The organism is Streptomyces sp. NBC_00104 (genome assembly GCF_045160825.1).
Taxonomy (GTDB): domain Bacteria; phylum Actinomycetota; class Actinomycetes; order Streptomycetales; family Streptomycetaceae; genus Streptomyces.
On sequence record NZ_CP108215.1, the window covers coordinates 10,171,714 to 10,287,056 of the forward strand.

94 protein-coding genes and 1 pseudogene (2 of these 95 only partly in view) are annotated in these 115,343 nt (G+C 71.8%); 41 read left to right on the forward strand and 54 right to left on the reverse strand.

Annotated elements, in window-relative coordinates; translation table 11 throughout:
• The 5 genes from OG272_RS44485 to OG272_RS44505 all read left to right on the forward strand — a co-directional run.
• Positions 1-399 carry the final stretch of an ROK family protein gene (locus OG272_RS44485; RefSeq protein WP_326574040.1) on the forward strand. The gene continues 723 nt to the left of window position 1, outside the view, so only the last 399 of its 1,122 coding nucleotides appear in the window; its start codon lies off the left edge, out of view; it ends in the stop codon at positions 397-399.
• Between the two features lie 276 nt (positions 400-675).
• Positions 676-1,998: an extracellular solute-binding protein gene (locus OG272_RS44490; RefSeq protein ID WP_326574038.1), complete on the forward strand. Its 1,323-nt coding sequence runs from the start codon at positions 676-678 to the stop codon at positions 1,996-1,998.
• A 127-nt stretch (positions 1,999-2,125) separates the two neighbouring features.
• Entirely contained in the window at positions 2,126-3,046 is a 921-nt protein-coding gene (locus tag OG272_RS44495; protein WP_327726430.1) for a sugar ABC transporter permease, read from the forward strand.
• Complete coding sequence (locus OG272_RS44500; protein WP_327726429.1) at positions 3,043-3,945, forward strand: carbohydrate ABC transporter permease; 903 nt, start codon at positions 3,043-3,045, stop codon at positions 3,943-3,945. The genes OG272_RS44495 and OG272_RS44500 overlap by 4 nt, the downstream gene beginning before the upstream one ends.
• A gap of 2 nt (positions 3,946-3,947) precedes the next feature.
• Positions 3,948-5,666, forward strand: a complete 1,719-nt coding sequence (locus OG272_RS44505; protein ID WP_327726428.1) for a hypothetical protein — start codon at positions 3,948-3,950, stop codon at positions 5,664-5,666.
• A 254-nt stretch (positions 5,667-5,920) separates the two neighbouring features.
• On the opposite strand, the gene OG272_RS44510 is transcribed toward OG272_RS44505, so the two are convergent.
• Positions 5,921-6,580: a nucleoside/nucleotide kinase family protein gene (locus OG272_RS44510; RefSeq protein WP_405895887.1), complete on the reverse strand. Its 660-nt coding sequence runs from the start codon at positions 6,578-6,580 to the stop codon at positions 5,921-5,923.
• 93 nt (positions 6,581-6,673) lie between these two features.
• Here OG272_RS44510 and OG272_RS44515 point away from each other — a divergent pair, with 93 nt between their 5' ends.
• Complete coding sequence (locus tag OG272_RS44515) at positions 6,674-7,552, forward strand: ANTAR domain-containing protein (protein WP_327726426.1); 879 nt, start codon at positions 6,674-6,676, stop codon at positions 7,550-7,552.
• Positions 7,553-7,608: 56 nt separating this feature from the next.
• Here OG272_RS44515 and OG272_RS44520 read toward each other — a convergent pair whose 3' ends face one another.
• The 5 genes from OG272_RS44520 to OG272_RS44540 form a co-directional block, all read right to left on the reverse strand.
• Entirely contained in the window at positions 7,609-8,724 is a 1,116-nt protein-coding gene (locus OG272_RS44520) for a serine hydrolase domain-containing protein (protein ID WP_405895888.1), read from the reverse strand.
• A gap of 129 nt (positions 8,725-8,853) precedes the next feature.
• Entirely contained in the window at positions 8,854-10,230 is a 1,377-nt protein-coding gene (locus tag OG272_RS44525; protein WP_327726424.1) for a CAP domain-containing protein, read from the reverse strand.
• A gap of 40 nt (positions 10,231-10,270) precedes the next feature.
• Positions 10,271-10,588 (reverse strand): YkvA family protein, encoded by a 318-nt coding sequence (locus OG272_RS44530; protein WP_326574025.1) that lies wholly within the window; start codon positions 10,586-10,588, stop codon positions 10,271-10,273.
• Between the two features lie 106 nt (positions 10,589-10,694).
• Positions 10,695-11,078 (reverse strand): hypothetical protein, encoded by a 384-nt coding sequence (locus OG272_RS44535; RefSeq protein ID WP_326574023.1) that lies wholly within the window; start codon positions 11,076-11,078, stop codon positions 10,695-10,697.
• Positions 11,079-11,322: 244 nt separating this feature from the next.
• Entirely contained in the window at positions 11,323-12,246 is a 924-nt protein-coding gene (locus OG272_RS44540) for a MurR/RpiR family transcriptional regulator (RefSeq protein ID WP_327726423.1), read from the reverse strand.
• 241 nt (positions 12,247-12,487) lie between these two features.
• Here OG272_RS44540 and OG272_RS44545 point away from each other — a divergent pair, with 241 nt between their 5' ends.
• Entirely contained in the window at positions 12,488-12,877 is a 390-nt protein-coding gene (locus OG272_RS44545) for a hypothetical protein (protein ID WP_326574019.1), read from the forward strand.
• Entirely contained in the window at positions 12,877-13,698 is an 822-nt protein-coding gene (locus OG272_RS44550) for a DUF1206 domain-containing protein (protein ID WP_326574017.1), read from the forward strand. Before OG272_RS44545 ends, OG272_RS44550 begins: the two co-directional genes overlap by 1 nt.
• 43 nt (positions 13,699-13,741) lie before the next feature.
• On the opposite strand, the gene OG272_RS44555 is transcribed toward OG272_RS44550, so the two are convergent.
• On the reverse strand, positions 13,742-15,454 hold the full coding sequence (locus OG272_RS44555; protein WP_327726422.1) for a cholesterol oxidase substrate-binding domain-containing protein: 1,713 nt from the start codon (positions 15,452-15,454) through the stop codon (positions 13,742-13,744).
• A 147-nt stretch (positions 15,455-15,601) separates the two neighbouring features.
• Between OG272_RS44555 and OG272_RS44560 the strand changes: the two genes are divergently transcribed.
• Positions 15,602-16,093: a DUF6328 family protein gene (locus OG272_RS44560; RefSeq protein ID WP_327726421.1), complete on the forward strand. Its 492-nt coding sequence runs from the start codon at positions 15,602-15,604 to the stop codon at positions 16,091-16,093.
• Between the two features lie 93 nt (positions 16,094-16,186).
• Entirely contained in the window at positions 16,187-19,288 is a 3,102-nt protein-coding gene (locus OG272_RS44565; RefSeq protein WP_405895889.1) for an amidohydrolase family protein, read from the forward strand.
• Positions 19,289-19,368: 80 nt separating this feature from the next.
• Here OG272_RS44565 and OG272_RS44570 read toward each other — a convergent pair whose 3' ends face one another.
• The 6 genes from OG272_RS44570 to OG272_RS44595 form a co-directional block, all read right to left on the reverse strand.
• Positions 19,369-20,592 carry a 4-hydroxybenzoate 3-monooxygenase gene (locus OG272_RS44570; RefSeq protein WP_328224567.1) on the reverse strand — a complete coding sequence of 408 codons (1,224 nt, stop codon included), beginning with the start codon at positions 20,590-20,592 and terminating at the stop codon, positions 19,369-19,371.
• A 110-nt stretch (positions 20,593-20,702) separates the two neighbouring features.
• Positions 20,703-21,680: a pyridoxal-phosphate dependent enzyme gene (locus tag OG272_RS44575; protein WP_328224792.1), complete on the reverse strand. Its 978-nt coding sequence runs from the start codon at positions 21,678-21,680 to the stop codon at positions 20,703-20,705.
• A gap of 398 nt (positions 21,681-22,078) precedes the next feature.
• Positions 22,079-22,429 carry a UBP-type zinc finger domain-containing protein gene (locus tag OG272_RS44580; RefSeq protein WP_326574008.1) on the reverse strand — a complete coding sequence of 117 codons (351 nt, stop codon included), beginning with the start codon at positions 22,427-22,429 and terminating at the stop codon, positions 22,079-22,081.
• Positions 22,426-23,943: an ATP-binding protein gene (locus OG272_RS44585; protein ID WP_327726417.1), complete on the reverse strand. Its 1,518-nt coding sequence runs from the start codon at positions 23,941-23,943 to the stop codon at positions 22,426-22,428. The genes OG272_RS44580 and OG272_RS44585 overlap by 4 nt, the downstream gene beginning before the upstream one ends.
• Before the next feature lie 19 nt (positions 23,944-23,962).
• Positions 23,963-25,639: an FAD-dependent oxidoreductase gene (locus OG272_RS44590; RefSeq protein WP_326574004.1), complete on the reverse strand. Its 1,677-nt coding sequence runs from the start codon at positions 25,637-25,639 to the stop codon at positions 23,963-23,965.
• A 92-nt stretch (positions 25,640-25,731) separates the two neighbouring features.
• Positions 25,732-26,088 (reverse strand): VOC family protein, encoded by a 357-nt coding sequence (locus OG272_RS44595; protein WP_327726416.1) that lies wholly within the window; start codon positions 26,086-26,088, stop codon positions 25,732-25,734.
• A gap of 57 nt (positions 26,089-26,145) precedes the next feature.
• Between OG272_RS44595 and OG272_RS44600 the strand changes: the two genes are divergently transcribed.
• Positions 26,146-27,018: a universal stress protein gene (locus OG272_RS44600; protein WP_327726415.1), complete on the forward strand. Its 873-nt coding sequence runs from the start codon at positions 26,146-26,148 to the stop codon at positions 27,016-27,018.
• A 424-nt stretch (positions 27,019-27,442) separates the two neighbouring features.
• On the opposite strand, the gene OG272_RS44605 is transcribed toward OG272_RS44600, so the two are convergent.
• Together OG272_RS44605 and OG272_RS44610 are read right to left on the reverse strand one after the other, a co-directional pair.
• Positions 27,443-28,696 carry a DUF4032 domain-containing protein gene (locus OG272_RS44605; RefSeq protein WP_327726414.1) on the reverse strand — a complete coding sequence of 418 codons (1,254 nt, stop codon included), beginning with the start codon at positions 28,694-28,696 and terminating at the stop codon, positions 27,443-27,445.
• Positions 28,697-28,855: 159 nt separating this feature from the next.
• Positions 28,856-30,778 carry an AMP-dependent synthetase/ligase gene (locus tag OG272_RS44610; protein ID WP_405895890.1) on the reverse strand — a complete coding sequence of 641 codons (1,923 nt, stop codon included), beginning with the start codon at positions 30,776-30,778 and terminating at the stop codon, positions 28,856-28,858.
• A gap of 314 nt (positions 30,779-31,092) precedes the next feature.
• Here OG272_RS44610 and OG272_RS44615 point away from each other — a divergent pair, with 314 nt between their 5' ends.
• Positions 31,093-31,617, forward strand: a complete 525-nt coding sequence (locus tag OG272_RS44615; protein WP_327726413.1) for a hypothetical protein — start codon at positions 31,093-31,095, stop codon at positions 31,615-31,617.
• A 103-nt stretch (positions 31,618-31,720) separates the two neighbouring features.
• On the opposite strand, the gene OG272_RS44620 is transcribed toward OG272_RS44615, so the two are convergent.
• The 3 genes from OG272_RS44620 to OG272_RS44630 are packed head-to-tail and all read right to left on the reverse strand — an operon-like array spanning position 31,721 to position 34,750.
• Complete coding sequence (locus OG272_RS44620) at positions 31,721-33,229, reverse strand: tripartite tricarboxylate transporter permease (RefSeq protein ID WP_405895891.1); 1,509 nt, start codon at positions 33,227-33,229, stop codon at positions 31,721-31,723.
• 1 nt (position 33,230) lies between these two features.
• Positions 33,231-33,770, reverse strand: coding sequence for a tripartite tricarboxylate transporter TctB family protein (locus OG272_RS44625; RefSeq protein ID WP_405895892.1), 540 nt, complete (start codon positions 33,768-33,770; stop codon positions 33,231-33,233).
• Positions 33,767-34,750 carry a tripartite tricarboxylate transporter substrate binding protein gene (locus OG272_RS44630; protein WP_327732041.1) on the reverse strand — a complete coding sequence of 328 codons (984 nt, stop codon included), beginning with the start codon at positions 34,748-34,750 and terminating at the stop codon, positions 33,767-33,769. Before OG272_RS44630 ends, OG272_RS44625 begins: the two co-directional genes overlap by 4 nt.
• Positions 34,751-35,155: 405 nt before the next feature.
• On the opposite strand from OG272_RS44630, the gene OG272_RS44635 reads away from it, so the two are divergent.
• Together OG272_RS44635 and OG272_RS44640 are read left to right on the forward strand one after the other, a co-directional pair.
• Positions 35,156-36,799 carry an ATP-binding protein gene (locus OG272_RS44635; protein ID WP_405895893.1) on the forward strand — a complete coding sequence of 548 codons (1,644 nt, stop codon included), beginning with the start codon at positions 35,156-35,158 and terminating at the stop codon, positions 36,797-36,799.
• Positions 36,796-37,509 (forward strand): response regulator, encoded by a 714-nt coding sequence (locus tag OG272_RS44640; RefSeq protein WP_327726410.1) that lies wholly within the window; start codon positions 36,796-36,798, stop codon positions 37,507-37,509. The genes OG272_RS44635 and OG272_RS44640 overlap by 4 nt, the downstream gene beginning before the upstream one ends.
• A gap of 35 nt (positions 37,510-37,544) precedes the next feature.
• Here the strand turns inward: OG272_RS44640 and OG272_RS44645 are convergent, their stop codons facing one another.
• The 6 genes from OG272_RS44645 to OG272_RS44670 are packed head-to-tail and all read right to left on the reverse strand — an operon-like array spanning position 37,545 to position 43,615.
• Complete coding sequence (locus OG272_RS44645) at positions 37,545-38,294, reverse strand: thioesterase II family protein (RefSeq protein ID WP_405895894.1); 750 nt, start codon at positions 38,292-38,294, stop codon at positions 37,545-37,547.
• A gap of 50 nt (positions 38,295-38,344) precedes the next feature.
• On the reverse strand, positions 38,345-39,238 hold the full coding sequence (locus OG272_RS44650) for an STM4011 family radical SAM protein (RefSeq protein WP_326573982.1): 894 nt from the start codon (positions 39,236-39,238) through the stop codon (positions 38,345-38,347).
• Positions 39,239-39,246: 8 nt separating this feature from the next.
• Entirely contained in the window at positions 39,247-40,605 is a 1,359-nt protein-coding gene (locus tag OG272_RS44655; RefSeq protein ID WP_327726409.1) for an STM4012 family radical SAM protein, read from the reverse strand.
• Entirely contained in the window at positions 40,602-41,408 is an 807-nt protein-coding gene (locus OG272_RS44660) for an STM4013/SEN3800 family hydrolase (protein ID WP_326585491.1), read from the reverse strand. Before OG272_RS44660 ends, OG272_RS44655 begins: the two co-directional genes overlap by 4 nt.
• A 28-nt stretch (positions 41,409-41,436) precedes the next feature.
• Complete coding sequence (locus OG272_RS44665) at positions 41,437-42,612, reverse strand: STM4014 family protein (protein ID WP_405895895.1); 1,176 nt, start codon at positions 42,610-42,612, stop codon at positions 41,437-41,439.
• 34 nt (positions 42,613-42,646) lie between these two features.
• Positions 42,647-43,615, reverse strand: a complete 969-nt coding sequence (locus OG272_RS44670) for an STM4015 family protein (RefSeq protein WP_326573977.1) — start codon at positions 43,613-43,615, stop codon at positions 42,647-42,649.
• A gap of 329 nt (positions 43,616-43,944) precedes the next feature.
• Here OG272_RS44670 and OG272_RS44675 point away from each other — a divergent pair, with 329 nt between their 5' ends.
• Together OG272_RS44675 and OG272_RS44680 are read left to right on the forward strand one after the other, a co-directional pair.
• Complete coding sequence (locus OG272_RS44675; RefSeq protein ID WP_327726407.1) at positions 43,945-44,271, forward strand: hypothetical protein; 327 nt, start codon at positions 43,945-43,947, stop codon at positions 44,269-44,271.
• 88 nt (positions 44,272-44,359) lie between these two features.
• The gene (locus OG272_RS44680) at positions 44,360-45,385 is read left to right on the forward strand and encodes a DUF6745 domain-containing protein (RefSeq protein ID WP_327726406.1); all 1,026 of its coding nucleotides are present in this window, start codon (positions 44,360-44,362) and stop codon (positions 45,383-45,385) included.
• A 21-nt stretch (positions 45,386-45,406) separates the two neighbouring features.
• On the opposite strand, the gene OG272_RS44685 is transcribed toward OG272_RS44680, so the two are convergent.
• Positions 45,407-46,027 (reverse strand): L-threonylcarbamoyladenylate synthase, encoded by a 621-nt coding sequence (locus OG272_RS44685; RefSeq protein WP_033528678.1) that lies wholly within the window; start codon positions 46,025-46,027, stop codon positions 45,407-45,409.
• Positions 46,028-46,171: 144 nt separating this feature from the next.
• Positions 46,172-47,536 (reverse strand): FAD-dependent oxidoreductase, encoded by a 1,365-nt coding sequence (locus tag OG272_RS44690; RefSeq protein WP_326573967.1) that lies wholly within the window; start codon positions 47,534-47,536, stop codon positions 46,172-46,174.
• 179 nt (positions 47,537-47,715) lie between these two features.
• On the opposite strand from OG272_RS44690, the gene OG272_RS44695 reads away from it, so the two are divergent.
• Positions 47,716-48,201, forward strand: a complete 486-nt coding sequence (locus OG272_RS44695; RefSeq protein ID WP_326573965.1) for a hypothetical protein — start codon at positions 47,716-47,718, stop codon at positions 48,199-48,201.
• A 359-nt stretch (positions 48,202-48,560) separates the two neighbouring features.
• On the opposite strand, the gene OG272_RS44700 is transcribed toward OG272_RS44695, so the two are convergent.
• Both OG272_RS44700 and OG272_RS44705 read right to left on the reverse strand, forming a co-directional pair.
• A complete protein-coding gene (locus OG272_RS44700) occupies positions 48,561-49,544 on the reverse strand; it encodes an aldo/keto reductase (protein WP_405895896.1) in 984 nt (327 codons plus the stop codon).
• 29 nt (positions 49,545-49,573) lie between these two features.
• Positions 49,574-50,539 carry a DUF1152 domain-containing protein gene (locus tag OG272_RS44705; protein WP_327726404.1) on the reverse strand — a complete coding sequence of 322 codons (966 nt, stop codon included), beginning with the start codon at positions 50,537-50,539 and terminating at the stop codon, positions 49,574-49,576.
• Between the two features lie 147 nt (positions 50,540-50,686).
• Between OG272_RS44705 and OG272_RS44710 the strand changes: the two genes are divergently transcribed.
• The gene (locus OG272_RS44710) at positions 50,687-51,469 is read left to right on the forward strand and encodes an alpha/beta fold hydrolase (RefSeq protein WP_328224571.1); all 783 of its coding nucleotides are present in this window, start codon (positions 50,687-50,689) and stop codon (positions 51,467-51,469) included.
• Positions 51,470-51,502: 33 nt separating this feature from the next.
• Here the strand turns inward: OG272_RS44710 and OG272_RS44715 are convergent, their stop codons facing one another.
• The 3 genes from OG272_RS44715 to OG272_RS44725 all read right to left on the reverse strand — a co-directional run bounded on the left by OG272_RS44715 (position 51,503) and on the right by OG272_RS44725 (position 56,128).
• Positions 51,503-52,294 (reverse strand): hypothetical protein, encoded by a 792-nt coding sequence (locus OG272_RS44715; RefSeq protein ID WP_327726403.1) that lies wholly within the window; start codon positions 52,292-52,294, stop codon positions 51,503-51,505.
• A gap of 106 nt (positions 52,295-52,400) precedes the next feature.
• Positions 52,401-53,288, reverse strand: a complete 888-nt coding sequence (locus tag OG272_RS44720) for a Gfo/Idh/MocA family oxidoreductase (RefSeq protein ID WP_326573955.1) — start codon at positions 53,286-53,288, stop codon at positions 52,401-52,403.
• A gap of 62 nt (positions 53,289-53,350) precedes the next feature.
• Positions 53,351-56,128 carry a SpoIIE family protein phosphatase gene (locus tag OG272_RS44725; protein ID WP_326573954.1) on the reverse strand — a complete coding sequence of 926 codons (2,778 nt, stop codon included), beginning with the start codon at positions 56,126-56,128 and terminating at the stop codon, positions 53,351-53,353.
• Positions 56,129-56,457: 329 nt separating this feature from the next.
• Here OG272_RS44725 and OG272_RS44730 point away from each other — a divergent pair, with 329 nt between their 5' ends.
• The 3 genes from OG272_RS44730 to OG272_RS44740 all read left to right on the forward strand — a co-directional run bounded on the left by OG272_RS44730 (position 56,458) and on the right by OG272_RS44740 (position 60,682).
• Positions 56,458-58,479 carry a DUF1996 domain-containing protein gene (locus tag OG272_RS44730; RefSeq protein WP_327732039.1) on the forward strand — a complete coding sequence of 674 codons (2,022 nt, stop codon included), beginning with the start codon at positions 56,458-56,460 and terminating at the stop codon, positions 58,477-58,479.
• Between the two features lie 100 nt (positions 58,480-58,579).
• Positions 58,580-58,885 carry a hypothetical protein gene (locus OG272_RS44735; RefSeq protein ID WP_327726402.1) on the forward strand — a complete coding sequence of 102 codons (306 nt, stop codon included), beginning with the start codon at positions 58,580-58,582 and terminating at the stop codon, positions 58,883-58,885.
• A gap of 207 nt (positions 58,886-59,092) precedes the next feature.
• Positions 59,093-60,682, forward strand: a complete 1,590-nt coding sequence (locus OG272_RS44740; RefSeq protein ID WP_327726401.1) for a hypothetical protein — start codon at positions 59,093-59,095, stop codon at positions 60,680-60,682.
• Positions 60,683-60,721: 39 nt separating this feature from the next.
• Here the strand turns inward: OG272_RS44740 and OG272_RS44745 are convergent, their stop codons facing one another.
• The gene (locus OG272_RS44745; protein WP_326573950.1) at positions 60,722-61,186 is read right to left on the reverse strand and encodes an SRPBCC family protein; all 465 of its coding nucleotides are present in this window, start codon (positions 61,184-61,186) and stop codon (positions 60,722-60,724) included.
• A 324-nt stretch (positions 61,187-61,510) separates the two neighbouring features.
• Between OG272_RS44745 and OG272_RS44750 the strand changes: the two genes are divergently transcribed.
• Positions 61,511-62,590 (forward strand): hypothetical protein, encoded by a 1,080-nt coding sequence (locus OG272_RS44750; protein WP_327726400.1) that lies wholly within the window; start codon positions 61,511-61,513, stop codon positions 62,588-62,590.
• A 168-nt stretch (positions 62,591-62,758) separates the two neighbouring features.
• On the opposite strand, the gene OG272_RS44755 is transcribed toward OG272_RS44750, so the two are convergent.
• Positions 62,759-63,124, reverse strand: coding sequence for a cupin domain-containing protein (locus OG272_RS44755; protein ID WP_326573946.1), 366 nt, complete (start codon positions 63,122-63,124; stop codon positions 62,759-62,761).
• 149 nt (positions 63,125-63,273) lie between these two features.
• On the opposite strand from OG272_RS44755, the gene OG272_RS44760 reads away from it, so the two are divergent.
• Positions 63,274-65,559, forward strand: a complete 2,286-nt coding sequence (locus tag OG272_RS44760) for an MMPL family transporter (RefSeq protein WP_327726399.1) — start codon at positions 63,274-63,276, stop codon at positions 65,557-65,559.
• Positions 65,560-65,605: 46 nt separating this feature from the next.
• On the opposite strand, the gene OG272_RS44765 is transcribed toward OG272_RS44760, so the two are convergent.
• Both OG272_RS44765 and OG272_RS44770 read right to left on the reverse strand, forming a co-directional pair.
• Positions 65,606-67,885 (reverse strand): M4 family metallopeptidase, encoded by a 2,280-nt coding sequence (locus OG272_RS44765; RefSeq protein WP_328224577.1) that lies wholly within the window; start codon positions 67,883-67,885, stop codon positions 65,606-65,608.
• Positions 67,886-68,250: 365 nt separating this feature from the next.
• A complete protein-coding gene (locus OG272_RS44770) occupies positions 68,251-69,066 on the reverse strand; it encodes an SAM-dependent methyltransferase (RefSeq protein ID WP_326573942.1) in 816 nt (271 codons plus the stop codon).
• A 206-nt stretch (positions 69,067-69,272) separates the two neighbouring features.
• Between OG272_RS44770 and OG272_RS44775 the strand changes: the two genes are divergently transcribed.
• The 5 genes from OG272_RS44775 (at position 69,273) to OG272_RS44795 (ending at position 73,739) form a co-directional block, all read left to right on the forward strand.
• Positions 69,273-69,977 carry a hypothetical protein gene (locus OG272_RS44775; RefSeq protein WP_328224578.1) on the forward strand — a complete coding sequence of 235 codons (705 nt, stop codon included), beginning with the start codon at positions 69,273-69,275 and terminating at the stop codon, positions 69,975-69,977.
• Between the two features lie 168 nt (positions 69,978-70,145).
• On the forward strand, positions 70,146-70,364 hold the full coding sequence (locus OG272_RS44780; protein ID WP_326573938.1) for a hypothetical protein: 219 nt from the start codon (positions 70,146-70,148) through the stop codon (positions 70,362-70,364).
• 268 nt (positions 70,365-70,632) lie between these two features.
• Complete coding sequence (locus OG272_RS44785; protein ID WP_327726397.1) at positions 70,633-71,472, forward strand: class I SAM-dependent methyltransferase; 840 nt, start codon at positions 70,633-70,635, stop codon at positions 71,470-71,472.
• A 600-nt stretch (positions 71,473-72,072) separates the two neighbouring features.
• On the forward strand, positions 72,073-73,149 hold the full coding sequence (locus OG272_RS44790) for an enoyl-CoA hydratase/isomerase family protein (RefSeq protein ID WP_328224579.1): 1,077 nt from the start codon (positions 72,073-72,075) through the stop codon (positions 73,147-73,149).
• Positions 73,150-73,208: 59 nt separating this feature from the next.
• Entirely contained in the window at positions 73,209-73,739 is a 531-nt protein-coding gene (locus tag OG272_RS44795) for a GNAT family N-acetyltransferase (RefSeq protein WP_328224580.1), read from the forward strand.
• Positions 73,740-73,995: 256 nt separating this feature from the next.
• On the opposite strand, the gene hemC is transcribed toward OG272_RS44795, so the two are convergent.
• From hemC to OG272_RS44815, 4 genes are all read right to left on the reverse strand, one after another.
• Positions 73,996-74,928: a hydroxymethylbilane synthase gene (gene hemC / locus OG272_RS44800; RefSeq protein ID WP_326573929.1), complete on the reverse strand. Its 933-nt coding sequence runs from the start codon at positions 74,926-74,928 to the stop codon at positions 73,996-73,998.
• A 118-nt stretch (positions 74,929-75,046) separates the two neighbouring features.
• Positions 75,047-77,317 carry a bifunctional serine/threonine-protein kinase/ABC transporter substrate-binding protein gene (locus OG272_RS44805; protein ID WP_327726393.1) on the reverse strand — a complete coding sequence of 757 codons (2,271 nt, stop codon included), beginning with the start codon at positions 77,315-77,317 and terminating at the stop codon, positions 75,047-75,049.
• Positions 77,317-79,803 carry a bifunctional serine/threonine-protein kinase/ABC transporter substrate-binding protein gene (locus OG272_RS44810; protein ID WP_328224581.1) on the reverse strand — a complete coding sequence of 829 codons (2,487 nt, stop codon included), beginning with the start codon at positions 79,801-79,803 and terminating at the stop codon, positions 77,317-77,319. Before OG272_RS44810 ends, OG272_RS44805 begins: the two co-directional genes overlap by 1 nt.
• Positions 79,803-80,660 (reverse strand): hypothetical protein, encoded by an 858-nt coding sequence (locus tag OG272_RS44815; RefSeq protein WP_327726391.1) that lies wholly within the window; start codon positions 80,658-80,660, stop codon positions 79,803-79,805. Before OG272_RS44815 ends, OG272_RS44810 begins: the two co-directional genes overlap by 1 nt.
• A 141-nt stretch (positions 80,661-80,801) precedes the next feature.
• Between OG272_RS44815 and OG272_RS44820 the strand changes: the two genes are divergently transcribed.
• From OG272_RS44820 to OG272_RS44835, 4 genes are read left to right on the forward strand one after another with little or no spacing between them, the layout of a single operon-like run.
• On the forward strand, positions 80,802-82,370 hold the full coding sequence (locus tag OG272_RS44820; protein WP_327726390.1) for an NAD(P)/FAD-dependent oxidoreductase: 1,569 nt from the start codon (positions 80,802-80,804) through the stop codon (positions 82,368-82,370).
• Positions 82,367-83,302, forward strand: a complete 936-nt coding sequence (locus OG272_RS44825) for a fatty acid desaturase (protein WP_405895897.1) — start codon at positions 82,367-82,369, stop codon at positions 83,300-83,302. Before OG272_RS44820 ends, OG272_RS44825 begins: the two co-directional genes overlap by 4 nt.
• Positions 83,295-83,936: a TetR/AcrR family transcriptional regulator gene (locus OG272_RS44830; protein ID WP_327726388.1), complete on the forward strand. Its 642-nt coding sequence runs from the start codon at positions 83,295-83,297 to the stop codon at positions 83,934-83,936. Before OG272_RS44825 ends, OG272_RS44830 begins: the two co-directional genes overlap by 8 nt.
• A 14-nt stretch (positions 83,937-83,950) precedes the next feature.
• Positions 83,951-84,469, forward strand: a complete 519-nt coding sequence (locus tag OG272_RS44835; RefSeq protein WP_327726387.1) for a GNAT family N-acetyltransferase — start codon at positions 83,951-83,953, stop codon at positions 84,467-84,469.
• Positions 84,470-84,610: 141 nt separating this feature from the next.
• Here OG272_RS44835 and OG272_RS44840 read toward each other — a convergent pair whose 3' ends face one another.
• The 3 genes from OG272_RS44840 to OG272_RS44850 all read right to left on the reverse strand — a co-directional run bounded on the left by OG272_RS44840 (position 84,611) and on the right by OG272_RS44850 (position 89,848).
• Positions 84,611-85,993, reverse strand: a complete 1,383-nt coding sequence (locus OG272_RS44840; RefSeq protein WP_327726386.1) for an MFS transporter — start codon at positions 85,991-85,993, stop codon at positions 84,611-84,613.
• A 165-nt stretch (positions 85,994-86,158) separates the two neighbouring features.
• Positions 86,159-88,282: a SpoIIE family protein phosphatase gene (locus tag OG272_RS44845; RefSeq protein WP_328224584.1), complete on the reverse strand. Its 2,124-nt coding sequence runs from the start codon at positions 88,280-88,282 to the stop codon at positions 86,159-86,161.
• Positions 88,283-88,648: 366 nt separating this feature from the next.
• Positions 88,649-89,848, reverse strand: coding sequence for a PucR family transcriptional regulator (locus OG272_RS44850; RefSeq protein ID WP_405895898.1), 1,200 nt, complete (start codon positions 89,846-89,848; stop codon positions 88,649-88,651).
• Positions 89,849-89,998: 150 nt separating this feature from the next.
• Here OG272_RS44850 and OG272_RS44855 point away from each other — a divergent pair, with 150 nt between their 5' ends.
• Complete coding sequence (locus OG272_RS44855; RefSeq protein WP_327726384.1) at positions 89,999-91,486, forward strand: long-chain fatty acid--CoA ligase; 1,488 nt, start codon at positions 89,999-90,001, stop codon at positions 91,484-91,486.
• A 124-nt stretch (positions 91,487-91,610) separates the two neighbouring features.
• On the opposite strand, the gene OG272_RS44860 is transcribed toward OG272_RS44855, so the two are convergent.
• The 4 genes from OG272_RS44860 to OG272_RS44875 all read right to left on the reverse strand — a co-directional run bounded on the left by OG272_RS44860 (position 91,611) and on the right by OG272_RS44875 (position 95,341).
• On the reverse strand, positions 91,611-91,952 hold the full coding sequence (locus OG272_RS44860; RefSeq protein ID WP_327726383.1) for a VOC family protein: 342 nt from the start codon (positions 91,950-91,952) through the stop codon (positions 91,611-91,613).
• A gap of 144 nt (positions 91,953-92,096) precedes the next feature.
• A complete protein-coding gene (locus tag OG272_RS44865; RefSeq protein ID WP_405895899.1) occupies positions 92,097-94,091 on the reverse strand; it encodes a GDSL-type esterase/lipase family protein in 1,995 nt (664 codons plus the stop codon).
• Positions 94,092-94,269: 178 nt separating this feature from the next.
• Positions 94,270-94,746 carry a DUF1801 domain-containing protein gene (locus tag OG272_RS44870; RefSeq protein WP_326573905.1) on the reverse strand — a complete coding sequence of 159 codons (477 nt, stop codon included), beginning with the start codon at positions 94,744-94,746 and terminating at the stop codon, positions 94,270-94,272.
• A gap of 121 nt (positions 94,747-94,867) precedes the next feature.
• Positions 94,868-95,341, reverse strand: coding sequence for a pyridoxamine 5'-phosphate oxidase family protein (locus tag OG272_RS44875; protein ID WP_327726381.1), 474 nt, complete (start codon positions 95,339-95,341; stop codon positions 94,868-94,870).
• 230 nt (positions 95,342-95,571) lie between these two features.
• Here OG272_RS44875 and OG272_RS44880 point away from each other — a divergent pair, with 230 nt between their 5' ends.
• Positions 95,572-98,913 (forward strand): LuxR C-terminal-related transcriptional regulator, encoded by a 3,342-nt coding sequence (locus OG272_RS44880; protein WP_405895900.1) that lies wholly within the window; start codon positions 95,572-95,574, stop codon positions 98,911-98,913.
• Between the two features lie 69 nt (positions 98,914-98,982).
• The gene (locus tag OG272_RS44885) at positions 98,983-99,252 is read left to right on the forward strand and encodes a dihydrofolate reductase family protein (RefSeq protein ID WP_327726379.1); all 270 of its coding nucleotides are present in this window, start codon (positions 98,983-98,985) and stop codon (positions 99,250-99,252) included.
• A gap of 29 nt (positions 99,253-99,281) precedes the next feature.
• Here OG272_RS44885 and OG272_RS44890 read toward each other — a convergent pair whose 3' ends face one another.
• From OG272_RS44890 to OG272_RS44905, 4 genes are all read right to left on the reverse strand, one after another.
• Entirely contained in the window at positions 99,282-100,700 is a 1,419-nt protein-coding gene (locus tag OG272_RS44890; protein ID WP_327726378.1) for a DEAD/DEAH box helicase, read from the reverse strand.
• A 142-nt stretch (positions 100,701-100,842) separates the two neighbouring features.
• A complete protein-coding gene (locus OG272_RS44895) occupies positions 100,843-101,763 on the reverse strand; it encodes an AAA family ATPase (RefSeq protein WP_326573895.1) in 921 nt (306 codons plus the stop codon).
• A gap of 2 nt (positions 101,764-101,765) precedes the next feature.
• Entirely contained in the window at positions 101,766-102,974 is a 1,209-nt protein-coding gene (locus OG272_RS44900; protein ID WP_327726377.1) for an RNA ligase, read from the reverse strand.
• 833 nt (positions 102,975-103,807) lie between these two features.
• Positions 103,808-103,930 carry a hypothetical protein gene (locus OG272_RS44905; protein ID WP_327726376.1) on the reverse strand — a complete coding sequence of 41 codons (123 nt, stop codon included), beginning with the start codon at positions 103,928-103,930 and terminating at the stop codon, positions 103,808-103,810.
• Positions 103,931-104,125: 195 nt separating this feature from the next.
• On the opposite strand from OG272_RS44905, the gene OG272_RS44910 reads away from it, so the two are divergent.
• The 3 genes from OG272_RS44910 (at position 104,126) to OG272_RS44920 (ending at position 108,510) form a co-directional block, all read left to right on the forward strand.
• Positions 104,126-105,580, forward strand: coding sequence for a hypothetical protein (locus OG272_RS44910; RefSeq protein WP_327726375.1), 1,455 nt, complete (start codon positions 104,126-104,128; stop codon positions 105,578-105,580).
• 298 nt (positions 105,581-105,878) lie between these two features.
• Positions 105,879-107,438 (forward strand): hypothetical protein, encoded by a 1,560-nt coding sequence (locus OG272_RS44915; protein WP_327726374.1) that lies wholly within the window; start codon positions 105,879-105,881, stop codon positions 107,436-107,438.
• 505 nt (positions 107,439-107,943) lie between these two features.
• Positions 107,944-108,510 carry a hypothetical protein gene (locus tag OG272_RS44920; RefSeq protein WP_327726373.1) on the forward strand — a complete coding sequence of 189 codons (567 nt, stop codon included), beginning with the start codon at positions 107,944-107,946 and terminating at the stop codon, positions 108,508-108,510.
• On the opposite strand, the gene OG272_RS44925 is transcribed toward OG272_RS44920, so the two are convergent.
• Positions 108,428-108,868 carry a transposase gene (locus tag OG272_RS44925; protein ID WP_405896137.1) on the reverse strand — a complete coding sequence of 147 codons (441 nt, stop codon included), beginning with the start codon at positions 108,866-108,868 and terminating at the stop codon, positions 108,428-108,430. The genes OG272_RS44920 and OG272_RS44925 overlap by 83 nt on opposite strands.
• A 65-nt stretch (positions 108,869-108,933) precedes the next feature.
• Between OG272_RS44925 and OG272_RS44930 the strand changes: the two are divergent.
• Positions 108,934-109,428 (forward strand): annotated as a pseudogene (locus tag OG272_RS44930) (IS200/IS605 family accessory protein TnpB-related protein); the annotation flags it as partial.
• A gap of 95 nt (positions 109,429-109,523) precedes the next feature.
• On the opposite strand, the gene OG272_RS44935 reads toward OG272_RS44930, so the two are convergent.
• Entirely contained in the window at positions 109,524-110,390 is an 867-nt protein-coding gene (locus OG272_RS44935; RefSeq protein ID WP_327726372.1) for a class I SAM-dependent methyltransferase, read from the reverse strand.
• A gap of 139 nt (positions 110,391-110,529) precedes the next feature.
• Here OG272_RS44935 and OG272_RS44940 point away from each other — a divergent pair, with 139 nt between their 5' ends.
• Entirely contained in the window at positions 110,530-111,114 is a 585-nt protein-coding gene (locus OG272_RS44940; protein ID WP_327726371.1) for a TetR/AcrR family transcriptional regulator, read from the forward strand.
• Positions 111,115-111,473: 359 nt separating this feature from the next.
• On the opposite strand, the gene OG272_RS44945 is transcribed toward OG272_RS44940, so the two are convergent.
• Entirely contained in the window at positions 111,474-112,136 is a 663-nt protein-coding gene (locus OG272_RS44945; RefSeq protein ID WP_405895901.1) for a lysophospholipid acyltransferase family protein, read from the reverse strand.
• Positions 112,137-112,756: 620 nt separating this feature from the next.
• Entirely contained in the window at positions 112,757-113,770 is a 1,014-nt protein-coding gene (locus tag OG272_RS44950; protein ID WP_405895902.1) for a hydroxyacid dehydrogenase, read from the reverse strand.
• A gap of 556 nt (positions 113,771-114,326) precedes the next feature.
• Here OG272_RS44950 and OG272_RS44955 point away from each other — a divergent pair.
• Positions 114,327-115,343 carry the 5' portion of an ABC transporter substrate-binding protein gene (locus OG272_RS44955; protein ID WP_405895903.1) on the forward strand. 312 nt of this gene lie beyond the right edge of the window, so 1,017 of the gene's 1,329 nt are visible here — the first part of the coding sequence; the start codon lies at positions 114,327-114,329; its stop codon lies beyond the right edge, outside the window.

Below are 115,343 nucleotides of genomic sequence, written 5' to 3' on the forward strand. Positions count from 1 at the left end.
GAGGCGCACATAGGAGCGGGCTCCCTGCTGCGTCGGGCGGCGGGCGCCTGGCAGGGCGTGGACGGCCCGTGCCCCGACACCGTCGACGGGCTGTTCGCGCTGGCCGACGCCGGACACGCCACGGCGTGCGCGGTCGTCGGCCGGCACGCCGCCGACGTGGGCAGACTCGCCGCCGCGGCGACCGCGGTCCTGGATCCCGGCCTGATCGTGCTGGGCGGCGCCGTCGGCTCCGAGCCCCGGCTGCTGCCCGGCGTACGGGCCGAACTGGCCCGGCTGAGCTGGCCGACCGAGGTCGTGAGCAGCGCGCTCGGCGACAGCGGCACCGTCGTGGGGGCCAGTCGGCTGGCCGTGGCCCGGGGAATCCAAACCGTGACCGCAGGGGCGGCGGTGAAGCATTGACGGACTCCACCGGCATCTGCCAATGTCCGGACAAGCGCTTTCTAAGTCGGCCGGGACGCCGACTTGGGGCGAGCCTCCCGCCCGTACTCGACGTACGGCAACCGCACGAGGGCGTGCCCGTGCGGTGACGGCCAGAACGGCCGGGGATGCCGCCCCGCGTGGACGACGCGGTCGGGCGAGGCCGTGCCCCCCGGAAAGCAGCTTTCCTGCAAAATGCACCCGTGCCGCCTCGGTCGGCCCCGTGCTCCGTCCCCTACCGAAAAAAAGGGATCGAAGATGACCACTGTGGGTGTGCGGCGTTCCCGCCGACTCGGCCGCGGCGGTATGCGCCGCCTGGCTCCCCTCGCTGCCGTTGCCACGGCAGGTGCCCTGCTGCTCTCCGCCTGCGGAGGGGGCTCCGACTCGGGCGGGACCTCCAAGTCGCTGACGTTCTGGATCTCCACGGTTCCGGGGCAGGACGCGGGCTGGAAGAAGATGGTGGCGCAGTACGAGAAGGAAACGGGCGTCAAGGTCAAGCTCGTCAACATCCCCTACGACGGCTACGCGACGAAGCTGCGCAACTCCGCGCAGGCGAACTCGCTGCCCGACGTGGCGGCCGTGCCGGCGCTGGACCCGATCTGGTCGAACAAGCTGATCGACCTCAAGGACATCGCCAACAACAAGACGAACAAGATCAACGCCAACTTCGTCGCCAAGGACTCGTCCGGGAAGGTGCTGTCCATCCCCTCGGACGTCACCGCGTCCGGCATGTTCATCAACAAGTCGCTCTTCGAGAAGGCCGGCGTCGACTACCCGACCTCGCCCGACAAGACCTGGACCTGGGACGAGTTCATCAAGGCGGCGAACGAGGTCCGGGAGAAGACCAAGGCCAAGTACTCCCTGACCTTCGACCAGTCGCCGTCCCGGCTGCGCGCCATGGTGTACGAGATGGGCGGGAAGTACGTCCACGCCGACGACTCCGGCAAGTTCTCGGTGGACGCGGCGACCAAGAAGGCCGTGAACACCTTCGTCGGATGGAACGACGACAAGACCATGCCGAAGTCGGTGTGGACCAGCGGCGCCGACCCGTCGGCCATGTTCCAGAGCGGTGACGTCGTCGCCTACTGGTCCGGCGTGTGGCAGGTCGCCGCCTACGCGGAGAGCATCACGAAGTTCGAGTGGGCGAGCGTCCCGACCCCCGCCCAGCCGGTGCAGGCCAGTGACGTCAACAGCGGCGGCATGACGGTGGGCTTCAACAACAACGCCGACGCGGCCGCCGCCGCGCAGAAGTTCCTGTCCTGGCTGTACGAGCCCGACCACTACCAGGCGCTGTGCGAGGCCTCCGGCTTCCTGCCGGTCGAGAGCGGTCTGACCCCGAAGTACCCCTTCGAGTCCGAGGCGGCGCAGGCGGCGTTCAAGCTCTACAACGAGTCGATCCCGCTGTACGACCCCATCTCCGGCTACTTCAACAGCGCGCAGACGAACTGGGTGCTGAAGGGCAAGAGCCTCGCCGACGACCCGACCAAGGCGGAGCTCGGCAAGGCGATCAACGGCGAGCAGTCGGCCGACAAGGCCCTGCAGAACATCGTGGACGGCTACAACCAGCAGGTCGGCGGCTGATCACAGGCCGACAGTCCCGGGCGGCGGGTCGAGACACCGCCGCCCGGGCCCGCGGACCCTACCCACGTGATGCCGGGCCCATGGCCTGAGCCCCCAGGATCCAATCCACCAGCACGGAGTCAGGAAGATGACAAAACGCGCCTCGGACGCTTCGGACGTGTCCGTGAGCCCGCCCAGGAGACGAAGCAAGTACACCCTCGCACCGCTCGTCCTCATCACGGGCAATGTCGTGCTCTTCGCGCTGTTCTTCGTCTGGCCGGCGGTGATCGGGCTCGTCTACTCCTTCACGAACTACACGGGCGTAGGGGCGTTCCAGTTCGTCGGACTGGACAACTACCAGAAGCTGCTCGGGGACTCGACCTTCTACTCCGCGACGACCCGCACGCTGCTGTACACCGTGCTCTTCGTCCCGCTGAACTTCGTGTTGTCGCTGCTCATCGCCAACGTGCTGGTGAGCAAGCACGCCAAGGGCGCGTCGGTCGCCCGCATCTTCTTCTTCATCCCGTGGCTGCTGTCGCCCATCATCGTGGGTGTCCTGTGGCGGTGGCTGTTCGGTGAGAACTTCGGACTGGTCAACTACTTCATAGAGAAGGTCGGCGGAAGCGCCGTTCCCTGGCAGTCGAACGCGGACCTGTCACTGCTCGTGGTCGTGGTGGCGGCGGCCTGGGCCTGGACGGGCTTCTCCATGCTGCTGTTCATCGCGGCGATCAAGAACGTACCGACGTCGTACTACGAGGCGGCGGCGCTCGACGGCGCCGGTCCGTGGCGCCAGTTCATCAGCATCACCCTGCCTAGCATCGCTCCCACGTCCTTCATCGTCATCCTGCTCAACACGATCCACGCGATGAAGGAGTACGCGGTCTTCGCCTCCCTCAACAACGGTGGACCCGGAACGTCGAACAACCTGCTTGTCCAGTACATCTACCAGACGGGGTTCAAGTCGGGCCAGATCGGCTACGCGAGCGCCGCGTCGTTCGTGCTCATGCTCATCCTGATGGCCGTCGCGATCATCCAGATGATGGTCAACCGGCGGGTGGAGAACCGATGACAACCACAGACATGCCGCGCAAGGTCGACGCCGACTCCGTACGGGCCGTCTCCAAGAAGAGGCCCCGTGGCTCGGCAACCGGAGGGCTTCGGCGCGCGATCGCCCCGACCACTCTGCTGTGGGTCCTGGCGGGCCTCTACGGGCTGCCGGTGCTGTGGTTCGTCCTCAGCTCCTTGAAGCCGGCGGGAGACCTGTTCTCCCTTCCGCTGACGCTGTTCCCGGACGACCCCACCGTGTCGGGTTACAAGGAAGCGTGGGCAAGCGCCAACTTCTCCGGGTACTTCATCAACACGATCATCGTGTGCGTGATCGCGACGATCCTCACGGTGGGGGTCAGCTGCTGCACCGGGTACGCGCTGGCCAAGTACGACAACAAATGGCTCAAGGCCTTCTTCCTCTGCATCCTGGCCACCACGATGCTGCCGGCCGAGGTCATGCTCGCCCCGCTGTTCCTGGTGGTCCGCGACCTCGGCCTCTACAACTCGCTCTCCGGCATCATCCTCCCGGCCCTGCTCACCGCGACCGGGTGCTTCATGTTCCGCCAGTTCTTCCTGACGGTCCCCGACGAGCTCATCGAGGCCGCCCGCATCGATGGCGCGCGTGAGCTGTCGATCTTCATGCGGATCATGGTGCCGCTCTCCCGGCCCATCATGCTGACGCTCGCCATCCTGTCGTTCCAGTGGAGGTGGAACGACTACATCTGGCCGCTGCTGATGCTGAACGACCCGGAGAAGTTCACGGTGCAGATCGGCATCCAGAGCCTCGTCGGCGCGCAGAACATCAACTGGTCGGTGCTGCTCGGCGGATCGGTCATCTCCATGGTCCCGCTGATCGTCGTCTTCCTGGTGTTCCAGAAGTACGTCATGAACGCCGACATCAACGCCGGACTGAAGGACTGACCTTGCCCACCCCGCTCGACCACGAGTTCGTCCGCGCGGCGGCCCGCGCCGCCGACCAGCAGGCCGCCCCGCTCGCGGCACGCCCCGACGAGGAACCCGCCGGTGTGCCGCACCGTGGTCTGGCGCGGCGGGTCAAGACCCTGGTCGCGGCCTACCGTTCCCCGGACTCGGCACTGCACGGCAGAGGGCAGGCCGTCGCCGCCGCGACGACCCATCTCCGCGCCCTGCGGGCCACGCAGACCACCACCGGCCTCTTCGCCGGCGGCGACAACGTGCAGTCACCGCCGGACTCCGCCTTCACCGTCAACGACGTGTGCGACGCGTACGTCCTCGCCGCCGACGCGGGCCCGGAACTGCGCGACGTCACGGCCGCGCTCGCCGAGATCGCAGGCGCCGCCTCCGGCAGCCTCCTGACGGGCGGGGTGCACACCCCGAACCACCGCTGGGAGCTGTGCGCGGCGCTGGCCCGGCTGCACCGGTCGTTCCCGGACGACCGGCTGCTCGACCGCGTCGAGGAGTGGCTCGCCGAGGGCGTCGACATCGACGCGGAGGGCCTGTACTCGGAACGGAGCGCCAACTACGCGGCCCATGTGTCCAACCCGTCGCTGCTGCTGCTGGCCGAAGTGCTCGGCCGCGCCGACCTGCTGTACGCCGTCGAACGCAATCTCGCCACGACCCTGGACCTGATCAGGCCGGACGGCACGGTGGAGACCGTCCACTCGCGACGGCAGGACCAGTACCACCCGTTCCCGCTGGCGCCCTACCTGCCGCACTACCGGCTGCTCGCGATCCGCACCGGCCGGGGCGACTTCGCCCGGGTGGCGCGGCTGGCGGCTGCCGGCGGTATCGACGACCCCGACCTGCTCGCCGAGACCCTCCTCACCCCGGACCTGTGCCGCGCCCTGCCGGCCCCGACCGCGGAGACCCTTCCGCGCGACCGGTACCTCACCACCGCACGCCTCGCCGCACGCGCCTCGGCCACCGCGCACACGGTGGTGTACGGCGGCTCCGACGTGCCCGAGCACCGGCGCATCCGCTCGGGCCTCGCCTGCAACCCCACCTTCCTGCGCCTGTTCGCCGGCGACGCCGTCCTCGACGCGGTCCGTCTCTCGCGGGGCTTCTTCGACATGGGCCCGTTCCGCGCCGCCGACATGGAACAGCTCGCCGACAACCGGTACCGGCTCACCGAAACCCTCACGGCCGCCTACTACCAGCCGCTCCCGAAGGACGAGAGGCGGGACGACGGCGTCTACCGGCTGGTGGACGACGGACGCTTCTCGGCCTCGATGGCCTTCCCGGACCGGCCTCGGGACGAGGTCTCCCACACGACCCGCGTCGAGGTGGACCTGCGGGAGGACGGCGCCGACCTGCGGATCGACATCAGCGGACCACGGGTGCCCTGGGCCCTCGAACTGACCTTCCGGCCGGGCGGTGTGCCAGAGGGCGCCGTACCGATCGGCGACGGACGCTGGTGCCTGACGAACGGGCCGATGACCTACCGGGTCGGTGACGACGAGATCCTGGTCGAGGCCGGCGTCGAGGCGGGCGAACCGCTCGCCGGGCCGGACCGGAGCGAGGTGCTGCGGTACGACCCGGGTCAGGACCACACCGTGGTGGGCGGCACCGATGCGACGACCGGGAACCGTGTCTACATCGGTGGACTCGGCCCGCACACACTGACCGTCGCACTGCGCGCCCGCAGGCCCGCCCCCGTCGTGTGACTCCGACGAACCATGCCATGACCACCCTGGGCATGAAGGGCTGATCGGAGGCGTACGACGCGGTCCTCGCCGATGTCGTCGAGCAGGCACTCGCGCGCATCACGCCCGAGGGCGAGTCCACACGGAGGCGTTCACCGCTCTCGTCGGGGACCCGGCGGGCGACGAGCGGGGCGAGGCGACGTTGATGCTCCGCACCTGACCACCGGCCCTACCCGGGCAGCCCGACGATCCCCGCGGACGTCGGGCTGCTTCGTCTACGCCCCCGCATCCACCGCCGGCATCGCCGACTCCGGCACCACCAGGTCCGCGTGACGCCTGGTCGCCGTCACCAGGTCGGCGTTGCGCTGGTCCGTACCGAGAACCCAGGCGACCGCCTCGTCGTGTCCCTTGCCGAACTCCTCGTGGCGGGCGACGAGCCGGCGTAGGCGCTCCCTCTCGTCGAGCTCGCAGAACCAGACCTCGTCGAGGCGGGAGCGGACGCGCGGCCAGAGGCCCGCGTCCACCAGGAGGTAGTTCCCCTCGGTGACGACCAGACGGGCGGTCGGCGGAACCGGGATCGAGCCCGCGACGGGCTGCTCCAGGGTGCGTTCGAACCCCGGCGCGTAGACGACGTCGTCCTCGTCGCCGCGCAGCCTCTCCAGCAGGGCCGCGTACCCCGCCGCGTCGAACGTGTCCGGTGCGCCCTTGCGGCTCCTGCGGCCGAGGCGGTCGAGTTCGACGTCGGCGAGGTGGAAGCCGTCCATGGGGACATGGGCGACCCAGGGCTCGCCGTCGCCGTTGAGTTCCCGGGTCAGCCGCTCGGCCAGCGTGGTCTTCCCCGCGCCGGGGCCGCCGGTGATCCCGAGGAGGGCGCGATGACCGGGGCGGGCCAGGGAGGCGGCCCGGTGCAGCAGGTCGTCGAAGGTCAGGGGCATGCGCACGACGGTAGACCCCATCCGGCGTACTCGGGACGAGACCGGGCAGACGAGCCCTGCGTCGGTCGGAGCGAGAAAGGCGGAAGGTGCCCGATGAGAGAGAGGTCCTGGTCGGAGCCCCACGACGAGGGCGGGGCGGTGCGGGAGGAACTGGCGCGGCTGCGCGCGGAGGTACGGCAGCTGCGCACCCGGATGGAGGGCCGGCCGCTGGTCGCCCAGGCCCAGGGCATGCTGCGGGAGCGCTATGTCCTGCCGGACGCCGAGACCGCGTTCGCGCTGCTCCAGCGGGCCTCGCAGCAGTACAACGTCAAGCTGCGCACCCTGGCCGAGGCGGCGGTGAGCGCACCGCGTCCGGACGGCCGGAGCGCCCTGTGGTTCCCCGGCCGGGCCCGGCACGCGGAGCCGACGCTCAGCTTCGAGGAGGCCCGCAACCGCCGTGTCGGACGCGGTAACCGGAGCCAGGTCCTGACCGCCCTCCTCAGCCAGACCCTCGCCGTGGTCGGCACCGGCATGGGCAACGTCCAGGTCGCCGACCGCGCCGAGGGCGGACTGCGCATCGAGCGGCACACGGGACACACGGCGGACTTCGTCGACTTCTTCGCGTACGTCGGCGAGGAGGGCACGTCCTGCGCCAAGGCCGCGCGGGACCTCACCCAGGTCACCGTCCAGGACGTGGCGACGGACCCGGTGTTCACCGAGGACGCCCGCGCGGCGATCCTCAGGGCGGGCAGCCGCGCCTGCCACAGCGTGCCGCTGACCACCCCCTCCGGACTGTGCGTGGGCATGGTCTCGGCCCACTTCGAACGTCCGACGCAGGGGCTGACACGCGCTCAGACCAAGGCGTTGAGCGTCGTGGGCGCCGAAGTCGGCGAGTGGCTGGCCTGGTACGACCGGACCGTCGTCCTGGACGCCCTGGAACACCTCCACACCCTCGGCCGCGCCCACGGCGGCGGCAGCATCAGCCGACGGTGAGCGGTTCCCGCGGGCCCGGCCCACTGAACGGACCCAGGCCTCGCCCCGTCAGGCCGTCAGCCGCAGAACGTGGACTCCAGCGTGCGGTTGACGGTCGTGTACACCGTGCTGTTGTTGGACGTGTTGGCGAACGACGTCACGCTGCGCTTGCCGCTCTTCGAGGTGAACGCCCAGGTGTAATAGCCCTGCACGGTCCCCGTGTGCCCGTACACCGAGACGCCGCACGACAGATCACGCCGGCGCAGTCCCAGGCCGTACGCCTGGGTGCTGTTCACCGGCGTCCACTTCAGCATCTGCTTCAGCTGGGCGGCCGAGGTGAGCCTCCCCTGCACCAGCGCGGCCATGAACTTGTTCAGGTCCTTGGCGCTGGACACCAGGGCCCCCGCGCTCTGCGCCCACGACGTCGTCTGCAGCGTCGAGTCGATCTTCTTCCCGGTGGAGTCGGCGGTCATGTAGCCGCGGGAGTGCTTGCCGGGGATCGTGTTCTTCGGGTGGACGTAGAACGTGTCGGCCAGCTTCAGCGGCTTGATGATCCGGTTCTGGTACTCGGTCGCCACCAACTTCTTGGTGAGCTTCTCGATGAGCATGCCCGCGACCACGAAGTTGGCGTTCGAGTACGAGTAGACCGCGCCCGGCTTGCCGGTGAGCGGCTCGGCGAGCGACAGGTCCATCAGCTGGCGGTAGGTGAAGACCTTGTTGCGCACCTTCTCGAAGCCCGACACGCTGGGGGAGAAGAGGGTGTTGGCGTAGTCGTACAGCCCGCTGCGGTGGCTGAGCACATGGCGCACGGTGATCCGCTTGTCGGGGAGCAGCCCCGGCAGATACGTGTTGACGGAGGAGTCGAGCTTGATCTTGCCCTCGTCGACCAGCTGGAGCAGGACCACCGCCGTGAACGTCTTGGTGATGCTGCCGACGCGGATGCGGTCCCCGGTGCCGAGGGCCCGCTTGGTGGACCGGTCCGCGACACCTTCGGCCAGATGATGCACCGTGCCGTTGTCGTCGATCCTGGCGAACGCGCCCGGCGCCCCCTGCGACAGCGCCGTGCGCAGGACTTTGCGTAGTCCGGCCGTATCGGGGCCCGCGGCCGGGGCAGCCTGGGCGGGGACCGTCAGGAGGGACAACACGACCGCGCCCAGCGTCGCCACACCCGTGCCCACCGTTCTCGAAACCATCTGATTCGTCTCCCGTTGCTTTCCGTCATCGACAGATTGCATTGGAGTCGAGCGATCACGGAGAGTCAAGTAGCCTGGTGCGCAGGCGAGTTGAGCGACTCGAAAGAGGGACAGTCCGATGGATCGGTTTCAGCCGCCGAAGAGCTGGGTCCAGTACGTGCCGGCCGCGCCGCCTCCGGCGAAGCCGATACCTATATGGGTGAAACCGGGTTTGAGGATGTTCGCCCGGTGCCCGGGGCTGTTCATCCAGCCGCGCACGACCTCGGCGGCGGAACGCTGGCCGCATGCGATGTTCTCCCCGATGGACCGCCGGGTGGAGCCGGCCGCCGCCGCGCGGTGCCAGGGTTCGCTGCCGTCGGGGGAGGTGTGCGCGTAGAAGGCCCGCGCCACCATGTCGGCGCTGTGCGCCTGGGCGGCGTCGGTGAGGAGGGGGTCGGGGGCGAGCGGCGGCAGTCCGGCGGCGGCACGCTCGGCGTTGGTGAGGGTGATGACCTCCGTGGCCGTCCGGCGCAGGCCGTCGGGGGAGAAGGGGTGGGCCCACAGTGCCGTCCAGAACACGGTTCCTGAGCGGGGGTCGGTCGCGTGGCCCAGGCCGGTCTCGCTGTAGGTGGGTTCGCAGAGGGTCTGCCTGGCCTGTCGGTCGGAGAGGCAGTAGTCCACGAACTCGGCGGGGGTGCGGGGGCCGGAGACCAGGTGTTCGCCGATGGTCAGATAGGCGTAGCCGCCGGTGGTGACGCGTCGGTAGACGGACACGCCGTCTCCGCCTTCCGAGGCGAGTCGGCGCTGTGCGGCCATCGCCGCGGCGTGGGCCTGGGCCGCTGCCGACAGCCGGGCGTTGAGGGAGACGGGTGGGGAACCCGCGGCGGTGCGGGTGGAGTTGACCAGGCCGAGGAAGCCGTTCGTGGCGGGTGCGGGCGGGGCGGTCCGCGCGGTGCGGGCCGGTGGGGTCCGGTCCGGCGGTTCCCCGTGCCCCTGTCGGTCCGGCGGTTCCCCGTGCCCCTGTCGGGGCGCGGGTGTGGGCGCTTCTTCCTCCAGCACCGCCACGCCGAAGTCCCTCGCGACGCCCGCCAGGCCGTCCGCGTAGCCCTGGCCCAGTGCCCGAAGCTTCCAGCCCCCGCCCCTGCGGTACAGCTCCGCCAGGAGCAGTACGGTCTCGCGCTGGGGCCGCGGCGGTGTGAAGCGGGCGACGGTGCGGCCGGCGGGCGCTGTGACGAGCAGGGTGGGGGCGGGCAGGTGGCCCAACGGCGTGTCCGGGTCGGCCGGGCTGATCGCGAGGGTGAGGCGGGTCGCGCCGGGACGGAGTCGGGGTGGGTCCACCGTCAGGGTGTCGCCGATGAGGCGGGCGCCCGGGGCCGCGGGCTGGTTGTAGAAGACGAAGTCGGCGTCGCCGCCGACCTTGCCGGTGTCGTCGGTGATGAGGGCGGACAGGTCGAAGGGGCCCGGCACCCTGATCGTCAGGGTGCCGTTCGGCAGGGGGAGGTTGCCCCCCGGTGTCAGCTCGCTCATCGGTGCCGTCCGTCGCAGTGACCGTCAGCCCGACAACGTCTCATCCCCGCAGGGCGGTTCCCGTGCCCTCCTGCCGCTCGGCGGCCAGGGCGTCCTGGCGGCCGGAGCGCATGGATTTGAGGGCCAGGAGGAGGACGCCGATGTCGTCCAGGTAGACCGGGTCCGGTACGAGGTCGGTCGGGAGGACGAGATAGAGGACGGCGCCCCAGAAGACCCACTTGGGGCCGGTGGGCAGGCCGGCCCGGTTCAGTTCGCGCCGGGTGCGGACCAGCCGTAGGAGTAGCCAGACGGCCACGCCGAGGACGGCGGCCGCGATCAGCGCGATCGCGACGATCACACCCCATGTCCAGGAATCCATCGGTCCGCCCCTCAGTAGGGCCGGGCGGTGTGCCCGGCCTGTGCCCTGCCCATCGTCTTCCCTCCGGAGGCGCCGTGTACCGCGGCGCGCGGGGAGCGGCGCCGGGTCAGTTCGAGGCGCGGGCGAGGTTGTGGTCCACCAGGGCCTGGCTGACGGCCCGGATGGAGCGGGCCATGTGGTTCAGCTGCATGACCTCGGCGGCGTACATCTTGATGGTGTGCTCGATGACCGACTCGGACATGCCGAGGCTGGGCAGCTCGGAGCGGGCGGTCTGCAGGGCGGTGCGGGCGACCCGGATCTCGTGCTGGACCTGGATCTGGGCGTGACGGGCGAGCAGCACGGGGTGGCGCATCATCGCCGGGTAGGTGCCGTAACGGGCCGGCACCAGCTCGCGCAGCCACTTGGCCGCGGACCTCTCCCAGTCGTAACTGCCGGGTGTCTTGACCTGACACGGCCAGTCCGTGCGGAGGGGCGAGGAGGTGAGGGCCATGTTCAACGCTCCGGTCTTGCATCGACGCCATTGGGTGCAGCGGGTGTGGAGTCTGGGCGGCCCCGGTCTAGGGGATGGCCGGGGCCGCCTCACCCGGGGCGCCGTTGCGGGTAGGAGCGGACGGACCCGGGTGGACGTCGCGATCCGGAATCCCACCGGGTCGCGATCCGGGAGCAGTATTTATATATACCGATGAGTTTGCAAGAACATGAAAAAATTCATGAAGAACGGGCCCATTCCCGGCTCAGTCCCGGAGGAAGAACTGGTGGTGCTCCGAGACCTGCTCGTACGCCTCCAGACGGGCCTGGGTGCGCTCGGGGTCGGCGTCGGTCATGGCCTGGAGCAGGGCGGAGGACATCATCACGGGGGCGGCGTAGGAGTCGAAGACCAGGCGTGAGCCGGTACCGGTGGCGAAGACGGCGTCGGCCTCGTCCGCGAGTGGCCCGAGCGCCAGGTCGGTGACCAGGGCCACCCTCAGCCCGGCACCGTGGGCGACCCGCAGTGCGGTCAGGGTCTCCTGCGCGTGCCGGGGCATGGAGAACGCCAGCACCCAGGTGCCGCCCGCCTCCCTGGACTGCAGCAGGGCGTCGTAGGCGACCGTGCCGCCCTTGGTCACCAGTCGGACGTCGGGATGGATACGGCGGGCGGCGTACGCGAAGTACTCGGCGAGCGCTCCGGAGATCCTGAGGCCGAGGACGGTCAGCGGGGCCGAGCGGGACAGGGCCCGGCCGATCTCGATCACCTGGTCGGGGTCGGCGAAGTCGCGCCGCAGGTTCTCCAGGTTCTCGATCTCGGCGTCCACGGCGGCCTGGAGTTCGTTGCTGCGGTCCGCGGCGGAGATGCCCGGGGCGCTGCCGAGGGTGGCGAGGGCGATGGCCTGGAGCCGCTCGCGCAGCGCGGGGTAGCCGCTGAAGCCGACGGCCGCGGCGAACCGGGTCACCGAGGGCTGGCTCACGCCGACCCGCTCCGCGAGATCCGTGATCGACAGGAACGCGGCCTCGGTGATGTGCTCGATCAGGTACTGGGCGATCCGCCGCTGCCCGGGGGAGAGCCGGGGGCCGTCGAACAGTTCCCTGAGCCGGGACGTGGGCGACTGCTCGGTCTCCGGGGCGGTCCGTCCGGACGTGATCGCTGATGCCTGCGCACGTGCCTGCTGCGGCGATGGCACCCGCGTGCCTCCTTCGTCTCCCACGAGCACTCAACATAGCCCACGGCCCGTGCGGCCCCCGGCGGATCGGGCCACGCTCCCGGGCGGCGGGGCGGCGGGGCGGCGGGGCGGCGGGGCGGCGGGGCGGGCTTCGCCATCGGCCGGGTGCCCTCGGGCGCGACCTGCGAGAACCCCGTTTCGGGCACACCATGGGGGTACCCGGGGTACCCGCACCCTGTCGTTCACACGAGGGAGAAGGCTCGTGACCCTGCCCAGTCTGCCCGTGTCCCAGGTCGAGGTCGTGCTCTGCGACTGCTCGGCCCAGGACGCCGAACGTGTCTTCGCCTGTCTGCGCACCCACTTCGAGACGGACCGGAGCCCCGACGACCCGCCGCACGAGACCGGCACCGACCGGCCGACGATGTGGACCGGGATGTACGACACGGCCGCGGCCGTCGCCGCCGGCGCGGGGGAACACCCCGAGCCGCCGTCCGCGCCCGTCACGGTCGAGGTCCAGGGCAGTCCACCGGCCGTACGGCTGCTGCGGGAGGCCCTGGAGGAGGCGTACAGCGTCAGCCAGGTGGGCGTGGACGCCGGTGACCAGGAAGTTCAGCTCCAACTGCGGGTCGAGGGGCGGGAGGGGCGCGGCTGATGACGACTCTGGGGGTGGGGCGCGGGCGTGCCGCGCGGGGTTCGGTGACGGAGGGCGCGGCCCGGGCCGGGCTGACCGCGCGCGGCGTCATCTATCTGCTGGTCGGGGCGCTGGCCCTGCAGATCGCCTTCGGCGGGAGCTCGGAGCAGGCCGACCGGCAGGGCGCGCTGGAGGAGATCTCCGAGAAGCCGCTGGGTTCGGTGATGCTGTGGGCCCTGGGCATCGGCCTGGTGGGCATGGCGCTGTGGCGGCTGTCGGAGGCCGTGTTCGGCGCGGCGGGCCAGGACGGCCGCAAGTGGACCAAACGCCTGGCGTCCGCCGCGCGCTTCGTCTTCTACGCCTTCGTCGCCTACTCGGTGCTGACCTTCGCGGCGGGTGAGGGCGGCGGGGGCGGCGGTTCCAGCGACGAGCAGTCCCGGGACGTGACGGCCCGGGCCCTCGAACTCCCCGGCGGCCAGTGGCTCGTGGGCGCCGCGGGCGTCGGTGTGATCGCCGCGGGCGGGTGGATCGGCGTACGGGCCGCGATGCGCTCGTACCACAAGCACCTCAGGTTCGGCGAGATGTCCCGGCGGACACGCCGGCTCGTCGACGTGACGGGTGTGGCCGGCGGGGTCGCGCGCGGCCTGGTGTTCGCGACGGCCGGCGTCTTCGCCGTCCGTGCCGCGATCGCGTACGAACCGGACGAGGCCAAGGGCCTCGACGACACCCTTCGCTCCTTCGCCGAGTCCCCCGTCGGCCCGGCGCTCCTCGCGTGCGTCGCGTTCGGGCTGATGCTGTTCGGGCTGTTCTCCTTCGCCATGGCGCGCTGGCGCAAGGTGTGAGGGTGAGGGTCGGGAGCCGATTCGCTCAAGGGAGCCGATTCGCTCAAGGGAACAGTCGGTCGAGGAAGGTGTTGCCGTACACCCGGTGCGGATCGAGCCGGTCCAGGATCTCCGTCGCGCCGTCCCAGCCCGGCCCCTCACCGTCGTCGAAGGACTCCGGTACGACGGTGCCGAGCACCTCCTCGTCGCTCCAGGCGGCCTCGTCCGTGTAGGCCCACCCCTTGGACCACTCGACCCGGGTGAGGGCATGTCCACCGTCGTACGTCGTGAGCAGGAACCGCTCCAGCTCGCGGAAGAACGCCTCGGCGTCCGGTGTTCCCGGCAGGGTCAGCACGTCCAGCCACACGGCGGTGTCCCATGCGGGCCGGTCGGCGCGGGGCCGTAGCGCCGACAGCAGCGGGGCACGGGCGCCGGCCACCCCGACGTCCGCGGGGTCGTCGAGCCCGGTCACCCGGATCTCGACCGAGCCGTTGACGGGGTACCGCCCCTGGGCCGCGTACGTGGTGAGCCGTTCGCGGTAGAACGCGGCGAACTCGGAGACCACGCGCTGCACCTGGTCCCGCGAGGTGAGCACCGCGTACCCGTTCGCCGTCACCCGCAGCGTCGTCGGCTTCAGGTAGAGCAGCGTGTTCTTCGACGGCCCCCAGATGTCCGCAGACAGCGTGGTCGTCAGCCCCAGCGAGGCCGTGGTCAGCTGCGCGTTGCCCAGCACCGGGGCCAGATACCAGGCGGCGTCGGACGTCATCCGCCCGACGAGGTCGGCGACGACGGTCGGCACGTTGTCCGAGAAGGGATAGTTGTACGGCGAGGTCACGCGGCGGGAGGCCGGCGGGCGGGTCGGCTCGACGCTCCACACCTTGAACCAGGGGAACTCGGTGAACGCGAACCAGATCGCCTCCAGGCGCCCCGCCTCGTCCAGGAAGCTCGCGAAGGTACGCCCGTCGCCGCCGGGCGCGGCGAACAACTCCGCAGCGGGAATGTCCGTCCGGCTCAGGCACCGCAGATTGCTGTTCGCCCCCACCCGCAGTACGAACTCGGTGACCAGCGCCCGCCCGACATGGGTGAGCAGCGCGGCACCGTCCGCGTCGTCCCGCGTGAACGTCCGCAGCACGTACGCGCCGCTGTCGGCGTCCCACACCACCGCCGTCAGCGACAGCACGAGATTGCTGAGCGAGCCGTACGTGTGACCGGGCGGCCGCGTCTCCCCGTCCGCCGGTACGGCCGTGCCGTGGGCGTCGACGGCGAGGGCGCCGCCGATCGAGAGGTCCCCGGGAGCCGGGCAGGCCGTCACCCCGAGGCCATGGCCCTCCAGGAAGGTCAGCAGCCCTTCCAGCGTGGCGCCGGAGCCCACGCGGACGGCGGCGGGGTCGGTCGACTCCAGAGTCACGCCGGTGAGGTGCGCGGTCGTGTCGACGAGCATCACCGGGGCGCCGGAGCCGGTACCGGGGGTGATGGTGAGCGGCGACCAGCCGTGGGAGAGGCCGCGTGCCCGGACCGTCCAGCCCTGCTGCCGGGCCCAGTTGACCACCGCCACCACCTGGTCCGCGTCGGCGGGCGCGCACGCCCACAGCCCGGCGGCGGTGATCTCCCCGCCCCAGTTGCGGTACGCCGACCTGTACAGCTCGACGTCCGAGGGGAAACCGGGCAGTTCGGCCGCTGCGGCGGCCGGGTCCTGGCGGACGAACTGCGGGGTGAGGGCGAGCACGGCCGCGCCGAGGAGGAACCCCCGGCGGGACGTTTCTGAAGAGTCGGTCACCACAGCCACGCTAGGCCGGGAATTGACACAAGTGACCGATCCGCCAACTGGATTCACTCGTGAGAGTGAACGAGGGGGGTGTGTGCCTGGTCATCGGGGGCACAGCGCCAATGAGGGAAGGGAACATCGACCCAACCGGGAGGATGCGTGACCGAGGTGCAGGGCAGCCAGGGCAGAGGCCGGGACGAGACCGAGGACGAGCGTGCCGACCGCCGCTGGAGCGAACTCATCCAGGAGGTGCGGGTCGCCCAGACCGGTGTGCAGATCCTGTTCGGCTTCCTGCTCACCGTCGTCTTCACCCCGCGCTACGACGACCTGGCGCAGACCGAGAAGACCATCTACATCGTCACCGTCGTCCTCGGCGCCGCCGCCACCGGGGCTCTGATCGGCCCCGTCTCCTTCCACCGGATCGTCGCCGGACGCCGCATCAAGCCGGCCGCCGTGAAGTGGGCGGGGCGGCTGACCGTCGTCGGCCTGGTCCTGCTGCTGGCCACCATGACGGCGGCGCTGCTGCTCATCCTGCGCGTGGCCACCCACGACGAGTACGTGCCCTGGCTGGTGGGATGCGTGCTCCTGTGGTACCTGCTGTGCTGGTTCGTGCTCCCGACAGCGATCCGCCGCCGCCACGCCGGCGACTGACACCGGGCGCCGTCACACCGGCGGGTGACATCCGCCGTTGGCGTGAATGGCGGTGTTGCCCGTGCGCCGTGTGGTACGCGAGCGTGCGGTGCCATGGACCGTGACCAGAGTCGCCTCACCCCGCCCCTGACCCGCCGTCAACTCCTCGCCGCCACCGGGGCCACCGGGGCCGCCGCGGTCCTCGGCACCACCGGTACGGCGGCACCCGCCGTCGCCCGGCCCCACACCCCCGGCGCCGGTCCGTCCCTCACCTTCACCCGGGTCACCAACGGCTCGGCGACCCTCGCACCCGCCGGCGACACACTGATCGCCGAGATCCAGAGCGGCCTGTGGTCCCTGCCGCGCGGCGGCGGCAAGGCGGTCCCCCTCACTCCGGCCGGCCTCGAACCCAACCGGCCCACGTACTCCCCGGACGGCGGTCTCATCGCGTTCTGCGCCTACCAGGGCGGCGGCTTCCACATCTGGACCATGCGCCCCGACGGCTCCGAGCTGGAGCAGCGCACCGACGGGCCCTGGGACGACCGGGGCCCGGCCTGGTCGCCCGACGGCACCCTGCTCGCCTTCGGCTCCGAACGCGGCGGCGACCCCGGCGGTCCCTCCCACGCAAGCCCGTACCGCGTCCACGTCCTGGACCTCGGCACCGGCGACATCACCCGCGTCACCGGCCTGCCCGGCCAGGACGGCCCCCTCCAGGACGGCCCGTGGGAGGACTTCGACCCCACCTGGTCACCGGACGGCACCCGGCTCCTCTTCGTGCGCGCCAAGGTCGTCACCTCGGGCACGACCCCTGCCGTCGAGTCCCGCACCGTGGCCGCCGTGGCCGCGGACGGCACCGGCCCGGTGACGGTCGAGCACACCGAGACCGCTGCCGCCCAGGTCATGACCCCCGCCCTCGCCCCCGACGGCCGCCTCGCCTATCTGCGCACCACCGCCTCCCCGAACGGCTCCTGCACCCTCGTCGTCGCCGGAGAGCCCGTCCCGGTCGACGGCGACCTCGCCCCCGTACCGCCCCGCTGGACGGCCGACGGCGAGCTGCTGCTCACGCTGGACGGCCGGTTCACCCTCGTACGCCCCGAGGAACCCGCGCGGCCCGAAGCCATCCCCTTCGAGGGCGTGCTCCCGGTGGACCGGCCGCGCTACCGGGTCAAGGAGTACGACCTCGGCCAGGCGCGCGTACGGCCCGTGCGGGGCATCCACCTGCCCGCACTGTCGCCCGACGGCCGCAGAATCGCCTTCGCCGCACTCAACTCGCTCTGGCTGGCCGGTACTTCGGGCGGGCACCCGCCGAAGAGGCTGCGGAAGTCGCCGCCCACCCGCTGGCTCCTCGCGCCCACCTGGGCACCCGACGGCAGGTCCCTCGTCTACGCCGACGACCGCGACGGGCTCCTCGGCGTGTACCGACACGATCTGGCCACCGGCGACGAGACCGCGCTCGCCACCGGCGGCCGGGTCATGCCCGCACTCTCGCCCGACGGTGAGCGCCTCGCGAGCCTCGACATGGCCGGACGACTCGTCGTACGGGACCTGACGAGCGGCGAGGAGCGCGTCCTCGTGGCGCCGCTCGGCGGGGGCGGAATCCCGGGCAGGCCGAGCTGGTCGCCCGACGGCCGCTCCCTCGCGCTGTGCGATCGCAACCGCCTCGGCGCCCGCTTCCGCGAGGGCTACAACCTGATCCGGATCGTCGACGCCACGACCGGCGCCGACCGGCTGCACGCGGTCGCGCCCCACACCTCGATCGCCGACCGGTACGACTCCGGGCCCGTCTGGTCGCCCGACGGCCGCTGGATGGCCGTGATCGTCGAATCCGCGCTCTGCCTGCTGCCCGTCGCTCCCGACGGCACCCCGCGCGGGAAACTCCGCACCCTCACCACCGAACCCGCCGACCACCCCACCTGGTCCGGCGACTCCAGGACCCTCCTCTACCAGTCGGGCACCCGCCTGCGCCTCATCGACGTCTCCGGTGACCACGCCCGAACCGTCCGGGTGCCGCTCGACCGCACGCGGCCGACACCCGCCGACACCGTCGTCCACGCCGGGCGCCTGTGGGACGGCACCGGCGAGACGGTCCGCGACGACGTCGACATCGTCGTACGCGGCGGCCGCGTCACCGCCGTCGAACCCCACCGGGGCAACCGCCGGGCCGCCCTCCGCCGGGTCGACGCCTCCGCGCACACCGTGCTCCCCGGCCTGTGGGACACCCATACCCACCCCTGGCAGAGCACCTACGGCGGACGCCAGGCCACCGGACAGCTCACGTACGGCATCACCACCGCCGTGTCCCTCGGCGGATTCGCCTACGAACAGGTCCGCATCCGCGAGGAGGTGAACGCCGGCCGGCTCGCCGGACCCCGGCTGCTCACCACCGGCGAACTCCTCGACGGCGCACGGGTCGCGTACAGCATGGGACGCGCCCACCGGACGAAGGCGGGCCTGAGCCGCACCTTGGAACGCGGCGCCGCACTCGACTGGGACTTCGTCAAGACCTATGTACGGGCGCCCGGCTGGGTGATGAGCGAGGCCGCGCACTTCGCCCACGACCGCCTCGGCGTCCGCACGGGCGGGCACCTGCTCTCCCCGGGCGTACAGCTGGGCCAGGACCTGACGACCCATCTCCAGGCCACCCAGCGAGCCGAGTTCGGCCACGCCATCACCGCGAGCGGACGAGCCCACGAGGACGTGGTGGATTGGGACGCCGCCCTCGTGCGACAGGGCGCGGGCATTCCGCCGACGCCAGCCCAACTCGCCGCACTGCGCGCCGAGACCGACATCTACCGGCGGATCCTGGCGGCCGACGGCATCGTCGCCCTCGGCACCGACCAGCCGCTCGGCCCCGTCGGCCTCTTCCTCCACATCGCCCTGCGCGCCCTGCACGCCGGCGGCCTCACCCCCGCCGAGACCCTGCGTACCGCGACCGCCCTCCCGGCCCGTCTCTTCGGCCTCGACGACGACCTCGGCACGGTCGAGACGGGCAAGCTCGCGGACCTGACCGTCGTCGACGGCGACCCCTTCACCGACTTCGCCGACCTCGTCCGTACGGTGTCGGTCCTGCGTGGCGGAACCCCTTACACCACCGAGGAGTTGGTGGCCGCGTACCGGCCCACGGCCCGGCGCGTGAAGGCCGCCGGGACCGAGGAGGACTGGCTGGAGGTCGGACGGCTGATGCGCCGGGACGGCTGCTGCCACGACGGCCACTGAGGGAGGTCCGCCTCAGCCTCAGGGGCCCGAAGCCCGGGCGGTCGCCGGCCGAGGGCCCTGAGACGCGGCCTTGCCAGGGTCTAGTGGTCGGTCTCCTTGCCGATGAACAGTTCCGCGAACGTCGACGCCGCGGCGGGGGAGCCGAGGACGCGACGGAGCCGGGCGGTCGCGGCGCCCGCCCGGAACGGATCGCCGGACGACGGCCCGTGGAGCAGCTCCGCCAGCCACTGCGAGAACTCCTGGTAGTGCCAGACCCGGCGCAGACAGGCCTCCGAGTAGCCGCGCAGCCCGCTGTCGTCACCCTTGCCGAGGGAGGCGATCAGCGCGTCCGCGAGAAGCAGGGAGTCGTGGAGCGCGAGGTTCATGCCCTTCGCGGCGATCGGCGCGACGAGGTGGGCCGCGTCCCCCGCGAGGAACAGCCGGCCGTACGCCATCGGCTCGGTGACGTAGTTGTGCAGGTCGAGCACCCGCTTCTCGACGAGTGGGCCCTCGGTGAGCGGGCGGGTGCCGGGGACGGCCAGCCGGGTGTGCAGCTCGGACCAGACCCGTTCGTCCGGCCAGTTCGCCGGGTCGTCGCCGGCCGGGACCTCCAGGTAGTAGCGGGTGACCTCGGGGCTGCGCGCCATGTGCCCGGCGAAGCCCCGGGCGTGCACCCCGAGGATGACGCAGTCGGACGACGGCGGCGCCTCGGCGAGCAGTGCCAGCCATCCGACGCCGTGGTCGTGCCGGGCGACAGTGGCGTGCTCGGCCGGCAGGGCGGCCCGGGTGACACCGCGCGCGCCGTCGCAGCCGGCGACGAACTCGCAGTGCAGGAGGCGTCGTTCGCCGGTCGCCGGATCCACGTACGACACGGACGGCCGCTCGCTGTCGATGTCGTGCAGCCGGACATCGCGCACGCCGAAGCGGATGTCGCCGCCCCGGACGTCCGCGTACTCCCTGACCAGGTCCGTCACGAGCAGCGGCTGCGGGTACACGTAGTGGTGATGGCCGGTGATCTCCGTGTACGGGAACCGCCGCCGCTCACCGGCGAAGCGGAACTCGAACTCCGTGTGCACCGGCGCCCGTTCCAGGAGCCGGTCGGCCAGTCCGCGCCGTTCCAGCGCGCGCACCGCCCACTCCTCCAGGAACCCGGCCCGGGGCCGCCGCTCGATGAACTCCCTGCTCTCGGTCTCCAGCACCACACAGTCCACGGCGGCGGCCCGCAGGATGTTGCCGACGGTCAGCCCGGCGGGTCCGGCACCGACGATGACGACCGGGGTGCGCTCGGCCGGGGCGGAGCCCGAGAGGGGGGTGGGGGTGGTCACCCGAGCATTATGCCGGGTGCCGGGTGAGCGGCTTCAAGTGACGGTGAGCGGCTTCAAGTGACGTGGAGGGCAAGGCTGTTGAGAGCTCCCGGCGGCCGGGCCGGCCGGGGTCACGTCAGCCCGAACTGCCGCGCCCAGTCCGTGATGTCGGCCGGGGTCGCGTTGCCGCCGCAGACGACGAGGCCCAGCCGGGCGCCGTCGCCGACCCGCTCCAGCACCTGCCGGGCGGCGGGCAGCAGGCATCCGGCGGCGGGCTCCGTCCACACCTTGGCGTGCTCGGCGAAGTCGAGGACGCCTCGCACCGCCTCCGCGTCGGAGACCACCAGGACGTCCTCGACGAGGGCGGCCACGTGGTCGTAGGTGAGCTGGGAGGCGGAGGGGGCGCTGAGCGTGGTGACGACGGAGGAGAGGGGGACCGTGACGGGGCCGCCCGCCGCGAGCGCCTCGGTCATGGCCGTGGCGCCGACGGTCTCCACGCCCCAGACGCGGACCTCCGGACGCAGGGCCCCGAAGGCGGCGGCGACACCGGCGACGAGCCCGCCACCACCGATGCTGACGAGCACGTCGGTGAGCGCTCCGCCGTCTCCGCTGCCTCCGGTGTCCTCGGCGAACTCCAGGCCGACGGTGCCCTGACCGGCGATCACCAACGGGTCGTCGAACGGGTGGACGAGGGTGAGCCCCTCCGACCGCAACCGCTCGGTCAGCGCGAACGCCTCCGCCATCCCGTCGGTGAGCCGCAGCGAGGCCCCGGCCGCCTCGACGAGGTCGGCGGCCCGCCTGGGCGCGGTCCTCGACATCACCACGGTCGCCTTGATGTGCAGCGCGGCCGCCATGTGCGCCAACGCGATCCCGTGGTTGCCGCCACTGACCGCCACGACCCCGGCCGCCCGCTCGGCGTCCGTCAGCGCCAGCAGCTTCGCCGTCGCCCCCCGGGCCTTGAACGAGCCCGTCCGCTGCAACAGCTCCAGCTTCGCGGTCACCGGGACACCAAGGAACGCGGACAGCCCCGGGCTCGGCACCGTCGGCGTCCGCACGACATGTCCTGCGATCCGCTCGGCTGCGTCCCGGATCTCGGAGATCCCGATCAACACGTCCACCCCGTTCCGACGGTCCGGCGACCGCTGGTCGATCCGGACGCCTGTACTTCTGACCTTGATCGACCGACGCCCTGAGGTCAAGGGGAGTTCTCCCGCCCCCGCCGCCCCTACCCGTCCCCAGGGGCTGCGCCCCTTCGACCCCGAGAGGTGGGTTGTTCGTCTGCGGGCGGGTGGGGGCTGGTCGCGCAGTTCCCCGCGCCCCTGAAAAGCAGGGGCTGCGCCCCGTGCTTTTCGTCTTTCAGGGGCGCGGGGAACTGCGCGAACAACCACACACCACCCGCACCCGCCAACGCACCCTCGCCCGCGCGCTGTAAGAGCCCCAGGGGCGAAGGGGCGCAGCCCCTGGGGATGGGACGGGTAAGGGCGGCGGGGGCGAGAACGCCCCGGCGTCACCGCAGAAGCTCGGTCCAGTTCGACGGGACGCGCCCCGAAGGTCCCGGCGTCGGCTGGTCGGCGGGATGGCTGAGGGGCGGCGCGAGATCGGGCCCCGACTCGTACATCTCGGAGGTCTCGTAGTTCCAGTACCAGGACTCGCCCGGCTCGTAGCTCTGGACGAAGGGGTGTCCGGTGGCTCCCACGTGGGCCGTTGCGTGCTGTGCGGGAGAGGAGTCGCAGCAGCCGATGTGGCCGCACTGGGCGCAGCGTCGGAGGTGGAACCACCAGCCGCCGGCCGCCTCGCACTCCACGCATCCGTCGCCGCTCGGCGGGACGGCGGGATCGATTCCGGCGGGCAGGGTCATGAGGTCTCCTCGGGCGCGTCGGGGGCGTGGTCAAGGCCGTCGTCGGGGTCGTCGGCGAGCGTCAGGTCCAGGTCGGCCGCGGGTGCCGTCAGGGGCAGGAACACCTGGAAGCGGGTCTCGCCCGGGCGGGACTCGACCTCGATGTGGCCGTGGTGCTTGTTGACGACGATGCGCCAGGAGATGTCGAGGCCGAGGCCGGTGCCCTGCCCGACCGGCTTGGTGGTGAAGAACGGGTCGAAGATGCGGCCCCGGATGTCCGCCGGGATGCCGGGGCCGGTGTCGCGGAACTCGATCAGCACCTGGTCGCGGTGGTCGAGCGCGGTCCGTACGGTCAGCGTGCCCGCGCCACCCGTGTCGTTGATCGCGGCGACCGCGTTGTCGATCAGGTTCGTCCACACCTGGTTCAGCTCACCCGGGTAGGCGGGGATGCGCGGCAGCGTGCGGTCGTACTCCTTCACCACCTCGATCCGCTCGCCCATCTTCCCGGACAGCATCAGCAGGGTGCTGTCGAGGAGTTCGTGGACGTCGGCGTTCTGGTAGGGGGCGCGGTCGAGCTGCGAGTACTGCTTCGCCGCGTCGACGAGCTGGCTGACACGGGTCGTGGAGTCCTCGATCTCGTTCATCAACAGCTCGGTCTCGACCGTGTAGTTGAGCCAGCGGACCGCCCCTTCGAGGGTGTGCTCGTCCACGGCGGCCGCCACCTGGTCCAGCCAGTCGGTGCCGAGCCCGGCCTGCACGAAGTTCGGCGCGAGCTCCCAGCCACCGGCGATGCCGTGGTCGTCGAGCCAGTCCGTCAGCTCGTCCTCCCGGTCCGAGGCCTCCAGCGGACTGAGCGGGGTCGCCTTGGCGACCTGCTCGGCCGTCCGCTCCTGAAGATCGACCAGTGACTCCAGCATGGCCCGCTTGTACGGCCCGGCGGCGATGACCCCGAGCTTGTGCCGCATCCCGGCCACCCGCTCCCGAAGCGCCGAGGTGGCCCGGACGGCCGCCGCCGCGGGGTTGTTCAGTTCGTGCGTCAGTCCGGCCGACAACGAGCCGAGCGCCAGCAGCCGTTCCCGCTGGTTGATGGTCCGCTGGGTGTTCTGGCTCCCGAAGAACAGGCCCTCCAGCAGATGGACGGCCATGGGGAACCAGTCGCGCATGATCTGGGCGAAGGCGGCCGCGGGGAGGACGAAGAAGCGGGAGGGGACGGTGGCCCGCATCGAACCCTTGTAGCGGGCCTGGTCCGCCTGGTCGCCGAGATATGCCTGGAAGGCGCCCGCGTACACGCCCACCTGGGAGCTGCGGCTGACCTCCACGTCGTCGTCGCCGACCTGCCGCGACAGCACCACCGTGCCCTCCAGGAGCACGAAGAAGCAGGTGGCCGGCTCGCCCTCCCGGTAGACATGACCCGGTTCGAACCGCTCCACCCGGCCCTCACGGCACAGCCGGTCCAGCTGCTCGCCGTCCAGCTTCTCGAACAGGAACAGCCTGCCCAGCTCGGCCCGGTCGCACGGCGACGGCTGCCCGCTCACGACGACGCCCTCACGGTTCTCATGACTGCTCCAGATACCTGTGCACCAGCATCACGGCCATGGCTCCCTCTCCCACCGCGGACGCGACCCGCTTCGCGGACTCCGACCGCGCGTCCCCGGCGACGAACACACCGGGCACATTGGTCTCCAGGTGGTACGGCGGCCGGTCCAGCTCCCAGCCCGCCGGCGGACCCCCGTCACTGGTCATGTCGGGCCCCGCCACGATGAACCCGTGCTCGTCGCGGAGCACGGTCCCCTCCAGCCAGTCGGTGCGCGGCTCGGCCCCGATGAACACGAACAGCCACTGCGCGTCGACGAGTTCCTCGCGCCCGCTCGCCACGTCCTTGAGCGTCAGCTGCTCCAGCTGGTTCGTGCCGTGCGCGGCCTCGACGACCGTGCCGGGGCGCACGAAGATGTTCGGCGCCTCGGCGAGCTGCTGGATCAGATAGTGCGACATGGACGCGGTCAGCGACTCGCCGCGGACGAGGAGGGTGACCGACTTCGCGCCACGGGACAGGTACATCGCGGCCTGCCCGGCCGAGTTGGCGCCGCCCACGATGTACACGTCGTGCCCCTGGCAGCCGGCGGCCTCGGTGAGCGCGGAGCCGTAGAACACACCGCAGCCGGTGAGGTCCGCGCAGCCCGGCGCGGCGAGCTGCCGGTACGACACTCCGGTCGCGAGGATCACGCTGTGCGCGGCGACCGCCGAACCGTCGGAGAACCGGATGGTCCGCGCCGCCCCGTTCACCTCAAGACCGCTCACCTCGCGCGCGGTGAGGATCTCCGCCCCGAACTTCGTGGCCTGCCGCCGGGCCCGGCCGGTGAGCTGGCCGCCGGACACCCCGTCGGGAAACCCGAGGTAGTTCTCGATCCGTGAGCTCTGTCCGGCCTGACCGCCCGTCGCCGACCGCTCGACGAGCAGCGTCCGCAGCCCCTCCGAGGCCCCGTACACGGCCGCGCCGAGCCCCGCGGGTCCGCCGCCGATGACGACCAGGTCGTAGAAGTCCTGGGCCGGCGTCGTCGCCAGCCCCACCCGCTCCGCCAGCTCCGGGTCCTCCGGCGCGACCAGCGGCGTACCGTCCGGGGTGACGACCAGCGGCAGCCGCTGCCCGTCCGCGCCGGCCGCCGCGAGCAGCCGCCGCCCCTCCGGCTCGTCCGACGAGAACCAGCGGTACGGCACCTGGTTGCGGGCCAGGAACTCCCGTACGCCCGACGACCGTGCCGACCACCGGTGCCCGACCACCTTCGTCGTGCCCACGCAGGTGCGGTCGGCGGCCCGCCAGGACTGCAGCAGGTCGTCGAGGACCGGGTAGAGCTTCTCCTCCGGCGGGTCCCACGGCTTCAGCAGATAGTGGTCGAGGTCGATGACGTTGATCGCGTCGATCGCCGCGCTCGTGTCCGCGTACGCCGTGAGCAGGACCCGTCGCGCCGCCGGGTAGACGTCCAGCGCCTGCTCCAGGAACTCGATGCCGTTCATCTCCGGCATCCGGTAGTCGGCCAGGATCACCGCCACCTGGTCCCCGCGCAGCTTCAGCTCCCGCAGGGCCTCCAGCGCCGTCTGCCCGGACTCCGCCCGGACGATCCGGTACGACTCGCCGTACCTGCGCCGCAGGTCCCGCGCGACCGCACGGGACACCCCCGGATCGTCATCCACGGTGAGGATCACGTTCCGTGCCGGACCGACAGCCTGAGTCATACGCCTCCACCCCGAGCCAATGGGGTCATCGTATTCGACCGTCCGGGTTCGCGCGGTTCCGGGGAGCCGCAGGCCGGGGCCCTCCCGAGGCCTCAACTCCTCCGCGGGGCCAGTACGCAGAACTCGTTGCCCTCCGGGTCCGCGAGCACGACCCACGGCTCGTCACCGGTCTGTCCGACATCGGCGTGCCGGGCGCCGAGGGCGAGGAGGCGGGTCACCTCCGCCTCCTGGTCGTCGGGGCGGAAGTCGAGGTGGAGGCGGTTCTTGATGGACTTGGCCTCCGGAACGAGCCCGAACAGGATGCCGGGCAGGCGGTCCGCGGCCGGACGGATCTCGTACTCCTCGGGAGAGTCGTCGACCACCACCCACCCGAGCGCCTCCGCCCACCAGCGTCCCAGGGCCACCGGATCGGCCGAGTCCACCAGCAGTTGCTCCCACTCCAAGGTCATGCGTCGAGGGTAGTGAAGACTGGGCACGTCAGCCATGGAGAGACAGAGAGGTGGCCGATGACGACGCGCCCGATCACCGCCGCAGTGGACGGTACGACCGAGAGCCTCGCCGCGCTGGCGTGGGCCGGCCGGGAGGCCGTACGCCGGGGCCTGGCGCTGCGGGTGGTGCACGCGTGGCAGTGGGAGCCGCACGAGGCGATCACCGTGGACCGGGACGGACAGGCGCGGTGGGCCCGGGAGGCGCTCGCCGGGGCGGCGCGAGCGGTCGCCGAGCGGCACCCGGAGCTGGCGGTGACCACGGACCTGGTGGAGGGACCGCCCGTCGACACGCTGGTCGGCGCCGCCGAGCACGCCGAGACCCTGGTGCTCGGCTCGCGCGGGCACGGCGCGGTGATGGGCTTCCTGCTGGGTTCCGTCGGGCAGCAGGTGATCGTCGAGTCGCCGCGTCCCGTCGTGCTCGTCCGCGCCGAGGACAGCCCCTCCGGTGAGGCCGCCGGACGCGAGGTCGTCGTGGGCCAGCAGGGCACACCGCAGGACAGCGCCGACGTTCTGCGGTTCGCGTTCGAGACGGCGGCGGCCCGCGGGGCGTCCCTGCGGGCGGTCCGGGCGTGGACGCTGCCTCCGCTGTACGCGTACAGCCCGGGCTCCCTGAGGCTCCTCGACGAGGCCGGGGGCCTGGAGCCGTACGAGAAGAAGGCCCTCTCCGCCGCGCTGGAGCCGTTGCGGGAGCGGTTCCCCGACGTGCCGGTCACCCAGCACGTCGAGATGGGCAGCGCCGGGCAGGTCCTGCTGTCCGTGGCGCAGCGGGCCCAGCTGATGGTGGTCGGACGCCGCGCCCACCGTACGGCCGTCGGCGCCCGGATCGGCTCGGTGGCCCACGGCGTCCTGCACCACGCACACTGCCCGGTGGCCGTGGTCCCCCACAGGTGACCGGGCGGTGAGCCGGGCCCGGCGGCTCACCTGGGGGTTGGCGGCTGCTCGCTGGGGAGTGTGCACGAGGGTGGTTTAGCTCGATCGTGTGATGGTCGGCTTGCGGGCTTGCGGGCTTGCGGGCTTGCGGTGTTCTGGGCCGTTCGGGCTACGGTGGCCGTGCGATCCGGGACGCCGGGTACGGCGCCAGTGTGCGGGGCCCCTGCTCCACCGGCGTGATGGTTCAGGGCCTCCCCGTCGCCTCTGGCCGTACCTCTGTGGCCAGGTCGCGCAGGGCCGTGTTCATCAGCGGCCTCCGGCCGCGGGGGCTTCCCGGGCCCGGACCACGCACAGGATGCGTGTCGCCACCCGGGGTCGAGTACGCCGGGGACAAGCTCGCCCAAGACCGTTCGGGGCGCGCGGCTGAACAGGACTCACTGCTTGCTCAGTCTTCAGGAACGGTGACGTCGTCCACCGTGGGCGGCAGCAGCGCCTGCGTCCTCGGCAGGACGTTGTCGATGAAGTCCTTCACCGCCGTGTCCAGGCCGATGTCGTGCTGGGCCCGCTCGGACAGGTACCAGCGGTGTTCGAGGAGCTGGTGGTAGATCTCCGCCGCGTCCATCGAGCCGCGCAGTTCGAGCGGGACGGCCCGCACGGTCGGGCGGAACACCTCCCGCACCCAGCGGTGGGCCAGTACCTCGGGGCGGGCGCCGAGGGGGTCGCCCGGGGCGTAGTCGTCCTGGGTGGCCATCCAGCTCTCCAGGTCGTTCAGGAGCCGTCGGGCCTGGTTCTCCTCGGTGTCCAGCCCGGTCAGCCGCAGCAGCTGCCGCTGGTGGTGTCCGGCGTCGACGACCTTGGGCACGAAGGTCACCGTGTCGCCGTTGTCGGCGTGCTCGATCTGCATCTCGGCGACGTCGAAGCCGAGGTCGTTGAGACGGCGGATCCGGCGCTCGATGTAGTGGTACTTGCCGGCCGGATACACCGACCTGCGCGTCAGCTCCTCCCACAGCTTGTGGTAGCGGGAGCAGATCTCGTTGCCGAACTCGATCGGGTCCACCGAGGGGTGCAGCGCCCCGGACGCCTCCAGGTCCAGCAGTTCGCCGCTGATGTTCACGCGGGCGAGATCGAGGTCGTACTCCCGCTGTCCGCTGCTGAGTTGCGCGTGCAGGTCGCCGGTCTCGGCGTCCACCAGGTAGGCGGCGTACGCGCCCGCGTCCCGTCGGAACAGCGTGTTGGACAGGGAGCAGTCGCCCCAGGCGAACCCGGCGAGGTGCAGCCGGACCAGCAGGACGGCGAGGGCGTCCATCAGACGGTGCATGGTGGCCGGACGCATGGTCGTCTCGAACATCGAGCGGTACGGCATCGAGCCGCCCAGGTGCCGGGTGATCAGTACCGGCTCCAGCGGCTCGCCCGAGCCGTCGAGGCGGCCGGTGACCACGCCGAGCGCGTCCACGGCGGGGATGCCGAGCCGGTCCAGGTCGCGCAGCAACTCGTACTCGCGCAGGGCGGGGCGCTCGGCGAGTTCCTTGACGGCGACGACCTCGTCGCCGGCGCGGGCGTAGCGCACCACGTGGCGGGAGATACCGCGGGGGAGCGGCACGAGGTGGTGCTCGGGCCACTCCTCCAGCGGCAGGTGCCACGGCAGTTCCAGCAACAGCGCGGGGTGTTCCGGGTTGGTGGCGCTGATCTGCAGTGCCATGGGTCCTCGTCCTCTGCCTTCGTCTCACGGTGGTGCGGAGCGCTCGCGGACAAGCGGTTTCCCGCTTCGCCTGGAGCATCTCCGCATCCGGAGGACCGTTTCGTCAACAGCGGCCCGCCGCATACCGTGCCGCCACCGTGGTGAACACGACCCCAGTCGTCAGTGCCGGACGCGGCGGAACACGTCGTCGGAGTCCGAGTCGTCCCAGCCCGCCATCTCCTCCGACGCGGTGCGACGGGCGGCCCGCGCCGAGGTCGCGTACATCGCCTCGATCTCGGCCTCGTACCGCTGCACGATGGTGTCCCGGCGCAGCTTCATCGACGGGGTGAGCATGCCGTTGGCGAGGTCGAAGGGCTCGGGCAGGATGCGGTAGACACGGATCGACTCCGAGCGCGACACCGTGCTGTTGGCCGCGGCGATCGCCCGCAGCACCTCCTGCCGCAGCGCGTTCTCCTCCCGCGCCTCCCGGCCCAGCAGCTCCCCCGGCGCGGACAGCGACCCCCGCCAGTGCGCGAGGAACTCCGGGTCCAGCGTGATCAGGGCACCCACGCAGGGCCGGTTGTCGCCCACGACCACCGCCTGATGGATCAGCGGATGCGTCCGCAGCTGCTCCTCCAGCGGCGCCGGGGCCACGCCCTTGCCCCCGCTGGTGATGATGATCTCCTTCTTGCGGCCGGTGATCGACAGATAGCCCTCGGAGTCCAGCCGCCCGATGTCCCCCGTGGCCAGCCAGCCGTCCTGGAGCGCGGCCCGGGTGCCCGCCTCGTCGTTGACGTACCCCTGGAACACCGAAGGCCCGTTGACCAGGATCTCCCCGTCGCGCGCCACCCGGATCTCCGTACCCGGCAGCGGACGGCCCACGGTGCCGAACTTCTCCCGGCCCACCGGCTGGGCGGTGATCCCCCCGGCGGTCTCGGTGAGGCCGTACCCGTCGTGGACGAGAATGCCGATGCCGGCGTAGAAGAGCGCGAGATCGCGGTTGAGGGGAGAGCCGCCGGAACAGCCGCCGCGCACCCGGCCGCCGAGCGCCGCGCGCAGCTTGCGGTACACCGTCTTCTCGTAGAAGGCGTGCTGGAGCCTCAGATCCATGGCGGGACCGGCGCCCGTGTCCAGCCGCTGCCGCTCGACGGCGAGGGCGTAGTCCTGGGCGATGCGCACCGCACGCTCGAACAGCGGTCCCCGGCCCGCCTGTTGGGCCTTGCGCAGGAAGTTCTTGTAGATCTTCTCGAAGACATAGGGGACACCGAAGAGGAACGTCGGCCGGAACGACCGCAGCGCGGCGGACAGCGCCTCCTCGGTCAACTCCGGCTCGTGCGCGAGGAGCAGCCCGCCGCGCAGACACATTCCCTGGATCATCAGGCCGTAGACGTGCGAGAACGGCAGGAAGGCGAGGATCGCCGGCTGTTCGCCGGGCGCCGCGGCGGTCTGCCGCCACCCGGTGAGCAGGACGTCGCAGGGGCTGGCCAGGCTGCGGTGGGAGAGCGCGCAGCCCCGGGCCCGGCCGGTCGTGCCGGACGTGTACGCGATCACGGCGGTGGAGTCCGGCATGACGATGCGGCGCAGCGAGTCCACCGTCGCGTCCGGCACGTCCCGGCCCGCCTCGACGAGGTGGGGCAGGGACTCGGTGTCCAACTGCCAGACGTGCCGCAGCAGCGGGAGCTTGGCGCACACCGAGCCGACCGTCATCACGCCCGGCTCGTCCTCGACCACCACGCCCACACAGGCCGCGTCCCGCAGGATCCACTCGATCTGGTCGCGCGACGACGTCGGATAGATCGGCACGATCTCGGCGCCCACGGACCACAGCGCGACGGCGAGCACCGTCCACTCGTACCGGGTCCGCGCCATCACGGCCACCCGGTTGCCCGGCCGGATCCCGGACGCGATCAACCCCTTGGCCAGAGCGGCCACTTCGTCCCGCGCCTCGGCCGCGCTCACCCGTGTCCAGGTGCCGGGGGAGGTGGTGTCGCGGCGCGCGATCTGCGGCAGAGCGGGATCACGGTCCGCCGTCTCGAACAGCGGATCGGCCAGCCCTCCGGCCATGACCGGGCCCGTCGGTGGAGCAAAACCGAAGTTGCCCATGCGACGCTCAGAACCTTCCCTGCACGCGACCTCGCCGATGGTGCGGTAACCGGCGGTGATCGAACGTAGCGTACGGCGCCGACGCCCGCGCGGGGAATCGGCAAGTCGGCCACCGCATATCCGCACTGTGGGCCGTGAACGTGATGTGCGGCACGTGAGGGACCCCCTTCGGCGGGCCCGCCCGGGAATCGTCGCTGAACACGGCTTGATCACCTCTGACCGGCGGTAACGCCCCAGACCCGGACGTCTGACGGGTGTGGCACTGTGGTGCGCGCGAACGCGGGAGATGTCCCGCCGATGTGGAGAGGTGGACGGTGCGCGAGCCCAACGTGATCGGGGACTGGCAGGAGTACGACGGCGATCTGGCCGGCCTGCGCGTGCGCGTCCATGGCGTCGAGTGCGCGGAACCTCCACGGGGACGCGACGACGCCGCCGAGGGCCTGACGTACTTCCGGTTCCGGGTGACCGTGGAGAACCGGGGCACCGACCATGTCGGGCTCCACCTGGAGGACGGCCAGCTCGACATCCGAACCGGCCCCGACGGCGAGAGCGCCTTCCTCGACTGGCGCAACTCCCGGTTCATCGAGGGCTTCGACCTCTACCCCCTGCGCCGCGCCACCTCCGTCCTGTACGCGGCCGCCCCCGAGGCACACCTCACGCAGTTCGACATCCAGGTCCAGCTGCGCGCCGACGAGGAGTGGACCGAGCGGTATCTGTGGACCGGCGGTATCGGCGTCGACGAGGACCTGCTCGACCAGGCGGCCGGCACGGGCCGGGAGGGCCTCGCCGGACAGATCAGCGCGTTCCTCCACGAGGAGGCGGAGCGCGGCGCGAGCTGATCGGTCGGCGGTGGCTCACCCCACCGGCGTGTCCGACCCCGTCGATGCCCGGCTCCCCGCGCGCCGTCGATGCCCGGCCCCCCGCGCGCCGACGGCGCCCGGCTCACCGCGTTCCGGCGGGCGTGCGGTCGCGGTCCCGGGTCACCAGCCGCTTCAGCAGCGGCCAGGCCAGCAGCACGGCGATGATCGCGTACACCGTCACCGAGAACGGTGTGTTCACCAGGCCGGAGACACTGCCGTCGCTGATCTGCAGGGCGCGCCGCAGCTGCTGCTCGGCGCCCGGGCCGAGGATGACGCCGATGACGGCGGGCAGCACCGGCAGACCGTAGCGGCGCATACCGAACCCGATCAGGCCGATGATCAGCAAGATCACCAGGTCGATCACCTCACCGCCGACCGCGTACGCGCCGACCGCGGCGAAAAAGAGGATGCCGGCGTAGAGATACGGCCGCGGAACGCGCAGGAGCTTCGCCCAGAGCGGGGCCAGCGGCAGGTTGAGCGCGAGCAGCAGGACCATGCCGACGAAGAGCGAGGCGATCAGGCCCCACACCAGGTCGGGCTCGCGTTCGAAGAGCAGGGGGCCGGGCTGGATGCCGTACTGCTGGAAGGCGGCCAGCATGACCGCCGCGACCGCCGTGGTGGGCAGGCCGAGGGTCAGCATGGCGACCAGGGTGCCCGCCGCCGAGGCCGACGCCGCCGACTCCGGGCCCGCCACCCCCTCGATGGCGCCCTTGCCCCACTCGTCCTGGTGCTTCGACAGCCGCTTCTCGGTGACGTACGACAGGAAGGTGGGGATCTCGGCGCCGCCCGCCGGGATCGCGCCGAACGGGAAGCCGATGAACGGGCCCCGCAGCCATGACTTCCAGGTCCGCCGCACATCCGAGCGGCCGAGCCAGGGCCGGCCCACCGGGATCGGCTCGGGCGGACTGCGGCGCAGATGGGCGGCGACCCACAGGGCCTCGCCGATGGCGAAGAGACCGACCGCGACGATCACCACGTCGATGCCGTCGGCCAGTTGCAGGGAACCGAAGGTAAGACGCTGCTGTCCGGTCATCTGGTCCAGGCCCACCAGGCCGATCGTCAGGCCGATCAGCAGGGAGGCGAGGCCCCGGATGCGGGACGAGCCCAGCACGGACGTCACGGCGATGAACGCCAGCACCATGATCGCGAAGTAGTCCGGGGCGCCGATGTCCACGGCCAGTTCGGCGACCGCCGGCGCCAGCGCCACCAGCAGGATCGTGCCGACCATGCCGCCCGCGAAGTGCCCGATGGCGGCGGCCGCCAGTGCCTGCGCGCCGCGCCCGGCCTTGGCCATCGGGTTGCCCTCCATGGCCGCGACCACGGCCGCGCTCTCCCCGGGGGTGTTGAGGAGGATCGAGGTGGTGGAACCGCCGAACATCGCGCCGTAGTAGATGCCCGCGAACATGATGAACGCGCCGACCGGGTTCAGTCCGTACGTCACCGGCAGCAGCAGTGCGACCGCCATGGCCGGTCCGATGCCGGGCAGGACGCCGATCGCCGTGCCGAGCAGGACGCCGATCGCGGCCCACAGGATGTTGATCGGGGTCAGGGCCGTACCGAAACCGTCGAGGAGGGAGGTGAGGGCGTCCATGTCAGAGCACTCCCATCAGCGGGCCGCCGGGCAGCGGCACCCCGAGCAGGTTGTTGAACACCGCGTACGTGACCAGGGAGATGACGGCCGCGATGAGCGGATCGCGGTCGAGGCGCCGGCTGCCCAGGGCGTAGGCCGCGCCCCAGAACAGCAGGGCGCCGGCTATGGGGAAGCCGAGCGGTTCGATCAGGACGGCCGCGCCGAGGAACACCCCGGCGAGCAGCAGCACCGTCCGCCAGTCGGCGGGCTCGGACAGGTCGATGTCCTCACCGGCCTCGGCCTCTCCCCGGCCGCCGCGCAGCACGTCCACGGCGAGCAGGGCGGCGATCAGCAGCAGCCCGGCGCCGACCACGATCGGCACGGTCTTCGGGCCGACGGGACCGCGCTGCGCGATGTCGACGTCCATGGTGAGCGCGTCGGTCAGGACCAGGACGCCGAGCGCCAGCAGCAGGATGCAGACGCCGAGCTCGGAGCGGTCGCGCAGCCAGGAGCGGCGTTCGGCCGTGGGCGCCGGGGGAGTGCCGGTGGTCTCCGTGGTCACAGTCCCAGCTCCTTCAGCACCGACACCACGCGCTTGTCCTGGGCGTCCAGGAAGTCGCCGAACCCGTCGCCGGTCAGGAAGGCGTCGTCCCAGCCGTTCTGCTTCAGCGACTGCCGCCACTCGGGAGAGTCGTGCAGTTCCTCGATCAGCCGGGTGAGCTTGTCCCGCTCGGCCTCGGTGAGACCGGGCGGGGCGACGATGCCGCGCCAGTTGGTGAAGTTCACGTCGTAGCCCGCCTCCTGGAGGGTCGGCGCGTCCAGCCCGTCCACCCGCTCCGGGCCGGTCACCGCGAGCAGCCGCAGCTCGCCCGCCTTGATCTGGTCCAGGTACTCGCCGACCCCGGACACCCCGAAGGCCACCTTGTTGCCCAGGATCGAGGCGAGCAGCTCACCGCCGCCGTCGAAGGGGATGTAGTTGACGTCCTTCGGCGCGATCCCGGCGGCCTGCGCCATCAGCATCGGCGCCAGATGGTCGGGCCCGCCCGGTGCCGACCCTCCGCCCACCGGCAGTTTGCCCGGGTCGTCCTTCCAGGCCTCGACGAGGTCGTCGATCGTCTTGTACGGCGAGTCCTTGGCGACCACCACGACGTCCTGCTCCTCGGTGAGGCGGGCGATCGGGGTGGTGTCGGCGAGGGTCTTCGGCGCGTCGTTGGAGCGGACGGCGCCCACGACACCGAGCCCCATCGACATCGCGAGTTTGCCGTTGCCGTGCTCGCTGACCAGCCGGCTCAGACCGACCGTGCCGCCGGCGCCGGGCAGGTTGAACACCTCGATGTTGTGGGTGAGCCCGGCGTCCTCGGCGTTCTTCGCGGCCGTCCGCGCCGTGATGTCGTAGCCGCCGCCGGGCGTGTTCGGCACCATGAAGCGCAGACCCGGTATCTGTGTGCCGGTCTCGGCCCCGCTGCCGGTCGTGAGCAGCGGCGGCCCCACGAGCACGAGCGCGGCCGCCCCGAGCAGGGCGAGGGGTGTGCGCAGCTGCACGAATGCCACCACCTGTCGGTCTGTGTCGAGGGGAAGAGTGATCTGGGCCACATCGTGCCCGCGCGGGGTGGGCCCGACGCACTTGCGGAGGCAACGGAGGTTGTGGTCGTTGTGGTCACGCAGCCTGTCACCTTATGGGCACGTCGCCCACACCTCTCTTTCCCGGATCGCACGCGGGCGCCATGATTGTGCGACCCACCGCACAAGGCGGCGCCCGAGCCGCGGGACGCCCGACGTGGCGTCGGCACGAGAGAAGAGCGGGACGCCCGACGTGGCGTCGGCACGAGAGAAGAACGGGACGCCTGGGACGGCGTCGGCACGAGACAAGAGCGAGACGCCCGGGGCGGCGTCGGCACGAGAGAAGAGTCCGTCGTGGTGTTCCGTCGCCATACCCTCGCAGGCGAGATGCTGGTCCTCCAGCTCGCCATCGTCGTGGTGGTGCTCCTGGCGGTCGCGGCGGTCTCGCTCACCCAGTCCGCGGCGACCTTCAACCGTGTGGAGGGCCGCCGCGTCACCGCGCTCGCCGAGCAGCTCGCCGCCAATCCCCTGGTCCGCGACCGGCTAGCCCAGCCCGTCGCGCACGAGGCCCTGGCGCCCCTGGTGAACTCCACCCAGACCCAGTCGGGGGTCACCTCGGTCACCGTCGCCGACGCGGACGGCCGGATCGTCAGCTCCACCGACCCCACCGTGATCGGCGACCCGATGCCCACCGGCGAGGGCGCCGTCGCGGGCCGCGGCTGGTCCGGCTCGCTGGCCCTGGACGGCAGCCGCGAACTCGTCGCCCAGGTGCCCGTGCTCGGCGCGACGACGAACGACAACCTCGGGCGGCTGCTCGGCACGGTGATGATCGGCGAGGCCTCCCCGACCGTGTGGCAGCGCCTCAGCGGCGCCTCCTCCTATCTCCTCGCCTACCTCGGCATCGCCAGCGGCCTCGGCCTCGTCGGCTCCTGGCTGCTCGCCCGGCGCGTCAAACGGCAGACCCTCGGCCTGGAGCCGCAGGAGATCGCCGGCCTCGCCGAACACCGCGAGGCCATGCTCTACGGCATCGCCGAAGGAGTGATCGCCCTGGACCCCCACCACCGGCTGACCCTCGTCAACGAGATGGGACGCCGCCTGCTCGACCTGCCCGAGGACTGCGTCGGCAAGAGCCTCGCCGACCTAGGCATCGAGGGACGGCTGCGGGACGTCCTGGCCGGAGCGCAGGAAGAGGCGCCCCACCAGCGCGACGAGGTCGTCATACGCCGGGGCCGGGTCCTGGTGATGAACCGGATGACCGTCACCAAGGACGGCCGCCCCCTCGGCTCCGTCACCACCCTGCGGGACCGCACCGAGCTGGCCCGCCTCGAACGCGAGATCGGCTCCTTCCGCAGCTCCGCCGAACTGCTGCGCGCCCAGGCCCACGAGTTCGCCAACCAGCTGCACACCATCTCCGGGCTCATCCAGATCGGCGAGCAGGACGAGGTCGTCCACTACATCCGCGCGCTGAGCCGGCGCCGCCACTCCCTCGACGTCACCCTCAGCCGCCGCGTCCGCGACACGGCCGTCGCCGCCCTGCTCATGGCGAAGACGTCCCTCGCCGCCGAACGCCGGGTCACCCTGCGGATCTCGGACAGCACGGCACTCGACCGGCTCGCCCCGGAGGACGCCGCCGACGTGGCCACCGTGGTCGGCAACCTGGTCGACAACGCCGTGGACGCGGCCGCCACCACGACCGCACCCGACGCCCCCGAACCCTGGGGCGGTGCCGACGGCCGCGAGGCCTGGGTCGAGGTGGAACTGCGTCAGGACGCCTCCAGCGTGGAGATCGTCGTCCGTGACTCGGGCCCCGGCGTGGCCCCCGAACTCGCCCGCGAGGTCTTCTCCCACGGTTTCACCACCAAGGCCGCGCGGGAAGGCGAACGCGGCATCGGCCTGGCTCTCACCCGGCTGGTCTGTGAACGCCACGGCGGTGAGATCTCGGTGACCAACACCCCCGACGGTGCCATGTTCACCGCCCGCATGACCGTCAGCCACCTCGCCGACGCGGTGGCGGAAGGAGTAACACCATGAGCGGCACGAACGGTACGAGCAGCCCGCCCGGCACCATCGACGTGCTCGTGGTCGACGACGACTTCATGGTGGCCCGGGTCCACCGCACCTTCGTCGAACGCGTCGAGCCGTTCCGCGTCGTCGGCGTCGCCAGCACCGGCGAACAGGCGGTCACCGCCGTCGACGAACTGCGCCCCGACCTGGTCCTCCTCGACCTCTACCTCCCCGACGGCTTCGGCCTCGACGTCATACCCCGGCTGCGCACCGCGGGCCACGACTGCGACGTCATGGTCATCAGCGCCGCCCGGGAGGCCGACAGCGTGCGCGGCGCGGTCCGCCACGGCGTCGTCGACTACCTCCTCAAACCCTTCGAGTTCGAGGAACTGCGCTCCCGGCTCCAGCGGTACGCCGCCCAGCGCGGCCGTCTGCTGACCACCGTCGTCCGCGGCCAGGCCGACGTCGACCGCGTCCTCGCCGGGGCCGCCGCGCCGGCGGCGTCGGCGGGCGCCCTGCCCAAGGGCATGAGCGTCGAGACCGCCGAGCTGATCGAAGGCACCCTGCGCGGCACGGACGGCAGCCTCTCCGCCACCGAGTGCGCCACCCTCACCGGTATCTCCCGCGTCAGCGCCCGCCGCTACCTGGAGTACTTCCACGGCACCGGCAGCGCGGACGTCTCCCTCCGCTACGGCGTGGCCGGGCGGCCGGAGCGGCGGTACAGCTGGCGGGTGTGACGCACCGGCCGGTACCCTCCGCCGTCCCCCGGCGGCTACAGCCCCAGGTGCCGTCGTACGACGTCGACGACCTCCTGCGGCCGGTCGTTGAGGTAGAAGTGGCCGCCGGGGAACACGCACAGCTCGGTCGGTCCGTCGGTGTGGTCCGTCCAGGCACGGGCCTCCGCCACCGTGGTCACCGGGTCGTCGTCGCCGGTGAGGACGGTGACCGGGCAGGTCAGCCGGTCGCCGGGGCGCGGCTCGTACGTCTCCAGGGCACGGTAGTCACCGCGCAGCGCCGGCAGCACGAGCTGGAGGAGCTCCTCGTCCTCGAAGACCTGTCCGTCGGTGCCGCCCAGCCGACGCACCGCCTGGAGGAGCTCGGCGTCACCGCACTCGTGCAGCTTCCTGCCGACGCGGTGCGTGGAGGGGGCACGCCGTCCTGAGACGAAGAGCCGGACCGGCGCCCGCCCGCCCGCCGCCAGCGTGAGGGCCGTCTCGTAGGCGACGACCGCGCCCATGCTGTGCCCGAAGAGGGCGAGCGGCCGGTCGTCGTCCCCGACGACGGCCTCGACGATCCGCTCGACCAGCTCCCGGATGCTCTCCGCCGGCGGCTCCGCGTAACGGTCCTGACGTCCCGGATACTGCGCGGCCAGCACATCGGCCGCGGGGGCGAGGGCCTGCGCCATGGGGTGGTAGTAGCTCGCCGAGCCGCCCGCGTGCGGCAGGCACAGCAGCCGGACCGCCGCTTCGGGCGCGGGCCGGTAACGACGTATCCACGCGCCGCCGTTGACCGCTGAGGTCATGGACGAACTCACTTCCCGTTCCTGGTCGAGATCCGCGCACGCACCGACGCTCACAGGCTACGCCCGAGATCCACCCGCTGAGGAGGAAGCCCGCGTCGCGCCTCCATCGTCGGTACGCGTTCCAGGACGCCGCCCGCGAAGACGTCGTAGAGGGGGAGCGTTTCGAGGTGGACGTATCCGATGTGGCAGTCGCAGACCGCCAGCGGGCACGGACGGGGCGCGAGTGCCGCGCGGAAGGAACCGTCGTAGAGGTTGCCCAGCTCGGCCTTGACGAAGTGGCAGCGCCGCACCGTCCCCTCGCCGTCCACCGACACGACCGTCGAGCCGGTACGGCACGCGCTTCCCGCCGAGCGGTGCGGATGGCGGCTGAAGGGGAAGAGGGGGTCCAACCCGCTCCACAGCGCCGCCTCTTCGTCGGTGTACGTGTGCCCCTCGGCGGCGTTCACCCACAGATACACGTGCTCCGGCAGCTCCCCGCGCAGCCGGCGGGCGTGCTCCAGATGCCCGGGCAGACCGACGATCCCCACGCTGAAGCGGATCCCCGTCCCGGCCAGCCGACGGGCCTTGCCGAGGAACCGCTCGTACGGGGTCTGCCCGGGGTGGTACGTGCACCACAGGGCCACCGTGTCCGGGTCGGCCTCCGCCAGCCACTCCGTGCGGCAGCTGAGGTTCGTCTGGATCGCCACCCGGTCGATGTGCGGTTCGTGCGAGAGGTCCACCAGGGCCTTCCGGTACCAGGAGCGCACCAGCCCCTCGCCCCACGGCGTGAACAGCACCGACAGCCGGTCGCCGCTCTGCTCCCGCGCCCAGGTGGTGAACCGGTCCAGGGAGTCGCGGTCGGCCCGCAGCTGGGCCGTCGAGTCGCGGCGCTTGGCGAACGGGCAGTAGGGGCAGTCGTAGTCGCAGGAGGCGAGGGGGCCCCGATAGAGGATCGTCAGGTCCATGGGCGCCGTCACTTCGGCTCGTACCCGGCCATCGCGGCCCTTACGGCGGGGGAGAAGAAGCCGGGACCGATGGCGTCCGAGTGGGCCAGCCCCTCGGGGGAGAGCCTCAGCCGCCCGGCGCCCGCCTCCGCCAGCCAGCCGCGCGCCGCCAACAGGTCCAGCTCCACGGCGAAGTCCGCGCACGGGTCCGAGCCGAACCGCCGCCGGTAGTCCGCCACCGGCAGCCCCTGCGCCTGGAGCAGCGACTGCAGCAGATGGCGGCGCCGCGCCTCGTCCTCGTCGACCTCGCGGCCGTGCACGGCCCGGCCGAAGTCCTCGGTGACCGTGTAGTCGTCGATGATCGTGCGGATCTGGCTCATGCCGACCGCGTAGTCGAAGGAGTAGTGCAGCTTCGACGTGTACGAACGGGCCCCGCAGCCCAGGCCGATCATGCCGTCGGTCTGGCAGGCGTAGTCGTCCGGGCCCTGCGGCGGCGCGTCCACGCGGCGGAACATCCGCATGGACACCTGCTCGTAGCCGTGCGCGAGCAGATGGTCGCGGCCCTCGCGGTAGCGCCGCAGCCGTGCCTCGTCCCAGTCACGGTCCGCGGTCTCCGGGTCCGTGCCGCGGCCGAGACCCGTCAACGGCCGTACATACAGCGGATAGAGGTAGACCTCCTCCGGCCGCCAGGCCAGGGCCGCGTCCAGGGACAGCCGCCAACTGGCCGCCGTCTGCCCGTCGATGCCGTAGATCAGGTCGATGTTGAGGACCGGGATACCGGCGTCGCGGATCCGTGACAGCGCCGCCTCCACATCGGTCCGCCGCTGCGGCCGTACGGCCGCGCGCGCCTCCTCGGCCACGAAGCTCTGCACGCCGAGGCTCAGCCGTGTGGTGCCCCGCTCGGCCAGGACGGCCAGCCGGTCGGCCGTCGCCGTGGCCGGGGAGGCCTCGACCGACAGCGGGATCGCCCGCAAGTCCGCGCCCAGGTGCCGCTCGGCGATGTCGCACAACCGCTCCAGCTCGGCGGCCTCCAGATAGGTCGGGGTGCCACCGCCGAACGCGGCGTTCGCGAACCGCACCGGCTCCGCGTCCCCGAGCGCCTCCCGCACCGCGATCGCCTGCCGTTCGAGCGCGTCGAGATAACGGCCGGTCAGCCCGTCCGGCGCGCCGATCCGGGTGAAGAGGTTGCAGAAGCCGCAGCGCACCTCGCAGAACGGTATGTGCGCGTACAGCGACAGCGCCTGCCGGGACTCCCCGGCCCACAGGTCCGCCAGCCGCGGGGCGCCGGGCAGCTCCCGGTACGCCGTCTTGTGCGGGTAGGCGTACACGTAGTGCTGATAGGGACGGCCCGATGTCTCGGTCAGGCTCTCGGTCTCGGTCACGGTCATGCGGACGGCTCCAGGAAGAAGTGGCTGTAGGGGACGGTCCACACGGCCTCGTGGCCGAGACGGTGCCCGGTGTAACCGTCCTCGCCGTAGGTGGTCCCGTGGTCGGAGCAGACGACGGCGAAGCAACGGCGCCGTGCGCTCATCGCGGCGAAGAGCCGCCCGACGTGCCGGTCGATGTACTCGAGGGCCGCCGCGTGCGTGACCAGGCTGTCGCCCGCCTCGCGGGTGGCGCCCGGCAGATGGAACCAGTTGGGCTGGTGCAGCGCCGAGGCGTTGAGGAACAGGAACAGCCGCCGCCCGGCGGGCAGTTCGGCCACGACCCGCTCGGCACGGGCCACCTGGGACTCGAAGGACGTCGGTGACGCAACGGAGAACTCCGGCTCCCAGTGGCTCTCCTGGAACAGGTCCGGCAGGACACTGCCCAGCGCCCCCTGCTTGTTGAAGAAGCCGACACCACCGATGCACACCGTGCGATAGCCGTGCTCGGCGAGCGCCGACACCAGGTCGGGGCTGTCGAAGACGAAGGTGCGCCCCTCGGTCGTCTCACTGCCGGCGAACCGGCCCGCGAAGAGACGCGGATGAGGTCCGGGCGCCGCCGGGGTCGGCAGGAAACCCGCGAACATCGCCTGGTGCGAGGCATAGGTGAAACTGCCGGGCGCGTGCCGCTTCTCCCAGGTGCCGCCGGGCAGACGAGCGGCCAGGTTCGGCAGCCGGCCCGCCGCCGCGAGCTCCACGGCCACGTCGTACCGCAGGGTGTCGAGGGTGAGCAGCAGCAGGTCGTCGCGGCCCACCACCTCGTTCATGTCGGGTGCGCCGGCCGGGCCGGACGGCTCAGAAGGGTGCATGGTCTTTCCTTGCCTGGGGGTGGTGCGAGGGCGCCGGGAGCGTCGCGCGGCGCACCGCCGCGAGCTGCGCCGCATAGGTGTCCAGGCCCTCCGCCGGGCCGCCCGGCAGCCCGGTGAGCCGGGGCAGCAGATCACCGAACGCGTTGACCTCGCCGACGGTGAACCGGCGCCAGCCGATCGCCGGCAGCAGGTCCACGCCGACGCACAGCGTGTCCGGGAAGCAGGCGGCGGCCCGCTCGCAGATGTCGAGCGCCTGCCTCCAGCGGTCACCCGCCGCGTCCACGACCGACGTCAGATCGCCCCGCGCCCCGCCGAGATGGAGGTTGGTCATCGGGAAACGGCTGGTGCGCACGACCGCGTGCGTGGCCCGGCCCGCCACGACCAGGACCCGCAGATCGGCGGACCTGCCGTGCGCGGACGCCTTCGGGAGCCAGCGCTCGATGTGCAGACCGTCGGCCGCGAGGGCGTCGACGATCCCGGTGATCAGCCGTTCGTCCGTGTAGCGGCGCACCCGCAGGGAGTTGTGCAGCCGGAGCGGGGCGTGCGGCCGGCCGTCGACCGCCACCTCCACCGAGGTGGTGGCCCTGACCCGCCCGCTCGCCGCCGACTCGACGGCCAGCACACCGGACGCGGAGGAGCCGTGGGCCGGCTTCACGAAGACCCGCGCCATGCCGTGCTCCCGCATCGCCTCCCGTACGTCGTCCCAGCCGCGCACCGGCGACGCGTCGCCCGAGGTGGGCGACGGCGGCACCGGAACCCCCGCCGCGTCGAGCCGGGCATGGCACAGCCGCTTGTCGAACAGCACCGCCAGATCCGCGGGGTCGTCCAGCCGCACCCCGCCCCGCAACGAGCCCACGGCGGCCAGGAAGCGGGCGTACCAGGTGGCCGAGCCCTCCACCCGCGTCGGATCGTCGACGCCCCGCAGCAGCCGGTCCACCTCGGCGTTCTCACCCGGCGAGTCCAGCCGGACGACCTCGTCGTCGGCGAACCGGTGGCCGCCGTCGCGCAGCACGTCCCGCCACTCGACGACACGCGGCGTCCCGACACCGGCCGCCTCGGCCGCCGCGACGAACAGCCCGACCCGCCGGTTCTCCCCGTTCCCGACGACCACCCACCTGTACGGGCCGAGCCCCGCACCCACCGCACCGGTCCGACCGGCCACACCGACCCCCCTCCGCCCGCGCTTGCCTACGCGCTCACTCACCCACCGCGACGAACCGCCAGACCGTGCCGTCCTCCTCCTCGTCCGACTCGGCGTCGTCGGCGTCGACGTCGACCTGGACCCCCTCGGCCTCCAGGGAGTCCCGGAGGCGGTCGCGTATCGCCGGGCTCAGGTAGTTGTGGTGCAGGTCCAGCGTGGTCAGATGGGTGAGCGGCTGGCCCGTGAGCAGCGCCGTCGCGCCGTCGTCGGTGAGGACGCCCATCGACACGTCGAGGACGTCGAGGCGGGCCACCACGGGGGCGGAGGCCAGCGCCGCGCAGATGTCGTCCTGCATCTCGCTGTTGCGCAGCGCCAGATGCTTGAGCGCCGGCAGCCGGGTGCCCGCGAGGATCGGCGCCAGGTCGGCGACCTCGCAGTCGCCGCCGTACTCGGACGTCCCCAGCCACAGGTCCAGTTGGACCAGGGCCGGCAGATCGCTGCCCGCGACCCCGCGGACCGCCTCGACGGGCATACCGCCGGTCTCGACCGTCAGCGTCCGCAGCCGCTCGTGCCGCACCGTCGGGAAGACGAGTTCCTGACCGCCCCGCACACCGAACTCCTCCAGCTCCGGGAAGGCGTTCAGCAGCGGGCCCACGTCGCCCTGGTGGATCCAGGAGATCTCGCACTCCTCCATCACGATGTCACCGAGGAACAGCGCGCGCAGCGCGGGCAGCCGGTCCTTCGCCGCGACCAGGGCCCGGACGATCTCCTCGGGGCCGTTGTCGTACGCGTCGCTCCAGGCGCCCACGACCAGCGCCCGCACCTTCTCGGTGTCGACCGAGGCCAGGAACCGGGCGAACGCCTCCTCCCACGCCTCCTCGCTGTCGTACGAGTCCACGGCGATGCTCCAGGCCACCGACTCGGGAGCGGGCAGATGCCCGGCGCCCTCCGGTCCCTTCACCGAGGAGGGGAAGCGGTGGACCGGCAGGTCGTGGAACTCCTCCAGATGGCTCCCGATGGTCATGTGCGCCCCGCCCCTTCGTTCCATGTCCATGGGCGGCAGTCGAGTCCGTGCACGGTCCGCCCGTTGCGCACCCGGAGCGCACAGCGCCGCCGGATACCGGAGTTCTACCAAGCCCCACTGACACCGTGTGCGGCGGACCCCCGTCCTGTGGACGAACCGTCGTGCCCGACCCGGCGAACCGTCGTGCGCGGGCCGATTGAAGACAACCCAGCAGGGTGTCAGTCAGTGGCAGAGCCACGACCACCGGAATCCGCTACGAGTATCAATGTCAGTGGCTGCCTCTACGGTTTTTCTCGTGGCACGGCGAGTGCCCGACGGGAGGGAGACCCATGTACCGGCAAGGAGACGTCCTCATAGCGCCGTTGGCGCAGAGCGCCGTGCCCGGCGACGCGCTCGACGCCGCGTCGGAACCGCGCGACGGGCGCGGCCGGCTCGTCCTCGCCCTCGGCGAGGTCACCGGCCACGCGCACGCCGTGGTCGGCCCCGGCCGCCTCGTCCGCGAGGCGGGCGCGTTCGGACCGATGCTGCTGCACGTGCCGGAGGGCGCCCGCGTCGTCCACGAGGAGCACGCGGCCATCTCCCTGCCCAAGGGCTGGTACCGCGTCATACGCCAGCGCGAGTACGTACCGGGCTCGGTGCGGATCGTCGCCGACTGAACCCGCCGAACCGACCGAACCCGCGAGGGAAACGGCGGCCGTGGTGTACGGCCGCCGCAGACAGGCATCGAGAGCCAGGAGGAACGGCGTGACGGAACGGGTGGGTTGGCGGGCGGTGGCGGCGGCCACCGGGGCGGGCGACCGGGCGCGGGCCGAGGCGGGCGTACGGCTCGCGTACCGGCGGGCGGGGCTGCGGGAGCCCGAGCGGATCGTGTGGGCCCGCTCGCCCCTGGAGGCGGTACGGCTGCTGTCGGGAGCACCGGCGGCGGGCGGCGAGGCCCTGCCGGCGACCGGGGCGAGCGTCCGCGACGCGGTCCGCAACAGACCCGTCGCCGCCGAACGCGCCCGGCTGCACACCCGGCTGGGCCCGGCCGGCTGGAGCGATCACTGGCGTGCGACGGGCGCCGACCTCTGGGAGACGACCCGGCCGCTCGTCGACCGCGTCCGCACCGGCGTCGTCGAGGCCCTGGCCCCCGCCGGCCGCGAGGAGGAGACCGGCATCCGGCTGCTCCTCCTGGACGCCGTCCTGGGCCAGCACGACGCGGCCTGGCTGGCCTCCTTCGACGCCGCCCCGGGCCTCGACGGACTCGCCGAGGTGGCCCGCACGGCCGGCTGGTGGTGGCCCTACGAACACATAGCGATCGTCGCCGAGCGGCCCGTGGAGCTGCACCGCGACGAGGCGGGCCGACTGGACCGCGGTGACGGACCCGCGCTCGCCTACGCCGACGGCTTCGCCCTGCACGCCTGGCGAGGGCTGCCCGTCCCCGGCGCGTTCCTCGACCGGCTGGACGCGTTGACTCCGGCGGAGATCCGGGCGGAGGAGAACGCGGAGCTGCGTCGCGTGATGCTGGAGTTCTACGGCTACGACCGCTACCTGGAGGAGTCCGGGGCGCAGCCGGTGCACCGCGACGAGACGGGCGTGCTGTGGCGGACAGCCCTGCCCGGCGACGAGGACGTGGTGATGGTCGAGGTCGTCAACTCCACGCCGGAGCCGGACGGCACGAGCCGCACCTACTGGCTGAGGGTGCCGCCCACGACGACCACGGCCCGGGAGGGAGTGGCCTGGACGTTCGGCCTGAGCGCCGAGGCGTACGAGCCGCTGCGGCAGACCTGAGCGCCGCCGGGGGCCCGGCCGTCACTCGAAGCGTGAGGTGTCGCCCGCGCCCTTGCGGATGATCTCGGCCTCGCCGCTGGAGAAGTCGATGACGGTCGTCGGCTCCGTACCGCAGTCGCCGGAGTCCACCACCGCGTCGACCAGGTAGTCGAGACGTTCCTTGATCTCCCAGCCCTGCGTCAGCGGCTCCTCCTCGTCGGGCAGCAGCAGGGTGCTGGAGACGAGCGGCTCGCCGAGCTCCGCGAGCAGCGCCTGGGCCACCCGGTGGTCGGGGATGCGCACCCCGACGGTCTTCTTCTTGGGGTGCAGGAGCTTGCGGGGCACCTCCCTGGTCGCGGGGAGGATGAAGGTGTAACTGCCGGGCGTCGACGCCTTCACGGCACGGAACACGTCGTTGTCGACGTGCACGAACTGGCCCAGCTGCGCGAAGTTCTCGCACACCAGGGTGAAGTGGTGACGGTCGTCGAGCTGCCGGATCGTACGGATCCGCTCGATGCCATCACGACTGCCCAGCTGGCACCCCAGCGCGAAGCAGGAGTCCGTCGGATACGCGATGAGCCCACCCTGACGGATGCTGTCGGCCACCTGCCCGATGGCACGCGGCTGAGGGTTGTCGGGGTGCACGTCGTAGTACTTGGCCATTGGACGAGCTTATGCCTCCGGGGGGCGCGCGCCTGCTCTTGGGGCCGCAGGCCCCCTCGAAGGGGCGCGGGGAACTGCGCGACCAGCCACGAACCACCCGTAGCCGGACCACGGTCGCACAGCCCCCCACGCTCTTCGCGAGCGCTACGCGCCGCTGGCCCGCAGCATGTCCTCACGCTCGACGATCTTCACGCGTGCGCGGCCCTGCGGCTCACCCAGCGCCTTCTCGGCGGCGTCGAGCTGGTACCAGCCCTCCCACGTCGTGAAGCGGACGTTCCGCTCCGCGAGGAAGGCGTCGACGTCCTCCGGGGCGGGCGCGGACGGCTCGTGCAGCCGGCCGTTCGCGAAGTCGTCCAGGAGGTTGGAGACGGTCTCGTTGGCGTCGCCCTTGGTGTGCCCGATGAGGCCGACCGGACCGCGCCGGATCCAGCCGGTGACGTACGTCGACTGCAGGTGCGCGCCGGTCTCCTCGATGACCCGGCCGCCCTTGTCCGGGACGGTGCCCGTCTCGACGTCCCAGGGCAGCTTGGGCAGCTTGTCCGAGAGGTAGCCGACCGCGCGGTAGACGCCGGTGACGTCCCAGTCCTTGAACTCGCCGGTGCCCTTGACGTTGCCGGTGCCGTCGAGGGCGGTGCGCTCGGTGCGCAGGCCGACGACCTTGCCGTCCTCGCCGAGGATCTCGGTGGGCGACTCGAAGAAGTGCAGGAACAGCTTGTGCGGGCGGTCGCCGGTGTCGCGGATCGCCCAGTTCTCCAGGGTCTTGGCGACCATGTCGGCCTGCTTGTTGCCGCGCCGGGTCGCGATGGAGCCCTCGTCGTAGTCGATGTCCTCGGGGTCGACGATGACCTCGATGTTGGGGGAGTGGTCCAGCTCCCGCAGCTCCATCGGGGAGAACTTCGCCTGCGCCGGGCCGCGGCGGCCGAAGACGTGGACCTCCAGCGCCTTGTTGGCCTTCAGGCCCTCGTAGACGTTCGCGGGGATCTCGGTCGGCAGCAGTTCGTCGGCCGTCTTGGCGAGGACACGGGCCACGTCGAGGGCGACGTTGCCGACACCGAGGACGGCGACCTTCTCGGCCTCCAGGGGCCAGGTGCGCGGGACGTCCGGGTGGCCGTCGTACCAGGAGACGAAGTCGGCCGCGCCGTACGAGCCGTCGAGGTCGATGCCGGGGATGTCGAGCGCGCGGTCGGCCGTGGCGCCCGTGGAGAAGATCACGGCGTCGTAGAACGCGCGCAGGTCGTCCAGGTTGATGTCCGTCGGGTAGTCGACGTTGCCGAACAGCCGGATCTGCGGCTTGTCGAGCACCTGGTGCAGGGCCGTGATGATGCCCTTGATGCGGGGGTGGTCGGGGGCCACGCCGTAACGGATCAGTCCGAACGGGGCGGGCATCCGCTCGTAGAGGTCGATGGACACACCGGGCTCGGTGGCCACGTCGGACTTCAGCAGCGCGTCGGCGGCGTAGATCCCGGCGGGTCCGGCTCCGACAATGGCTACCCGCAGAGGGCGGGGCATGTTCAGGTTCCCTTCGAGCGGAGAAAAGCGACTCGTCGGCAACCCTAAACTAAGGTAACCCTTACCAGGTACGCGGGTCGGGTCTATGACCTCATAAGGCGATCTTATGCCATGCGGGGGAATGGGTGGACGCCGGGGAGGTGCGCGCGGCCCGTCCGGGAAGACCGGGTCGACGTGATGTGTTTGCCCTGGCGGTGAACGGCAACGCGGTTTCCATGAATCGACCGAACAAGGACCCGAACGAGAACTCCGCGTCCGCCGAGACGGCGGCGGCCAAGGCCCGCCGCACCACCAGCAAGGCCACGGCCCCGGCCACCGAGTCCGCGAAGACGGCCGCGATCAAGGTGGACGACGCCGCGTCGTCCACCAAGGCCGGTGCCGGACGCGCGGCCGACGTGACCAAGCGCGCCGCCGACAGCACGAGCAGTGCCGTGCACAGTGCGGTCAAGGGCGTCGAGGCGAGCCGCCAGGCGGTGGTGCAGGCCTCCGGCCAGGTGGCCGCCACCGCCAAGACGGCCATGACCGTCATCGCCCACCGCAAGCTCGTCGCCGCCGGCGTGGGCGCGGGCCTGACCGCCCTGACCGCCGCGTCCTACGCGGTCGGCCGCCGGTCCGGACGCCAGGTCCAGGGCCCGCTCACCCGGCTCACGGGCGGCCGCATCTAAGCGCCCGCCGTACCGTCCACACCACGCGCGGGAAGCGGCCCACCGGGCTCCTTCCCGCGCGACGGCGCCTGAGAGCCAGGTCGGCGCGAGGGCGTGGCAGGGACACGTCCGGGCGACGGGACCGCCGGGCCGGGCAGCGCGGCCCCGACGCGGCCTCGCCGATCCGAACGCCCGCCGCTTCGTCGCCTTGTCTGCCGACCTCACGCGGCGCGCGGTGCCGTCGGGGACGCGCAGGCGCGGCCCCGCTGCGCGGCCTCACCTGCGCGGCCTCACCTGCGCGGCCGGACCACCGGGCCGTATCCCGGCTGCATCCGGGCCGTGTCCGGCGTGGCGGCACCGTCGGCCTCACCCCCACCGCCCTACCAGCGGCCTTCCACCTGCTCCTTGACGCGCCGGTCGTACAGCTCCCGGATCGCCGTGAGCGTCTCGCCGGTCAGCGGCGGCAGCGCGGCGGCGGACGCGTTGGCGCGGGCCTGCTCGGGGGTGCGGGCGCCCGGGATGACCGTCGTGACGCCCGGCAGCTGGATGATCCAGCGCAGGGCCAGCTGGGCCGGGGTGAAGCCCTCGGGGGCGAGCGCGGCGAACTCGACGGCGGCCTCGACACCCGTGCCGTAGTCCACGCCGGAGAAGGTCTCGCCCTGGTCGAAGGACTCGCCGTGCCGGTTGTACGTGCGGTGGTCGTTCTCCGCGAAGACCGTGTCCTTCGTGTACTTGCCGGACAGCAGCCCCGAGGCCAGCGGAACACGCGCGATGATCGCGACCCCCGCCTTCTCGGCCGCCGGAAGGACGTCGAGGAGCGGCTTCATCCGGAACGGGTTGAGGATGATCTGCACGCTCGCCACGTTCGGCCGGGCGATCGCCGTCAGCGCCTCGGCACAGGTCTCCACGCTGACGCCGTACGCGGCGACGCGCTCCTCCTCCACCAGGGTGTCCAGGGCGTCGAACACCTCGTCCGAGGAGTAGACCGGCGTGGGCGGGCAGTGCAGCTGGACCAGGTCGAGGCGGTCCACGCCGAGGTTGCGGCGGGACCGGTCGTTCCAGGCCCGGAAGTTGTCGAGGACGTAGTTCTCGGGGATCTGGTCCACGCGACGGCCCATCTTCGTCGCGACGAACACATGGAGGTCGGGCCTGCTCCGCAGGAACGTGGCGATGGTCTGCTCGCTGCGCCCGTCACCGTAGACGTCGGCCGTGTCGAAGAAGGTCACCCCCGACTCGGCCGCCGCCTCCAGCACCCCCAGGGCTTCCTTGTCGTCGACGTCTCCCCAGTCGGCGCCCAGCTGCCATGTGCCGAGACCGACCACCGACGCGTGCTGACCCGACCTACCGAATGCGCGTTCTTCCATGGCGTCAGTCTGTCACCTGTTCCGCACGGTCAATGCGGGAAGACGCGCGGCCGGCGCTGCCGGGGCAGCTCGTCCCGGAACTCGGCGATGAGCGAGCTGATCTGCCGGGTGAGTTCGGTCTTCTCCAGCTGGTCGAGGTAGAGGTTGCGGCCGGCGAGGCCGACCGCGTCGACGCAGAAGTACATCGCCATCAGCGGGTTGATGAACAGCTCGCTGTTCCGGGTCCGGTCGGTGAACCGGACGTCGCCGAACTCGCCCCGCACGGCCGCCGCGATCGAGCCGTTGACGATGCTCGGGTGGCGCGGCGTGGACCGCTGGGCGTGGGCCACCGCGTCCAGGTAGAGGGCGCCCTCGCGGCTGTCGCGCGGCAGCGAGAACGCGCCGAGATAGGCGCCGTCGCGGTCCAGCGCGGCCAGGTTCTCCAGGACCAGCGAGTGGTTGACCCCGTGGTAGGAGTCCACGCCGAAGCCGAGGCAGGCCACCAGCCGGTGCGGGACCTCGTCGAGACCGGCGACGGCACCCAGACTCGCCATGTCCTCCTCCGGCGTGCCGAGCCCGTGCTCGTCTCCGCGCATCAGGATGTCGGTGCCGCCGTCCACCAGGACGACGGCGTCCACCCCGCCCAGATGGTCGATGAGCGCGCGATAGGCGGCCCGCAGGGGCGCCACGCCCGTACGGGAGAGCGCGTACACCGTGCTGGGCAGCCGGTGCAGGTCAAGCCACCGGGCGAGGGACTGCTCGGGGAAGTAGTCGCCCCGGAACGTGGTGTCCGGGCCGATGGCCGCGACGTCCTGTTCGAGCCACACGTCCAGGCTCAGGCCGTACAGATCGGCGAAGGAGAGGTTCGCGAGATGGACCTCCTTGCCCGCCGACCGCAGGGCGAGGGCCAGAGGGAGGCCGGCGTAGACGTCGAACCCGCCACCGGCACCGGCTATGAGCACGCGGCGCGCGTCGTGCAGCCGGGTGAAGAACGGGGGTTGTCGCAGGGAGAACACCGGGGGAAGTTAACAGGTCGACCACCGGCACGGCTTCTCATATTCCTGGGTGAACGACGGTGACGCGAGGCCGACCCGCCGGATACCGTACCGATCAGTAACCGCACCGCATCGCAGCCGCATCGCAACCGCACCGCAGGAGGCCCCATGCCGAAGCTCGAAGTCGACGGCGCCGCGCTGACGTACGACGACGAGGGCCCCCGCGAAGGCGACGGCGTGCCCCTGGTGTTCGTCCACGGCTGGACCGCGAACCGGCACCGCTGGGACCACCAGGTGGCGCACTTCGCCGAGAAGCGCCGAGTGATCCGGCTCGACCTGCGCGGCCACGGCGAGAGCAGCGGCGCCGGGGTGCGCACGATCGAGGAACTGGCGACAGACGTGCTCGCCCTCCTCGATCACCTGGAGATCGAGCGGTTCGTCCTCGTCGGCCACTCCATGGGCGGCATGATCTCCCAGACCATCACCCTCGCCCACCCCGAGCGGGTGGAGCGCCTGGTGCTGGTCAACTCCATCGGCCGCATGACCTACAGCCGGGGCCGTGGCCTGCTCATGGCGGCCTCCGCCCGCGTCCCCTTCAAGCTGTTCGTCGCCGCCAACATCCAGCGGGCCTTCGCCCCCGGCTACCCCCGCGAGGAGATCCGCGAGTACATCCGCGCCTCCTCGGCCACCCCGCGCGAGGTCGTCATGACCCTGTACGGCGCCATGCGCGCCTTCGACGTCCTCGACCGCCTCGGCGAGATCGGCACGCCCACGCTCCTCGTGCACGGCTATCACGACATCCAGCTCCCCGTCTCCCAGATGCTCCGCATGGCCAAGGCCTACCAGGACGCCGAAGTGCGCATCCTGGACGCCGGCCACGAACTCCCGGTGGAGAAGCCGGCGGAGCTGACCGCCACCCTGGACCGCTTCCTCACCGGCGCCCGCCCCTGAGCCCCGCCGTCGACCGGGACCGGCCGGGTGTGGTCACACCGCCTCGCGCGAGCGTGCCTTCCCCCGGCCGAGGAGGCCACCGAGGGAGCGCGGCCGGCCGAGTACGGCGCCGACGAGCGCGCGGGTCCTGGGCAGCCGGTCGATGTCCGCGGCGAGGGACAGGGCGGCGCCCGTCCAGGCGAAGCCGAAGGACCAGACGGAGAGCCACTCGCACAGGTACAGGGGCGTGACCAGCCAGTCGTCGCCCACCTTGGTGGCCGCCGCGGTGACGGCGAGTGCCATGAAGACGAGGATCAGCACACCGGCCACGAGGTAGGGGCGCCGCACATAGGACCGTTCCTTGATGCCCGGAGCCCCGTACATGAACAGGCAGAAGGCCGCCATCGCGGTCAACAGGGCGACGGCGAAGACCTGGTGGAACACGGAGGCCGTCTGCTGACCCGCGTCGCCTCCGGAGCCCGGCGCGGTGGGGAAGAGGGCGACGCCGAGGGCGCAGGCTCCGGCGATCGTGCCCAGGACGTCGTTGAACCTGTTGAAGCGATAGACGATCAGGAAGATCCCGAGGGCGCACAGCGCGCCGACGAAGATGTCGCGGGTGGCGGTGTAGTACGCGCCGCTCATGGAACCGGGCCAGGCGTCCTCCCCGGTCCGGCCGTCGAGCCGCGCCGCGATCCAGTTGCCCGCCGGCAGCGCCAGGGGCAGCAGGACACCGATCGCCCCGACCCCCAGGCGCAGCCGCATGACCGTCCGCGCGTCCTGGTCCTTCTGCCCGGCCGCCACCCTGCGCCGCAGGGGCTCGGCGGCGTTCCCGTCCGTCGCGCTCACGGGCACCTCCTCACCGAAACGCGCGAGGCGAAGGCGTGCCCGCCACCGAACGATGTCCGGTATCGGTGGAACTCAAACTTGAACGCAGGCCCGGGAGTCGGGCGTATCAGCCGGTCAACTGCCCTTCCGCGGTGGCCAGTAGCTCCGTCACCCGCAGCGCGAACGCGGCGTCGCACGGATGCGGGCGGCCACTACGGGCAGCCGCCAGCAGCGCGTCCCCCGCCCGTACGAGAGCCGGTACGGCACCTTCGTCGGACGTGGGCAGTACGGTCGTCCCGGTCCGGCCGCGCAGCTCGACCGTGGCGCCGGAGGCCGCGGACGGGGCGGTGAGGCTGAGGGTGACCGTGCTGAACGCCCCGCCGGTGTGCAGGAGGACCAGATGGACCGTGTCCCTCGGCCCGCGCACGGCGGCGGCCACCTTCTCGACGTCCCCGAGGACCGGCAGCAGCACGGACAGGGCGTGCGGGCCCACATCCCACAGGGCCCCCTTCTCCCGTCGCCACGGCGAGGCCGCGAAGGGGCTGTCGCTCTCGTCGTCGAACAGCGACCCGAACCACTCCGCACGGCCGGTGAACCAGCCTCCACCGGCGGCCTGTTCGGTGATCCACGTGTCGATCGCGGTCTGGAAACGGGCGGTGAAGAAGACGACGGAGGCGACCTGGGCCTCCTCGACCGCCTCGACGACGGCCCGCCCCTGCTGGACGTCCGTCGACAGAGGCTTGTCGAGCAGCAGATGGCAGCCGGCCCGGGCGGCACGCACCGCGAGCGGTGCCTGGACGGAGGGCGGCAGGGCCACGGCGACCGCGTCCACGTCGGCGAAGAGGGCGTCGACGTCCTCGTAGACGGGCAGACCGCCGTGCCGGTCGGCCAGTTCCTTGGCCGCCTCCGGGCGCCTGCCCCACACCCCCGCGAAGTCCAGCTCCTGGTGCGCGCTCAGCGCGGGGGCGTAGGCCATCTCGGCCCACGGCCCTGTTCCGAGCAGTCCTATACGCATGCTCCGGTCTCTCCTTGCGCGGTGGGAGCCCTGTCCTTCGGGACAGGGCTGTCCGACGACCTTCAGGGCAGTGCCTGTTCGGTCCAGATGGTCTTGCCGGTGGGGGAGTAGCGGGTGCCCCAGCGCTGGGTGAGCTGGGCGATGAGGTAGAGGCCTCGGCCGCCCTCGTCGGTCGTGGCGGCGTACCGCAGATGGGGCGAGGTGTGACTGCCGTCGGTGACCTCGCAGATCAACTGGCGGTCGTGGATGAGACGGACCCGGATGGGACCGCCACCGTAGCGGATGGCGTTGGTGACCAGCTCGCTGAGGATCAGCTCGGTGGTGAACTCCAGCTCCTCCAGACCCCATTCGGCCAGCTGCCGGGTGGCGTCGGAGCGTGCCCGGGCGACGGCCGCCGGGTCGCCGGGGACCTCCCACTCGACGACGCGCCCGGTGTCCAGCGCGCGGGTGCGGGCGACGATCAGCGCGATGTCGTCGCTCGCCCGGCTCGGCGGCAGCGCGTCGAGCACGGCCTCACAGGTGCCCTGCGGTGAGGCGTCGGCCCCGGCCAGCGCGGTGCGCAGCAGTTCGAGGCCGTCGTCGATGTCCCGTTCCCGGTCCTCGACGAGCCCGTCGGTGTACAACACCAGTCGGCTGCCCTCGTCGAGGTCCAGCTCGGCCGTCTCGAAGGGCAGCCCGCCCAGACCGAGCGGCGGACCGGCCGGCACCTCGGGGAAGTCGACCGTGCCGTCGGGCCGGGCCACCGCGAGCGGCGGATGGCCCGCGCGGGCGACGGTGCAGCGCCGCGACACCGGGTCGTAGATCGCGTACAGACAGGTCGCCCCGGTGATGGGCGCCGTGCCGTCGAGCACCGCCTCGTCCTGGTCGATACGGCTGACCATCTCGTCCAACAGGCCGAGGATCTCGTCCGGCGGCAGGTCCAGCGCGGTGAAGTTGTGGACCGCGGTGCGCAGCCGTCCCATCGTGGCCGCGGCGTGCAGTCCGTGGCCGACGACGTCGCCCACGACGACCGCGACCCGGGTGCCGGACAGGGGCAGTACGTCGAACCAGTCCCCGCCCACCCCGGCCTGCGCGGGCAGATAGCGGTAGGCGACGTCCAGGGCGCTCTGCTCGGGAAGGTTGCGTGGCAGCAGGCTGCGCTGCAGGGTCTCGGCCATGGTGTGCTCGCGGGTGTAGCGGCGCGCGTTGTCGATGGAGACCGCCGCGCGGGCGACCAGTTCCTCGGCGAGGGCCAGCTCCTCCTGGTCGAACGGCTCGGGCTTCTCCGAGCGCCAGAAGTTGGCGACACCCATCACCAACTGGCCCACGCGCAACGGCACGGTGATCAGCGAGTGGATGCCGTACTCGACGACCTGCGCGGACCGTTCCAGGTCCTGCGCCCGCCAGCCGGGTGCCCGGCTGAGGTCGGCCACGAGGGTCGAACTGCCGCTGTCGATGCTGCCGGCCTGGGGCGAGGAGGGGACCAGGTCGATCCTCTCGCCCACCTTGTACAGCGGCGCGTCCTTGCGGATCCCGCTGAACGCCGTGCGGCGCAGCGTGGTGGCCGACTCGGGCTCGTCGCCGCTGAGCGCGGCCGGAGCGAGATCGACGGTGACGAAGTCCGCGAACCGGGGCACGGCCACCTCCGCCAGCTCCTCGGCGGTACGGGTCACGTCCAGGCCGGTACCCACGCCCACTCCGGCGTCGTAGAGCAGCCTCAGGCGCTCCCGGGCGGCCTCCGCGCGGCCGGACAGGGCGCGCAGCTCGGTGGAGTCGCGGAGCGTGGCGACGCTGCCGGAGGGCTCGCCCTGCAGATCCGTGGCACGCTGGTTGACCGCGATCAGCCGGTCGCCCACGAGGTGCACCTCGTCGTTGGCGACGCGGCCCGAGGCCAGCAGATCGGCCATGTGCGGTTCGAGGCCCAGGGCGAGGACGTCCTGCCCCTCGGCGTCCGTGGGCAGGTCCAGCAGGCGGTGCGCCTCGTCGTTGGCGAGCAGCAGCCGGCCGCCCCCGCCGATGATGATCACACCCTCCCGCACGGCGTGCAGCACCGCGTCGTGGTGCTCGTACATGCGGGTCATCTCGGAGGGGCCGAGGCCATGGGTCTGGCGCAGGAGCCGCTTGCTGACGAGCGCCGTGCCCGCCGTGGCCAGGGCGAGGGCCGCCGCGGCGGCGGCCAGCACGAGGGGCAACTGCTGTTCCGCGACGCCGCCCACGTTCTCGGTGGTGATCCCGGCCGAGACCAAACCCACGACCGTGCCGTCGGGATCCTTGATCGGCACCACGGCCTGGACGAGCGGGCCGAGGGTCCCGTTGATGTCCTCGGTGAAGGACTCGCCCTTGAGCGCGGGTTCGATCGTGCCGACGAACTGCTTGCCGATGCGGTCCGGCTTCGGATGGGTGTAGCGGATCCCGTCGGTGTTCATGACGACGATGAAGTCCACCTTGGACTGGACCCGGGCGGCCTCGGCCCTCGGCTGGAGCACCGCCGTCGGATCGTCCGCGTTCAGCGCCTCCCGGGTGCCCGGCGCGTTGGCGAACGTCTCCGCCACGGCGAGCGAACGGTTGTGCGCTTCCTTGGTGCTGTCGTGCCGTACCTGCAGGACCAGCGCCACCACGGCCGACACGACCAGGACCAGCACGATCACGACCTGCAGCAGGAACACCTGCCCGGCGACACTGCGGCCGCTCAGCGCCGATCGCAGCCCCGCGAGCGGGCCCCATCCGTGTTCCGGCTCCGGACTTGCGCCGCCGTTCGATCCGTGCGGTACCCGCCGGGCGCGGTCGTCCCGGCCCTGCGTAGGCCGGCCCTGGGGACGGCGGGTCGACTGAGAGCGAGATCGACCCAGGAGACGGACCATGTGCCCATGTCTACACTGCCCCGCGCCCTGAAGCGAGAGGGGGTCACGCCCTGTCACGGTCGGTGCCGTCGCCCGTACGGCCGGGAGAACACCCGTGGGTGCTTTGACCACCTGTGACGTGCCTCTTCCCATGAGATTCCTGTGAATTCACGCGGCGCTTGAACGCACCGGGGTCCGGCTCCGTATGGGGCTGGGGTTCTTCATGCCCGGACTCGGCCACGACGTTGTAGGAGCTATCCGTGGGACGCACCACCAGGCGCAGACGCCCATCAGGAGCACGGCGCGCGACCTCTGCCGCGATCGCGCTGATCTTGGGCGGAGGCGGGCTCGTGGTCGTCAACGTCTACGCGTCGGCCACCGAGGACGGCTCGCCCGACGACTCCGTCCAGCAGGTCAATTCCGCCGCCGGCACGATCGACTGCCCGGACGTCGGCGGCGAACTGACGGAGGTGCCCGACGGGGCGCGGGCGGAGGTCGACAAGGAACTCGCCGCCCTGGACCAGCAGATAGCCGAGGCCTACCAGCGGCTGCAGAACTCCGTGCAGGCCCAGCAGCAGGACAGCGGCTTCGCCGACAACGCGATCATGAACCCGTTGAAGGAGAAGCGGGGCGCGACGATCGAGCGGATCGCGATCGCCATCGACCGCGTCGGGGACCGCCCCGACGGGCTCGACTCCCTCGCCGCCTGTGAACTGCGCCCCGCCGAGAACCAGAACGCCGGCCAGAACGGTGGCGAGCAGGACGGCGGTGACCAGAACGACGCCGGTCAGAACGACGGTGGTGACGGGCAGGACCAGGGCGACCAGCAGGACGGTCAGGACCAGCAGGGCAACGGCGGTCAGGCGGGCAACGGGCCGGTGGCCGCGGACTACGCCGACATCACCTCCGTCCAGCCGAACGCGCGGAACGAGGGCGGCCGGCAGGGCTCGACCGGCAGCTTCAGCACGGCCTGCGGTGTGAACGCCAATGGCGTGTTCAACTCGGACAACGTCATCGTCGCCCCGGGTGTCTCCAACGGAGCCCACCACTTCCACGACTACGTCGGCAACCAGGGCAACAGCGCGTTCGCCAGCGACGAGGACCTCGCCGCCGCCGACACCAGCTGTGAGAACCAGGGCGACAAGTCCTCGTACTTCTGGCCGGTGATCCGCCTCCAGAACGGCACCGCCGAGCAGGACGCCAACTCTCCCGGCGGCGGCATCGAGGGCAACGCCGGTGAGATCGTGACGCCCAAGGACGTCACGATGACGTTCGAGGGCAGCCCGCGCGGTGAGGTCGCGGAGATGCCGCGGCTGCTGCGCATCATCACCGGCGACGCCAAGGCCTTCGTCAACGGCACGGCCAACGCCAACGCGTCCTGGAGCTGCACCGGCTTCGAGGACCGGCAGCTGAAGGACAAGTACCCGCTCTGCCCCTCCGGCAGCGACGTCGTGCGTACCTTCAAGTTCCAGAGCTGCTGGGACGGCCGCAACATCGACAGCGCCAACCACCGCACCCACGTGGCCTTCGCCGCCGCGGACGGCAGCTGTGCCGCCGGCTTCAAGGCCATTCCGCAGCTGGTCCAGCGCATCGTCTACGACGTCGACGCCCCGAGCCTCCAGGACGGCGGCCGTACGACCCCGCTGTTCGCCGTGGACTCCTTCCCCGAGCAGCTCCACAAGGCCGTCACCGACCACGGCGACTTCATCAACGTCTTCGACGAGGACCTGATGCGGGAGATGGTGGACTGCATCAACGACGGTCGCGAGTGCGACGCGGCCGACGTCGGCGGTGACCAGGGCGATGGTGACGACCAGGGCGACGGCGGCGACGCCGGTCAGGGCGATGACCAGGGCCAGGGCCAGGAGCAGCCGGGCAACGACCAGGACCAGAACGACGGCCAGGACCAGGACCAGAACGACGGCCAGGACCAGGAGCAGCCCGGCGGCGACCAGGACCAGGGCCAGGACCAGGGCCAGAACGAGAACCAGGACGAGAACACGGCCGAGCCCACCGAGACCGCTCAGGCACCCGGCGGCGGTGACGACGAGGCGAACCAGGGCGGCGACAAGGAGCCCCAGGTCCTCGGCTCGTTGAAGGCGACCCAGCGCGGCAACGCCGCCGGGGGCGAGGGCGGCGACAAGGGCGCGGACAACGCCGGGGACGGCGGCGACGCGGCCGTGGCCCCCGAGCAGACGACGCCCGTCGCCAACATCCCGTCGGCCGCCGGACAGCCCGGATCGCAGGGGTCCGAGTCGGCTACGGGCGACCTCGCCGAGACCGGGGCGCAGTTGTGGCCCACCATGATCGGCGGCGTGGCCGTGCTCGCCGGAGTCGTCCTGCTCCGCCGGGTCAGCCGCAGGGGCTACTGACCCCGGGACGGCCGTCCGGACGCGATCCCCATGCTCCGCCAACCTGGTCGGTCCGAACGGGAATCGACCTGTATCCGATGACTCGGACTCGGGGCGGAGCATGGCGGAGGTCCGGGCCCGGCGGCTGCCGCTGCTCGGCGATGTGGCGTCGGCCGCCGTGGTGCTCATGGCCAGGGTGGCCGCACGGCTGGGCTCGGAAAGCGGCGCAGACACCTCCCTGCCCGTGACACCGGCGCTCGGCGCGGCGATCGCCGGAAGCCCGGCCGTCGGATCGGCCACCCTCGGGGAGGCCGCCTTTGGGAGCGGTCACCGCTACCGCCCACGCCGGCCGCGCCCCGTACGACCCTGTGCGGATCCCGGACCGGGGGCGGAAAAAACCCCGCTCGTCGAGCGAACCGGGCGGTGACCCCCGTGCGTCAACAGGCTGTGGGACCTGTACCTTTCACGCACCGACGGGCGGTGCGGACGACGCTTTCGCGCCATCTCCCGGGCGGTGGTCACGAATGGAAATCGATCTCTGCCGGCGCCCGAGAATCACCTGTCGCGGCATCGAGTTTCGGCCGTACACTGACAATTCGTAAGCATGCGGGTGGAGTTGACGGGGGGATCCGAGATGTCCGGGGATCAGTACGGTGTAAGAGACCAGGACGGCTGGAGCCACAGCTTCGTCGTGCCGCCCGTCCCGCCCATGCCACCGGGGCCGCCGCCCGGCCCGGCGGACGGCTGGCGGGCCGTCGGGGTGGGCCTGCTGAACCTCAGCGGTCTCGGGCTCGGCTATGCCCTGATGCGGCGTCCCCTTCTGATGCTGGTGTGCTGGGTGGCCACCGGTCTCCTGCTCTTCACGGTGCTGCCGGCCGACCCTGACGGCGTCTCGGGCGCCACCCTCACCGTCTACGGCCTGTTCCTCCTCCTCGTCGCCGTCCACAGTGCCTTCCTGGGCCTGCGCAACCGCCTGGTGTGGCCCGCGCAGTCCCCGCTCGCCATCGTGCTCGGCGTCCTCCTCCTCGGCGTACCGGTCGCGAGCGGTCTGCTCTACGAGACCGCGCGGAAGGAAGCCGTCGAGGAGATGCTCCTGGACCGGCTGGAGAAGGCCGACGACCTGGTGAACAAGGCCTCCGGCGAGTCCTTCTCCACGACCCAGTCCGAGTACCGCAAAGCCCTCACCGCATACGACGACCTCAGCACCGACCACCCCGACTCCCGAGCGGCCGAGAAGGTCCCCGACCGGATGAAGACCTTCTACACGACGGTCGGCGCGCCCTACGAGGAGCAGGAGTACTGTGACGCGGTCGCTCCCCTCGAGTACCTGCGCACGGTCCCGCAGACCGTGAGCAAGAAGGACCTCGGCTCGCTGGCGACCTGGCCCGACGACCGGCTCGCCACCTCGCTGTACGAGTGTGCCTCCGCCGGTCTGGCGGGCGGCACGGCCGGCTGGCAGGACCAGTTCAGCGACCTCCTCACCACGTTCCCCGACTCGGACCAGGCGGCGAAGGTCGAGCCGGACGTCAAGCGGGCCGTGGACAAGGCGGTCAAGGCCGTGGGCGGCGACGACCCGTGCACCGCCGTGGACCAGCTGGAGACGCTCGGCTCCCAGGTCAAGGCGCTGCCGGGGGACAAGGCCGGCGTGGCCGACGCCCTCGCCGCCGACGCCGGACGGGCCGAGGACTCGGCGTCCGCGGGCGTCTACACCTGCGGCGTGGACCAGTACCGGGACGGCGACTTCGCCGAGGCGGTGACCTCGATGAACGACTTCGTCGACGCCAACAAGAAGCACAAGAACGCGCCGCGCGCGAAGAAGATAGCGATCGCCGCCGAGATCGCGCAGGAGGTCCCGGAGGCGGGCAAGAAGCTGCCCACCACACGCTCCGGCGGCAGCATCTCCGTCACGGTCAAGAACGACAGCCCCGACGAGATCCAGGTCATGTACACGGGCCCGGTGACCGGCACCTTCACCCTGAAGGGCTGCGGCAGCTGTTCCAGCTACGACTGGAGCAGCACGCTGAACCCCAGCTTCAAGCCGTGCAGCGGCAACGACAACTACCCGCAGCGCACGATCAGCCTCCCGGTCGGCACCACGTACTTCCTGCACAAGCCGAAGGGTGACAGCGCGTCCAGCGCCGCCTCCGACACCGCCAAGCTGGAGTCGGGCTACATCTACACAGAGTGCGCCTACGTGACCTCGGGCTACGGCCTGAACTCCTGACGCACCCGGGCACGGTGACCGGAGGGCCGCAGGGGCGGCTCAGCTCCTGCGGCCCTCCACCCACCCGGCGACGTCGTCGAGGTCCTTCGCGACGGCCTTGCGCACGGCCCGGGCACCGATACCGCCCATGACCTTGGTGAGCAGACCCGCGACGGCACCGGTCGACTGCGCCGAGAACGTCAGCCGGATCGTCGTCGAGGCCGGTTCGTCGGCCCGCAGCAGCCACTCCGACACATAGCGGGAGCCGTGCGACTCGGCCTCCACCACATAGCGCTCGGGCGGCTCGCTGACGGTCACCCACATCTCCTCGGTGGCGTCCTTGCCGAACATCCGCCGGGTCTCCCGCCACCGCGTGCCCACCCCGAAGCCCCCGTCCGTGAGGACCTCGACCCTCGTGACACCGCTGAGCATCCGATGCATCCCGCCGAGGTCCGTCAGGGCCTCCCACACCCGCCCCTGAGAAGCGGCGACCCGCCGTTCGACTACGACACTTCTGCTGGTCATGACTCCCATGAAAGCACCGGGCACCGACACCCGCCCCAGGACGGCCACCACCCCGGCCGACGCGCCAGGTTGCGTAGGCGGGGTGCGTAGTTCTACGGACGACCGCGCGGGAGACGTTCTGCGAGGCTTGGATCTTCAGATTCTGCCTGGGCCCGTGGGGCCGCATGGAAGGGATCCGGTCGCGGGTATTTCTCCTCCACGCGTGCGAACACGACACTCCGCCGCCTCGTCCGGCGGCCCGGCGGGGCGAGTTCCGGCTCCGCCGCCGCACCCCGTCCACCACGAGCCGTCGCGCCCCATCCACCACGACACGAGGAGAAGCCGATGACCGAACGCCCCGAGGGTGCGCCGGCGCAACCGCAGCCGCAGGACCAGCCGTCCGCGTCCCCGGCCTGGCCGCCCCCGGGACAGCCCGGTCCCCAGGCCCAGCCGCAGGCGGCCGCGCCCCAGCCGGCCCTGCCCGCCGGTCCCGCCGCACAGTCCCCGCCGCAGGCACCGGCCCCGGTGCCGACACCGACTCAGGCGGAGATACCGGTCCCGGTGCCGACACCGACGCAGGCGGAGATACCGGTCCCGGCGCAGGCCCAGACGCAGGTACCGGCCCAGGCGGCCCAGAGCGCCTACCCCTACCCGAATCCCCAGTCACCGGCCGGCTACGGCCCCCCGGTCGCGCCGGCACCCGCCCAGGGCCATCCGTACGGCCAGCCTCCGGGCGGTTATCCGCCGGGCGGCTACCCGACCCTCGGCACCCCGCCCTCGACGGGCGCCGGCGGACGCGCCGTGCTCTGGGCGCTGGTGGGCGCCGTGGTGGCCTCCGCGGCGTGGGCCGGCGGTGTCTTCCTGCTCGGCAAGGACGACGCCGAGGCGGACCTGCGCGGTTACCGGGCCCAGTCCGACCTCTGCTCCTCGGTGGACTACTCGTCGTTCAAGAACGAGTACCCGGAGGAGGACACCTCCCCGGTGGACCAGTCCCTGGAGCACACGGCCCTCGACCAGAGCTACTGCAGCATCTCCCTCAAGAAATCCTCGGCCTCCTCGCTCTCCGACGCGTACTTCTCGGTCGAGGTGAACCTTCACAAGAAGACCGACCCCGGCCCCGAGTTCACCGCCCTGTGGTCCGAGTACGACCAGAGATACGAGGACTACGACGTCGAGAAGGTCACCGGCCTCGGTGACGAGGCGTACCTCGTCACCGAGGACACCACCTCCGGCAACGACAACAGCGGCAGCCGCGCGGCCACTCTCGCGGTGCGCGACGGCTGGATGACGTACGAGATGAGCTGGAGCGCCTACGGCTCCACCTACGACGACGTGACCATGCCGGACGTGGACGACGTCGAGGGGTGGCTCAAGAGCGACACGAACGCGACGCTGGACAACCTGCGGGAGTCCGACGGGATCTAGAGCCGATCCGGGCGCACGCACGCCCGCCCGTCCGCCCGCGCGCGGACAGACGGACGGGCGGACAGACGGGCGGACAGACGGACGGGCGGACAGACGGACGGGCGGACAGACGGACGGAGGCGGGGCGCGCACGCCACCGCCTCCGCTCCCTCTCGCACCCGAATCGGCTCAGTCGTCCTTCGCCTTGGCGTAGTCCTGCGCCATCTGGCCGGCGAAGTCGTACAGCAGGCACTGCTCGTCGCCGACGACCCACGCGTCGTGTCCCGGCGGGCACACGAAGGCGTCGCCCGGCCCGACCTCGCCCTCACCACCGTCGTCCATGCGGATGTGCATGCGTCCCCGCACGACATAGCCGTTGTGGTGGACCTGGCAGCTCTCCGTGCCCGCGATGGGGGCCACGGACTCGGACCAGCGCCAGCCCGGTTCGAAGGTGGCCACGGCGAAGTCGAGGCCCGTGAGGTGCACGGCCTCAAGGTGCCCCCGTGGGAAATCGCGCCGTTCGTCCGGCTTCTCGACCGTCTTGATCTCCAGCATCACGGCTCCTTCCGCTAGGCCGCCCCACCTCCCCATCGTCCGCCTGTCAAGCCGGAGCCGCCAACCGGGGGACCGGCCTCCGCTGACGTGCCGGGCCGCCGGGAGCGTCGTGTAATGGGGTCCGGGAGATCGCTCCCATGGGAGAGACGATGCGCTCAGGTCGTTCCGGCGGGGAAGGCGGCGCCGAGCCCGCGGCGGGCAGACTGCGGCGACTCGGCGAATGGTGCGCCCGGCACTTCGTGGTCGTCATCGTCGCCTGGCTGGTCGCCCTCGCGGCCCTTCAGGTGCTGAACCGGTCCTACGGCGGCGACTACTCGGACGACTTCTCCCTCCCGGGCGTGCAGTCCCAGGAAGGCCTGGAGGTGCTGCAGAAGCACGATCCGGCGGCCGGCGGCTACAGCAGCCAGATCGTCCTGCACGACAAGGACAAGGCGCTCACCTCGCTCGGCTCGCAGATGTCCGACACGGTCGACGACCTGCAGAAGCTGCCGCACGTGCTCTCGGTGCAGAATCCACTCACCGCACCCGCCACACAGTCGTCGGGGCAGTCGCAGCAGCCGAACGTCGGCCCGCTGTCGTCCGACCAGAAGACGGCGTACATCACCATCCGCTTCGACGTGCAGCCCTCGACCCTCCAGGACAGCTATCTGGACGGCGTGGACGACTCCGTCCAGCCGCTGCGGTCGGCGGGCGCCGAGGTCGAGTACGGCGGACCGCTCGGCGAACTGGCCCGGCCCGCGGCCGACGACCGGGTGAGCGAACTCATCGGGTTCGCGGTGGCGATCGTCGTCCTCCTCGTCGGCTTCGGCAGTGTGATCGCGGCCGGGCTGCCCCTGGTGACCGCGCTGCTGAGCGCGATCGGTGGCCTGGCCTGTCTCGGGCTGCTCGCCTCCGCGTTCACCTTCGCCACCGTGTCCCCGACCCTGGCGACGATGATCGGCCTCGGCGTGGGCATCGACTACGCCCTGTTCCTGATCACCCGGCACCGGCAGAACCTCATGGACGGCGCCGACCCGGTGCGCGCGGCCGGGTACGCAGCGTCGACCAGCGGCCGTGCCGTCCTCGTCTCGGGCTGTACGGTGATCATCGCCCTGTGCGGGCTGTACGCGTCCGGCGTGAGTTTCATCGGGAAACTCGGTCTCGCGGCCGCCGTCACCGTCGTCTCGGCGGTCATCGGCGCCCTGACCCTGGTCCCGGCCCTGCTGGGGCTCATCGGCCGCCGGATCGACCGCTACCACGTGCGCGAACCGGTCGCCGAGACCGGCGTCGAGGAGGGGGCCGAGATCCAGGGCACCTGGCACCGCTACGCCCAGCGCGTGGAGCACCGGCCCTGGCGGTTCCTGGCCGCGGGCGTCACGACGATCGCCATCCTCGCGATCCCCGTCTTCTCCATCCAACTCGGCCACATCGGCGACGGCGCCGACCCCACCTCCTTCACCGACCGGCGCGCCTACGACCTGATGACCGACGCCTTCGGCCCCGGCTCCAACGGCCCGCTCACCGTCGTCATCGACCAGACCTCCGTCCCGTCGTCCGACCGTCAGACCCTGCAGAGCACCGCGCAGAAGAACCTCGACGCCGTGGAGGGAGCGCACGCGGTCACCCCGCTGTCCGCCACCCAGGACGGGGACGTCCTGGTCGGCACGGTCTATTCGAAGGAGTCCCCGCAGGACGCCGACACCACGGACCTGGTGAACCGTCTGGTCGACGACACCCTGCCCGCCTCGGTCTCCGGAACCAAGGCCGAGGGGTACGTCACCGGCACCACGGCCTCCCAGGTGGACTTCCGCGACATCGTGGCGAGCCGGCTGCCCCTCATCATCGCCGTCGTCGTCGCCCTGGCCTTCCTGATCATCCTGATCGTGTTCCGGGGCCTGCTGGTCGCGTTGAAGGCGGCGGCCCTCAACGTCCTGTCCATCACCGCCTCGTACGGCGTGGTCGTCGCCGTCTTCCAATGGGGCTGGGGCGGCCCGGCACTCGGCGTCTCCGGCAAGGTGCCCATCGAGAGCTATGTCCCGATGATGATGTTCGCCATCGTCTTCGGGCTGAGCATGGACTACGAGATCTTCCTGCTCTCCCGCGTCCACGAGGCCTGGCTGCGCACCGGCGACGCCCGCGCCGCCGTCGCCCACGCCCTGGAGATCACCGCGCGCGTCATCACCTGCGCAGCCCTGATCATGGTGAGCGTCTTCGCCGCGTTCATCATCAGCGACAACATCGTCGTCAAGATGCTCGGCCTCGGCCTCGCCGTGAGCGTCCTCATCGACGCGACGGTCGTACGCCTGCTCCTCGTCCCGGCGGTGATGACCCTCCTGGGCCGCCACGCCTGGTGGACGCCGCACTGGCTGGACCGCGTGCTGCCGCACATCGACGCGGAGGGGGACACGGCCGAACGGCCGGTCCCGCAGGGGCGGGACCGGCCGCTCAGCAGCTGACTGGCTTCAGTGGAAGAAGAGTTGACGCATCGTCAGAGAGCGATCGTCAGAACGTCAGCTTCCAACTGTTGATGTGGCCGGTGTCGAGGCTGGCCACGTCCTGGACCCGCAACTTCCAGGTGCCCGCGGCGGTTTCGGCGGAGGCGTCCACCGTGTACGTGGCGACCACGTTGTCGGCCGAGTCGGACGAGGCGGAGTTCTTCAGCCGGTACGCCGTGCCGTCCGGGGCCACGAGGTCGATGACCAGGTCACCGCGCCAGGTGTGGACGATGTCCACATCCACGGTGAGCGCGCTGGACGCCGCCCCGGCCCGGTTGACGTTGATCGGGGACTCGACGGTGGAGTTGTCGGGGATCTGGTAGTCGGCGGTGTTCTCGAACACCGACTGGTTCCCCTCCTCGTCCACCCGCCAGGCGAAGCTCGCCGTACCGGTCTCGTCGGCCGAGTCCGTCACGGTGACGGTCGGCGTCCAGTTCCCGGCCGTGGTCGGCGTACCCGAGATACGGCCCGTGGTGGCGTCGATGGACAGCCCGTCCGGGAGACCGGCGGCCGCGTACGACAGGGCGCCGGCGTTCGTGGACGACGCCTGGACGTCCAGGGTGACGGCCTGGCCGGTCAGGGAGTACTGGGCGGCCGGCGGGACGACGGTCACGCCGTCGAGGATCCGGGAGCCGACGTTGATCGCGGCCCAGGCGTTGGCGGTGTTGTTGTAGGTCACCGAGCCGAGCCCGTACAGGTCGGCGGCGGCCTGCAGGGTGGCGGTGCGGGCGGCCGCGTAGTTGGTCGTGGACGTCATGTACGTGGTGAGCGCCCGGAACCAGATCTTCTCGGCGGCGTCCCTGCCTATCGGCGTCACCGGAAGCCCGTCGAAGGTCGGCGAGTCGTAGGAGACACCGTTGACGACCTTCGCGCCGCTGCCCTCGGAGGCCAGGTAGTACCAGTGGTTGGCCGGGCCCGAGGAGTAGTGGACGTCGACGTTGCCGAGCGTGGAGGACCAGTAGTCGCGCGAGGAGCCGTCCTTGCTGGGCTTGTCCATGTAACGCAGCGGCGTACCGTCGCCGTTGATGTCGATCTTCTCGCCGACGAGGTAGTCCCCGACGTCCTCGCTGTTGCCGGCGGCGAACTCGACCGCGGCGGCGAAGATGTCGGAGGTCGCCTCGTTCAACCCGCCGGACTCACCGCTGTAGACGAGGTTGGCGGTGACCGATGTCAGGCCGTGCGTCATCTCGTGCGCGGCCACGTCGATCGAGGTGAGCGGGTTGGCGTTGCCCGACCCGTCGCCGTACGTCATGCAGAAGCAGGAGTCCTGCCAGAACGCGTTGACGTAGTTGTTGCCGTAGTGGACCCGGCTGTACGGCGCGACCCCGTCGTTGCGCAGTCCGTTCCGGCCATGGACGTTCTTGTAGTAGTCCCAGGTCAGCGCGGCCCCGTAGTGCGCGTCCGCGCCCGCGGTCTCCAGGTTGGCGGCGGTCCCGTCACCCCAGACGTCGTCGGTCCCGCTGAACAGCGTGCCCGTCCCGGACGAGCCGCGGTTCAGGTTGTACGTACGGTGGTTGCCCCGGTCCGCGTCGGTCAGCGTGTACGACGAACCCGACTGGCTGGTGCCGAGCGTGACCGTGCCGCTGTAGCGGGTGTTGCCCGTGCCGGTGTGCACGGCCTCGTACTCGTACAGCTTCTTCCCGGTCTGCGCGTCGGTGATGACGTGCAGTTCGCTGGGCGTGTCGTCGTGCTGGAAGCCGCTCACGACGGTCTCGTAGGCGAGGGTCGGCGTGCCCTTCGCCGCCCAGACGACCTTGCGGCTGCTGTCCGCCTCGGTCTTGGAGGAACCTTCCTCCTTGGCCGCCGCGACCGCCTGCTTCTCCGCCGCGGCCTTGCTGACCTCGGCGCTGAGGTCCGACACCTTCAGCTCGGGCTTGTACGCCCGGGTGACACTCTCGACCGCGCCGCTCCTGGCGGCGTGGACGACCAGGTCGCCGCCGAGCACCGGGAGTCCGGCGTAGGTGCGCTCGTAGCGGGTGTGCACGGTGCCGTCGGCGTCCTTGACGACGTCACGGACCCGCAACTCCTCCTGGCCGCCGAGGCCGAGGCGGTCGGAGGTCTTGTCCGTGGCCTTCTCGGCCTTCCGGACCAGGGTCTCTCGCTGAGCGGGAGTGAGCTGTGCGGGCAGTGCCCCGCGGTCCGGCTTCGCGGCCGCGGGACGGGCGGTGCCTTCGCCGCCGTCACCGCGTGCGATCGCCGGGGCGCCCGGGACGGCGACGGCGAGGACCGCCGCCGCGACGACGAGGGCGGCCGTGGCCGTGGTACGTCTGTGGGGGGTGGATCTCACGCGAACTCCTTTGCTGCGGCCGACGTTGGACGAGCGGCCGTACGAAGGACCCGGTGCACGGGTCGAGGCACCGGGTAGTGCAGGGAGTACTGCGATGCGGGTGCGCGTGCGCCGTCGTGAGACGGAATGCGCACAGAGTGACAGACGTCGGCCGCCTATGTCAGGGGCATATCAAGTGTTTGGCCGGAAAGTGATCGATCATCGGCCAGAGGGCTGAGGCGCTCCGTACGGGCGCGCACGTTCGTACCCTCATGCGCCAATGCGCCAATGCGCCAACGCGCTCAGGCCCCGCCCCCGTTGCGCTCTGAGGCTCGGGGAAGGCGGATGCCCGGGCGCGGATCGCTCCCGGGCATCACGACGTGTCGTCAGGGCTTGCGGGCGAGGCCGCCGTGTTCGGCGATGACTGCCGGGGTCGGGTCGGTGGGGGCCGGGCGCCAGTGGGGGACCGAGACGACGCCGGGGTCCAGGAGTTCCAGGCCGTCGAAGAACGAGGTGATCTCGTCGACGGTGCGGAGGTTGTAGGGCACGGCGCCGCTCTCGTTGTACCCGTCCTGGGCCTCTTCGAAGATCGGGTCGATGCCCCGGGAACCGTCGTTGATGGAGAGGTAGCTGCCGGACGGCAACGCCCCCATCAGGCGGTCGATGATCGAGCGTGCCTGGTCGTGGTCGGCCACGTGGCCCAGGATGTTGCTGAGGATCAGCGCGGTCGGTCGGCTGAAGTCCAGTGTGTCGGCGGCGGCCGCGAGGATGCGGTCCGGGTCGAGCACGTTGGAGTCGACGTAGGAGGTCGCCCCCTCCGGCGTGGAGTAGAGCAGGGCGCGGGCGTGGGCCAGGACCATCGGGTCGTTGTCGACGTAGACGATCCGGGTCTCGGGGGCGATCCGCTGGGCGACCTCATGGGTGTTGTCGGCGGTCGGCAGGCCCGTTCCGACGTCCAGGAACTGCCGTATGCCGGCCTCGGCGACCAGGTAGGTGATGTTGCGGCGCAGGAAGGCCCGGCTGCTGCGCGCGATGGTCACGATGCCGGGGAACACGGCGGTGTACGCGTCGCCGGCCTGTTCGTCGACGGGGTAGTTGTCCTTCCCGCCCAGCCAGTAGTTCCAGATACGGGCCGAGTGCGGCACCGAGGTGTCGATCTTCTGATGCGCCGCCGGTCCGGGCGTGGTCGCGTGGTCGGTCATGTCTACCGTCCGTCTTTCAGCCGAAGCGAGGAGTTCCGGACACAACCTACGTCCCGACACCCGTGTTCCGTACGCCAGTTCACATTTCCGGTGGGCCCGAGCAGGGGTTTTCACAGCGAAGCCCCAGTGTCGGTCGGTGGCTCGGTGGCAGGGTGGCAGGGCGGCCCCGTGGTCCTGCCGGCGGAGGCTGATGGCAGCCTGGTGGCGTGCGGATCGAAGGATACGAGGATCTCGGCGGCCCCTTGTTCGCGGGTGAGCCACTGACGGCTCGCCCGGGCTTCTGGTCGAATCAACTGCTGGGCCTGTGCGCCCGTGGACCGGGTGGCGAGCCGGAGTGGTTCGGCGACGACGGAGCCGACGCCGACGCCATGTCCGACGTGCTCTGGAACCCCGAGGGCCGGCCGGTGTTCCGGGTGCCGCTCGCGAACGGGCACGGGATCGCGGTGATCTACCGCAACATCGTCGGGGACTACGGCATCGACTACGTCGCCACCCGTCCCGGCGGGCACCACGCCCAGCAATTCGCCACCTGGGAGGGGGACTTGGTGGGCGACACCGTGACCTGGCCCGAACTGGTCCGTATCGCCGCCGACACCCCGAGTGCCCCGGCGGACGGCCTCACGGACCCGGCCGCCCGCCTCCTTCTCCTGCTTCCCCTGCTCCGCGACCCTGCCCCGCCGACCGAGGCGTCGACGTACCTCACCACGGTCCTGATCACAGCGGGGGCCCCGCAGCACACCGCCCCGGCCACGGCAGGACACCTCCTCGACCACGCATCCGCCGCCGTATGGCACGACCCCACCTGGCCCTCGCCCCTGAGCGGCGGCACGAGCCCTGTCCGCCCCACCGGGAGCGGACTTCTGACGCGGCTGGGCGTCATCCCCGTTGTCCCGACGCGAGATCGGGCGTGATCCGCTGAGGGCGGGCGCGGTTCTTCGAGCCGGGGCCCGCGACCAGGAGCGGTGGTCCGCTCTCCGTGGCTGCGGCTCGCGCACGGACCAGGGGGAACTTCTCGGCTCGAACTGGCGTCCTTCGGGTAGAGGTTCCACGCACCTGGTGCGCGAGGGAAGTGGGTTGCCATGACGACGAACGACCCGGGCAAGATCGAGACCACCCTGGCCGACGGCCGGCGCATGACCCTGTCGCTGCCTCCGACGGACGCGGGATGGGCCGCCGACGGCATCAAGGCCCTGCGCGTCGTCCCGCCCACGCACACCGGCCGCGGCCAGAACCCTCCCGCTCTCCCCGAGCGTCCCGCACTCCCTCTCGAAGTCGCCCTGCTGGGCTTCGCTCTCTGACAGGCCCGGGAACGGTCGACGACGGCGAGGGGCCGCCGCCCGGTGGGCGGACGTCGTGGCGCCGCACGTCGACACACCCACGGACCCCTTCCTCGCGCTGCCGGGGTCGAGCCAGGGCCTCGTCTGTTCCTCGAACCGGAACGCCTCGGCGGGGAGCTGGAGTTGCGGGACCGGCCCAAGCCGGGGCCTGCGGAGGAGTACGTCGAGGAGTCGCCCGACCCGAGTAGCGTGCCCGTGCTGACGCGTTGGGCGAGTGAAGGGAACCGGCATGCCCGAGGGGTGGGAATGGGACCGCACGCTCTTCCGGGGAAGCGCGGCCCATTACGAGCGAGGCCGGCTCCCCTACGCTTCCGGTTTTCCCGAGTCGCTCGCGGAGGCCCTCGCTCTGGACGGCCGGGGCAGACTCCTCGATGTCGGCTGCGGCCCGGGGACCGTGCTGCTGCCGATGGCGCGGTTCTTCACGGAGGCCGTCGGTGTCGATCCGGACGAGGACATGCTGGCCGAGGCCGAGCGACAGGCCGGACGCCGAGGGGTGACCAACGCGCGCTGGGTGGCCGCCCGCGCCGAGGACCTGCCGGCGGGGCTGGGGGAGTTCCGGGTCGTGGTGTTCGCCCAGTCCTTCCACTGGACCGATCGTGACCGCGTCGCGGCCACCGTGCTGGAGATGCTGGAGCCGGGCGGTGCGTTCGTCCACGTGAGCGACCTGAAGGACCCGCCTCCCGGGACGACGGGACTGCCGTCGCCCGCGCCGCCGTACGACCGGATCGGTGACCTGGTACGTCGCTGGCTGGGCCCGGTGCGCCGCGCGGGACAGGGAAAGCTCGTCAACGGCACACCGGGCGGGGAGTCCTTCGTCATCGCGCGTGCCGGGTTCGGGAACTTCGGCCGACTCGTCGTGCCGGCCGGGGAGGTGGTCACCCGCACCTCGGACGACATCGTCGCGTGGGCGTTCTCCCGGTCCGACGCGGCGCCGCACCTGTTCGGCGACCGGCTGCCCGACTTCGAGCGGGAGCTGCGTGCCCTCCTGGAGGAGACGGCCCCCGACAACCGTTTCGCGGAGCGCCTTCCGGCCACCGAGATCAGGACGTGGCGCAAGCCGCCGGCGTGAGCAGAGGAGTCAGCGGCGGGCCGCGGCGCTGTCGGTGGCCGCTGTTACCCCCCCGGGTCGGGGAAAAGATCGACTGACGCCCGTCGGCGCGGACGGCCGTCTTCTTCTCCGCCGCCGGATACACCCCCGCCAGGCCCGCACCTGGGCCCGCACCTGGGCCCAGACCAGCGGCACCCTCCTGTTCCGCTTCGACCGCCAGGGCGGAGTCGAGGCGGTCGACACGGCGCCCACGAACTGTTGGCAGAAGCGGACGCCCGAGGACGGTGACCGGCGGGCAGCGGAGAGCCGGCACCGCGATGCCTGATCCCGCCCGAGAGACACGGTCCCGCCTCGTGGAGCGCCGGGCCGTGACGGTGTGCGTCGTGGAGTGCCGGGCCGTGACGGTGTCCGGAAGCGCGACGGGTAGGCTCGGCTGGCCCAGGGTGCCGGCAAGCTCGGGGCTTTGCGCGGCGGCCGCGCCCACCTGGCTCCTGTTCGGAGCGGGGGCCGTCTCATGACGGATGGCCGCCGGTCGCCACGTCCGGAAGGAACGAACGAGATCATGCGCGTTCTCGAGGCCGCCCGAGGCCTGACAGAGGCAGTCGCGGTGGAGGCAGCCCGATGACCGGCGGCGACGAGCCCGTCCTGCTGCACACCGTCGGCCGGACCGCCCACCTCACCCTCAACCGCCCGAGGGCCCTCAACGCCCTCAACCACGCCATGGTGCGGCGCGTCGACGAGGCACTGACCGCCTGGGAACACGATCCGGCCGTGGAGAGCGTCGTCATCACCGGCGCGGGGGAGCGCGGGCTGTGCGCGGGCGGCGACATCCGCGCCGTCCACGACGACGCCCGCGACGGGGACGGCAGCGCCGCGGCGGCGTTCTGGCGCGACGAGTACCACCTCAACGCCCGTATCGCCCGCTATCCCAAGCCCTACGTCGCCTTCATGGACGGGATCGTGATGGGCGGCGGCGTCGGAGTCTCCGCGCACGGCACCGTCCGTGTCGTCACCGAGCGGTCGCGGATCGCCATGCCCGAGACCGGCATCGGCTTCGTCCCCGACGTCGGCGGCACCCGGCTGCTGGCCCTGGCGCCGGGCGAACTCGGCACCCTCCTCGCCCTCACGGGCACGCAGATCGGCGCCGCCGACGCCCTGCTGTGCGGACTCGCCGACCACTACGTCCCCTCCACGTCGCTCGGGCACCTCCTCGACGACCTCGCGGACCTGCCCGTACAGGACGCCGTCGCCCGGCATGTGCGGCAGCCGCCTCCCGGCGAGCTGGCGGGCCGGCGCGAGTGGATCGACGCCTGCTTCGCCGCCGACACGGCCGAGGAGATCGTCCGGCGGCTGCTCGCCCACGGCGACCCGGCGGCGAAGGAGACCGCCGAGACCCTGCTGGCCAAGTCGCCCACCGCCGTCAAGGTCACCCTGACCGCCCTGCGCCGCGCCCGGCGGCTCGGCTCCCTGGAACAGGTACTGGACCAGGAGTACCGCGTCTCCTGCGCCGCCCTGGCCACCCCCGACCTGGTCGAGGGCATCCGCGCCCAGGTCATCGACAAGGACCGCAACCCCCGCTGGTCCCCGGCCGCTCTCACCGACGTCACCGAAGCCGACGTGGACCGCTTCTTCGAGCCGCTCGGCGCACGCGAACTCGGCCTCGCCCAGCACGAGACCATGCAGGAGACGGCCGGGTGAAGGGGCCCCGGCCGCGCACCGGAGAACACCTGTCACCCGGCCCCCACCAGGCTATCCCCGTGACCGACACCCCCCACGGCATACGCATCAGACCCGGCGGCCCGGCCGACGCTCCGGCCATCCTCGGCATGCTCGACTCGGCGGTGGCCTGGATGAACGACCGCGGCAACACCGAGCAGTGGGGCACGATCCCGTACTCGGAGCGGCCCGACGGGGCGGCACGGGTCGAGCGGTACACGACCGAGAACACCCCGTACATCGCGGAACTGGACGGAACACCTGTCGGCGCCCTGGTCCTGGACTCCGGCCCCAGCCCGCAGATGCCGATCGCGCCGGCCGGTGAACCCGAGCGATACGTCCGCCTCCTCGTCTCCGACCGCCGCCACGCCGGCCTGGGCATCGGCGCGGCCCTGCTGGCCCACGCCGCCGAGGAGACCCGCCGGGCCGGCGTACGACTCCTCCGCGTCGACTGCTGGGCGGGCGGCGACGGCCGTCTCGTCGCCTTCTACGAACGCCACGGCTTCACCCCCACCGCCCGGTTCCTCTCCGACACCTGGCCGGGCCAGGTACTGTCCCGCCGCGTCGACTGACCGCGCCACCGACCCTCACCGACGGTCGCGGCATCCGACGAAGGAAGAATCCGTGCCGCGTGCGGCGGCCGGGTCGCAGACTGCCACGCCGATCGTCAACCGCGACGACTTCGGCATGCGTCCCGCGATCACCACCTGGCGGCGGCCGACGCCATGCGACTCCTCGCTCGGCGGCCCGGGACTCCGTTCGGGATCCACCTCACCGACCCGCACTTCCTGAACAGCTTCTCCCCCGCCACCGAGGAGAAGGTCGCCGTCAGTGAGGGATGCCGTCGATGAGCTCCCGGGCGCCCTGGCGGAGCAGCGCGACCGCGACGGAGGTGCCCAGGGTCGCCGGGTCGAGGCGGCCGGCCCATTCGTGGGCGTTGAGGACCGTCTTGCCGTCGGGGGTGAACACGGACGCGCGGAGGGAGAGTTCACCACTGCGGTCGGTGCCGGCGAAGCCGGCGATGGGGCTGTTGCAGTGGCCCTGGAGGACATGCAGGAGCATGCGCTCGGCGAGGGTCTCCCGATGGGTGTCCGGGTCGCCGAGGCCGCTGACGGTCTCGATGGTGACGGCGTCGTCCTCCCGGCACTGGAGCGCCAGGACGCCCGCGCCGATCGGCGGCATCATCGTCTCGACGGAGAGGATCTCGCTGATGACGTCCGCACGGCCGATCCGCTCCAGACCGGAGACGGCCAGCAGCAGCGCGTCCGCCTCACCGGCGGCGAGCTTCTCCAGTCGGCGGTTGGCGTTGCCGCGGAACGGGATGCAGTCCAAGTGCGGGTGGGAGGCTGCGAGTTGCGCGGTACGCCGTACGGAGGAGGTCCCGATGCGCGTACCGGCGGGCAGCTCGTCCAGGGTGCGCCCGGCGGGGTCCACGAGCGCGTCGCGGATGTCGTCCCGCTTGAGGAACGCGGCGAACATCGTGCCGGCCGGGAGGGGCCGGTCGGCGGGGATGTCCTTCACACAGTGCACGGCGAGATCGGCCTCGCCCGCGATGAGCGCGGCGTCGACCTCCTTGGTGAACGCCCCCTTGCCCTCGACCTTGGAGAGGTCGCCCATCCACTTGTCCCCGGTCGTCTTCACGGGGACCACTTCGGTGCGCAGCGCCGGGTGCAGTACGGCGAGTTCGGCGCGTACACGCTCCACCTGGGCCAGAGCCATGGGCGAGTCTCGGGAGACGATGCGAATCAAATCCTGCGACATGAAGGCACGATAGCCCCTCGGACGAGCCCCCGATGACCACCCTCGCCCCCGGCCCCGCCCTCACCTTCGACGACCGGCCCGGACGATCAGCCTCGACGACCGGCCGCGACGACCCGTCTCACACGTCCGCCTCCTGGTACTGCCCGAGAAAGTCGAACTCCCCTTCGGCCGCACGGAACAGGAACAGCGCGTCGTGGTTGTATCCGTTGTCGGAGGTGTACGCGACGGTCCGGCTGATGCCCTGGTAGGCCACCTCGTGCATCCGGCGCACGACAGCGCCGCGTTCCCTCAGAGGCGACGCCTCGCTCGCACACACCTTGGCCAGGAACAGCACCGCGTCGTACGCCTCCGCCGCGTACCGGCCGGGGCGTTCCCCGTACCGTGCCTCGTACGCCTCGGTGAACGCGCGGGCCGCCGGGGTGGCCGTCGGATCGATGAACGTGGTGGCGAACACCCAGCCGTCGGCGGCCGGGCCCGCGCTCTTCAGGAACCGTGTGCCGAAGGCCCGTTGGGTCGCGACCCGGACCCCGGAGAACCCGGCCTCGCGCAGCGCCGCCGCGAAGACGCCCGCCCGTTCCTGACCCCCGCTGAACACGACCGCGTCCGAACCGGCCGCGATCACCTGCCGGGCGAGCGCGGTGTGGTCGAGCTTCCCGGCGGCGACGCTGGTGACGCTCGTGTCCCTCCCGTCACGGCCCAGCGCGCGCTGGATGAAGTTGCAGAGGGTCCAGGCGAAGTCACCCTCGGCCCGGTCGTCCACCAGGAACACCTTGCGGGCGTCGGCCTTGCCCGTGAGATAGACGTTGCACGGGGCGGCCAGCAACTGATCGGTCGGCCCCAGTTGCGCATGCGAACGGAGAGTGGACAGACCGGCCTCCCTGACCTGCGGCGTCACCCCCACCGACACCGAGACGACGGGCAGCACGGCCTTCGTGTACGTGGTCTCCGCGGCGAGGAAACAGTCGTCCGTGGTCGGGCCCAGCACCGCGAGGACCCGCTTGTCCGCCACCAGCCGTCGCGCCCGGTCGAGGGTTCGCTCGGGCGCGCCCCCGTCGTCGTACGCGCGCAGCCTCAGCCGTAGCGGGCGGTCGTCGTCGGCGTTGACCCGCGCGACGGCCAGCCGGGCGCCGTTGAGCTGGGCGCGTCCGACCTCGCCGGTCGCACCGGAGAGGTCGCCCTGGAAGGCCACGACGAGGTCGGTGCGCGGAGCGGACGAGGGCGAGGCACCCGCACCGGTCCTCCGGTCGGCGCGGCTCCGCCACCACCAGGCTCCGCCGCCGACCGCCAGCACCCCCGCCACCGCCCCTGTGGAGCCGAGCGCCAGGAAACCGCGGCGGCTCGTGGCCGGGCCGCCGGATCCCGGTTCCTTGAGGGACGTCACCGTCACCGCGTCCGACCGCACCGGCCCGTTCGCTTCCGCGTGTGCCGGATCGTTCGCCTCCGCGATCGCGTCCGCCGGTGCGGTCGAGGCCGGTGGGGGCACCCGGGTCGGCTCGATCGCGCCCATGGCGAGCACCACGGCGGACCGGTCCGCGATCAGCCGGGTCACCGGCTCCGGCAGCCACCGCTCCCGGTCGGCTGGTACGGCCGCGTCCAGCGCCAGGCCGACCTCGACGGCGGTCGGCCGCCGCGCCGGATCCTTGTCGAGGCACGCCCGTACGACCGGTTCCAGCGCCTCCGGGATACCGGGCAGCTCCGGCTCGTCGTAGACCGTGCGCAACAGCATCCCGGCGGCCGCGCCACTGCCGAACGGCCGTACGCCGGTCGCGGCGAAGGCCAGGACGCAGCCCAGCGAGAAGACATCGCTGGGCGGACCGACCCCCGCGCCGCGCGCCCGCGCCTGTTCGGGCGACAGGAAGCCGGGCGAGCCCACGACGACGCCGGTGGACGTGAGCGCCGTACCCTCCGGCGTGCGCGCGATACCGAAGTCGATCAGGCGCGGGCCGTCCGGGGCCAGCAGCACGTTGCCCGGCTTCACGTCGCGGTGCACCAGACCCGCCCGGTGGACCGCGTCCAGTGCCTCGGCGAGCCGCAGCCCCAGCACGCACACGGACGCGGGGGACCACGGCCCGTGCCCCTCCAGCGCCTCCGCCAGCGAGGGACCCGGCACGAACGCGGTCGCCAGCCACGGATCCTCCGCGTCGGCGTCCGCCCCCAGCAGCGGGACCACCCAGGGGCTGTCCACCTGCCGGGCCACCTCGATCTCGCGGCGGAACCGGGCCCGGAAGCCCACGTCGTCCGCATAGGACGCCCGTACGACCTTCACCGCGGCGAAGGCCCCGCCCGGCGCGCGGGCCAGGAAGACGACACCCATGCCACCGGCGCCGAGCCGTCGCAGCAGACGGTAGTCGCCCAGCCGCGACGGATCGGCGGTACGCAGCGGCTCCATCAGGCCGTCAGCGGCGCGGGGCCGCCGTACACGAACGCTCCGTCCTCGACGCGCCAGAGGTAGCCACCGGTGCCGTCGATGGTCGGCAGGCCGTTCTTCTGGAACCCGTACGTCCTGGTGATGCCCTGGTACTTCGCGGCCCGCAGCGCGGCGAGCAGTTCCTCGCGGGTGCGGCTCTTGGACGGGAGGTCCGCGAGCGACGTGAGCACCATGGACGTCACGTCGTAGGCCTCGGCCGCGTACCGGGGCGGCGCCTGCTTCCACCGCTTCCGGTAGGCGTCCACGAACGCCTTCGCCTCGGGCGTGTTCGCCGTGTCGACGACCGGTGCGACGATCGTCCACCCCTCGGCGGCCTCCTTCGCCTCCGTGAGGAAACGCGGGTCGAGCAGGGCCGGTCCGGAGGCGCGGGCACCGGAGAAGCCGCGCTCGTGCAGTGTCCGGGCGAACGACGCGGCCCGGTCGGGCAGTCCGGCGAAGGCGATCGAGTCGATGTCGGCGGCCAGCAGGTCGTCCACCGCGTCCCCGAAACCGGACCGCATGGGGCTGACCACCCGGGGCAGGAACGGCTGCCCGGCCGTCTTCAGCTGCTTGCTCAGGGTGCTGCTGATCTCCGCGCCGTAGTTGTCGGCCGCCCGGTCGACGACGACACCGACCTTGCGCGGGCGGGTTCCGCGCAGGACCGCGTCGAGGTAGACGGACAACACCGTGTCGGGCAGCCGTGCGTTCAGGAACGAGCGGAAGCCCTGCACGGCGAGGCTGATCGCGCCGGGGGACACGGTGAGCACGGGCAGGAGGCCCGCGTCGTACGCCGCCAGCGCCGACTGGGCGGTCGCGTCCGTGGTCGGACCGACCACGGCGAGTACGGAAGGGTCGTCGGCGAGCTGCTTCGCGAGCCGGGCCGCCTCGGCCGGGTCGCCGGCGTCGTCCACGGCCCGTACGTCCACCTGGAAGGGGGCGTCCTTCCGGGCGTTGAACTCCGCGACGGCGAGCCGCAGTCCGCGTTCCTGGGCCTCGCCGGTGGCGCGCTGGTCGCCGCTGAGGTCGCCGTGCAGTGCGACGGTGTGGGCGGGGCGCCGGGAGGAGGTGGCGGCCGGCTTCTTGTCGCCCGATCCGCCGTCCCGGCCCAGGGCCCACCAGGTGGTCCCGCCGCCCGCGGCCAGGAGCGCGCCCGCGCCGGCGAGCAGGACGCGGCGCCTCGCGGGGGCTTCGGGCGTGTCGGTGGCGGCCGTGGGCACGGTGTCTCCGGCGCCGGGCGCCGGGGACGCGGTGTCGTCGTCGGAGGCGGAGCGCTGCGGACCGGTCCCGCTCGGGGAGTCGCCGCCCCGGACGGCGGCCGCGCGCGAGGCGTCGCCCGAGATCTCGGTGTGGTCGATGTCCGGCAGCGCGAGCGCTTCGGTCGAACGCCGGGCGATCAGCCGGACGACCTCATCGGGCAGCCAGGAGGCGGGGGCAACGGCGCCGGGCCTGTCGGCGGGGGCGTCCGCGGGCTCCTCCGACGTCTCGCCGTCCTCACCGGACCTTGCGCCCGAACCGTCCGCCGACTCGGTGGAGGCCGAACCCTGTACCGCCGCTCCGGAGGCCGAACCCGCCGCCGCCCCTCGGGAGGCCGAGCCCTCCGCCGTCTCTTGGGGAGCCGAGCCCGCCGCCACATCCTGGGAGGCCGAGCCCTCCGCCGCCTCTTCGGGCAGCAACTCCCTTACCAGTTCCTCCACTTCGGGCCGACGGGCCGGGTCCTTCTCCAGGCAGCGGGACAGCAGTTCGACCAGCGGGCCCGGAACGCCGTCGAGGTCGGCCGGGTCGTGCACGGCCCGGTAGAGGAGGGCGTCGAGCGCCCCCGTGCCGAACGGTGGACGGCCCGTCGCCGCGAACGCCAGGACGCAGCCGAGCGAGAACACGTCGCTGGGCGCGCCGATGGTCCGGCCGTCCCGGCCGTCGGCCTGTTCCGGCGAGAGATAGCCGGGTGTGCCGACCACGAACCCCGTCGCCGTGAGCGCGGTGTCCTCGGGCGCCCTGGCGATACCGAAGTCGATGAGCCGGGGCCCGTCCGGGGCGAGCAGGACGTTGCCCGGCTTGAGGTCCCGGTGGACCAGCCCAGCCCGGTGGACCTCGCCCAGCGCCAGCGCCAGCCGGCCCCCGAGGATCCGCAGCCCGTGCTCGCCGAGCGGCCCGTACGCGGCCACCGCCTCGGCCAGGGACGGGCCGGGCACGTACGCCGTCGCCAGCCAGGGCGCCGCCGCCTCCGCGTCGGCGTCCACCAGCGGCACCGCCCACGGACTGCTGATGCGCCGGGCGACCTCGACCTCACGCCGGAACCGCGCCCGGAAGCCCGCGTCCTCGGCGTACTCCGTCGCCAGTACCTTCAGCGCCACCAGCGAACCGGCCGACGTACGCGCGAGGTACACCACGCCCATGCCGCCGGCGCCGAGCCGGCCGAGCAGACGGTGGTCGGCGATCCGTGCCGGGTCGGAAGAACGCAGTCGCTCCATCAGCCTTCGCCCCCGCCCAGCTCGTATCTCACCCGGTCGAGCATGGTGGTGGTGCCGCGCGTCATGTACTGCTCCAGTTCGGCGACGGTGTATCCCTCAGCGCCCTTCAGCGACACCGTCACGTTCACCTGGCCGAGCCGTGTGACCATCCACCGGTACATGGCCTCGCCGCTGCCGGTCAGATAGACGCCCGTCTCCAGGATCGAGTCGTCGGCGTAGTTGTTGCCGCGCATGCCGCGGGGGGTGCCCACGGACATCAGCTTCTCGATCCGCTCGTCGGCGCGTACCTGCTGCTCCGGGCAGCGCAGCGCCTCCTCCAGCGTCTCGGACAGCTGGTCGTCGGCGCCGAGCACCGTCGTGTGGACCGTCACCGAGGCCGTCACCTTGATGGTGCCGCGTTTCCCGGTGCCCGGCAGTTCGCTGTAGAGGGAGAGTGAAGCGAGCACGCCGTCGGGCAGTGCCCGGCGCTGCCACCGGCACTCCTCGTCCAGTGCGGCGACCGTGCCCTCGGCGCTGCGCGCGAGCGGCTGCGCCTCGAAACCCGCGCCCCAGTCCTGCGGCCGCATCACGACCGCCTCCGCCAGCGTGGCGCCCTTCCGCCTCGAACCCGGTACGCGGTCCGGGTCCGCCTCGAATGGCGTCGTGGACGGTGTCGCCGACGGCTCCTCGCCCTCCGCCGCCACCTGCCCGGAGGCGGAAGCGGAAGGCGTCGGGGAGTCCGACGCCTTGGTGCCGGGCTCGGCCGCCCGCTCCGACGCCCCCGCACTGCATCCGCCGAGGAGCACCGCCGCCGCAGCCCCCGACGCGGCGGCCCTCAGCCGCCAACCACCTCTTCGTCCAGCCGTTTTGTCGTCCATCGCCGCCCCTCCACCGCAGTTCCCCGTGCGTGACCGGTGATCGTACAGAGGTACGCAATCCCGGCGGGAGCGGTTCCCGAGAGTCTCTTCGCACATGCCCGAACCATTGACGCGGAGGATGAACTCCCTCACCCTGAACGCATGTTCAGAACAAACGTTCAGAACGCGGCCCGGAACGAGGCTGGTTGTGGTGACGGGCGTGCCGACCGTGGTGCCGACGCGTGCGCCGATGTGGCGGTGATCGGCGGCGGAATGGCCGGGATGGCGACGGCGTTGCGCCTGCAGGCGGCGGGGCTGTCCACGACCGTGCTGGAGGCGCACGGCCACGCGGGCGGCTGCGCGGGCTACTACCGCAAGCGCGGCTTCTCCTTCGACGTCGGCGCGACCACCCTGGTCGACTTCGGCCCCGGAGGAGTCGGCGGTGAACTCCTGGACAGTGTCGGGATCCCACCACTGGACGCGCAGGAACTCCCCGGCTATCAGGCTCATCTGCCGGACCGTCGGATCACACTCCATCGCGACCAGGCCGCCTGGCACGCGGAGCGGCTGCGCACGCTCGGCGACAGCGAGCGGCATCGCGCGTTCTGGGACCTGCTCGACCGACTCGCGCACACCTTCTGGCGCGCCAGCCGGGCGGGCGTACGGCTGCCGATCCGCGGCCCCGCCGACGCCCTCCACGACCTGCGGGCGGTCGGATGGTCCGGACTCCCGTACGCCCGCCACCTGAACCGGACCCTGGGCGACGCGCTGCGCGAGCACGGTCTGCGCACGGACGCCGCACTGGTCGGGCTGCTCGCCATGCTGGTCGAGGACACCGTCCACACGGGTGTCGACGACGCGCCCCTCATCAACGCGGCGCTCGGGGTGACCATCCGGGGCGCGGGCCTGAGCAGACACAACGGCGGCATGCACGGCTTCTGGCGCGTGCTGGTCGGACGCTACAGAGAGCTGGGCGGCACACTCCGGACCGCCTGCCGCGTCACACAGGTCCAAGGGTGGCCCGGCGCCTACCAGTTGACGACCCGCCAAGGAGACTTCCGTGCCCGCCGGATCGTCTGCGCGGTCCCCGCCGCCACCACGGCGACGATCTGCGCGGCGCTCCCCGTGGCCGCCAGACTCCGGAGATATCTGGAACGCGACGCCGATGCCCTCGGTGGCGCGGCCGTCGTCTTCCTCGGCGTCCCCGAATCCGAGGTCACCGGACAGGAGTTGACTCACCATCAACTTCTGCAGTCCTACGACCGCCCCCTGGGCGACGGCAACAACATGTTCGTCTCCGTGTCCGCGTCCGGAGACATCCTCAGCGCACCGCCCGGCCACCGCGCCGTGATGATCTCCACCCATACCGACCTCGCCGACTGGCGCGACCTCGACCCGGCGGCGTACGAGCAACGCAAGAAGGAGACCGGGGAACAACTCCTCGCCCGCGCACGGAGGGCGTACCCCCGTCTCGGGGAGCGCGCCGTGTTCGCCCGGACCGGAACACCGCGCAGCTACGAACGGTTCGGCTTCCGTCCCGAGGGCGCGGTCGGCGGCGTACGCCAGCGCCTGGCCAACACCAACCAGCACGCCGTACCGCACGACCTCGGCGGCCCCGGCCTGTGGCTGGTCGGGGACTCGACCTGGCCGGGTCTCGGCACGGTCGCCTGTGTGCTGGGCAGCCGCATCGTCGCCGAGGGACTGCTGAAGGAGAGGGGACGCGCCGGATGACCGCATCCGACAACCCAGAACCCCCAGAACGCACGGGACCCCCAGAACCCACCGGACCCACCGGACCCACCGGACCCACCGGACCCACCGGACCCACCGGACCCACCGGACCCACCGGACCCACCGGACCCACGGGACCCCCGGCCCCCGGTCTCCCGACCCTGGCCGAACTCGGTGAGGATCTGCTCGTCACCACGCGCCGGCAGCGGATCGTCGCGCTCGTCCGCCCGGGTGCCGGGGTACTGGTGTTCGCCGGCGCGGTGTGGCTCGGCTGGTGGTGGCTGACCCCGGTGATCGTGTTCGGGGTCTTCGTCGCGGTCGTGACCGTCACCCACGACGTGGTGCACCGCACGATCGGCCTGTCACCCCGGGCCACCGACTGGGCGCTGTTCGCGACGGGACTGGTCCTGCTGGAGAGCGGGCACGCCTACCGCGCCACGCACACCCAGCACCACCGCCTCTTCCCGCACCCCGACGACCCGGAGGGCCACCCCGCCGAACTGTCCCTCCTGGGCGCGGTCTGCTACGGCCCCGTCTTCCTCGTACGCCTGTGGTTCTGGTCCTACCGGCGCGGCCGGGACCGTCGCTGGCTGGTGGCGGAGGCGGTGGCCCCGGTCGCCGCGCTCGCCGGGGGAGTGCTGCTCCTGCCGTACACGCCGGGGCTGTTGGTCTATACGGTGATGGCGATCGTCGGGAGTTGGGTGTATCCCCTCCTGACGGTGTATCTGCCGCACCACGACTACGGAGACACCCCGTTGACGCAGACCCGCACCCTGCGCGGGAGGATCATCCCCGCCGTCTTCCTGGAGCTCACGTACCACCTGGAGCACCACCTCTACCCGCGGGTGCCCAGCCACCACCTCCCGGAGCTGTCACGCAGGCTCGAAGGCCACTTCGCCGCCCATGGTGTACGGCCGGTGCGCGTTGTCTGACACACGTGACGCCGGTGACGGCCGCAGCCCTCGTGGCACCCGTGACCGCGTCCTGGAAGCCGCCCTCGTCTGCCTGGTCCGCAACGGCTACGGCGGGACCACCGCGCGGGCGATAGCCCAGGCCGGTGGCTTCGCGCCCGGAGTGATCTACTACCACTTCGCGGACCTGGACGATCTGCTGGTGGCGGCGCTGGAACGGACCAGCGGAGCCCGCATCGCCCGGTACCGAGCCGAACTGTCCGGCATCGACCGCGCCGTGCCCGCGATCGCGCGGCTGCGCGAACTGTACGACGAGGACACCGGGACAGGGCACATCGCCGCCGTCCAGGAGCTGTACGCCGGGGCGCGGCCCGGAACGCGGCTGGCCGCCCAACTGGCCCTCGAAACCCGGAAGTGGGAGGAGCTGGCCGAGGAACAGCTCACGGTCCTCCTGCGCGGCAAACCCCTGGCGTCCGTCGTCCGGGTACGCGTACTCGCCGGCGCGGCGGTGGCCTTCTACCTCGGCATGGAAACCCTCACCCACCTCGACGGCGACCGCTCCCGCCCGGCCACCCTCTTCGACCAGGGCGCACGACTCGCCGCGATCTTCGACCGCGTACCCCGTCTGAAGCGACGGGCCCGCCGGGTGAGATGAGCGAAGGAGAACCCGTGAACCGCCACCACCGGCCCCCGCCGCCCACCCCGAGGCTCGCCTTCCGCCGGATGACGCGGGACGACCTCGACGACATGGCCGCGCTGCTCGGCGACCCGGGCGTGATGCGCCACTATCCCCGCCCCCGGACCCGGGAGGAGGCCCTGGCCTGGATCGACTGGAACCAGGGTCTGTATCGGGAGGAGGGGTACGGGCTCTGGCTGGTCACCCTCCGCGCCACCGGGGAGTTCGTCGGCGACTGCGGCCTGACACCCCAGGAGATCGAAGGAGTCACCGAGTTGGAGGTCGGCTACCACGTCCGGGCCGACCTCCAGGGGAACGGCTACGCCACCGAGGCCGCGGCGGCCTGCCGCGACCACGCCCGCGACGTCCTCCAGGCGAAGCGACTCGTCGCCCTCATCCGCCCCGACAACCATCCGTCCCAGCGCGTAGCGGAGAAGATCGGCCTCCCCTTCGAACGCGAAGCCACCTCCCGCTCGGGCCTTCCCGTCCAGATCCACGCCACGTCCCTGTGACGGCCCCGCCCCGGACCCTCGGCCCGCGCCTCCGCGAGCGGTACGGAGCCGAAGCGAGGTGAGTTCGAGGGCGCGGTCGTCCGGTCCCTCAGCCATGCGAACCAGCCACCGCTCGTACCGGACGAGGACCGTCGCCTGCTTCTACCGGGCGTCACCCGTCGCCAACCTGCCCTGCGCACGGGCGGGTTCGCCCGAACCCGAACCCGTCCCCGAACCCGAACCCGTCCCCGAATCCGACCCCGTGCCACCGCCGCTCCTGCGGATCAGCGCCACCCCGAGCACCGCGAGCAGGGACGCCGCGGACAGCGTGTACAGGCCCCCGTTCGTCGTGCCGGTCGTGTCCTTGAGGTAGCCGAAGAGGGTGGGGGAGACGAAACCGCCCAGGTTTCCGATGGAGTTGACGACCGCGAGGCCGGGCGCGGCGATCTTCAGGTCGAGCCCCGACTGCGCCATCGGCCAGAACAGGGTGGCCGCGCACTTCCCGCCGACCGCGGCCAGTGTGATGGCCGCCAGGCCGAACCAGGGGGAGCCCAGCGTGGCCAGGAAGGTGCCCGTGGCGGACAGGACCAGGGCGGCGGCCAGATAGGGGCGGCGGTCGGGGGCGCGGTCGGTGAACCGGCTCATCGAGTACATGGCGATCACCGCGCAGATCCACGGGACGGCCGACAACAGACCGACCTGGAACGGCGACAGCCCGCCGATCTCCTCGACCAGACTGGGCAGCCAGAAGGTGATCGCGTACCCGGTGAGGGCCATCGCGAAGAACACCGTGGTCAGCAGCGCCACCTGAGGGTGGATCAACAGCTTCAGCCGCGACACCCGCGGGGCCCGGCTGCGCGCCTCCTCGTCCCGTGCGACCGCCGCGCCCAGCGCGTCCTTCTCCTCCGCCGTGAGCCAGGAGGCGTCCTTGATACGGGAGACGAGGAAGAACCCGGCGACGAAGCCGACGACGATCGACAGCAGCCCTTCGAGCGCGAACATCCAGCGCCACCCGGCGAATCCGCCGACCCCGTGCAGCTCCAGCAGCGCGCCCGTGATCGGCCCGGTCACGATGTACGCGGTGGCCGAGCCGCCCAGGAAGATCGCGCTCGCCCGGCCCCGGCTGGAGTCCGGCAGCCACTGGGTGAAGTAGAGGAGGACGCCGGGGAAGAAGCCCGCCTCCGCGACACCGAGCAGGAAGCGCAGCCCGTAGAACATCCATACGTTGTGGATGAAGCACATCGCCACGATCACCAGTCCCCAGGTGATCATGATGCGGGTCAGCCAGACCCGGGCGCCGAACCGCTCCAGGAGCATGTTGCTCGGCACCTCGAAGAGGGCGTACCCGATGAAGAACAGGCCCGCGCCGAGTCCGTACGCGGTGGCGCTCACCCCGACGTCGGCCCGCAGCTCGTCCTGTACGAAGCCGACGTTCGTCCGGTCCATCTGGTTGATCAGCAGCATCAGGACGAGGATCGGCAGCATGCGGCGCAGGAACTTGCTGACGGCACGGCGCTCGGCATCGGGTTTCACGACTTCTGACATCGTTGTCTCCCTCTGACTGTTCACATGCGTGAACTGTCATCACGTACGTAGGAATGGCGGGAACCTTACGGAGGGCTCGCCTCCGGGTCAATGGGTCGGTTCCGTGATCACATATGTGAACGATAGGGAGGGTGAGGCGGTTCCGCGGACGGACGAGGCGATCTCTCACGCCGGGTGGATGAGGAGCAGCGCGATGTCGTCACTGCGGGGCGCGGAGCGGCGGGCGTGCTGGACGAGCGTGTCGGCGACGGCGTTCATGGCGCGGGGGCCGGCCGGATCGGCGCGGGCGAGTGCGCGGGCGAGGTCGCCGACCGCGTCGTCGATGTCGATGCCGGGGGCTTCGACGAGTCCGTCCGTGTAGAGGGCCAGGACGGACCCGGGGGGCAGCGGGATCTCGGTGGACGCGTAGCCGGCGTCGGGGTCGATGCCGAGGAGGAGCCCCGGCGGCAGGCGGAGGGGCTCGGTGGTGCCGTCGGGGTGGCGCAGCAGCGGGGGCGGGTGTCCGGCCGTCGCCAGGCAGGCGGTGTGCGCGCCGAGGTCGAGGTGGACGTAGAGACAGCTGGTGAACAGGTCGGGGTCGAGGTCGGTGAGGAGCCGGTTGGTGCGGGCGAGGACTTCGTCGGGGGCCGCCCCGGCGGTGGCGTGGACGGCGGTGCGGACCTGCCCCATGAGGGCGGCGGCGTTGACGTTGTGGCCCTGCACGTCGCCGATGGCCGCGGCGGCCGTGGTGGGGCCGAGGCGGATCAGGTCGTAGAAGTCGCCGCCGATGTCCATGCCACGGGTGGCCGGGAGGTAGCGGGCGGCCACGTCCAGCCCGGCGACGTGGGGCAGGGTGTGGGGCAGCAGCCCTTCCTGGAGGTTGTGGGCGAGCTGGTGCTTGGTGTCGTACAGCCGGGCCCGGTCCAGGGCCTGGGTGATCAGCCCGGCGGTGGAGGTGAGGATGGCACGCTCCTCCGGGGTGAAGGGGTGGGGCTGGTCGTAGGCCAGGACGAGGGACCCGACCGGACGCCCCGAGGTGATCAGGGGGAGGAAGGCCCAGGCGGCCCTGGTGTCCGGGAGCGCGGCCGGGGGATAGGCGAGCTTGAGCTCGGCGGAGGTGGCGAAGAACGTGGGAACGCCCGTGGCGAGGGCGCGTACGGCGGGAGTGTCCGAAGTGAGCGGGGTGGCGTCGAAACGTTCCATCACCTCGGCGGTGTAGCCGCGGTAGCCGATGACCCGCAGCCGGCCCTCCTCCGCCGTCATCAGGGCCAGGGCCGCGGCGCCGAACGCCGACAGGACCTGCTCGGCGACCTGGTCGACCACGTCGCGTACGCCGACGGCCTCGGTGAGCGTGGCGGCCAGGTGCATCAGGTGGTAGAGGGTGTTGGCTCGCCCCGTCGCGGCGGCGGAGTACGGACGAGGCCCGGGAGGAGCCGTGACCGGAGCGTGGGCGTGGGGCGAGTGGGTGGGCGAGATGCGGACGCTGATGCCGGAGGCGTCCGGCACGAGACTGAAGGACAGCCACCGGTCCGGCGGGCGCAGGGCGATGAAGGACACCGGTTCGCGGCTGAGCATGGCCGCCCGGTAGCTGTCCTCGGCGGTCGGGTCGTCCAGCCAGCGCAGGGCATCCCACGGCTTGGCGCCGAGCAGGTCGGGGATGTCGACGCCGAGCAGTTCGGCGGCCTTGGTGCTGACGAAGGCGATCCGTCCGTCCACGTCGAGCGAGCAGCAGCCGCCGGGGATGCGCTCGGCGAAGTCGACCGCGGCCTGTGCCTCGGCCGGTCCCGCCGTCCGGCTCCGCAGCGGAGGCAGCATCACCGGCTCGGCGGCGGGTCGTACCGGGTGGCCGTCGTCGGCCGCCTTCCGCAGGATCAGTCCCAGACGGTGACAGGCGTCGGCGATCTCCTCCCGCTCCCGGGGGCTCGGCTGCGCGGGGTGCGACGCGGGCCACTGGAGCACCAGCCCGCCCCAGGTGTCCGAGTCCGTGCTGATGGGGGCGGCGGCCATCGTGAAGCGGTACGGCGCGACCAGCGCCAGCCGTGGGTAGCGGCGCGCCATCTCCTCCTGGCCGCTCACCCACACCAGCCGGCGCCCCCGCACCGCGTCGGACACCGGGGACGAGGCCTTGAGCGCCACCCGCGCCCAGGGCATGGAGATCTCCCAGGGGACCCCGCCCAGCACCGCCAACTGCAGCACCGGCTCGTCCGGCGCCAGCAGATACACCGCCGTCACCGACGTGGCGCTCTCCCGGGCCACCTCGATCAGAACGGACTCCAGCGCCTCCGGACCGACGGCGCCAGGGCCGGGCACGCCCTCATGCACACCCTCACCTGCCCCGGACCGGTCCGGCGGAGCGAACAGGCGGCCACCGCACCTCACCCATATGCGGACCATACGCCTGCCGCGCCGCGGCAGCATGCCGGTGAGGCCGCCCACCGGGGCTCGCCGCCCACCGGGGCTCGCCACTCACCGGGGCTCGGCGCCGTGCGGTGCCCGGCACGGCGGTGTCCCGCCGCCACGCCGTGCCGTACGGCGGTGTCCCACCACCCCCCGATGCCTGTAGGGCGGCGTTCGATGCCCGCCGGTTCCCTTCGACAGCCGTACGTCGGCGTTCGACAGCCGCGTCCTCACTTCATCATCCGTTGGCCGGAGTGCGGTGGCCGCCCGGTCCGGCCGTCAGCTCGGTCCGGCGGGGGGCTGCTCGTCGGGCCCGGCACCCGGATCTCGTACCGCCAGGAGAGCCGCGCCGATGTGTGCCACCGCTCGCGGATCGGAGAGGGACCGGTTCGTCAGCTCCTCGATGCGGCGCAGCCGGTAGCGGACGGTGTTGGGGTGGACGAAGAGGCTCCGGGCCGCGTCGGTGGCCGAGCCCGCGGCGGCGAACCAGTGTTCCAGGGTCTGCAGCAGGCGAGCACGTTCCACCACCGGGAGGTCGACCACGGGCCGGAGGACGACCCCCACCAGGTGCGCCGCCTCGGCCGGAGCGGCGGCGACCACCATGGCCAACGGGTCGTCGTCGAACCGCGCCACACCCGGACCGGTGCCCCGCAGCCCGGCCAGAGCCAGCCGGGCGAAGCGCAGCGCCTGCGGGGTGTCCCGCAACGAGTCGAAGCACGGACTGACCCCCACACGGGCCCGGGTGCCACGCAGGACACCCAGGCACGTGCCCTCCGCCGCAGCCGTGGGCAGGGCGATCAGACCGATCTGCTGGTCGGGCAACAGCCGCCATGCCGACGGAAGTTGGGCTTGGCGCAGCCCGGCCTCGACCCCCGCCAGCGGCTCCTCGCCGGGAGCGCCGGCCGCCGCCGCGGCGACCGCGTAGGGCCCGCGCTCGGGCAGGCCCAGCTCGCGGGCGGCCTCCCACAGCGTGGTCCGGTCCGCGATGACACCGGTGAACAGCGCCTCCACCAGCGCCGAGCGCCGGGCCTGCCCCCGCGAGGTCAACTCGGCGGCCGTCTCCCGGTAGGCCGCCGCGACCGCCTCCGCGTACAGGCCGAACAGCGCCCAGATCTCCGCCGACTTCGACACCAACCGGTCGTCGGAGACCTCGGGATGGGTGCGTGCCTCCACCAGGATCTCCGTCCACAGGAGTTCGAACCCGACCCGGTACGCGTGCAGGGTGTCCGCCAGCGGCACGCCCTGCTCGGCTCGGACACGTCCCGTCTCGCGAGCCGGGCTCGCGTCGGGGGTGGCACCCTCACGGAGGTGGTTCAGGATCAGGTCCGCGTTGGCGGTGCACGAGCGGCGCAGCGAGTCGAAGGGGATCAGTGACTCGTCCGCGTAGGCGTCGACGTCCGAGCGGATGCGCCGTGCGATCCGCTCACCCAGCTCCGGGAGTCTGGAATGGAGTGCCGCTGCCACACCCGAGATGTCCATCACCGCAGCTTAATGCTCTCTTTTTGTTCCCCGGAACAACCCCAGGGGGGAGCTGCTGTCGTGCGGTCCATAGGCCGTCGCCGTGTACGGCAGCACGATGTCGTCGAAGTGAACAGCGGATTTCGACGGCGACTTTCGTGGAGGTGGGTCATGGCCAATCTGGCGGAGTACCTGGTGGAGACGGCACAGCGGCAGCCGGGGCGCCCCGCGCTCCGCCTGGGAGACCGGACCATCGGCTACGCGGAACTGGACGAGCGCAGTGCCCGCGCCGCCGCGCTGCTGCGGGCCGAGGGCGTCGGGCCGGGGGACCGGGTCGCCCTGATGCTGCCCAACGTTCCCGAGTTCGTCGTCCTGTACTACGGCGTGCTGCGCGCCGGAGGCGTCGTCGTCCCCGTGAACCCGCTGCTCAAGACACGGGAGACCGAGTACCACCTGAGCGACTCCGGGGCGGTGCTGCTCTTCGAATGGCACCAGGCGCCCGGTGAGGGCGCGCAGGGTGCGGCCGCCGCCGGTGTGCGGCATGTGGCCGTCGAACCGGCGGCCTTCGCGGACCTGCTGGCCGGACACGAACCGCTGCCCGGTGTGGCAACGACGCCGGACGACGACGTGGCCGTGCTCCTGTACACCTCCGGCACCACCGGCCGCCCCAAGGGCGCCACGCTCACCCACGGCGGACTGCGGCACAACACCGAGGTCAACACGGTCCATGTCCAGCGGATGACACCACAGGACGTGGTGGTCGGCTGTCTGCCGCTGTTCCACATCTTCGGCCAGATCTGCACCATGAGCGTGGCCGTGCGCGCGGGCGCCTCGCTCACCCTGATCCCCCGCTTCGAGCCGCAGGCGGTGCTTGATGCCATCGCCCGCGACCGGGCCACGGTCTTCGAGGGCGTTCCGACGATGTACGCGGCGCTGCTGCAGCACCCGTCGGAGGCGGACGTGTCGACGCTGCGGATGTGCGTCTCCGGCGGAGCCTCGCTGCCGGTGGAGATCCTGCACGGCTTCGAGCGGCGCTTCGGCTGTGCGGTGCTGGAGGGCTTCGGCATGTCCGAGACCAGCCCGGTGGTCACGTTCAACCATCCCGACCGGCCTCGCAAGGCCGGCTCCATCGGCACCCCGATCCAGGACGTGGAGGTGCGGCTGCTGGACGACAAGGGCCAGGACGTCGCGCCCGGCGAGGTCGGCGAACTGGCCGTACGGGGGCCGAACGTGATGAAGGGGTACTGGAACCGCCCCGAGGAGACGGCGGCCGCGATCCCGGACGGCTGGCTGCGCAGCGGTGACCTCGCGCGGCAGGACGAGGACGGCTATCTGTACATCGTCGACCGCAAGAAGGACATGATCATCCGCGGTGGCTACAACGTCTACCCGCGCGAGATCGAGGAGACCCTCCACGAGCACCCGGCCGTCGCCCTGGCCGCCGTGGTCGGCGTGCCGCACACCCACCTGGGCGAGGAGATCGCGGCGGCGGTCGTCCTCCGGCCGACCGCCCACGCCACCCCCGACGAACTGCGGGAGTTCGTGAAGGACCGGGTGGCCGCGTACAAGTACCCGCGCGAGGTGTGGATCGTGGACGCTCTGCCGACCGGCCCCAGCGGCAAGATCCTCAAGCGGGAGATCACCGCACCGGCGGGATGAGAGGAGGGGCGGAGCCAGGCCGCCCGTCTCGTGACCCGCTCCGCCGGTATCGGGAAGAAGGCAAGAAGGCAAGAAGGCAAGAAGAAGTGAAGCCCCGTACGGCACCTTCGCGCCCCCGGACAGGTCAGAGCGGGCCGCCGCCGAGACCGATCTCGTTCCCGTCGGGGTCGTGGTAGGTGACCTTGCGTACGCCGTTCGCGTAGGTCTCGCGGCTGCTGGGCTCCAGCCCTCGATCGGTGATCCCGGCGACACGGGTGTCGAGGTCGTCGACGAAGACGGTGTGCAGGGCGTGGCCGGCGCGCCCCGGCCGATGCTCGATGTACACATAGCGGTGCTCCGCCAGCTCCCACACCGCCTCCGTGTCGTTCGGGAAGAACGTCGGCGGGGAGCCGAGCAGCCGCTCGTACCAGGAGAGCGCCGCTGTGTAGTCGTTCACCGGAATGCCTGCGAAGAGGACGACCGCCATGACGCCATGGTAGGCCCGGCGACGCCCCGCCTCATGCGTCGACGCCGCGTTCCGGGTGGACGTGGGGTCGCACACCGTCCGCACCTCGACCGGGGGAGCGGCGGGTGCGGGCGGGGTGCGTGCCGTGCGGTCGCGCGGGGTGCGTCAGGCGCCGATCCTGGCGGCGATGACCGGGGCGAGGCGGTCGGTGATGGCGCGGTGTCCCTGGTCGTTGGGGTGGACGGAGTCGGTGAGGTCGCCGGAGCCCAGCCAGCCCGTGGTGTCGACGAAGGACACCCGGGAGTCCCCGCCCGAGATCGCCCCCTGCACGGCCGCCTCGGTCTGCGGGACGAAGCGTCCACGGAAGGTCTCCAACGCGAAGATCCAGGCCTGCGGATGGGCGGCGCGGACCTTGCGCAGCAGACTGGTGTAAGCGGCCTGGAACTGCGCCGAACTCACCCCGTGTCCCACGTCGTTGGTGCCCAGGTTGATGACGACGGCGTCGGCCCGGTAGCGGGCGGGGTCCCAGTCGGGTGTCGCCGCGTTGGGGTTGAGCCTGGTGTACTGCCGCTCCAGGCCCACACATCCGTCCGCCGCGGCCACGAGGCAGGCGCCGCCCTGGGCGATCTGCGTGTGCTCGGTGCCGAGCCGTTCCCCGATCAGCCAGCCGTACGCGGTACGGGCGTTCTGCGAGGTCGTCGTGCCCACGGTGATCGAGTCGCCCACGAACTCGACCAGCTTGGTCGGCGCGGACGGGGCGAAGGTCGTCGCCCCGCTGTCCAGGACCAGCCCCTGGAAGACGGCGTCACCCCGGTAGGAACCCGCCACCACCTGGTAGTTGACCTGAAGGGTGTGGCGGCCGGCCGACAGCGCGGACGGGGTCAGGTTCACCGTCCCCTTCACGTCGTCGTAGAACTTCACCGGTCCGTCGTCGATCCGGGCCCAGAAGTCGATCGTGCCGCGCTGCTTCAGCTGGACGGTCCGCCCGGTGAAGCCGACACGGTAGTAGGCACCGGCCCAGTACGGCGTGTAGGCCGTGGCGGAGGTCGTGGTGTCCCAGCGTCCGACGAACTTGATGTTCGGGTCGCCGGGCTGACCGGGAGCGGCCGCCTTCACGGAGGCGGACGCCGTGCCGTTCAGGGCGGCGCCGACGACAGGGGCCAGACGGCCCGCGAACTTGGTGTGGCCGGCCTCGTTGGGATGCCCGTTGCCGTCCTCGTAGTCGGTGCCGTCGGTGAGCCAGCCGGTCGTGTCGACGTAACGGACCCTGGCGTCACCGGCGTTGTTGCGGGCTGTGACAGCGGCCCTGGTCTCGGTGACGTACCGCTTCTTGAGTGTCTGCACCGCGAAGAGGGCCGCGTCCGGGTACTTGGCGCGGACGTCCCGCAGGAAGGCGGTGTACGCCGACTGGAACGCGGCACCGGACACCCCGTGTCCGATGTCGTTGGTACCGAGGTTGATGACGACCGCGCTCGCGCGGTAGCGGGCGAAGTCCCAGTCCGTGGTGCCCGTACTGGCCGACTTGAAGAACTGACCGCTCAGACCGGTGCAGCCCGACTGCGCGACGAGGCAGTAGCCGGAGCGGGCGATCTGCGTGTGCCGCATGCCCAGCCGCTCGCCGGTCCTCCAGGCGTACGAGTCGAGCGCCAGCCGGTCGGTGAGGGCACCGGCGGTGATGGAGTCGCCGACGAACTCGATCAGCCCGGCCGACGCCCCCGGAGCGACCGTACGGGCCCCGGAGTCCAGGACCAGGCCCTGGAAGGCCGTGTCCCCGGACCGGTAGGTGATCCGCAGGGTGTGCGTGCCCGACGCCAGGGGCTGGGGGGTGAGGTTCACGGTGCCGCGTACGCCCGCGTGGAAGACGTCGGGCCCGCCGTCGACACTGACGTAGAAGTTGACCGCGTCCCTGGCCTTCACCTTCACCGTGGTGCCGGTGAAGGACGTCTGTACGTACGCGCCGGTCCAGTTGGCGACGGCCGTCGTGCCCGAACTGGTGTCCCAGCGGCCGACGTAGGCGATGTTGGGGTCGGAGACCGAGCCGTCACCCGGTGCGGCGTGGGCCCTGGTGATGCCGGCCAGCGACAGCAGACAGGCGACGAGAACGGCCGTGAGGACGGCCGCCGGGCCGCGTCTGCCGGACCTGTGGGGGGAGGTCTGCATGGGGATCCTTTCTCACCGGAAGTGGGAGCGCTCCCATGAGCAGCCTTCCCACGGAACCAGTGAGGCGGATCGCGGTCAAGGGGGTCTGCGGGGGAGGAAGTCGGCCGCTTCCGTGAAGGAAGCGGCCGGTCGGATCCGGCCCGGCGCGGCGTGCCGCGCGCGTGGCGCGGACGCGGTGTCAGCCCGCCGCCTTCCCGATGAGCTCGACGAGCCGTGCCTCCGTGTCGGCGGTCAGCTCCGTCAGGGCGTAGGTCGTGGGCCACAGGGTGCCGTCGTCCAGCCGTGCCTGGTCGCTGAAGCCGAGCGTGGCGTACCTGGTCCTGAACTTCTGCGCGCTCTGGAAGAAGCAGACGACCTTGCCGTTCCTGGCGTACGCGGGCATGCCGTACCAGAGCTTCGGCGACAGGTCCGGCGCGGCGGACCGGACGATCTCGTGCAGCCGCTCGGCGAGGGCACGGTCCGTGTCCGTCATCCCGGCGATCTTCGCGAGCACGTCGCTCTCCCCGTCCGCCTTGGCCGTGCGCGGGCCGCGACGCGCGGACGTCTTCAACTCCTGCGCGTGCTCCTTCATCGCGTCGCGTTCCTCGGCCGTGAACCCGTCGAACTTCTTCTCGGCCGTGCCGCTGCTCCGGGTGGCCTTCCGCGTGTTCGTCATGTCAGGTTTCCTTCCTCGCGCTGTGTGATCGTCGATGTCGTTTCGCCGACTTCGTTCCGGGACGCGTCGACTTCGTTCCGGCGGCGCGTCGGTGCGTTCCGGGGACGCGCCGACGCGATGGTCAGCCGAGCCAGCGGCCGCCGCGCATCAGCTCACGCCCCGTCAACTCGTCGGCCTCGCACCAGGCCTGGACACGGCGCGGGGTGATACGGAACCAGTGGTACGGCGTGACCGACGCACGCGGGTCGAAGCCGGTGCGCGCGGCGAACCGGTCACCCCGGTCCTGCGGCAACGCGTCGATGCCGAGGACCTCCACCTCGCCCTCGATCATGGACACGTCGCGGGTGAGGCCCAGCGCCAGCCGAGCGGTCCGGGTCGCGGCCAGGTTCCGGCCGGTCGGGCTGTCGGCCGGCGTGGCCACCAACAGCGTTCCGCCGTCCCAGTCGAAGGACAGCGGCACCAGATACGGCACCCCGTCCACCGAGGCACTGGCCACCCAGACATCGACGTCATGGGCGAGCCGGCGCTCGGTGTCACGGCGACGCACCGCACGGGGGCGCGGCCCGTCACTCGTCCGGTCGGACGAACCGGTCATGGTCACTCCTAAGTTCCTGAACTCCTGGGTTCCTGAGTTCCTCGGTTCCTGAGTTCCCGGGGTCCGGGGTCGGGGGTCCGGGGTCCGGGGTCGGGGGCCGCGACCGGTCCGGTGGGTCCGCCGGGTCCGATCGCCGTGGTCACAGGCTCTCCCGGCGGGGCCACGGCCCGCCTCCGTGGTGAGCACGGAATCCACCACTGAGACGCCACGGACCAACGGATAATGACCCGGTGTCCAGTCCAGTGATCTCGACCCGGGAAGCCGAAGTGCTGGCGTTGCTCGGGGAGCACCTCAGCAACGCGGAGATCTCCGCGCGGCTGTTCATCTCCGTACGCACCGTCGAGTCACACGTCTCCGCCCTGCTGCGCAAGCTCGACGAACCGGACCGGCGGGCGCTCTCCCGGCGCGCGGCCGAACTCGCCCGCGCCGAGCGGCCACACCTGGCACCCGCCCTCCCCACACCGCTGACCGCGTTCATCGGCCGGGTACGGGAGCGCGCCGAGCTGGCCGAGGCGGTCAAGACACGCCGGCAGGTGACCGCGGTCGGTCCGGGCGGGGTGGGCAAGACCCGGCTCGCGCTGGCGGTGGCGGCCGACGCGGCCGGTGACTTCGCCGACGGGGTGTGGTTCGTCGACCTGGCCCCGGTCACCGACCCGGGACGGGTGGCGGCGGCGATCGCGGCGGCCGTGGGTGTGGGCGAACAACCCGGCCGCGGTATCGACGAGTCGGTGGTGTCCGCCCTGGTCGACCGCCAGGCGCTGCTGGTGCTGGACAACTGCGAGCAGATACGCGACGGGGTCGCGCCGTTCCTGGAACGGCTGCTGCTCGCCTGCCCGAAACTACGGGTCCTCGCGACGAGCCGGGCCCGGATGATGGTGCCGTTCGAGTGGGTGTTCCTCGTTCCGCCGCTCTCCTGGGAGGGCGGAGCCGACTCGGACGCCGTGACCCTGTTCCTGGAACGGGCGGCGGCGGTCGGCCTGCCACCGGAACCAGCCGTACGCGACCGGATCGCGGCCATCTGCGAACGGCTCGACGGCATGGCGCTGGCGATCGAACTCGCGGCGGCACGGTGGCCCACCCTCGGACTGGACGGGCTCACGGCCGGCCTCTCCGACCAGCTGCGGATCCTCGCCGGAGGCCCCCGCGCGGACGACCGGCACCGGTCGGTGCGGGCCGCGCTCGACTGGAGCCACGACCTGCTGGAGCCGCCGGACCGGGCGCTGCTGCGCCGGATCTCGGTGTTCGTGGTTCCCTTCACCGCCGAGGCGGCCACTACCGTGGCCGGGTTCGGCCCGCTCGACGCGGCCGGGGTCGCCGACGGACTCGGCCGGCTCGCCGAGCAGAGCCTGCTCACCGCGACACCGACCGCGACCGGCACCCGCTACCAGGCGCTGGAGACCATCCGCCAGTACGGGACCGAACGGCTCGCCGATGTCGGTGAGCTGGCGGACGTCCGGTCCCGCCACGTCGACTGGTGCCTGGCCGGCGCGACCGCCCTCACCGAGGCCGAGGCCGAGGGCGCGGATTGGCGCGCGCGTTTCGACGCCATGGCCGACGACCTGCGAGCGGCCCTCACCTGGGCCGCCGACCAGCCGGACCAGCGGCCGTCCGCCCACCGCCTCGCCCTCGCCCTGGCCGGACTGGCCTTCACCCGCAACCTGCTGGGCGAGTCCCAGCAGCGATACGAGCAGGCGGCGGCGCTGGCCGGGGGTGCCGGTGGTGCGAGTGGCGGGGGCGGTGCGGGTGGGGCAACTGGGGCCGCTGGGGCTGCCGGCACAGGTCGGGAGACCGTCGAGGTCGTCGGCGCTGTCGGTGAAGTGACCGGTGCTGTCGCCGGAGCCGTGGCGCTGCGGGAGGCCGCCGGGGTGGCCGGCTGTCGGCGGCTCGGCGACGACATGTTCCGCCTGCATCGTGCCGCCGCCGAGGCCGCCCGCCGGGCAGGGGACACCGCCGGCGCGGCTCGCGACCTGGCGGCCGCCGCCACCGTCGCGTACCGCTTCTCCAGCGAGTTCACCCGGCTCCCCGCCGTGGACGAGGTGACCGCCTTGCTCACGACAGCCCGACGACTGTCCGACGCCGTCGCCCTGGCGTCCGAGGAGCGGGCCGATCCGCCGTCCGAGGCGCGGGTTGACCCGTCGGCCGTGGCGCGGGCCCATCCGTCGTCGGACGCGATCGTCGATCCGTCGTCCGACGTGCGGGTCTACCCGTCGGTCGTGGCGCGGGCCGACCCGTCGTCCGACGCGCGGGCCGACCCGTCGTCCGACGTGCCGGCCGACCCGCTGGCCGACGTGCGGGTTGACCTGTCGGTCGTGGCGCGGGCCGATCCGTCGTCGGACGCGCGGGCCGACCGGCTGGCCGACGCGCGGACCGCCGTGCCGCCCCCTGCGTCAACCGATCCATCGGCCGATCCACCGACCCCTCTCCCGGCCGAACTCCCCGCCGTCCTTCCGGTCGAACCCCCTGCCGTCCTCCCGGCCGACCTGTTCGCCCATCCGCCGACCGACTCGGCTGTCGCCACCGCGGCCGCCCTCGCTCTGGCCGAAGCGGCGGTCGTCGCGGATGCCTTCGGTGCGGTGCAGGGAGACGCGGACAACACCGCGCAGGAGACCGTCAGGTATGCCGAGCGAGCCGTCGACCTCGCTCGGCGGGCGGGCGACCCGGTGGCCGAGTCCGCCGCTCTCGACGCGCTCTCCGGTGCCCGGACCTGGGCCGGCGAGCCCTTCGGCGCGGCGGCCGCGGCCCGGTGTCGTATCGACGTCCTGGCCTCGGTGCCGTGCACCCCCGCCAGCACGCACGAGCGGATGGACGCCCTCGCCATGGCCGCCGGGACGGCCCTCGGCGTGGGTGATCTGCCGCGGGCCCACCGGTGGGGCAGGCAACTCGCCGACCACCCGCTGCTCGCCGAGGTGCAGCACCACGCCGTGTCCTGGCTGCTGGTCGCGGACGCGTTCGCGGGCAACGCCACCGACGTACTCACCGGCAGCGAACGGTTCCTCGACGCCTGGCGGCGGAGCGGCCGGCACCGGTCGTTCTCGCTCGGCCCCGCCGCCGCGTCGGTCGCCATGGTCCACGGTCTGCGGGGCGACCACGCCGCGCGGGCGGCCTGGCTCGCGACCGTCGACGAGGCGGGCACCGCGTCGGAGCACCACCATGGCTACGGCGCCGTCTGCGACGCCATGGTCCTCCTCCACCACGGCGACCCGGACGCGGCCCTGGAACGCGTCGCACCCGAGCCCGAGCAGGTGTGGAAGTGGGTCTCCTGGATCTGGCTGCACTGGTACGCGGGCCTCCGGGCCGAGGCCTCGGTCCTGGCCGGTCACCCGGAAGCCCGCGCCCGGGTCGCCGCCGCCCGGGCCCTGGTCACCGGCAACCCGGTCGCCACCGCCCAACTGGACCGGGCACAGGCGCTCCTGGACGGCGACCTGCCCGGCCAACTCGAGGCCGCCAGGGCGTTCGACGCGGCGGGATGCGCGTACCAGTCGGCCCGCACGCTCCTCCTCGCCGGCGACGGCCACACCGCCGCCGGCTCGGCGGCACTCGCCGCCCTCGGCCTCGCGCCCAGCTCCCGCTGAACGCACCCGGTGACCCCCGATGAGGTGTGGCGCTCCGCCGGGTCCACACCTCACGAGAGCCATCCGTCGGTGCCCTACGTGACCGACGGCATCGAGAGCGCGATGGCACGGGCGAAGGCCGCGGCCGGGGACCTGGACGTACTGGTCCACGGTGCCTACACGGCACGGCAGGCACTGGAGGCCGGAGTGCTCGACGAGGTGGAGATCCACCGGATCCCGGTGCTGTTCGGCACCGGCCGCCGGCTGTTCGACGCCCTGCCCACGCGGACCGAGCTGGAGATCGTCCGAGTGATCGACACCCCGGAGGCCACGCACACCCGCTACCGCGTCCGCCGCTGAGCGGGTCGCTGCGACGGATCCCTCCGGCGTCAGCGGCCCTTGCGTACCCGGGCCGCCGCGCGGGCCTCCGCGGTCCTGCGGGCCTCGGCGGTCTTGCGGGACTCCTTCGCGGGACGTCCCGGACGGGTGCCGAGGCCGCGGAAGGGGGCGTTGCCGCTGCTGGACTTCGTCCCGTTCGGCGGACGCCTCGCCCCGGTGATGGCGGTCAACTGTGCCTCGCCGGAGCGCACTTGGGTGACCGTCGGGCGGATCCCGGCGTCGGACATCATCCGGTTCACGTCGCGCCGCTGGTTGGGGGTGACCAGGGTGACCACCTTCCCGGACTCCCCGGCGCGCGCCGTGCGCCCGCCACGGTGCAGGTAGTCCTTGGCGTCGGCGGGCGGATCGACGTTGACGACGAGGTCGAGCGCGTCGATGTGGATGCCCCGCGCCGCGACGTTCGTGGCCACCAGCACGGTGACCCCACCGTCCTTGAACTGGCCGAGCGTGTGCGTGCGCTGCGGCTGCGACTTCCCGCTGTGCAGGGCGGCGGCCCGTACACCGCTGGTCCGCAGATGGCGTGTGAACTGGTCCACGCCGGCCTTGGTGTCCAGGAACATCAGCACCCGGCCGTCCCGCGCGGCGATCTCGGTCGCCGTCGCGTACTTGTCGGCGGCGTGGATGTTCAGCACATGGTGTTCCATCGTGGTGACCGAGCCCGCGAGCCGGTCGACCGAGGCGTGCACCGGGTCGTGCAGATAGCCGCGCACCAGCTGGTCGACGTCGCGGTCGAGCGTGGCGGAGAACAGCAGCCGCTGCCCGTCGGCGGGGACCTGGTCCAGGATCTCCGAGACCTGCGGCAGGAAGCCCAGGTCGCACATCTGGTCCGCCTCGTCCAGCACCGTGATCCGCACCTGGTTCAGAAGGCAGTCCCGGCGCGACACCAGGTCGGCGAGCCGCCCCGGTGTCGCGACGACCACCTCGGCCCCGGTCCGCAGCAGCGCCTGCTGCTTGTTGATCGACAGCCCGCCGACCACCGTCGCCAGCCGCACCTTCAGCGTCTGCGCGTACGGCTCCAGCGCGTCGCTCACCTGCTGGGCGAGTTCCCGGGTCGGCACCAGGACCAGCGCGAGCGGCCGCTTCGACTCCGCCCGCAGGCCTGCCGTCCGGACGAGCAGCGCGAGCCCGAACGCCAGCGTCTTGCCCGAGCCGGTCCGTGCCCGGCCGAGGACGTCGCGGCCGGCGAGCGCGTTCGGCAGCGTCGCCGCCTGGATCGGGAAGGGCTCCGTCACCCCGAGGTCGGTCAGGGTCCGCAGCAGCTCCGGCGGCAGCCCGAGCGCGTCGAAGGACTCGGCCGGCGGCAGGTCCCGGGACACCGCCTCCGGCGTCGACAGGTCGCCCCGCGGCGCTGTCGCACGCCGGGGGGTGTCGGAGGGGGAGAGCCCGGAGGCCGACGGCTTCGCGTTCATGGGGAACCTTTCCTGGTCTGGCGCCCGGAACGCGCCGGGGCCCGTACCCCTCGGTACGGGCCCCGGCGGTGTCGAAGCGTGACCCCCATTTTACCAGCGGACGCCTACCGGTGGACCGGCCCGCGCACGGGCGGCCCGCCGGCTAGAAGCTGCCGTAGTTGACCTGCCAGGTCGGCAGGCCCATCCGGCGCCACACGGCGACCACCCGGTCGCGGTCGTCGAGGGAGACCCGTACGGCGAACCGGTGGCGTACATGCCGGTCGAACAGCTCGGCCTTCACCACGTCGTCGCGGCGTTGGTCGCCCGCGGCGCGCATCCACAGTTCGTCGTACGGGACCTCGTGCGCACGCAGCCACGCCTCCGTCCGGCCCCGGTGCTCCTCACCGCGGCCGGAGAGCAGGACGACGACATCGCCCTCGGCCTTCCGGAAGGAGCGCAGCGCCCCGCGCACCGACACGTTGAGCAGGTCCTCCTCGCAGCGTGTGAAGTCGTAGGCGCCCCGGTCGCCCCTGAGGGCGAGCGTGCCGTCGATGTCGCACATGACCGCCGAGGGCAGCGCCGGGTCGGCGACGTACGGCTCGACGGCGGGCTCGTCGTTCAGCCACTCCGCGGTGAGCCGCCAGCCGCCCCTGCGGGACTTCGCGTGCTTGTCGGCGAGGATCCGGATGATCTCCTCGCCGACCGGCCGCTCCCGCCCGGCGTCGCGCCGCAGGCACTCCTCCACCGGCACGTCGGTGAAGTCGTGCACGACGAAGGTGGCCAGCCCCGCCACCGCAGCCTTCAGCCGCTTCGGGATGTGCGGCGTCATGTGCGTGTTGTCCACCACGACGTCGAAGCCACCGTCGACGGCCGCCCGCACCGCCGCGTCCTGGATCGCCAGCACGGTCTGCTCGTGCGCGTACGACCGACGCTCGGCCCCCTCGGGCAGCGGCACGTCGAGCATCGTGCGCAGATCGTCCAGGTTGACGCGGCGCATCCGGCCCTCGGACTCCGCCTGCAGCTTGCGCGCAGCGGTCGTCTTCCCCGAAGCGGGCAGGCCCGTCATGACGTGTACCACGGGCACGGTCAGTTCTCCTCGTCGTTCTTGAAGGGGTCGGACGCCTCCGGCCGGGTGGAACGGTATGTCACGAGCTCGGTCGGGCGGCCGTCCAGGCGCAGGAACATGGCGGGGCGCACGGCCGCGTCGGGCAGTTCCCGCACCGCGCGGGCGAAGGCGCCCCGGTCGCCGGCGAGATGCGCGACGGACCGGAACGCCTCGTCGATCGCCCGTTCCCGGTCCTCCACCTGCTTCTCGATGCCCGCGACGACACCGCGAACCCAGGCGTCGAACTCGTCGGGCACCTGCTCCAGCAGCGCGTCCAGCGGCCGGCCTCCGGTCGCGACGATGTCCTCGGCCGAGCAGTTCAGCGCCTGCGCCACCTGCTTGGCGGGCAGCCCCGCGAACCGCTGGATGCCGTGACCGCGCCAGATGTCCCGCTCGGTCACACCGGTGAGCACCTTGTGGAGCCGGACGTACTCGGCGAACTTGGCCTTGGCCCGTACGCCCGAGGCGAAGCGCAGCACGAAGCCCTCCGCGTCGGTGCCCGTGGCCGCCGTTCCGCCGGGCAGCCGGTTGGCGTCCGTCATGGCCAGCAACTCGCCAAGCGGCACCGCCGGCCACACGGTGACGACGGAACCGATGCCGCGCCAGCCGGTCGCGGCCTCGGACAGGGCGACCTCGGTGCCGTCCTGGGCGAACGCGGCCAGCAGCACGATGTCACGACGGTCGCCGTAGTCGACGACGATCCGGTTCTCCGGGTACAGGATCTCGGCCAGGTAGGTCACCCCGGGGACGAGACCGGAGGTGTCCTTCCCGTCGAGCAGCCGCTGCGCCCAGGTGGCCTGCACGCTGACGAACGAACCCTTGGACGCGACCCGCCACCGGCCGGCGTAGTGGAAGACCACCGCCAGACTGCCGTCGACCTTGTCGTACACCTCGAACGGCTCGTCCGGGAGGCTCGGGGCGTACGGCTGACCGGCCTCGTGCTCACCGACGTTGAAGAACTTCGGCAGCGGAAGCGCGACGATCTCACCGGTGCCGTCGTCGGCCACGAGACCGCGGCAGCGCGTGGTCACCCGGTTCCACACCCGCTCGTACTGGCATGTCCTCGTGTACGTGTAGATGGACAGCGGCAGTTCCGGGTGCGGCTTGCGCGTGACGTGCCCCGCTTCGAGCGCCGCCGCCAACTCCTCAGGCGGCAGCAGCTCATGAAGAGTCAGGTAGGCCTGGCTCATGTGTTCCTCCCCTTGCTGGTCCCTGATTGTCACGTGGGGAAGGGCGCTCGCACACCGGATTTTCCGCGGTCCCGGAGAGAGGACGGACAGGTCACAGCCCACGTCGGCCGAGAAGGACACGCGCACCTCACCCGCCGGGGGCCACCGCCCGCGGCACCCGCGCCAGGAGCGACTCGACCTCCGCGCCCCAGCGCGAGCTGATCACCGGGTCGCGCGCCGGGTCGGCCCACAGCAGATGGCTGCCGCCGTTGCCGCGGGCGCAGCGCGGCGGTGGCGGGTGCCGAGGGCCACACCGTGCGGTCGTCGTTGAGCCACCAGGACAGGCCGTAGTTCGGCTTGACCCGGCAGGGCGTCCACAACTCCTCGACCCAGCGCCGCGAGACGACCCGCCGCCCGCCCCACACCCCGCCGCGCAGGCAGAGTCGGCCGATGCGGGCCAGATCGAGGGCACTGATCCACAGGCCGCCACCCCAGTGCGCACCACCGGACACCACGGGCACCCGTACGCCGTCGACCTCGGTCACGGATTCTCTGTCAAATTCACCGTGTTGAAGTGAAGCACCCTCCAGACAGCTCAGTTGACAACTGCGCTTGGGCGTTCGACCAGGATCCGGCCGCGTTGGCTGTTATGGCGGCCAATGCGCTCGCGGTACCCCAGAACCCGGCCCGCTCGTGCACGGCCAGACTGGCGATGTTCGCACCCCCCATCTGGTGCTGTCAGCTGTCTGACCAGGTCCACGTGAGGCACGGCTTCGGTGCGGGAGGCGTGCTTGCGCGACGTGCCGGGGGCCGTGCGCCGCACGGCCCCCGGCGTGGTGTCTGCGCTGTGAGGGCTACGGGGTGAGGTGTTCCAGGAGCCGGGCGACAACGGCCCGGACGGTGCCGGAGACGGCGCCGCGCACTGCGGCAGCGGCCAGGAGCAGGCGCTCGCGGCGGGTCAAGTGGGTGCGGGACATCGGCTTTCTCTCCACGAGGTCATGGTGGGCGGCTGGGTAGCCGGCTGGCTCGCTGTCCACGCTGGACCCCGTACGAAGATCAACTCTGGGTTGCGACAAGCCGTCAACGAGTCCGGAAATTTCCGCTGTTCACGCCATGCCGTAGTCGGGGCGGGGAGAAGATGGTGCGATGAGTGGCGATACGGCGGCGGACGGGTGAGCGTGAAGCGGCCGCGGGTGCTGGGGCGGGCGCGGGTGGGCTGGCCTCGTGCACTGCGGGAGCTGAAAGAGCTGCTGTATGAGGTGTATCTGGCGGCGGACGCTCCCAGCCTGGATGAGATCACCGTGGCCATCGCCACCGATGACGATCTGGCGGGATCGCCGGAGCGGGACACCGTACGCCGCTGCATCAGCGCCCCGTCCCTGCCAGCCAAGCAGGCTGATGCCGTGTCCGTGGCCACCGTGCTGGCCCGCCGTTCGGCGTGGGATGAGCAGGACCTGGCGGCGCGGGTGCGTGATCTGTGGGTCCGGGCCCGGATGGCGCAGGGCGTCGGCCGCCCGATTGGCGAGTTCGATGACCAGCTCATCCTGGCCGACCTGGAAGTCCACGCAGCCCTTGGTACCGGTGACGCCCGCCAACGGTTCGGGGCCCTGCCCACCTACCTCCCACGGGAGCATGACACGCGTTTGGAAACGGTGGTCGCCGCCGCTGCGGAGGCTGGGCGCAGCGGAATCGCGGTGCTGGTCGGTGGCTCGTCCACGGGCAAGACCCGCGCTCTGTGGGAGGCAGTACGCAGCCTGCCGAAGCCCTGGCGGCTGTGGCATCCGATCAGCCCCAGCCGCCCGGATGCGGCCCTGGCCGACCTTGAGGACGTTGCCCCGTACACCGTGGTGTGGCTGAACGAGGCCCAGGACTACCTTGCCGCTGACCCAATCGGGGCACAGGTCGCCGCAGGTCTGCGCAGCCTGCTCCACGACCCGTCACGAGCTCCTGTGCTCGTGCTCGCCACCCTGTGGCCCGAACACTGGAACACCCTCACCAACCGCGCCTCCCCCGATCAGTACGCCCATGCCCGTGAACTCTTGGACGGGCACAAGATTGATGTGCCGGACGCGTTCACCCCCGCCGACCTCGCCGCACTCGCCGGTGTCGGCGGAACCGATCCCCGGCTCACCGAGGCCGCCGAACGTGCCCAGGATGCCCAGGTCACCCAGTACTTGGCCGGAGTTCCCGTCCTGATGGACCGCTACAACACAGCGCAGGGCGCTACCCGGGCCCTGATCCATGCCGCCATGGACGCCCGCCGTCTTGGCGCCGGCCCCTACATCCCGGTGGCCTGGCTGGCCGACGCCGCCCCCGGCTACCTCACCGAGAGCGAATGGAACGCCGCCGACAAGGACTGGCTCACCCAGGCCCTCGACTACGTCACCCAGGAATGCAACGGCATCCCCGGCATCCTCACCCCCGCCAAGACCACCACCCGCAATCAACGCAACCACCGCCCGGCCACCACGACACCTCTCTTCCCCCGTCCGTCCAGGGCACTCAGGGGCCCCACTATCTGCTGGCCGACTACCTCGACCAGCACGGCCGCGGCCACCGCGCCGACCAGATCCCGCCCGTCGACTTCTGGATCGCAGCCGCCCATCACGCCCACCCCACCGACCTGAGCACCCTCGGTATCGCCGCCTGGAACCGCGGCTTGTACCGCGACGCCGCCCAACTCCTGAAGAAGGCCACCGCTCACGGCGGCGACCCCTACGTGGCGCGCACCCTTGTCAGTAAATTCTCACGACTGCATCTCACTGATCGCCGACCCGCCGAGTGGACTGTGACCCAGTGGCTCTTGACGCCCCCAGCGCTGTGGCGGATCTGCTGGGTGGGCTGAGCGAGGTCGGGGCGAAGGAGCAGGTTGCCGCTCTGGCCGCTCGGGCCGCCTCCCACGTGGCTCTTGACGACCCCAGGGCCGTGGCCGTGCTGCTGGGCGGGCTGAGGAAGGTTGGGGCGGAGGAGCAGGTTGCCGCCTTGCTGGCCCGAGACCCCGCCGCCCATGTCGCTCTTGACGCCCCCAGCGCTGTGGCGGATCTGCTGGGTGGGCTGAGCGAGGTCGGGGCGGAGGAGCAGGTTGCCGCTCTGGCCGCTCGGGCCGCCACCTTCAGCGACCCCAGTGCCGTGGCTGACTTCGTGGGCAATCTGCACTGGGGAGTGTCGCTTAGGCAAGGGACCAATTGGATCACTGGGGCCGCAGCCTTCGGTGCCTTCGACGACCCCTGGGTCGTGACCGCGCTGCTGCGTAGGCTGCACTGGCCCGGAGCGGATGAGCAAAAGGCTGCCCTATTGGCCGGCGGCCCCGCCTCCCACGTCGCGCTTGACGACCCCAGGGCTGTGGCCGAGCTGCTGCACTGGTTGCGCTGGGTCGGAGCGAAGGAACAGGTCGCCCTTCTCGCTGCCCGGGCCGCTACCTACGTCGCTCTTGACGACCCCAGCGCTGTGGCGGATCTGTTGGGCGAGCTGAGCAGCCTCGGGGCGGAGGAGCAGGTTGCCGCTCTGGCCGCTCGGGCCGCCTCCCACGTGGCTCTTGACGACTCCAGGGCGGTGGCCGTGCTGCTGCGCGGGCTGCACCAGTTCGGGGCGCAGGCGCAGATTGCCGCCTTGGCTGCGCGGGCTGCCGCCCACGTGGCTCTTGACGACTCCAGGGCGGTGGCCGTGCTGCTGCGCGGGCTGCACCAGCTCGGGGCGCAGGCGCAGATTGCCGCTCTGGCCGCTCGGGCCGCCTCCCACGTGGCTCTTGACGACCCCAGCGCTGTGGCCGTGCTGCTGCGCGGGCTGAGTGGGATCCGGGCGAAGGCGCAGGTTGCCGCGTTGCTGGACCGCGACCCCGCCTCCCACGTGGCTCTTGACGACCCCAGCGCTGTGGCCGTGCTGCTGCGCGGGCTGAGTGGGATCCGGGCGAAGGCGCAGGTTGCCGCGTTGCTGGACCGCGACCCCGCCGCCCACGTGGCCCTCGACGACCCCAGGGCGGTGACCGCCCTGCTGCACGGGCTGCGCGGGGCCCGGGCGAAGGCGCAGATTGCCGCCCTGGCTGCGCGGGCTGCCGCCCACGTGGCTCTTTACGACACCAAGGCGGTGATCGCGCTGCTGCACAGGCTGCGCGAGATCGGAGCGGAAGAGCAGGCGGCCACTCTGACTGTCCGGGTCGCCGCTCAAGTTGCCCTTGACGACCCCACGGCGGTTACCGCGCTGCTGCGCGAGCTGCATTCGTCCGGGACGGAGGAGCAGGCCGCTACTCTGGCCGCACGGGCCGCCTCCCACGTGGCCCTTGACGACCCCAGCAGGGTGGCTGGCTTGCTGGACGAACTTCGCCGGGCCGGGGAGATCGAGCAGATCAGCGTCCTCGTCTCCCGGCTTTCTGCCGCAGGGCACTTCGAAGAATTCATCGAGCTCTGCGGTAGCTCGGAACAGTTTCGGCTCGGGCGTGAGCCCGACGGGAGCATCGCCCCTTCGTGGACGTGGGACGACCTTGAGTGATGACGCCGGGGGAGGCGTATGCCGGTAAGGCCGTCGTCGGCCAGCAACGCCTGGGAGCCTCGGCGGTATCGCCGCCTGCTGCACAGCCGAGGACCGGAACTGCCCTCCTGCCCGGGCGTATGGGGCGGGGGCGCTGGACGCTGTATCGGTGATGGAGGTGCCGCCTTCTTGGCGCCTCGGGCCGGAGTGGTGGTGGAGCGCTTCCGCCCCGCCTGCGGCAGGGTGGGATGAGTGCCCTCTACGGGGGCGCGATCATCGGGGCGGCGAGTTCGTCGACCCGGGCCAGCCGCTTATCCCACAGTTCCGGATCCTCCCCGGCAGGTACGGCCTCCGGCGACGCCTGAGGGCTTCTCCAGGGACGGGGAGGCAGGCAACGCGCCGACTGAGTGCGTTGTGTCAAAGGGAGTCCCTGTTCGATGAGCAGGGGCTTCTTCGTGTGCGGGGCGTGATCACGACGGGGTAGGGGCAGGCAGCGGACGGCTTGCTGTTGATCGAGGAGGTCGCGATGCCGTCGGTGCTGGGGTTGATGGAACAGCGTGAGGCGCGGGCGAGGCAGGATCTGGAGTCCTGGACGGAGGTCCTGGAGCAGGCTCAGGCGGAGGTGGATGCCGCGCGGGAGCGCGTCGAGCGGGCCCGGGTGGGGCGTGAGGAGCTCGTGTCGGTGCTGGCCGAGGAGAGCCCGGTGAATACGCCGGCTTCCGTGCCGTCTGGTGGTGAGGCTGTTGCGGTTGGGGGTTCGAGCGGCTCCGGTGCGGGCCATGGTGAGCGGCCGCCGGTGTGGCGGTCGGGCATGGGTGAGGAGGTGCTCAGCGGTGTGTATCGGGAGGTGTTCGCCGCTGCGGTGGCTGCTTCGGGGCCGGTGAACGGGGTGGAGTTGACGCGGGCGGTGGGCCGGAAGGCGGAGATCAAGAACGAGGTGGAGAAGATCCGTCACCGTGCCTACGTGCTGGAGAAGCGGGGCTGGCTGGTGCGGGCGGAGGACGGACGGTTCATGCCCGCGCCCGGGGCAGTCGGCCGGGGCGTTTCTCCGGCCAGCGCGGAGCGTCTGCGGCCAGGCGCCGGGACAGCCTGATAACGGCTGCCCACCACACCATCTGCTGGTGGTGGTCGGGGCGGCGTTCGTGGTCGCGGTTGAGGCGGCGTGAGCGGGAGAGCCAGCTCAGCGTGCGCTCCACCACCCACCTGCGGGCCAGTACGACAAATCCGCGTTGCCCGTCGGAGCGGCGCACGACCTCGATCCGGACTCCATGGCGGGCGAACGCCGCCGTGAGCGCCGGGCCCTGGTAGGCGCTGTCGACCCACACCAGCTTCAGCAGCCGGCCCGGCTGGTCCATGAACGTCTCCAGCAGCGCGGGAGCGGCCTTGGAGTCGTGCACATCGGCTGTGGTCACGGTCACCTCCAGGAGCAGTCCCTCGGTGTCGGTCAGGATGTGGCGTTTGCGCCCGTCACGTGACTTGCCGCCGTCGTATCCGCGACTGTCCTCGCCGACGGTCTCGGACCCGCGAGAAACACGGCCGCCGCACCCGCTTCCGGCAACTGATCTCCGGCATGCCCACCGGCAGGCTCCGCGCCCGCCTGTCCTCGATGGCGGATCAGACGGGTATCGCGGTCATCGCCGTGGACCCGGCCTACACCAGCCGCTGGGGCGCCCAGCACTGGCAGAAACCCCTCACCAAAACCACCCGTAAGACCACCCGCCACGACGCTGCCGCCGTGGCGATCGGAAGGCGCGCCCAGGGACACCCGATCCGGCGACGGACGGCACCGCCCCCACAGCACCGGAGTGATGCGGTGGGGCATCGGACCGTCCAGGCCCGACCAGGTGTTCCTGGGCGTGAGGAACCCCGCCCCCGCATCCCCGGACCACGGACACGATCCGTGCCGCCCGGGTGCGGAGTGAACGCGGGCAACCAGAACGCCCAACACCGTCCGGGGCGTTCGGCCGAGCATGAGACCTGGCAACAGGACTCACTCCCGCTCAGTCTTTAGAAACGGTTGAGAAGACACTGTTGGCGAATCCGGCCCGCCGGGTTCCCGCACACCGGGACGACCCAGCCGAGACCCGAGAATACGCACCCGCTGGTTTAGGGCCTGTCCGATGGGTCGGCCGGGCGATCTGCCGTGACCAGCCACGATGTGCTGCGCAGCCGGACCGTGCCGTCCGTCGCCTCGTGGTCGCGCAGATGTTCCGTCAGGGTACGGCGGGCGCGGGCCCGTGCAGCCGCGTCGGCCTGCTCCATCAGGTGGCGACCGGGGCCCGTTCCCAGCAGGAACTCCGCCGCGTCCTCGGCTCCGCGTCCCCATGCCCCGTTCACCTGCGCCTGGGTGATGGTGATGCCGGTGAATCCAGCCGCGATGAGGACGTCACGGATGCAGTCCGGGGCGGCTAGGGAGAACATTCCGGGCAGCCCCGACTTCCCGAAGTCGCCGACCGGCAGGAAGTCGCGCAGCGACGCCACCGCCGTCACCCAGCCGTTGAGCATGGCATCGGCCGGGCAGACGAACGCCAGGCGCCCACCGGGTCGCAGTGCCCGGCCGACGTTGCCGAAGGCCGCTACGGGGTCCGCGAAGAACATCACCCCGTAGCGGCTGATCGCCGCGTCGAACGCGCCAGGGTCGAAGGGGTACACCTGCGCGTCGCCTTGCGTGAAGGACACGTTGGTGATGCCGTCCTTCTCCGCGCGGGCCCGCGCCTCAGCCAGCATCGGGCCGGACAGGTCGAGGCCCAGCGCGCTCCCTTGGGGTGCCCGGAGCGCGGCGAGGCGCGTGGTCTGCCCGGAGCCGCAGCCGAGGTCGATGGTCCGATGAGCCGCGGTTATCGCAGCGGCTTCGAGTAGCGGTTCGTTGAAACCCTCGTTCACGGCGTTCCAGCGGTCCTGGTTGCGTGCCCAGTGGGCGCCTTCGGGGCCATTCCATGCCTTTGCCTGGTCGGTGTTGACGACGTCTGACACGGGCGCCTCCTGAGGTGGGACGACGGAGAATGGGCGTGCGCCCAAACTGTATGGGCGCGTGCCCAAATAGGCAATTCCAGCTACCATTCAAGAAGTTGTGCCCCATGTGGGCGATGGCGGCAGAACGGAAGAGAGGCCCATGTCACCGCGCGGAGTGGCGACGCCGGACGTGCGCGAGCGGCTGTTCGCGGCCGCGGAGCGTGTCGTGGAAAGGGACGGCCCCGGCGCGCTCACCAGCCGGTCCGTCACCACCGAGGCGGGCTGCGCCAAGGGGCTGTTGCACGCGCACTTCGCAGGGTTCGACGAGTTCGTGGCCGAGCTCTGCCTCGACCGGTTCGCGCGGACGGCGGCGCAGGCGCAGGCGCTGTCGGTGCTCGCCGGGCAGGGCACGGTGGCGCGGAACCTCGACGCTGTCGTCCTCGCGCTGTTCGACTCCGGCGGCCCCGCCCTGTCGGGCCTGGCCATGACTCGCCCTGCCGCCGCGTTGCGCATCCGCGCGGCCCTGCAAGGCGGGGCACCGGGCTTCACTGCGATCCAGGAGGCCATCACCAGCTATCTGAAGGCCGAGCAGGGGCTCGGCAGGGTGGCGGAGACCGTCGACCCGAGCGCCATGGCTCTCGCGATCGTAGGTACCGCCCACCACCTTCTGATGACCAGCTGGCCCGGCACGCCTGACCCACGGTCCGCCATGACGCGCCTGGTGGCCTCGTTGGTGGACGGCTAGCTAGGGACTGTCCGCCGAGTCAGAAATCGACTCAGCAGGCCGAAGGGCTGCCACGTGTGATGTTCGAGTGCGGGCCTTTGGGGTGTCGTTCCACCATGCGTTGAGGCGGTGAAGGTTCATAGGAGTCGAGGGGCACGGTGACCGTCGCGCACCGCAGGTCGGCGGGGAGCTGCGGGCCGGTGCCGCAGCTCTGCCACGCGGGCCGCTGATGGTAGTACCGGCCCAGGCCGACGGGGAGGGAATGGTCGGGTCCGGGGCCGGCCGCTTGACGATTCTCACCTGCGGGCGTGGCTGGAAGGGGGAGCGGTCACGCTCGGGTAGCCGGGCAGGGTCGTTGAACGTCCGCCCGGCGCCGACCGCTACGCGGCGAGTGCGGCCGGTTCGCCGAGGCGGGCGGCCGCCGTGCGCCAGGCGGCCGTCACCGCGGCATGTGCCTGCCTCGTGTTCGCGGCGTGGCCGCCGGTGAGGGTGAGCGGTGCCCCGACGTGGACGTGCAGATCGGGGCGGCGCAGGGGAGCGGTGAGCAGTCCCGCGAGTTGCTTGGCCGTGTTGCCGGAGGTGACCCGGCGTGCCCCGGCCTGGCCGACCGGCACGACGGGCGCGCCGGTGCGCTCGGCGAGCCGGGTCAGACCGCTGCGGAACGGTTCGGGCGCGGCTTCGGCGGCGTCCTTGCGGAGCGGGATGCCGCCCTCGGCGTAGATGAGGACCGTCCGGCCTTCCGCCAGTGCGTCGGCGGCGAGATCGAGCGCGTCGGCGGCGCGCGGGTCCCCGCGGTACACCGGGATGTGCCCCTCGCGGGAGAGCGCACGGCCGAGCAGGGGGATCCGCCACAGGCCCGCGGCGCCCATGGCGACCGGCTGGACGCCGAGGCGGTGCAGCGCGGCGAGCACGATGGCGGGATCGGCGAGCGAGGTGTGGTTGGCGGCGATGATGCTGCCCGGCGCCACCGCGGATCCGGCGTCGGCGGTCACCGTGAGACGACCGACGGCGGGTACCAGGACGTCGGCGAGGCGGCTGAACATGGGGTCTCCCGGGCTTGACGAGGCAGATCCACATCGTCGGCCCGCTCGCCGCGCGGAGCCTGAGTGCTCGTACTCAACTACGGGGGTGCCGGTACCCAGGCGGCACGGGTTTGGGTCCCCAGGCCGAGATCATCGGGGACGTCGCCAGGGCCAGGCCGCCCGGCCTCGCCGAGGGCGTCGGCCCCACCGTCCCCGGCCGCCGGTCGCGGTGACCCGTATTGAGCCGCGCTGCGTACACCTCGGGCCACCCTGGGCGAGCGCGCCGCTCATTCGGCCGGGCCCGCGGAGCCCGTCCACTGTCCACGGTCGTCTCGCGTCGGCGGCGGACCTTGGCAGCGGGGGCAGTCGTGCGAGGCCGTGCAAGCTCGCCCGAACGCCACGGGTCGGCGGTGTCCGAAAGGACGTGGACATCGGCCGGTTGCCCAGCAGGACGGGTACGTCTTCCCGGGACGCACCCTGCGGCGACGGTCCCACGGACCGGTTCGTCGCGTGCACGGATGTTCCGGCCGAGCGCCGTCGCGGATGTTCCGGCCCAGCGTCTTCGCGGAGGTTCCGGCCCAGCGCCTTCGCGGTATCCATCCCCTGCGGTACCAGGGAGTTCGTGCCTGTACTCGGACGCGTCAAGCGCTGATCTCCAGTTCCGTGCGGCGCACGCCGTGCGCGAGCGGCAGGCCGGCGGCGAGCCGTTCCAGTTCCTCCACGACGGTGCCGCCGAGGCGGGCCAGTTCGTTGCCGAGGGAGCCCGCGATGTGCGGGGTGAGGAAGACGTTGGGCAGGCGGTAGAGGGGCGAGTCCGCGGGCAGCGGCTCCGGTTCGGTGACGTCGAGCACCGCGCTGATCCGGCCCCCGACCAGCTCGTCGGTGAGGGCCTCGGGGTCCACGAGGGCACCGCGCGAGGTGTTGATCAGTACGCCGCCGTCCCGGATCAGCGAGAGTCGTTCGCGGTCGAGCATCCGGCGGGTCTCCGGAATGTCGGGCGCGTGCACGCTGACGATGTCGCTGGTCCGCAGCAGCTCGTCGAGAGGCAGTGACACCGCGCCGAGCGTCGCCGCCTCGGCCTCGCCCACGTACGGGTCGTACAGGCCGACGGAGAGGTCGAAGGGGCGCAGGAGTTCCAGCACCCGGCGGCCCACGCGCGACGCGCCGATGATCCCGACCCGTCGCCCGAGGTTGCCGACGGCCGCGTACGCGGCCGGGGCGGGATACACGTGCTCGGTCCGGAAGCGTTCCCGCAGCCCGAAGACGTCCTTGCCGGCGAACAGGACCGCGGCGAGCGTGTATTCGGCCACGGGAAGCGCGTTGGCGAGGACGGCACTGGACACGGTGAGTCCCCGCTCCCAGACGGTTTCGCCGATCAGGCCGCGCACACTGCCCGCGGCGTGCAGCACGGTCCGCAGCCGGGGCGCCGCGTCCAGTACGTCCGCGCCGACGCGCGGACAGCCCCACCCCGTGACCAGCACCTCGGCCCGCGTCAGTGCGCGCAGGGCCGCCGGATCGGTGAAGTCCTGGACGACGAGACCGGGATCGATGGTCACGAGCTGCCGTAGCCGCGTCATGAGCGGGGCCGGGAAGAGCTCCGGCAGATGGACCGGGTCCATGGCGAACACGGCGGGTGGAAGCGGTTGCGGGGGCATGGCGCTCCTGCTCGGGCACGAGGGCGGGGGAGAGGTCCGATTGAACCTCGCTTGGGTAAACGGTTTCTACGCTAGAGAGCCATAGGTCCTCAGGTCAATGGTCGGCGAGGGGTGCCGCTCGATCGGGATGAGGGCTCACTCCCAGTGATATCGGTGGGAAAAATGCAGGTCGAACTGGTAGCCAGGTAACGCTGTTGAAAGTCAGACGAAACAAACCGGCCGCCCCCTCTTGTGGTTCTGGCCGCTCACGTCCTACGGTCCACAACAACCGGTTACTACCCCTCGGGAGGCGTCACCGCGTTTCTGCCTTCCCTGCCTCACCGCTGACCGCGCCGGTTCCCCCACCCCTAGGGCGTGTTTCGGAAGTCCCTTCGTCGCCCGAAGGGCGGCTCTGCGGCGTCCGGTGCGTGCTCTCGGCGCGCCGGACGAAAGGCCTCGTACTGGGCGTACTTGGCCTTTCGTCCGGTGCGGCGAGAGTGCGTGCCGGGCGTCGCAGAGCAGAAGGGACTTCCGAAACACGCCCTAGCGCCGTCCTGTTTCCGTTCGTGGAGGACCGATGTCCCAGTTCCGTGCCAGAGCCCTCGCCGCGGCCGCCGCCGCGGCGTCCCTGTCTCTCCTGCTGGCCGCCTGCGGGGGCGGCGACGCCGACTCCGACTCCGCGGCGAAGACCACCAAGGGCAAGGTCACCCTGGAGTTCTGGAGCTGGACCGACGGCATCGAGGCCCAGACCGAGGTGTGGAACAAGGCGCACCCCGACACCCAGGTCAAGTTCGTCAACCCCGCGGGTGAGACGGCGTACCAGAAGCTGCGCGCCGCGGTGAACGCGGGCACCGCGCCCTGTCTGTCGAAGATGGACGGGATGAACCTGGCGAACTTCGCCGCCGACGGCCTGCTCACCGACGTCACCGAGGTCGCCGGGCCGTACAAGGACACGTACACGCCCGCAGCGTGGAACGCGGTCAGCCCCGGCGGCACCACCTTCGGCATCCCCATGGGCTCCTCACCGCTGTTCACCGCCTACCGCGCGGACCTGTTCGAGAAGTACGGCATCGAGGCGCCCAAGACCTGGGACGACCTGATCGCGGCCGGCAAGAAGGCGCAGAAGGAGAACAAGAAGGTCAAGATCTTCAACATGGCCGGTGAGGACCCGAGCACCCTGGTCGACCTCTCCTGGGAAGCCGGCGCCCAGTGGTACAAGGTGGACGGCGACCACTGGGTCGTCGACTTCACCTCGCCCGAGGCACTGCGGGCCGGTGACATCGTCCAGCGGCTGGTCGACAACGACCTCGCCTCCAACGCCTCCTACGCCGACCCGGGCGTCTTCAAGACCTGGGACCTCGGGACGACCATCGCGATGACGACGTCCACCTGGCAGCTGCCGATCTACGACACCAACTTCCCCAAGTCGAAGGGCAAGTGGCAGCTCGCGGACTCGCCCGTCTTCGACACCGCGAAGCCGCGGACCTCCAGCAACTTCGACGTCCTGGCCGTACTCAAGGGCTGCAAGTACCCGGACCGCGCCGCCGAGTTCGCCGCCTGGCTGTCCAGCAGCGAGGAGTCGCTGACCACGCTC

What these genes read in the sequence shown, in the direction of transcription:
- OG272_RS44920 (WP_327726373.1), top strand. Translation starts at nt 107,944, where the DNA reads ATGCCGTCGGTGCTGGGGTTGATGGAACAGCGTGAGGCGCGGGCGAGG.
- OG272_RS44690 (WP_326573967.1), bottom strand. Translation starts at nt 47,536, where the DNA reads ATGCCCCGCCCTCTGCGGGTAGCCATTGTCGGAGCCGGACCCGCCGGG.
- OG272_RS44875 (WP_327726381.1), bottom strand. Translation starts at nt 95,341, where the DNA reads ATGACCGGTTCGTCCGACCGGACGAGTGACGGGCCGCGCCCCCGTGCG.
- OG272_RS44590 (WP_326574004.1), bottom strand. Translation starts at nt 25,639, where the DNA reads ATGACTCAGGCTGTCGGTCCGGCACGGAACGTGATCCTCACCGTGGAT.
- OG272_RS44500 (WP_327726429.1), top strand. Translation starts at nt 3,043, where the DNA reads ATGACAACCACAGACATGCCGCGCAAGGTCGACGCCGACTCCGTACGG.
- OG272_RS44710 (WP_328224571.1), top strand. Translation starts at nt 50,687, where the DNA reads ATGCCGAAGCTCGAAGTCGACGGCGCCGCGCTGACGTACGACGACGAG.
- OG272_RS44510 (WP_405895887.1), bottom strand. Translation starts at nt 6,580, where the DNA reads ATGCCCCTGACCTTCGACGACCTGCTGCACCGGGCCGCCTCCCTGGCC.
- OG272_RS44825 (WP_405895897.1), top strand. Translation starts at nt 82,367, where the DNA reads ATGACCGCATCCGACAACCCAGAACCCCCAGAACGCACGGGACCCCCA.
- OG272_RS44620 (WP_405895891.1), bottom strand. Translation starts at nt 33,229, where the DNA reads ATGGACGCCCTCACCTCCCTCCTCGACGGTTTCGGTACGGCCCTGACC.
- OG272_RS44950 (WP_405895902.1), bottom strand. Translation starts at nt 113,770, where the DNA reads ATGCCCCCGCAACCGCTTCCACCCGCCGTGTTCGCCATGGACCCGGTC.
- OG272_RS44780 (WP_326573938.1), top strand. Translation starts at nt 70,146, where the DNA reads ATGACGACGAACGACCCGGGCAAGATCGAGACCACCCTGGCCGACGGC.
- OG272_RS44890 (WP_327726378.1), bottom strand. Translation starts at nt 100,700, where the DNA reads ATGAACGCGAAGCCGTCGGCCTCCGGGCTCTCCCCCTCCGACACCCCC.
- OG272_RS44645 (WP_405895894.1), bottom strand. Translation starts at nt 38,294, where the DNA reads ATGACCTCAGCGGTCAACGGCGGCGCGTGGATACGTCGTTACCGGCCC.
- OG272_RS44785 (WP_327726397.1), top strand. Translation starts at nt 70,633, where the DNA reads ATGCCCGAGGGGTGGGAATGGGACCGCACGCTCTTCCGGGGAAGCGCG.
- OG272_RS44820 (WP_327726390.1), top strand. Translation starts at nt 80,802, where the DNA reads ATGTTCAGAACAAACGTTCAGAACGCGGCCCGGAACGAGGCTGGTTGT.
- OG272_RS44750 (WP_327726400.1), top strand. Translation starts at nt 61,511, where the DNA reads ATGACCGAACGCCCCGAGGGTGCGCCGGCGCAACCGCAGCCGCAGGAC.
- OG272_RS44810 (WP_328224581.1), bottom strand. Translation starts at nt 79,803, where the DNA reads ATGGAGCGACTGCGTTCTTCCGACCCGGCACGGATCGCCGACCACCGT.
- OG272_RS44725 (WP_326573954.1), bottom strand. Translation starts at nt 56,128, where the DNA reads ATGGTCCGTCTCCTGGGTCGATCTCGCTCTCAGTCGACCCGCCGTCCC.
- OG272_RS44580 (WP_326574008.1), bottom strand. Translation starts at nt 22,429, where the DNA reads ATGACCCTGCCCGCCGGAATCGATCCCGCCGTCCCGCCGAGCGGCGAC.
- OG272_RS44805 (WP_327726393.1), bottom strand. Translation starts at nt 77,317, where the DNA reads ATGGAGCCGCTGCGTACCGCCGATCCGTCGCGGCTGGGCGACTACCGT.
- OG272_RS44900 (WP_327726377.1), bottom strand. Translation starts at nt 102,974, where the DNA reads ATGAGCCAGGCCTACCTGACTCTTCATGAGCTGCTGCCGCCTGAGGAG.
- OG272_RS44940 (WP_327726371.1), top strand. Translation starts at nt 110,530, where the DNA reads ATGTCACCGCGCGGAGTGGCGACGCCGGACGTGCGCGAGCGGCTGTTC.
- OG272_RS44850 (WP_405895898.1), bottom strand. Translation starts at nt 89,848, where the DNA reads ATGGACATCTCGGGTGTGGCAGCGGCACTCCATTCCAGACTCCCGGAG.
- OG272_RS44595 (WP_327726416.1), bottom strand. Translation starts at nt 26,088, where the DNA reads ATGACCTTGGAGTGGGAGCAACTGCTGGTGGACTCGGCCGATCCGGTG.
- OG272_RS44905 (WP_327726376.1), bottom strand. Translation starts at nt 103,930, where the DNA reads ATGTCCCGCACCCACTTGACCCGCCGCGAGCGCCTGCTCCTGGCCGCT.
- OG272_RS44610 (WP_405895890.1), bottom strand. Translation starts at nt 30,778, where the DNA reads ATGGGCAACTTCGGTTTTGCTCCACCGACGGGCCCGGTCATGGCCGGA.
- OG272_RS44530 (WP_326574025.1), bottom strand. Translation starts at nt 10,588, where the DNA reads ATGGATTCCTGGACATGGGGTGTGATCGTCGCGATCGCGCTGATCGCG.
- OG272_RS44550 (WP_326574017.1), top strand. Translation starts at nt 12,877, where the DNA reads ATGACGACTCTGGGGGTGGGGCGCGGGCGTGCCGCGCGGGGTTCGGTG.
- OG272_RS44495 (WP_327726430.1), top strand. Translation starts at nt 2,126, where the DNA reads ATGACAAAACGCGCCTCGGACGCTTCGGACGTGTCCGTGAGCCCGCCC.
- OG272_RS44675 (WP_327726407.1), top strand. Translation starts at nt 43,945, where the DNA reads ATGTACCGGCAAGGAGACGTCCTCATAGCGCCGTTGGCGCAGAGCGCC.
- OG272_RS44840 (WP_327726386.1), bottom strand. Translation starts at nt 85,993, where the DNA reads ATGTCAGAAGTCGTGAAACCCGATGCCGAGCGCCGTGCCGTCAGCAAG.
- OG272_RS44565 (WP_405895889.1), top strand. Translation starts at nt 16,187, where the DNA reads ATGGACCGTGACCAGAGTCGCCTCACCCCGCCCCTGACCCGCCGTCAA.
- OG272_RS44740 (WP_327726401.1), top strand. Translation starts at nt 59,093, where the DNA reads ATGTCCGGGGATCAGTACGGTGTAAGAGACCAGGACGGCTGGAGCCAC.
- OG272_RS44755 (WP_326573946.1), bottom strand. Translation starts at nt 63,124, where the DNA reads ATGCTGGAGATCAAGACGGTCGAGAAGCCGGACGAACGGCGCGATTTC.
- OG272_RS44655 (WP_327726409.1), bottom strand. Translation starts at nt 40,605, where the DNA reads ATGACCGTGACCGAGACCGAGAGCCTGACCGAGACATCGGGCCGTCCC.
- OG272_RS44635 (WP_405895893.1), top strand. Translation starts at nt 35,156, where the DNA reads ATGCTGGTCCTCCAGCTCGCCATCGTCGTGGTGGTGCTCCTGGCGGTC.
- OG272_RS44760 (WP_327726399.1), top strand. Translation starts at nt 63,274, where the DNA reads ATGCGCTCAGGTCGTTCCGGCGGGGAAGGCGGCGCCGAGCCCGCGGCG.
- OG272_RS44650 (WP_326573982.1), bottom strand. Translation starts at nt 39,238, where the DNA reads ATGGACCTGACGATCCTCTATCGGGGCCCCCTCGCCTCCTGCGACTAC.
- OG272_RS44535 (WP_326574023.1), bottom strand. Translation starts at nt 11,078, where the DNA reads ATGGCCCTCACCTCCTCGCCCCTCCGCACGGACTGGCCGTGTCAGGTC.
- OG272_RS44770 (WP_326573942.1), bottom strand. Translation starts at nt 69,066, where the DNA reads ATGACCGACCACGCGACCACGCCCGGACCGGCGGCGCATCAGAAGATC.
- OG272_RS44700 (WP_405895896.1), bottom strand. Translation starts at nt 49,544, where the DNA reads ATGGAAGAACGCGCATTCGGTAGGTCGGGTCAGCACGCGTCGGTGGTC.
- OG272_RS44670 (WP_326573977.1), bottom strand. Translation starts at nt 43,615, where the DNA reads ATGACCATCGGGAGCCATCTGGAGGAGTTCCACGACCTGCCGGTCCAC.
- OG272_RS44640 (WP_327726410.1), top strand. Translation starts at nt 36,796, where the DNA reads ATGAGCGGCACGAACGGTACGAGCAGCCCGCCCGGCACCATCGACGTG.
- OG272_RS44520 (WP_405895888.1), bottom strand. Translation starts at nt 8,724, where the DNA reads ATGGTTTCGAGAACGGTGGGCACGGGTGTGGCGACGCTGGGCGCGGTC.
- hemC (WP_326573929.1), bottom strand. Translation starts at nt 74,928, where the DNA reads ATGTCGCAGGATTTGATTCGCATCGTCTCCCGAGACTCGCCCATGGCT.
- OG272_RS44870 (WP_326573905.1), bottom strand. Translation starts at nt 94,746, where the DNA reads ATGACGAACACGCGGAAGGCCACCCGGAGCAGCGGCACGGCCGAGAAG.
- OG272_RS44855 (WP_327726384.1), top strand. Translation starts at nt 89,999, where the DNA reads ATGGCCAATCTGGCGGAGTACCTGGTGGAGACGGCACAGCGGCAGCCG.
- OG272_RS44685 (WP_033528678.1), bottom strand. Translation starts at nt 46,027, where the DNA reads ATGGCCAAGTACTACGACGTGCACCCCGACAACCCTCAGCCGCGTGCC.
- OG272_RS44735 (WP_327726402.1), top strand. Translation starts at nt 58,580, where the DNA reads ATGGCGGAGGTCCGGGCCCGGCGGCTGCCGCTGCTCGGCGATGTGGCG.
- OG272_RS44945 (WP_405895901.1), bottom strand. Translation starts at nt 112,136, where the DNA reads ATGTTCAGCCGCCTCGCCGACGTCCTGGTACCCGCCGTCGGTCGTCTC.
- OG272_RS44490 (WP_326574038.1), top strand. Translation starts at nt 676, where the DNA reads ATGACCACTGTGGGTGTGCGGCGTTCCCGCCGACTCGGCCGCGGCGGT.
- OG272_RS44860 (WP_327726383.1), bottom strand. Translation starts at nt 91,952, where the DNA reads ATGGCGGTCGTCCTCTTCGCAGGCATTCCGGTGAACGACTACACAGCG.
- OG272_RS44660 (WP_326585491.1), bottom strand. Translation starts at nt 41,408, where the DNA reads ATGAACGAGGTGGTGGGCCGCGACGACCTGCTGCTGCTCACCCTCGAC.
- OG272_RS44720 (WP_326573955.1), bottom strand. Translation starts at nt 53,288, where the DNA reads ATGCGTATAGGACTGCTCGGAACAGGGCCGTGGGCCGAGATGGCCTAC.
- OG272_RS44815 (WP_327726391.1), bottom strand. Translation starts at nt 80,660, where the DNA reads ATGGACGACAAAACGGCTGGACGAAGAGGTGGTTGGCGGCTGAGGGCC.
- OG272_RS44605 (WP_327726414.1), bottom strand. Translation starts at nt 28,696, where the DNA reads ATGGCACTGCAGATCAGCGCCACCAACCCGGAACACCCCGCGCTGTTG.
- OG272_RS44600 (WP_327726415.1), top strand. Translation starts at nt 26,146, where the DNA reads ATGACGACGCGCCCGATCACCGCCGCAGTGGACGGTACGACCGAGAGC.
- OG272_RS44865 (WP_405895899.1), bottom strand. Translation starts at nt 94,091, where the DNA reads ATGCAGACCTCCCCCCACAGGTCCGGCAGACGCGGCCCGGCGGCCGTC.
- OG272_RS44525 (WP_327726424.1), bottom strand. Translation starts at nt 10,230, where the DNA reads ATGAGCGAGCTGACACCGGGGGGCAACCTCCCCCTGCCGAACGGCACC.
- OG272_RS44790 (WP_328224579.1), top strand. Translation starts at nt 72,073, where the DNA reads ATGACCGGCGGCGACGAGCCCGTCCTGCTGCACACCGTCGGCCGGACC.
- OG272_RS44515 (WP_327726426.1), top strand. Translation starts at nt 6,674, where the DNA reads ATGAGAGAGAGGTCCTGGTCGGAGCCCCACGACGAGGGCGGGGCGGTG.
- OG272_RS44745 (WP_326573950.1), bottom strand. Translation starts at nt 61,186, where the DNA reads ATGACCAGCAGAAGTGTCGTAGTCGAACGGCGGGTCGCCGCTTCTCAG.